Genomic DNA, 99,481 nt, shown 5'->3' with positions numbered 1-99,481 from the left:
TTTTCTTTCTTTACTTGCGGTGATATTATATTTCCTATATTTTCTTTCTTTACTTGCGGTGATACTATATTTCCCACATTTTCTTTCTTTATTTGCGGTGATACTATATTATCTTTTTTCGTTTGCGGAGAAGTGATATTGTTAGGTTTCATTTTATTAATTTGAGGAGCTATTAACTCACTCCCTTTTTTAATTACATCTGAAATTTTATATTCTTTTTTCGGTTTTATTGGTGGTTGTGGCGGTTGTGGTAATACATTAACCGAAAACTTCGTGTTTTCTTTTTCCGCTGGTTTTTGTTTTTCTATAACAGGTGGTTTTTGAATGACAGACGGTTTTTCAACTGGTTTTTCTTTTTGTATTGGCTGTTCTTTTTGTACCTCTTTTTGTGGTTTTACCTGAACTTCTTTTTGCGGCTTCACTTGCATTTCCTTCTGCGGTTTTACTTGCACTTCTTTCTGTGTTTGTTGCATAGCAGGCTGTTGTGTAATCGGCGCTGATTGATACGGAACTTCTTCCTCATCTTCTATTCCAAGTGGCGTTGGTGTTGCTGCAAATTCTTTTTGCTGTACCTCTTTTACGTATTGTTTTGGAGGTGATGAACCTGCTCCAACATGTTGTTTCACGTGGACGCTGTTTGATGGCACTTTAATCTTCATACCTGGCATGATTAAATCTGGATTACTAAGTTGTGTATTTGTTTTTTTCAACGTGTCAAAATCCACTCCGTACTTTTTCGCAATTTTCCAAAGGGTATCCCCTTTTTGCACGATATGAATTTTCAAATTTTCCCCCTCCTGTATAACTTATCTATAAGTAACAAATCTCATGGAGTAACACTACCTAAATAACTTAAACGTTTATCACTTCTTCTGTTTTCAACATCATTCGAAGTGGAATAAGCATAAAAGAATCACAATGATTTCTTCAAAACAATGTATGCCCATTTCGTTCTCGTTATGATTATATGTATGAAAAAAGCAACGGGAATACCGTTGCTTTAAACACGCTCTAACATACGATTTAATGCGAGAATTGCTTCTCCCGTTACTTGTTTGTCTACGCTAATAACGTTAATTTCTTCTCCTCTTTCTATCGTTTCAAGCGCCCATAGTAAGTGCGGCAAGTCAATTCGGTTCATCGTTAAGCACGGACACATAAATGGATTAAGTGAAACAATTTCTTTATCTGGATGTTGCTGAATAATTCTGTTCACTAAATTCATCTCTGTACCAATCGCCCATTTACTTCCAGATGGCGCTGATTCAATCATATCAATAATATATTTCGTTGATCCTGCATAATCCGAAGCAGCTACAACTTCATAGCAACATTCTGGATGTACAATAATATTCATATCCGGATGATTTTTCCGTACGTTCTCAATGTTTTTCACTGTAAAGTTTTGATGAACGGAACAATGCCCTTTCCATAAAATCACTTGAATTTCTTCTATATCTCCATCGTACTCTAATGAATCTGTATGCGGGTCCCATACTGCCATTTTATCTAACGGGATACCTAAATCGTACGCTGTATTTCTTCCTAAATGTTGGTCTGGTAAAAAGACGAGGCGCTCTTTTTGTGTAAACGCCCAAGATACCATTTGTTTTGCATTAGAAGAAGTTACTGTTGCTCCTCCGTTACGACCACAAAACGCTTTAATTGCAGCTGTAGAGTTGACATACGTTAAAGGAATCATCGTATCTCCAAATAATTTCGTGAGCTCTTTCCATGCCCTTTCTGTTTGTTCGATATCTGCCATATCTGCCATCGAACAACCTGCGCGCATATCTGGCAAAATAACGATTTGATCATCTGTCGTTAACATATCTGCTGTTTCTGCCATAAAGTGTACGCCACAAAAAACAATATATTTTGCTTCTTTATTACTCGCTGCAACTTGCGCAAGCTGAAGTGAATCCCCTGCTGCATCTGAAAATTGTACAACTTCATCTTTTTGATAATGATGCCCTGGAATAAAAAGTGTTTTCCCCATTTTTTCTTTAATTTCACGAACACGCTTTTCCATATCTTCCGTTGACATCGTGTAATAACGCTCTGGTAACATCGTTTCAATTGGCTGTACTTTTTCTAAAATACTCATATACCGTTCTCCCCCTCTAAGCCACTTTCCTTACTCCTCAATATTGAAACTAATATCAAGTGCTTTCACTGAATGTGTTAACGCTCCAAGTGAAATATAATCTACCCCTGTTTTTCCGTATTTCGCTAAATCTTCAATTGTAATGCCTCCTGAAGCTTCCGTAACGATGGCACTTGGCACAATCTTTGAAAACTCCCGAATCTCATTTGGCGTACGATTATCGAACATAATAATATCCGCACCGGCAGCTACAGCCTCTCTCACTTGTTCCTCAGTTTCTGTTTCTACTTCTACTTTCACCATATGTCCTAATTTTTCTTTCACCGATGTAACAGCTTTTGTAATCGATCCAGCAAAAGCAATGTGATTGTCTTTAATCATGACACCATCATATAAACCGAAGCGATGGTTAAATCCGCCTCCGCACACAACTGCATACTTATCAAACATACGTAGTCCTGGCATCGTTTTTCGCGTATCGCAAACGCGTGTATGGCTGCTATCTAAAGCAAGAACCGCCTTACGTGTCATCGTCGCTATCCCGCTCATACGCTGAATAACGTTTAATATAACGCGCTCTGCCGTTAATAACGAGGCGATTGGTCCTTGCACAGTTGCGATTATTTCGCCTTTTTCTACAAGATCCCCATCTTTTTTATGAAACTCCACTTCAATTCTCTCATCAATTAATTTAAAGCCTACTTCAATTACTAAGCGTCCCGCAAAGACCCCTGCATCCTTCGCAAGAAACGTTCCTTTCGAAAGTAAATTGTCTGGAAAAATAAGCTGAGATGTTACATCTCTTTCTCCTATATCTTCTAGAAAAAATCGATTTAATGCTTCTTTAACTTTTATCGTGTTCATAAAGCCCCTCTTCCTCTCATCACACAAGTTGTAGTTTTCTTTTCACTCGAACAATCTCTTTTTTCACACTATTTTTTCTTGGATAATCACTTCTATAATGACCACCAATGCTTTCTTCTCTTTGCAAAGCTGATATGACTATAAGCTCACAGACTGTTAACATATTAATAAGCGTTATCTCTTCATTTGTAAGAGCATTATGTTGCAATATCATATTTCGAACACCGTACTTACTAAGCCATCTCCTTGCATAAGATAAACTTTGCTCTGTTCGCACAATCCCAACATATTTCATCATGCATTCTTGTATTTCTTCTTTCGTCGGTAAATGATTCAGAACGATAAACGTTTCTTCCTTCTTGGCTAGAGTGTTCACTCTTTCTTTTGCCCGCCTAGATAGAATGTGTTGTCCTATTCTTTTTCCAAACACAAGACCTTCTAATAAGGAATTACTTGCTAACCTATTTGCACCATGAACACCATTACAAGCTACTTCACCAATTGCGTATAAGTTCGGAATAGATGTTTCTCCATCACAGTTCGTTTTCACGCCGCCCATATGAAAATGAGCACCAGGCACGACTGGAATACGTTTTTTACTTATATCGACACCATTCGTTTTACATATTGATGACACGGTCGGAAAACGTTGTTCAAAGTTTTGAATCATTTCGATGTTTAAGTACACCTTTTCACCCGCAAGTAGCTGTTCATGAATAGCCCTTGCCACTACATCACGAGGTGCTAGATCCTGTTCGGGATGTATATCCATCATAAAACGCTGTCCTTTTCCATTTATAAGGACAGCTCCTTCTCCTCGAACCGCTTCAGAAACGAGACCACAGCATCGCCCGCCCGCGTATAACATCGTCGGATGAAATTGTATAAACTCTAAATCTACAAGTTCTCCATCCGCGCGGTACACCATCGCAAGTCCATCACCAGTAATTGTCTTATCATTAGAAGTGAAAGCGTATAAACCGCCACTTCCTCCTGTTGCTAACACAGTATAATCTGCATTGTAACGCTTCAGTTCACCTTCACCATTTCGCGTTACAACTCCAACACATTTATCGTTTTCTATAATTAAATCGAGCACCATTTCCTGTTCCACTACTGTAACGTGCGGAGCTACTTCTTGAATGAAATGCTCTAATAAATTCTTTCCTGTTGCATCGCCACCCGCATGTAAAATACGACGTTTTCGGTGTGCCCCTTCTTTTCCTAGGTGAGGACCAGTTGCATCACCATCAAAACTCATTCCATTTTTAATGAGAGTATTTATTTCTTCTGGGCCTTCTTCAACTAAATAACGGACCACTTCTTCATCGTTATAATGACATCCTGCTACTAACGTATCTTCAAAATGATCATGAGGATCATCATATGTAGCAACAGCTGCCGCAATTCCACCTTGGGCTAAATGTGTATTATTATTACGTTCCGTCCCCTTTGTGATAATAATCACATTCTTTTCGTGACAAATCTCTTTTGCAACACGAAGTGCCGCAATGCCACTTCCAATAATTAAGACATCTGCACTTGGCATAATTGTTGCCTCCTACTTTACACTTTTCAACTGTCTTGACACCTATATTTACATAGTTTTAAAATAATGACAAGAGTTTTTTTATAATTCTTATTTTCACTACCATTTAAAAAATAATAGAAATGTAACTCTTACTAGAGAGAGGAACTTACATGATGATATATCTTGACTATGCAGCTACTACACCTATGAGCAAAGAAGCGTTACAAACATATGTGAAAGCAGCTTCGCAATACTTCGGAAATGAACAAAGTTTACATGATATTGGAGGAACGGCCTCTTCTTTATTACAAGTTTGCAGAAAAACATTTGCAGAGATGATTGGAGGAAAAGAACAAGGAGTATTCTTCACAAGCGGCGGTTCAGAATCGAACTATCTCGCCATTCAATCCCTTCTAAATGCTAGAAGTGGAAAACATATCGTTACGACTCCTATGGAACATGCATCCATTCGAAGTTATTTTCAATCTTTAAAAACGAAGGGCTATACGATTACAGAAATCCCTGTTAATAAAGGTGGACTTATTGATTTAATAGATTTAGAAGCAGCTATTACAGAAGATACGGTTCTAGCAAGTATACAGCATGGAAACTCTGAAATCGGAACCGTTCAAAACATAGCAGAGATTGGGACACTTTTAAAAAAACACAATGTTTTATTTCATACAGATTGTGTGCAAACGTTTGGTAAACTGCCTATCCATGTTTTTGAAATGGGGATTGATAGTCTTTCTGTTTCAGCACATAAAATATACGGACCAAAAGGTGTCGGCGCTTGCTATATAAATCCGCAGTCTCGCTGGGAACAAATATTTCCGGGAACTTCTCACGAAAAAGGATTTCGCCCAGGTACAGTGAACGTTCCTGGCATCGCAGCTTTTTTAACAGCTTCTGAGAATATATTAAAAAATCAAATGGAAGAGAGCTTGCGTTTTAAAGAGTTACGAGCCTACTTTTTAGAACAATTACAAGCACTTCCTTTAGAAATTGAAGTAGAAGGTCATTCTACTTCTTGTTTACCACATATTATTGGGGTTACAATAAAAGGAATAGAGGGTCAATATACAATGCTAGAATGTAACCGCCGCGGTATTGCCATTTCTACTGGAAGTGCTTGCCAAGTTGGTAAACAGGAACCTTCGAAAACAATGCTCGCAATTGGAAAAACGTATGAAGAGGCTAAACAATATGTTCGCTTCTCTTTCGGACAACAAACAACGAAAGATCAAATTGATACTACTATTCATGCACTACACACAATTGGAAATCAATTTTATAGAGGTGTTAAATCATAATGAAACAAAATGAACAAAAAAAGATTTTAGGTGAAGAAAGACGACAACTTATCCTTCAGTGGCTTCTTGCTGCAAATGAACCGTTATCTGGAAGCGAACTATCTAAAAAGACAAACGTAAGTAGACAAGTTATCGTACAAGACATTTCCTTACTTAAAGCAAGAAACGAACCAATTATTGCAACTGCACAAGGGTATTTATATTTAAAACCACAAGCGAAACAACAAACTTTTGAGCGCGTAATCGTATGCCAACATAAACCAGCCGAAGTACGTCAAGAACTTACAATGCTTGTTGACCACGGCGTTACGATTAAAGACGTAAAGGTTGAGCATCCAGTGTACGGTGATTTAACAGCATCCATTATGGTAAGTAATCGCTTTGATGTAGAGCAATACTTACAAAAAATCGAAAACACAAATGCTTCTTACCTGTCGCAGCTAACAGATGGTATTCACTTACATACAATTGAAGCAGATTCTAAAGAAAAGTTAGATGCCGCTTGTGAGGCGCTAGATAAAGCTGGATTCCTCGTTTATTAATGTAAAGCACAGAGTTTTTATAATTCTCTGTGCTTTTATTTTGTAAGTGATATAATATTGTAATCAATTGTAAAGGAGAGCAAATATGGGAATTGAACTCGTTCACTTTAGCACTGGTAAGCCGAAACAAATGAAATATGGCGAAGATCAAGAAATGATAACAGGTATATGTAAAGATCCTACAGAAGAGGCCTTTCTTTCAAAAGACGGATTCCGTGGTGATGACGTAGCAGATTTAAAACATCATGGCGGGCCTGATCGCGCTGTTTGTGTATACCCATATGAACATTACGCACTATGGGAAGAGGAATTTCAAACAACGCTTCCAGCTTCCACATTTGGTGAAAACATTACCGTAACAAATATGTTAGAGCGCGATGTTTGCATCGGAGATACATATCAACTAGGCGAAGCAATCATTCAAGTGACACAAGCCCGCGTACCTTGTAGCACAATTTCAAAACGCCTCGGTATTCCTGGTATACTGCCGCGCATTGTAGCAACTGGATTTACTGGCTACCTATGCCGCGTTCTTCAAGAAGGTACTGTACGTGAAAATTCTAAAATTACATTACTAGAACGTCAACCGAGCAATGTTTCTGTTTTGTTCTCTAACGAAATTTATTTTCATAATAGAAAAGATAAAGATGGTATTGAAAAGATTCTTGCTGTCCCAGAACTAGCCGATCTTTGGCGTGGTCAGTTAGAGGATCGTCTTGCGAAGTTGAAATAAAGAATCCCACCATTTATAGGTGGGATTCTATTTATCTGACGGTATGCTAGCGACTGATATTATATCGAATTAACTACAAATACTCCCCTTTACAACCAATAAGAAGAATAACTCCCCAGCACCGTAACAGAAAAACCAAGTGCTTCAAGTTCCATCGTTACGCCTGGCAATAACACGTCATCATATGCTTTATCGACATCAATTAAGAAAAAGTAATTTCCAAGACCTGTTTTCATCGGGCGAGATTCAATTTTAGATAAGTTTAATTTTCTCCATGCGAAAGCTGATAACACTTGATATAGCGCTCCTGCATAATCCGCAGGTAACGTTATCATAAGCGTCGTTTTCTCCCCGCGATTTTCTCCGTTATTTGGGAGTACCGCTTTCTTTTTCTTATGCAGAACAAGGAAACGTGTATGATTGTTTTTATGCGTATGAATACCACTTCTTACAATTGCTAATCCGTATTTTTCTGCTGCTGCTTCGTTTGCAATAGCAGCGATTTTTTCTTCAGGATGTTCTTTCACATATTGTGCCGCAGCACTTGTTGATGTCATATCTCGAACGGTTACCCCTTTTAATTCTTCATTTAAAAACTTATGACATTGTGCAATAGCATGCGGATGAGAATGTACTGCATATACTTCTTCCCACACTTCTGCATACTGCGGATGTACAAGTAAATGTTGCTGAATCGGTACTGTAATTTCCCCTACAATAGAAAGCGGCTGCTCATGTACAAGGTAATCAACCGTTATATTAACCGAACCTTCTATTGCATTCTCTAACGGTACGACTGCGAAATCTACACTTTCATTTGCGGCTGCATCTATACAATCTGGAATCGTTCGATACGGTACATGCTCTGCTTCCGGAAAAAAACGACTCACCGCCATATTTGTAAATGTTGCCTCTGGTCCTAAATATCCTACTCGAATCATCGTCTTTTCCCTCTCTTTTTCGTTTTCTTACTGTTATACCATACTTTTTTATATTCTTCTATGTAAATTTCGAATATTTAAAAAAGACTAGCATTCGCTAGTCTAAATGTTTCCTATATTCTCTTTGAGCGAAGAAAAAATAGATGCTGCATGCAACAATGTAAAACAGAATAAATAAACCTACTTTTCTTAATGAACCGTCCATAAAGACAGTGTTATGAAACGTATATAACGCAACTGCACTATGCATACTTCCTACTACAATAGGTGCAAAAAATAGCATACATAATTGCCAACGAGAAACCTTCCACACTTCTTCCTTCGTCATTCCAAGTTTAGAAAGTGCCCCGTATTGCTTTCGATCCGATGCAATATTATGAAACCATTTAAAATATACGATACTACACGAAGTAAGAAAGAATAATATACTAATGAATGATCCTACAAATAGAGTAATATCGCCAAACTCTTTCATATTCACATATAATTCCATATTACTTCGAAATGCATCATTTGTATCTTGTTTCATATGTTTCCGTAAATCTGCATTTAATTCCTTCGTATTTTCTATATTTGGTAATGTATAGCCTCTATATATCATTTTTTCAGGATCCGGAATCTTATTGGCTATACTGTCAAAATCTTCATCATTCATGACGAAAAATAGTCCATTAATGCGCGAAGGGTGATAGTTAAATTGCACTCCTTCTTTCTGACCGTTAAATACGAATGGATATATTTGATTCATTACTTGCAATTGAATCTCTTTTTTATCATATACATTCGGATAATTACGCTTATTATAATAAACAAGTGTAACTGTTCCCTTTTTAGGATGATACGTTTTCTGTTTTTGTTTTCTTGCCTCTTGGTTGTATTCACTTTCCTTTATAAGCGGCGCTACCTCTGTTTCTCCCTTATTGGACTGAAAAGATGCATAGATTCCAACAAAACTCATAGATTGAAAATCATCATACCCATATTGATGCAGTAATTTTTCAACTGCACCTTCCTCAAAGACTTCATGAGCAGAAGTACCTTTTTCTATGTACGAAAACGAGTGTACTCCTCCGTCCCGCCACACATCTTGCATGCTAGAAAAATATAAAAACACCGTACCTGTTGCCGTAACTACAAACGTCGTTGCCATAGAAAGCATAAAGAAAAAGCGACCATTTTCCTTCATTCGATGTGATAATTGATTCACTATAAATAAATACGGATATGTATACATGATCTTTTTATTTCGTTTGATCATTTCGAGCAATTGGATTGCACCGTGCGTAAAAGAAAAGTACGTTCCAAAAAAGATAAGTATAGACACAGGGAAAAAGTATAACGCTATCGTTGGCATCGTCGCTTGTAGCGCTAACGCATATCCTGTCCCTAAACAAATAAAACCGAATATACAAAGCCACATTGATGTTTTCTTCTCTTTTTTATCCGTGCGGAATTCTTTCAATAATCGAATGATTTTTATATTCCATATACGTAAAGCACTTATAAAAGATAACAGAATAAAAACAACCATATATGTAATAAACGTTACCCCAATTGCTCTCACGTCAAATATGACAGGGAGTTCTTTCGGAAGTTGAAGTAACATACTAAACACCATGAAGAAGAGCTTTAAAAAGATCATACCAAGCCCAATACCGAAAATATTAGCAAAAATCCCGATCAATATTTGCTCGGTCATAATCACTCCTATTACGTTAGATTTCGTTGCGCCCATTAACATATATAACCCTAATTCTTTCTTACGTGCTTCTATGAAAATAGAAGTAGAATACAAAATAAATACGACGAAAAAAGAAATAATGATAACGTTACATACGATAAGTCCCCAGCGTACGTTTTGATACCACATCGTCTCTTGCATATACGGATGTACAATAACAGACATATATGCAAAGGACGCAAATATTGCAAAACAACTACTTAAGAAAAATACTTTATAATTACGCCAATTCCCCTTTATATTTTGCAGCGCTAGTTGCCGAATGTTCATCTATCGTCCTCCTGTAACTAACTACATAGGCAAAAAGCTAGAGGTTTCCCTAGCTTTTTACGTGTTTTAAATATCCTCTTTGCGCGATCATAAAGTAAATCGCAGAAGCTAAAATGTATGCTCCAATTACAATCGCACCTGATTTCCATAAATCGATATAAAGCATTTTCCCTAACGTATGAAGGGCAAATCCACTATGAATTGCACCAATCAAAATTGGGATAAAGAAGATAACGCCCATTTGTCGAAGCGCAATTTTACGTATTTCTTTATCTGTCATACCAATTCTCTTCAACGATTTAAACTGAATACGATCTTGTTCTTTATCATTAAACCATTTAAAGTATGTCATACTACAAGCAAAGAAGAAGAACAGTACTGCTACGAAGAAACCGATGAACATTGTAATTGCTCCCGCTTCTCTTATATTTTTATAAGCAAGCACTGAGCTTTTCAATTCCCCTTGTTTTTCTGGTGCAATTTCCTTTTTCAAATCTAGCACAAGCTCTTCTGTACTTTTCCAATCTTCAATATAATAACCATAATATTTCGTCTTTTCTTCATCTGGTACGAGCTTTGCATATTTCTCAAAATCTTGATCATTCACAATGAGATAATTGTCATCATTAAACACCGAATATGAAGTTGGTTCATTTAGCTGAACAAACTGTTTTTGGCCATTCATTGTAACTTCATATGGCTTCGTACGATCTATTTTCACTAAATCATTCGTCATATCACTCATGATCATCGTTGCACTACCTGGTGCATTATGAACTTCGCTAATTTCTTCCCTTTTTTGTTTACGCACTTCCGCATTATATACTTTCTCTGAAATCACCGCAGTTGGTACTTCATGCTCACTGTTAAAAAACGTTACTTTCTGCGTTGCAGGTAGTTTTACGAAAGTTAATTTTCTTGCATCCTCAAATCCATGTTTTTTTACAATTTCTTGTACTGTATCTTCATTAATAATGTTATGTGTATTTACTCCCTTTTCCTCATATGAAATAGCATGCGGCGTAATATCTACCGTTTTCGCACTCATATTTTCAAAATATACGTACAGTGTACCAACTGCTGAAGATACAACCGCCGTAATGATAGAAATGACAAATAGAAAACGAGCATTATCTTTCATTTTATAAATAAGATTGCTAAGGACGAACATATTTGGATATGTATAAAATGATTGTTTTCTTTTTTGCAACGCTTTTAATATGACTGTACTACCTTGTGTAAACAGTAAATATGTTCCGCCAATTGTCAACCCTACAATCGGTAAGAAATACATCATGAAATTCATAATTGTTACTTGGAAACAAAGAACATATGCAGCAATGATACATCCTATACCTACTACACATAACCATGTAAATGCAAAAGGCTCCACTTTTTGTTTTCTTGCTTCTCTTAATAAATCAATAATTTGCAAGCGGCCTACTGTCCAAACGCTAAAGAGTGATAGGATTAAAAAGAGGATAAAGTATATACCTGCTGTAATAAGAACTGCTTTACTATTCCATACAAGCGGCAGTGTTTTATCTATGTTCAATAATACACTTAATGCTTGGAAGAAAAGTTTGGAGCAAAGCATTCCAATCCCAATACCTACTACAATCGCAATACTACCTAACATCATTTGTTCTAATATAATCATTCGGCCAAGTTGAGATTTCGTTCCACCTATTAATGTTAGTAGACCAAATTCTTTTTTTCTTGCTCGTAAAAACGTTGAATTTGCATATAAAATAAAGAGTGCTGAGAAGATGACTACAATATAATTCATCGATTCTAACCCTTTTGTAACCATCGTCTTCATACTAATATTACCGCTTACTACATCTGGGTGATAAATAAAAGAAGCATACATGAAAAACACGACAATCGATAAACAACTACTAATAAGAAACGCTTTATAATTACGCCAATTTCCTTTTACGTTATTAAGCGCGAGCTGGCGAAAGTTCATGATATTCTCCTCCTAGCATCGCAAGTACGTCCAAAATTTCTTGGAAAAAGGCTTGCTTCGTTCTTCCTTTATGTATCTCCGAGAAAATTTCTCCATCGCGAATGAAGAGGATGCGTTCACAATAACTAGCAGCTACTGGATCGTGCGTTACCATTGCAATTGTCACTTTCTTTTGCTCATGTAAATCTTGCAATGCCCCCATTAATGATTTCGCCGACTTAGAATCTAAGTTTCCAGTTGGTTCATCTGCTAAAATTAACGTCGGTTCATGAATAATTGCTCTTGCTGCTGCTGCACGTTGTTGTTGTCCGCCTGATACTTCATATACTTTTTTGTTTAAAATTTCTTCGATGTTTAAAAACTTCGCAATTTCCAGCACTTTCGTATCAATTTCATTTACAGATTTCTTCGCCATTACAAGCGGTAAAATGATGTTTTCTTTAATCGATAACGTATCAAGTAAGTTGAAATCTTGGAAGATGAATCCTAAATGTGTACGGCGAAACTCTGCTAATTTTGCAGCACGCATTTGATTAATTTCTTCCCCATTTACAAGCACATGACCTGAAGTTTGCTTATCAATTGTCGCTAATAAATTTAAAAGCGTTGTTTTCCCGCTTCCTGAAGGACCCATAATCCCTACAAATTCGCCTTCTTCAATTTTAAAATTTATATCATGTAAAGCAGTCGTCGCTACTGAACCTTTTGATTGATATACCTTTGTTAAGCCTTTTACTTCAAGAACACTCATTTCTAATCCCCCTATGTGTTTTCTTCTTACATTTACTATAAGAAAAATAAGAAAAAGAAACGAGTGATTTTCCTTACAAAACGTTTTGTTATCTTACAGTTTTGTCATTTTTCTCATTAATGTATGATATTCTTCATCTTTTGCAAATTGGAATGTGAAGGTCGTTCCTTCCCCTTCAGCCGATTGAGCGTAAATTCCATGATGTAAATTATCGCAAATTTCCTTCGTAATATATAATCCCATCCCAGTCGCTTCTCTCGTTTTACGACCATTTATTCCCGTAAAGAATGGATCAAATATACGCTTTACATCTTGCTCCGGAATACCGATTCCATTGTCCTTAATATGTAGTAACACCTTTTGATCTTTCTCTTCAATTTGAAATTGAATTTCCTTTTTCTCTGTTTCTGAAATTTTTGTATACTTAATTGCATTTACAACAATTTGACCTATAGCAATACTCAGCCATTTTCTATCAGATGCAACCATACAAGTATCGTCTTCAAACATCACTTTCGGAAATACAGACGATTGAATGAAGGATTTTCGATTTTCATTAATAATACCTCGAATAACTTCTATAACATTTACAACTTCTACTCTATAATCTTTTGCAAATTGCTCAAGCCTTGCCATATGTAATGCTAAATCTAAACCATTTAGTATGCGATTATTTTCTTCGCGAATACTTTCAACTGTTGCTCTTGCTTCACGATGCTCTTTACCAAACTTCTGCAATAGCAATTCAATAACAGATACCGGCGTTTTCATTTGATGAATCCACTGGTTCATAAATATCATTTGCTGTTGCTCTTTCGCATGCTGCTTATGAACTTCATTCATATATTGCTGTCTTAGCAGCGTAAACGCTTCGACGACCATTTCTTGTTCTGCCGTATAAGAAGTATCAATAAGTAAGGAGTCATGTAATGTATTTCCGCCAGCAACATATTTTTCGATTCTCTTTAAAAACACACTTCGTTTTCGGTAATCGTAAATAAGGTATACAGTAAACACAACTGTCCCTAGTAAAAGTCCGTATAACCACGTACTCCAATCAATTGATCTCTTTTCTAAAAGACTTTGTAACTGCAAGACGAGTCCAAATAAACAAAGGCTTACAATATAAGATAGAAGTAAAGAAAAGCGGTCTATGAGGTAACTTTTAACCTTCATGCCCTTCACTCCACTCTGTAAGAAGCGCATAACCGTATCCACGTTTCGTTACAATTGCATTTTTAATACCTAACTCCTCTAATTTCTTCCTTACACGCTTTACATTCACAGTTAACGTATTATCATCCACAAAGGCTACTTCATCCCATAAAGCCTCTAACAGTTCCTCACGTGTTACATATTGGTTCGCTTGTTTCATTAAACACTCTAATAAGTAAAACTCATTTTTTGTCAGTTCCGTTTGTTGCCCCTGCCACTCTACAATGTGCTGGGATGGAAATAACAACAGTCCATTTACCCCTAAACAATCACTCTCTGCCACAGAAGCATACTCACCATACCCACGACGAAGTGCACTTTTCACCTTTGCCATTACGATATCTAAATGAAATGGCTTTGTGATGTAATCATCTCCGCCATTTTCAATCGCCATTACTTGATCCATTTCCCCTGTTCTTGCAGAAACAAAAATAATCGGTGCATTTGATACAGTTCGGATTTGACGACACCAATAGAAACCATCGAAGTACGGTAAATTAATATCAAGTAATACGAGATGAGGATTTATTTTTACAAACTCATCTTTTATTTGACGTAAATCGCTCGTCCTAAATGATTGATATCCATACCTTTCTAAATGTTCCTCTAATATTTCTGCAATTTTTTCATCATCTTCCACAATTAATATTTTATACATGTTCTTTTTCTCCCCATAAAATATTGTTCTAAAATCACTCCTTTTCCCATTATAAAATGAAAATTTAACCAGTGGGGATTTTTTCCTATACCAATCTGACTTTTACGGAATAAAAAAAAGACCGCCATATTTTGGCAGTCTTAATCGATAAATTCAAATTCATATTCAAGAATTTTTACAATATCTCCGTCTTTTGCACCACGTGCACGAAGCGCTTCATCAATACCCATTCCGCGCATTTGGCGAGCGAAACGACGTATAGATTCATCACGTGAGAAGTCTGTCATTTTGAATGTCTTCTCGATATCATAACCAGAAATAACAAACGTGCCGTCACTTTCACGTGTAATTTCAAATTTAAGACTTTCAGCATCAAATTTATACATTACACTTGCTTCAGACTCTTCGACAACATCGTACATTGGGAATTCTGGTGTTGTTTCTAATAAGTTCGCTACTTCAAATAGTAAATCACGAACACCTTGTTTCGTTACAGCTGAGATTGGGAAGATTTTTACTTCGTCTCCCACTTTCTCTTTAAATGCTTGTAAGTTTTCTTCTGCATCTGGCATATCCATTTTGTTTGCCACAACAACTTGTGGACGCTCTGTTAAACGCATATTGTATTCTTTTAATTCATTATTGATTGTAACATAATCTTCATATGGCTCACGGCCTTCTAAACCAGACATATCGATAACATGCACGATTACACGTGTACGCTCGATATGACGTAAGAATTGGTGTCCAAGTCCAACGCCAGCATGTGCGCCTTCAATTAGTCCAGGAAGGTCAGCCATAACGAAGCTGCGGTTATCACCAGTTTCAACAACGCCAAGATTTGGAACGATTGTTGTAAAGTGATACTCTGCAATTTTCGGACGCGCTGATGATACAACAGATAATAATGTAGATTTACCTACACTTGGGAATCCAACAAGTCCAACGTCTGCTAGTACTTTAAGTTCTAGAATGACATCACGCTCTTGACCTGGTTCCCCGTTCTCAGCGATTTCTGGCGCTGGGTTCGTTGCTGTTGCAAAACGTGAGTTACCACGGCCACCACGGCCACCTCTTGCGATTACAGCTGTTTGTTCATGCGTTACTAAATCGGCAAGGATTTGACCTGTTTTTTCATCTTTTACTATTGTTCCTGGTGGAACCTTAACGATTAAATCTTCAGATTTACGACCGTGCTGCCCTTTACTCATTCCGTGCTGACCGCGATCAGCTTTGAAATGACGTTGGTAGCGGAAGTCCATTAATGTACGTAAGCCTTCTTCAACAACAAAAACAACATCTGCACCTTTACCACCGTCGCCACCTGCTGGGCCACCTTTAGGTACATACTTCTCACGACGATACGCAACCATTCCGTTACCACCGTCGCCGCCTTTTACATATATCTTGACCTGATCTACAAACATTATTTCACCACACTTTTTTCGATTGGTTGTAATATAACTGAGACTTCTTTGTCTCGTACTGTATAAGAAATGGAATACCATTTATTGTTTTGGTTCGCAAGCCAATTCTGTAGTTCTTCTACACTCGTTAGCTTACCACGAAAATCAAAAAAGAAACGAGCATTCTCCGCGTCACATTCAATTGTGATACAAACATAATTTTCAACATATACGTCTAAACTATGCTGAAGCATTGAGAAAAATTGATTCGTCCATGTACATACAGTCTCATCTAAGTGAGATAAGTTATGTAATTTCCCTAATACTTCGTACTCCAATAAGCACGGCTGCTGTTTCCAATTATATGTTAAAATCCACTCTGAAAATAAAGGCATGGATAGCCCCATCAGATTGGATTCTTGTCTCGCTTCTTGGACAAAACGATCGATGAGCTTGTGAATCTCTTCCACTTTTCCAAGGGAAAGGTTTCCTTTAACCATCTGCATACGATTGAGCCAATCATGTCTTGAATGACGCAACGCATCTATAATTGTCCATTTTTCATTCATTTAGATACCCCTTAATATAGAAAAACTCTAACCTGCACTCAGGTTAGAGTTTTCCGTGAGTTCTTATGCTTCTTGAGCAACAGGATATACGCTCACTTGTTTGCGGTCACGGCCAAGACGCTCGAAGCGTACTACGCCGTCAACTTTCGCGTATAAAGTGTCATCGCCACCACGACCAACGTTAACACCTGGATAAATTTTTGTACCGCGTTGACGGTAAAGAATTGAACCACCTGAAACCGTTTGACCATCTGCGCGTTTAGCACCAAGACGTTTTGACTGAGAGTCACGACCGTTCTTTGTACTACCTACACCTTTCTTAGATGCGAAAAACTGAAGATCTAATCTTAACATACGTTACACCTCCTGCACTTTTTCTATTAAACGGATATACTTTCCGTAATCAAGTTCGATCGTCTTAAGCGAAACAACCAATCCTTCTAAAAGTATTTGTGCTTTTTCTGCTGTATGAACGTCTAAATCATTAGGCAATTCATACGTCAAGAATCCGCCATCACTTCCGAGTTCAATAGTTGCCTGCACATTACAAAGTTCTTCCACTGCATTTATAGAACCAAACACAACCGCTGTAGTTCCAGCACAGACAAGGTCTTGTCCATGTGGCGCATAATTGGCATGTCCAGTCATTTTAAATGATTGGATACTTCCTAATTTCGTGCGACTTATCGTAATTTTAATCATGTTAACCAGAATTAAGCGTTGATAGCTTCAACAACTAGCTTAGTGTAAGGTTGACGATGACCTTGTTTCTTACGATTGTTCTTTTTCGCTTTGTATTTGAAAACGATGATTTTCTTAGCGCGACCTTGTTTTTCAACTTTCGCAGTAACTGTTGCACCTTCTACAACTGGGCTACCAACTTTAACGTTTTCGCCACCAACGAAAAGAACTTTGTCAAAAGTAACAGTTTCACCAGCTTCAACATCTAATTTTTCAATGTAGATTGCTTGACCAGCTTCAACTTTAATTTGTTTTCCACCTGTTTCGATAATTGCGTACATACTTGCACCTCCTCTTAATTACTAAGACTCGCCAAAAACGAGGTAGACATAAATGTCTTTAGGGAACCTGTCTTGTGCGGTTGTAGCATATAGCCGTTTAGGTGCTATAAACTATAACATAAAGATGTTATCATGAATCATAGACTATTGTCAATAAATGTTCTGCTAACTATTTTTTACGTTCTACAATTTCTCTCTTACTTCCAAAACGGATAATAGCATACTTTTCGATAATATCATCTTTGAAATAAATTTCAAATGGAATATTTTTCTGTAATTCTTTTTGCAAAAATTGTTTTTGCAGTTCTGTAGACGCTGCAATTAATACTGCCTCATCTTCTATATTGCCATATGTGATTAGTTCTCTCTCTAACTCATACGCAATTGTTTCATACGACATAACATAGCCCGTCGCTTTGCAAGGTACACACTCTTCGAGTACTACGTCACGCAAAGAATGTTTTTTACGTTTACGCGTCATCTCCAAAATCCCTAACTCCGTAAACCCAAGCACTCTTGTATATGTGCGATCATCTTGCATAGCAGTTATGAGACGCTCCCTTACCTTTTCTTTATCTTCTCGTCTTTTCATATTAATAAAGTCAATTAATATCATTCCGCCAATATCACGAAGCCTTAATTGGCGAGCAATCTCTTCAGCCGCCATCTCATTTGTACGAAGGACCGTATCTTGTAAATTTTGTTTTCCAGTAAACTTGCCCGTATTCACATCAATTACAGTCATCGTCTCCATTTGTTCCACAATTAAATACGCACCATTTGGGAGCCAAACAATTTTTTGAAGTGCTTTCTCGATTTCACGCTCTATTCCAAAATGGTTAAACATCGAAGATTTTTCATTATAAAAAGATACTTTTTCTTCCCCAACTTTGTCTTCTAGTTCTTTTACTATACTCCTTGTATCTACAACTACTTTTTCAATCGTTTCAATTGGGTTCTCTTGAAATATACGATCTAAAAAGGTCGCTGGTCGATGAAGTAGTAACGGCGCCTTTCCTTGGTCCTCTTTTCTTTTTAACTCTTCATATAACTGCTGCAGCCCTTGCATTTCAGCTTGTATTTCTTCAATTTCTCCTTTTTCAGAAGCGGAGCGGAAAATATATCCCCCTGTTCCTTCTACCTCAATTTCGAGTAACTCTTTCCTTCTTTTATTATTTTTTATTTTCCTAGAAACAGCACGCATTTCATCATATGGCATATAAACGACATATTTCCCGGTAAATTCTATATTCGCTGTTAATTTCGGCCCCTTCGTATCAATTGCCTCTTTCACAACTTGTACGAGTACCGCTTGCCCTTCATGTATACGATAAGAAGATGGCACATCATCGTATGAAAGGTACGCATGTTTTTCTAAACCGATGTTTACAAATGCTGCGTTCATTCCTGCAATTGTTCTTACAATACGTCCAACATAAATATGCCCGACAATCTCTTGCTCTTCATTTCGTTTCCATAAAAACTCAACAATTTTGTTCTTCTCTTCAATTGCAACGCGCTTTTCCGATCCAGCGTAGTTCATATATAAGGTTTTCAAATCTCTTTCCTCACTTTATAATCTTCTTTGCTTTTACAATAATAAAAGGTTAGTGCTATCGTCAACACTAACCGATTAATTCTTCAACAGATGAAGTTGTTCGTTTTTCAGTAAAATATGCATAGAGCAATTCATTTTCATCCAATGTATAATGCTCTTTATATTTTCCACGGACGATAATAGAGTGCTTATATCCTCTACGAAATTTTGTGAAAATCGTATATAAACGGTCTTCTGTTTGCACCTCAATAGGTGCAATCTTTTCAATTCCTCTTTTATTCCCATAATAACGTTCTAGTAAGAAACGCATAAATGCATACCGTCTTTGCTTCCACTCTTGATATAATGATACGGCTAAAAATGTGAGTAGTATCCACATCATAATATTGTTGCTGTTCCAAAGTAATTGCCATCCTAATATTACACCAAAAAAAACACATGACAATTTCATCATCTTTTCATGTGCTTGCAAATAAGGAAAACGATATGATAGTACATTAAACAGTACTTTTCCGCCATCAAGTGGCCAAATAGGTAATAAATTAAATGATAAAATCACTATATTGTTCCACATAAAGAAATAATACAACTCCGCATCGAGCCAACCAGCTTCAAACAGTGCATAACCAACCATCATCATCCAAACATGTTGAATAGGCCCTGCAATTACGACAACAAGTTCCTCTTTCAACGACTTATTTCCATGTTCCTCAAGCTCAGCCACACCACCAAACGGTAACAACTGAATTCTTTTAATACGCCAATTATAATATGCCGCTGCAAAAGCGTGCCCAAGTTCATGAATGAGAACAATACAAAATAACAATAGTAACTCTTTAAAACGCGCCGTAAAAATACCAATGACAATAATAACCCAAAACAACGGATGCACTGAAATCTTTGTTAAAACATCCCTATATTTAATCAAATGAAATCACCTGAATCGGGTCAATAAATTTTTCATTCTTTTTTATTGCGAAATAAAACTTGCCATTTTTATTATTTTCATCATTATTCACCGTACCAATTTTTTGTTTCTTTGAAACATAACTATATAACTTTACTGACATGTCATTTAAATTTGCATACCATGACTCAGTGCCATCTGCATGCTGAATTTGGATTGTATTTCCAAGTTCCTTTTTCTTACCTACAAAAACTACCAATCCCTCATTCACTGACTCAACCGTGGCATTTGTGGCGGTTTGGACAAATACACCTTGGCCATTTTTTTGAAACCCTTGCATTACCTTTCCTGAAGCAGGAATTGCATAATCTTTTTGTTGAATCGCCTCTTCCTTTTTCTCGTTAGGGGAATAAAAGACGAGAGGTTTTCCAAACTGTTTTTCATACCATTTCGCTACAGTAGCAAACTGAAATTCCTCTTTCATCACTCTCTCTGTAACAGCTTTAGCCCCATCGAAAGTAGAAGGAGCATTCTTATATAAAATAGCAACAGAAAGCACTAATATTGCTGATAATAGCACTTTGAAGAAAAATATTTCTTTTCGGAACAACGGGTGAATTTCCTTCTCGCCCTCTTCAACAAATACCGTTTCGCTATCAAAATTCCCTCCAGCAAAATATTGCTCTTCCTCCATCCTTTCTTGTTCTGCCTTCCTTTTCGCAATCTGCTTCTTAATTTCTTCTACACGTCTATTCTTCATACTGTCTCCTTTCTTTCGTTAAGCTAATTTAAGTAGAAACAGTTGTATACAGTTTGTACATATGTATGAGCTAGGAAAGAAAGATATTCATGTGAAGAAAAAAGAAAGCACTTCGCATATGCGCGAAGTGCTTTTAACGGATTCCAAAGAAGTTTTTCATCTTTGTAAATACCGATACTTTTTCTTGTTCAAATGCTTGCAGTGGTACATTCTCACCTAACAAGCGTCTTGCAATATTACGATAAGCTAACGCTGCTTTTCCGCTCGGTTGCAACGCTACAGGCTCACCTGTATTTGTAGCTCGAATAACTTCATCATCATCTTCAACAACACCAAGAAGCTCGATTGACAGTGTACGTACGATTTCATCAACATCTAACATATCCTGTTCATGAAGCATATGGCTACGTACACGGTTAATAACAAGTTTCGGTGGTTCAATATCCTCTTTTTCTAGAAGACCGATAATACGATCCGCATCGCGCATTGAGGATACTTCTGGAGTCGTAACAACGATTGCTTTATCCGCACCAGCTACTGCATTTTTGAATCCCTGCTCAATCCCCGCAGGACAATCGATTAATATGTAATCATAATCTTGACGTAATACTTGTATTAATTCATCCATTTGTTCAGGTGTTACCGCTGATTTATCACTCGTTTGTGCTGCAGGTAATAAATAAAGATCATCAAAGCGCTTATCTTTAATAAGAGCCTGAGGTAAACGGCAACGCCCTTCAACGACATCAACAAGATCAAATACAATACGATTTTCCAGCCCCATTACTACGTCTAAGTTTCGAAGACCGATATCTGTGTCAATTAAGCACACTTTCTTTCCAGATAACGCAAGGGCTGTACCAATGTTTGCAGACGTTGTAGTTTTACCTACTCCGCCTTTTCCAGATGTAATTACTATTGCCTCTCCCACAGCTATACAATTCCCCTTTCTAACTTTGTTAAATTAGGTCTAAGATGAGTGAGAAGTTGCAGGCGATCGACAACAATGTGATTGTTCTCATTAATATACGCACATTCTGCCGTCACCGCTCCGTCTTCTTTCTCTTCCGGAGCCCGCATTGTCACATCACTAATTCGAAGTTGCATCGGGTTCATAACAGATGCAGCGATTACAGCATCTGAATCCCCATAATACCCGGCATGCGCAATTCCTCTTAATGATCCTACGACAAAAATATTCCCCCCAGCGATAACCGTTCCGCCTGGATTAACATCTCCAATTAACAATAAATTTCCTTTTACATGTAAAACTTGTCCAGAGCGAACGATTTTGGAAATAGGGACAATTTCAGTTTCTTCTTTCCAAGCTATTGCTTCCGCTTTAGTTATAACATCACTTTCAATTGAATCCACAACAAGATTCTTTTTATTACGAATTAACGTACGAAGCTCTTCCTGATGGACCTCTGTTAAATAACGATTTCCAACTTTCACATGCACTTCAATTAAAGAGCGCCCATCACCATCATAGTAATGTGTAGAAAGCTTTTCGTCCAATTCTTTCAGTAATTCAGAGAATGAACAGCAATCATCTAAATGAAGTGTTATTCCATCTTTTGTCCCTTTTATCGTTACATTTTGTTGCTTTTTTTCTTCCACTAAAGTTCACCCCACCGATTCAATTCGACATAAAATTAGAAAATCCTTTTTTCTTTTTCTTCCATCGCTCTTGAAAGACGCACTAAATATCGTCTCAGTGGGAAACAAACTATCAATATGAAAATTCCATTCAACAATAAAGTAGAAAGGAGACGATCTGTGAAAAAGACATACGCCGACATATGAGTACGTCCTAACAAAGTTAAAAATCCATACACATAATACTCTAATGCTACAATACTAGCTAATACGATAGAAACCACAATAAATAAATTCGATTGTAGTACCTTCATTGTACTATAAACTAAATAAGCTAAAATCGGATAAGCAAATATATATATACCAACAAGTTCTGTGTATACGGTATCAAACAAGAAACCAAATAATAGTCCGTAATAGATCCCTTGGACCGGACTATAGTACACTGCAATAAAACATAACACAATGATAAAGAAATGCGGCGCTGCTATACTGTCTTTCCAAAAAACATCAGTTGGAACAACAGTAGAAAACATATTTTCAAATAGAAAAACAAAAAGGAGCAAAAGAGGAAGAGCTGCTCTTTTTAAAATCTTCATCATCTCTTCTTCTCCTCCTATTCTAATGGCGCTGAAGGCATTTCACGTTTAGCAACCATAATATGCTCTACGTCATTTAAATCAGCGGCAGGTTTTACATAAGCTGTTTTTGTTAAACCGTATGAATCTGGCTGAACATCAACGATTTTTCCGATAACAAGCCCTTTCGGGAAAATATCACCAAGTCCTGATGTTACAACTAATTGATCTTTTTCTACCGGTGCATCAGAAGCAATCTTTGTGAAAAGAAGTAATTGTTTTTCTTTATCGTATCCTTCAATCAAACCAAAGATTTTCTCTTGCCCTTGTACAACAGCAGAAACACGATTTGTTCGGCTCATAGAACTTAACAACTCTACTGATGATGTAAACTGAGATACGCTTTTCACTCGTCCAATTAAACCTTGTGAAGTCATAACAGCCATATCTTTTTTAATTCCTTGCTGTGCCCCTTTATCTATTCCAATTAAATCGTACCATTTGTCTGGATTACGAGAAACAACAGTGGCTGGAATTTCAGTATAATCGCTCATTAACTGTGTTTTACCAGTTAACTCTTGTAATTTCTTTTTATCATCTTCTAATTGCTTTACTTCACCTGATAACTTTGCATAGTTATCTAATTTTGCTTTTAATTCTTTATTCTCTTCATACGTGCGCTTTACATCTTCTACGTTTTCGAAGAATCCGGCAACATAATTCGCTGGCTTTTGGAATACACGTTCTACAACACCGACAGTATCTTTTATAAACTGCTCTGGCCATGTTAAACTGTTCCGTTCTTTCAATGAGATTCCAATCAATGCCACGAGAAGAATAATACTAACTAACAAAACAATTAATCTTTTGTTTAAGAAAAACTGTGGCACGTTCACACCCTCTTAATTTCACTGATTTTTATTTTGCAATATTATCGAGCAGCAGTTTTGAAAAGATCGATATTGTCTAATGCTTTACCCGTTCCAATTGCTACACAATCTAATGGATTTTCTGCAACAAGCACTGGCATATTTGTTTCTTCACTAATCACTTTATCTAAGTTACGTAATAGTGCACCACCGCCTGTTAATACAATACCGCGGTCCATAATATCTGCCGCTAATTCAGGTGGCGTTTTTTCTAACGTATTTTTAACTGATTCTACAATTGCATCTACTGTATCTTTTAATGCATCTGCGATTTCTTCTGGTTGAATTAGTACTGTTTTTGGTAAACCACTTACTAAATCACGACCACGTATTTCCATAGGCTCAATGCCTTCTGGCTCGCCTGCAGAACCGATTTCTAATTTTAATGCTTCTGCTGTTCTTTCACCAATCATTAAGTTATAGCTTTTCTTAATGTACTGAATGATTGAATCGTCCATATCATCACCAGCAACACGAACTGATTGACTTGTTACAATACCACCTAATGAGATGATTGCAACTTCTGTTGTACCACCACCGATATCAACAACCATACTACCAGTTGGTTCCCAAACAGGTAAGTTTGCACCAATTGCTGCTGCAAATGGTTCTTCGATCGGATATGCATCACGAGCACCAGCTTGACGAGTCGCATCAATTACTGCACGTCTTTCTACAGCCGTAATACCAGATGGTACACATACCATTACGTATGGTTTACGCGAGAAGAAGCCATTTGATTTTTGAGCTTGTTGAATGTAATATTTCATCATTGTTGCTGTTGTTTCATAATCAGCTATTACACCGTCTTTCATCGGACGAAGTGCCACAACGTTTCCTGGTGTACGACCAATCATTTGTTTTGCGTCGCTACCTACAGCAACGATTTGTTTCGTGTCAGTTTGTAACGCTACTACTGAAGGTTCACGTAAAACTACACCTTTTCCTTTTACATATACAAGCGTGTTCGCAGTTCCTAAATCTATTCCAAGATCGCGAGTAAAGCCACCAAATCCAAACATATTTTTTATCTTCCTTTCTTGTTTTCACGGACTCATTTTTCTTACTTTATATGATAAAAACAGTACGTTTTTTTATATCTATATCCTTTTTGTAGATATTTTTCTACAAAAAACTCATAAATCACATTATAAAACAAAATAAGTAAAAAGCATAGTCTTAAATATGACCTTTTTCCTTTAAACTCACGAATTTATGGTCACCTATGATAATATGATCCAACACTTCAATACCGATAATTCGGCCGCATTCTACTAAACGTTTTGTTACTTCTATATCTTCTCGGCTCGGCGTTGGGTCTCCTGAGGGATGGTTATGAAGACATATAATAGAGGCTGCTGCACGGCGGAACGCTTCTTTAAAAACTTCCCTTGGGTGTACAATCGATGTGTTTAAACTCCCAATAAAAATCGTTTGCCTATGTATAACTTGATTCTTTGTGTTCAGATATAAACAAACAAAATGCTCTTGCTGCAGGAAGCGCATTTCTTCCATCATGTATCTCGCGCAATCTTCTGGACTTCGAATGCTATATCTATTTTGATATTCTAAACGCACCATTCTTCTACCTAGTTCAAAGGCTGCCATAAGCTGAGATGCCTTTGCAATCCCAACGCCATGTATACTGACTAGCTCTTCTAACGTTGCATCTTTCAACATACGTAAGCCATCAAAGTGATGCAAGATTTTATCTGACAACTTTAAAACCGTCTCTTCTTTAGAACCTGTTCTAAGTAGCACTGCAAGAAGCTCCCGATTTGACAAGCTTTCAGCTCCTTTTAATAATAAACGCTCCCGTGGCTGTTCTTCTTTGACAACATCACGAATACCGTTCATCTCCCCACCCCTTTATTTGTTCTCTCAAAGAAAACCCCATGCACTTTTACGCATGGGTTACGTCAATATCAAATTGTTTTAATTCCCGAACAAGACGCGCAATTGGTAAGCCGACTACACTGTAGTAATCCCCTTGAATATGTTGAACAAAAATAGAACCTTTACCTTGAATCCCATAACTTCCCGCTTTATCAAGAGGTTCCTTCGATGCAACGTATACATCAATTTCCGCTTCTGTTAATTCCCAAAACGTAACTTCTGTACGCTCATAAAAAGTGACCGTTTTTTCTTTTGCTATAATCGCAACACCAGTATACACTTCATGTGTTTTCCCTGATAATAATTGCAACATTTCTTTCGCTTCAGCCTCATTCGAAGGCTTTCCAAGAATACGCGACTCATACGTAACAATTGTATCTGCACCTAACACAATGTGATCACTATTATTTTCTGCCACCGCAGATGCTTTTTGCAGGGCAAGGGACATAACAATATCAGCAGGCGATGAATACGCACCAATCGTTTCTTCTACTTCACTTACAACGATTTCAAATGGCACACCAGCTAATTCAAGCAATTCCTTCCTCCGAGGTGATCCTGAAGCTAAAATAATTTTTCTCATATTTTCTCCTTCCTTCCTCACATGACGCAGAACAATTTACATCGATCGTATCAAAGGAATAGTTTGTCCACAAATGAAAGGAATATTATTTTTCCTAAACAAAATAATATTTCTTTATTGAATACGATTATATTCCAGCCATAGAGAAAGCACTTTTCTCTAAATTCAAAAGAAAAGAAAGAAGCTCCTATACTTCTTCCTTCGCCATTTTATTATCCTATCATTTCATTTTTTGTGAAACAATTTTTTCATACGAAAGTATACCATCAATAATAACTTGATTTAATTTCGCTAAAGATACCTTATCACCTTCCCCTTCTTTCACTGTTTGTACAGCTACTGACGTATACATATACAGTTTCTTCGCTTCTTCCTGCTTCATACTTTTCCCTTCCTTTTCAATTGCTTTCCATTCTTTTTCAATCGCTCCTATATCTTTTTCATTACTTTTTCCACTAGCTTGTACGCTAGAAGCATATTTTGTTAAATGAGTATATAATGGCTGCACTTTTGTTAAAAACGCTCCCATTTCTTTATCATCTTTAAGTAATGCTTTGTCAGTTATATCCCAGTTCTTTTTCAAAACGGAAACACCATTGTTTTTATACTGCGTCATTAATTGATTGACAGCCTGTTCATCGCTCGCAATACCAACAACTAATGCATACTTATCACCGCTCGGTTTCAAAGCTGCAATGCCCCCATTACCTTTCCATTCTTCAAGAGCTGCCTGTCCCTTTTCTTCTGAAGAATAAATCCCCCCTTGAACAAAAAAGAATTTCATCGGATCTAATGACGTTCCTACTTGCGCTTTTTGTTTTTCCTCTTTCGGTGCTGGTGTTTGTTCTGCCGTTCCACCCACCTTTGATTCTTCATTCGGAGTCTGCTTCGAAGCCGTTACCTCACTTCCCCCCGTCGTCCCTTCTCCAGTCACATAAAGCATTCCCATTCCCAACGCCGTGCCAATAACAATCGCAGTTGCAACGATTGCAATGAATGTATTCCCCCACTTCTTTCGGTATTTTTCCATAGATACTGATTTCGCTTTTTGAAACGGAACGACGTTTTTCGGTCTCTCACTTTCTACTACCATCCAGTCAAATTCATCTTTCTTCTTTTCCTCATACTTTGCTTCTGTTCCATTCACTTTCACTGAGATCGTTCGTGATTGCTTGTCCATACACTCACACCTCACCTCTTATCGTTGTCCGCATCATATCATATTCATTTCACAAAAAAACGAGATATTTGTCAGAGGAATTCGCCAAATTACCCTATATAATTATCTTATATGTATGCTTTTGACTTCATTTGTAGAACAAAAAAACTAGATAGTAAATACTATCTAGTTTTTTGCGCGGATATACTTTCGAACTTCAGAAATGAAATAAAGAGAACCCGTTATGATAAAAACATCATTTTCTCCTATCATTTCAATCTTCGTATCAATTGCTTCTTTCCAATTTTCAAAAACTAATTTCGACTCTTTTTGCGAATACGATGCAAGCTTATCAGCAGAAATAGCACGATCAAAGGCAAATGTTGTAAAAATAATTTCATCGGCAATTGTTTCTAATTGACCTACCATGTTATGCAATTGTTTATCGCCAAGAGCTGTAAATAAAACTATTATATTTTTATCTTTGTAATGTGCCTCTACCGTTTTCACAAGGCTTTCAATACCTTCTGGATTGTGAGCACCATCTATAATAATATCTGGATTACTTTGTAATTTTTCAAATCTTCCAATCCAGTATGCTTCATGTAATCCAGCTCTTACTTCCTCTCCCTCAATTAAAAATGATACATATGTTTTCAGGTACATCACTGCCATAAGTGCTAATGCAGCATTTCCTACTTGGTGACTGCCTTTCATTGAGATTCGAACATCTTCAAAAGAAGCGAAAGGACAAGCAAAATCAAACTGTTCTCCATCTTCACTAGATTGTTTATGTAACGCCGTAAAATGTTTGCCAAGCTCGTATAAGTTCGCGCGATTTTCCTTTGCAACGTTTTGAATGACTTGCAACGCTTCTTTATCTTGTACACCAGTAATTACTGGAACACCCGACTTAATAATACCGGCTTTTTCATATGCAATTTCTCCTAAAGTATCCCCTAAAATATGCATATGATCGTGACCGATATTCGTAATAATGGTTAGAACAGGGTGAATGACATTAGTGGAGTCAAAGCGCCCCCCAAGCCCTGTTTCAAATAAAACAACATCACAGAAATTGACTTTACCGAAATAACAAATTGCCATAACAGTAATAATCTCAAACTCAGTCGCTTCCCCTAAATCCGTCTCGTCTAGTTTTTCAACGACTGGCTTTACCACCTTTACAAGTTCCGTAATCTCTTCATCTGCAATTGGTGTTCCGTTCACACTAATACGCTCATTAAATGTTTCGATATAAGGAGAGGTAAATGTTCCTACCTTATATTTCGCGCCTTCCAGCATGTAGCGCATATATGTTAAAGTTGAACCTTTTCCATTTGTACCAGCAAGATGAACACATTTTATATGACGCTCTGGATTTCCGAGCTCTTCTAGCATCCATCTCATTCTTTCTAATCCTGGTTTAATACCAAACTTCAATCGGCTATGAATCCATCCTATCGCTTCTTCGTATGTATGTATCACGTATGCTTTTCCCCTTTCAAAAGACAACCTTCATACTTCTATTATACGCAAAGAAAAGAGACTCACCAATATAGTGAGTCTCTTAAAAACATTTTATTTTTCAAGATCAGCTAGACGTTGGCGAACTGCTTCGCGTTTTTCTAGGTAATCTTGCTCTTTCGCACGCTCTCCATCAATAACTGCTGCAGGAGCTTTCGCTACGAAACCTTGGTTTGAAAGTTTCTTCTGTACACGTTCTACTTCTTTATCGAACTTCTCAAGTTCTTTCTCAAGACGCGCTCTCTCTTCATCAAGGTTGATAAGATCAGCTAACGGTAAGAATAACTCTGCACCTGATACGATTGCAGTCATCGCTTTTTCTGGCGCTTGTAAATCCGTTTGAATTGTTAATTCGCTTGGGTTACAGAAACGCTCAATGTAAGAGCTGTTTTTCGTAAGTTGAGCAAGTACAGTCTCATCTTTTGCTTTAATTTGCATTTGAACTTTTTTGCTCATTGGCGTATTTACTTCTGCACGAATGTTACGAACAGAGCGAATGATATCAACTAGAAGATGCATTTCTGCTGCCGCTGCTGTATCTTGTAAATCTTCGCGAACTGTTGGCCATGCCGCTACTGTAATAGACTCGCCTTCATGCGGTAAATGTTGCCAAATTTTCTCTGTTACGAATGGCATGAATGGGTGTAATAGACGCATTGTTTGGTCTAATACGTAAGCTAAAATAGAACGAGTTGTTTTCTTAGCTGCTTCATCTTCACCGTATAGTGGAAGTTTCGCCATCTCAATGTACCAGTCACAGAAATCATCCCAAATGAAGTTGTATAATGAACGACCAGCTTCACCGAACTCATATTTATCCATGTTACGTGTTACACTTTCGATTGTTTCGTTTAAGCGAGTTAAAATCCACTTATCCGCAACTGATTTTTCACCAGTTAAATCGATTTCTTCATACTTCATGTCATCCATGTTCATTAATACGAAACGTGATGCGTTCCAAATTTTATTAATGAAGTTCCAAGTAGATTCTACTTTTTCCATGCTGAAACGTAAATCTTGGCCTGGTGCACTTCCTGTTGATAAGAAGTAGCGCATTGCATCTGCACCGTATTTCTCGATAACATCCATCGGGTCGATACCGTTACCAAGAGATTTACTCATTTTACGTCCTTGCTCATCACGAACTAAACCGTGAATTAATACATCTTTGAATGGGCGCTCGCCTGTAAACTCTAAACCTTGGAAAATCATACGAGATACCCAGAAGAAGATGATGTCATAACCAGTTACTAGTGCATCTGTTGAATAGTAACGTTTAAAGTCTGCTGAATCTTCATTTGGCCAACCAAGTGTTGAGAATGGCCATAATGCTGAACTGAACCATGTATCCAGTACATCGTTATCTTGATTCCAGTTTTCAATATCCGCTGGCGCTTCTGTACCTACGTATACTTCACCAGTTTCTTTATGATACCAAGCTGGAATGCGGTGTCCCCACCATAACTGACGAGAAATACACCAATCATGAATGTTTTCCATCCAGCGTAAGTATGTGTTTTCAAAACGTTCTGGTACGAACGTTACTTTTTCTTCTTCTTTTTGTTGAAGTTCTACTGCTTTTTCAGCAAGTGGAGCCATTTTTACGAACCATTGTGTTGACAGGTAAGGTTCAACAACTGCACCGCTACGCTCACTATGACCTACTGAATGCATATGAGGCTCAATTTCTACTAATACGCCAGCTTCTTGTAAGTCTTTCACTAATTCTTTACGGCATTCGAAACGATCCATTCCGTTATACTTACCAGCTTTTTCGTTCATCGATCCATCTTCGTTCATTACTAAGATGCGTGGTAAGTCATGACGGTTACCTACTTCAAAGTCATTCGGGTCATGGGCTGGTGTAATTTTTACAACGCCTGTTCCGAAGTCTTTTTCTACGTACTCATCAGCAATAATCGGAATCTCACGGCCTACGATTGGAAGTTTAACTGTTTTTCCGATTAAGTGTTTGTAACGATCATCTTCTGGATGAACTGCTACCGCTGTATCACCAAGCATTGTTTCTGGACGAGTAGTCGCAAGACGAATGTGACCAGAACCATCTGTTAACGGATAGTTCATATGGTAGAATGCACCTTGAACTTCTTTATGAATTACTTCAATATCAGAAAGAGCTGTGCGTGTTGCTGGATCCCAGTTGATGATATATTCACCACGGTAAATTAAGCCTTTTTCGTATAATTGAACGAATACTTTATTAACCGCATCAGATAAACCTTCGTCTAATGTGAAACGTTCACGAGAATAGTCTAGTCCTAAACCAACTTTTCCCCATTGCTGACGAATGTGAGAAGCGTACTCTTCTTTCCACTCCCAAGCTTTTTCAAGGAATTTCTCACGACCAAGATCGTAACGTGAAATGCCTTCTTCACGAAGTTTCCCTTCTACTTTCGCTTGTGTTGCGATACCAGCATGGTCCATTCCTGGAAGCCATAATACATCGTAGCCTTGCATACGCTTCGTACGAGTTAAAATATCTTGAAGCGTTGTATCCCAAGCATGACCTAAGTGTAACTTACCAGTTACGTTTGGAGGTGGAATTACAATTGTATACGGTTGTTTCTTCTCGTCTCCTGTTGCTTCGAAATATTTGCCTTCAAGCCACCATTGATAAAGGCCTTCTTCAACGGACATATGATCATATTTAGTTGGTAAATTCTTTTCCGTGTTTGACATTATTTTCCCTCCTTAAAATAAAAAATGTCCCTCATCCAAAAAAGGACGAGGGACATCGCGGTACCACCTTTATTTACAAACAAATTCAGAATTTGCTTATACTCTTAATTTGATAACGGACAAATCCGTCTTTTCCTAATGAGAACTATTCCGTTCAGAAAAGATGCTCCAGGGCTACCTTCTAACATAACTATCTAGAGAATCTCCCAGCTAATGATTCTCCTCTCTGAAGACGTTTCATGTTATACTCTTCCCCTTCAAGGCATTTATATGATTGTTAATTATTATATACAATAGTGTAAAAAACGAAACCTTATTCGTCAAGATAAATTTAATACTACGCCTTTCCGGGCAAATACAAAAAAAGATAAGTAGCATTCTCTACTTATCTTCTTTAGCCTGCAATTAACAGGCAGTAAGACCCCCACTGATTAAAGCTTCACTTTATCCGTTCCCTTGCTGGGCAGCTTGTAATTGTGACAGGAAATATTCTATATTGCTAACGAGCCAATGCGATTGTTGCAAGCTCTTTACTCCGCGAATTTCATTTTCCTCATTGCGACTCTCTCTTCTTTTCTTATAAGACTCGATTTGCCGGATAAATTGCGATGGATACGTCATATAAGCAAACATGAGAAGTTGCTCCTCTTTCGTAAATGGGAAGTTTTTTTGGTACATTTGATACCATTCAAAACGATCACTTCTCGCAATTGGATATGTGTTTAAAGACCGTGAATAAAAGCCTACAATATCTTGCACAGGCGTTGCAAACTTCGATTTTTCTAAACTAATAAAATAGCCATTCCGCTCATAGTCAAATAAAAAATGCTTCAGTGACACGTTACCATGTACAAAAGTGATGCGTGTTTTTTCTTTTTCTTTCATCGCATCGTTCCACTCATTTAATTGCTTCGTTGCAAATTCCCGCGCCCTCATTACATGATGATAGTACGTACAATATTGCAATTCAAACGGAGACATATACCACTTCGCTTCAGACTCTACAAGGAACTCTTCTAACATCTCACCATCATTTTCCCAGCGATCGGATATATTCGTATAATGTTTTTCTAAATCTTCTTCTGTATACGTTTCTTCTTTCACCGTTTTTTGATGTAACGTTCCGAGTGTTTGAAACATTTTATGATATTGATTATTATCTTCGCCGTTTCCTTCCGCTCGTTCTAACCATGGCATTAAATAATAATTATATGTCCCGTCACTTAAAATATAATTTCCATCCGTCGCATGATATATAGGTACATAATTTGAAAAACCTTTCTCCTTCAAATATTGAACATGATGCAGAAAGTTATTCCGCTCTAACTTTCCATCTTTTATTTTCTTGAGTGCATATGGACCTTGATTCGTGTAAATTTTCGTTACACTTCCGTGCTCTTCCATGTGCTGCGTATCTAATCTATACTGCCTCACAATAGGTTCATAGCGATTTCGTAATTCAATATCCATACGAATTACCCTTTCTATTCAAAACATATCCTCTAAGAAATTAAGGGAGTATAGACACTAACTCCCTTATTTCGCTTTTGCTTTTGAAACGGGAATATAAATAATTTGCCCTGTAGTTAAATATATATCTTCTGTTTGGTTTACACGGTATAAGTTTTGGATAGACGTTTCATAACGTTCTGCCACAGATTCGATTGTATCTCCTTCTTGCACGAAATACATTCTTAACTTTGTAAATTCTTCTTCCGGTTCTTTCGTAAATATTTTCGTTAAATAAAGCGCATTTTCGTCTCGCTGTGAGTACGCTGCTTCTTCTTGTTCTTCCTGCTTTTTCGCTTTTTCTTTCTTGAAATCCTTTCGGCCAAACAATTCAAATTGCGGCGTCGTTTCTTGCTCCTCTTCACGCCCCGCAAATTCATGTTCTTCTAGTTCCTCTTCCTCTACTTCTTGCTCTTTTCTTTCTTCTAACTGGAACGGTTCAAATGCATAATCTTCCCACTCATCCGATTCCTTATAAGCTGGTTCTTCTACATGCGGCGTAGGTCTATTTTCATCCTCTTGTGCCGAATCAACTTCTAACTCAGCATACGCCATTTCATCCTCTTCATCCTCAATTCTTTCCTCATCGCATAATCCTGTAATAGATATATCCGCTAGTAATTGTAGGCAACCATTTTCCTTTAATTCATAATCAAATTCCTCGATTGATACATATAGTTCTTCAATTACTTTCACCCGGTTTCTCGGAATTGATATTTCAAGTGGAAAGGAATGAACGAGTTCATTCACCCCATCTTCCCTTGTTTCTACGTAATCAATTGACTTTGCTGGTGATAGTTCTCTTAATGAGTAAGCTGAATCATCTTGCCGTGCAACATACTCTCCCGTCAAATCTAATTGCCCTCTCACGATAACCTCATGATCAAGCTCTTCTATCTCAACGTCTGGATCTAACGAAATTGACAAAAGTTCTTCGACTTCCTGTCCTTTTTGGAACCAAACAGATTCTTTTAATGAGAATCGTAATGAATGATCTATTGCCACTTCTTTTCCCCCTCCCAAACTATATGTCATTACAGATTTATGTATGGAAAGCTTACTTTATGAATAAAAAAAATCGCTTCCCCTATGGAAAGCGATTTTGCCGAATACATTATGCTTTTAATTTTGACATTGCAATTTCAGCCGCTGCAATTGTTGCTTTAATATCTGCATCACTATGTGCTGTTGATAAGAACAAACCTTCGAATTGAGATGGTGGTAAGAATACACCTTGTTCTACCATTTCACGATAGTAAGCCGCAAAGAATTCTAAGTTCGAAGATTTTGCGGCATCGTAATTAATAACTGGCTCATCTGTAAAGAAAATACCAACCATTGAACCTGCACGGTTAATGTGATGAGGGATGCCATATTTTTCAGCCGCTTTGTGTAGTCCAGCTTCTAACATTTCCGCTTTGCGTTCGAACTCCACATATGATTCTGGCGTTAATTGTACTAACGTTTCATAACCCGCTGCCATTGCAAGTGGATTACCCGATAAAGTACCAGCTTGATAAATCGGTCCACTCGGCGCAACTTGACGCATAATTTCTGCTTTACCGCCGTATGCCCCTACTGGTAAGCCACCACCGATTACTTTACCTAAACAAGTTAAATCAGGTGTTACGCCGTAGTAACCTTGTCCACAGTTATAGGCAACACGGAATCCTGTCATTACTTCATCAAAAATAAGTAGTGAACCGTTTTGCTCTGTCACTTCACGAAGACCTTCTAAAAATCCTGGCTGCGGAGGAACAACACCCATATTCCCTGCTACTGGTTCTACAATTACACAAGCAATATCATCACCGAATTGTTCAAAAGCGTATTTCACACTTTCTAAATCGTTATAAGCTACTGTAATCGTATTTTTCGCTACACCTTCTGGTACACCAGGGCTATCTGGTAAACCTAGCGTCGCCACACCAGAACCAGCTTTAATTAATAATGAATCACCATGACCGTGGTAACAACCGATAAATTTCAAAATTTTGTTACGGCCTGTATAACCACGAGCTAAACGTAGTGCACTCATTGTCGCTTCTGTTCCAGAGTTAACCATACGCACAATCTCAATTGATGGTACGCGCTCAATAACAAGTTTCGCTAATTTATTTTCAATTTCTGTTGGCGCTCCGAAGCTTGTACCTCTTTCAGCAACAGATTTTAACGCTTCAACAACACGATCATTTGCATGACCATGAATTAAAGGTCCCCATGATAAGACGTAATCGATGTATTCATTTCCATCGATATCATATACTTTAGAGCCTTTTCCACGCTCCATAAATAACGGATTCATACCAACAGATTTAAAGGCACGAACAGGGCTGTTTACGCCGCCCGGCATTAAGTCTTGTGCCTCTTCAAACGCCGCGATCGACTTATCAAACTTTTTCATTATTTAGCGCCTCCTTCTTGTAACCATCTTGCTGCATCTTTTGCATGATACGTAATAATTAAGTCTGCTCCTGCGCGCTTCATGCTAATTAATTTTTCAAGTACAACTTCTCTTTCATTAATCCAACCATTTTGCGCTGCCGCTTTAATCATCGAATATTCACCACTTACGTTATAAGCAACGACTGGTAAATTAAAGTTATTTTTCACATCACGAACGATATCTAAGTAAGAAAGAGCTGGCTTTACAATTAAGAAATCTGCCCCTTCCATTACATCTGATTCTGCTTCGCGGAATGCTTCCATACGGTTTGCTGGATCCATTTGATATGTTTTACGGTCACCGAACTGCGGTGCACCGTGCGCAGCATCACGGAATGGTCCATAAAATGCTGATGAATATTTTACAGCGTACGACATCACTGGTACGTGTGAAAAACCATTTTCATCTAATGCATGGCGAATTGCTGTTACAAATCCGTCCATCATGTTTGACGGCGCAATAATGTCCGCTCCTGCTTTCGCTTGGCTTACAGCTGTTTTCGCAAGAACTGCAAGAGACTCGTCATTTAAAATAATACCATCTTCAATTACACCGCAATGACCATGGCTTGTGAATTGACATAAACATGTATCCGCGACTACTACTAACTCAGGGAACTCACCTTTAATTTGCTTAATTGCACGCTGTACAATTCCATGATCACAATATGCTGATGATCCAACTTCATCCTTTTCAGCAGGTAAACCAAATACAATAACAGAACGAATACCTAAATCAACAACCTCTTGCATTTCAGCTTGCAATAAATCTAAAGACATTTGATATACGCCTGGCATAGAAGGAACTTCATTACGAACATTCTCTCCTTCTAATACAAAAATAGGGTAAATAAAATCTTCAGTATGTAAAAACGTTTCACGCACAAGCGCACGCATATTACCGCTTTGTCTTAAGCGACGATGACGATTAAATTGTAAAGAGTTCATAGATTTCTATCCCCATTCTTTCATTTTATAGATTCACAAACACATTGTAGTAATGCTTCTACAGTGTACTCTTTTGGCACAATAACATGTGGAAAATAAAGGTTCGCCTCTTTTTCCGTAATAGGACCTATACAAGCAATTGTACATTTTTTTGTCCATTCTCTCCAGTTTGTATCCTCAAGTAAACGAACAAAACTAGTAACAGTTGAAGGGCTCGTAAATGTAATAATATCTACTTTCCCTACTTCTAAAGCTTCTATAAGCTCTTGTTTCCTCTCTACATTTGCTTCCGTACCGTATACGATAAGCTCATCTAGAAAAACATCCATTTCCCGAAGTTTAACTGGAATTACATCTCTTGCTAAATTCCCTTTTGGAAATAAAATGCGCTCATTCCCTCTTAATTCTTTTACAAACTCTTCTGCAAATACTTCTGCAACAAATGAAGTTGGAACAAAGTGTACTTGATAGCCCCGCTTTTCTAACTCTAACTTTGTTTTCACACCGACAGCAGCAACTTTAATTGCTGCTGGGAGCTTCTTACTCAAACTATCTAGAAAGAAAGCTACACCATTTTTACTCGTAAAAATAACCCAGTCATACGAATGTAGTTGCTCTGCTATATGTTGAATTTCTTGCTGAGATATACCCTCCATACGCAAAAGCGGAATTTCCAATGGAATTCCGCTCATTTCTTTCACTGCTACACTCATCTGTTTCGCTTGATGCTGGGCACGTGTAATCAATACCGTTTTACCAGCGAGAGCATTCATACTTACTGTTGCCCCTGATTTGCCGCAAGAATGAGTTCTTTTGCACCTTGTTTAATTAAACGGTCCGCTGCCTCTAGTCCTACTTCCACTGGATCAGTGCCCACTACTGTCTCTTTCAATAAAACAGAACCATCCATAGAACCGACAAGAGCCGTTAATTCGATTGCATCATTTTCTGCAAGAGTTGCATATCCAGCGATTGGAACTTGGCATCCACCTTCAAGTTTATGAAGAAATACTCGCTCTGCTGCTACTGTTCTTTCTGTTACGGCATCATTCATATGCGATAATAACTGTAATAAATCCTTATCATCCTCACGACATTCAATCGCTAATGCCCCTTGTCCTACAGCTGGTACACACAACGTTTCATCTAAATGTTCTGTAATAACTTCCCCGTCCCAGCCCATTCTCTGTAATCCAGCTGTCGCTAAAATAATTGCATCGTAATCTTCATCTTTTAACTTACGTAAACGTGTATCGATATTCCCGCGAATCCACTTCACTTGTAAATCTGGTCTCGCAGCTAGTAGTTGTGCACTACGTCTCAAACTACTCGTTCCTAAAATCGCGCCTTCTGCTAAGTCTTTAAATGCTTCTCCGTTTTTAGAAATAAAAGCATCACGAGGGTCAACGCGCTTTGGTGTACAACCAATCGTTAATCCATCTGGAAGTACTGCTGGCATATCTTTCATACTATGTACTGCCATATCGATTTCTTTCGTAAGTAACGCGTGTTCAATTTCCTTAACAAACAAACCTTTTCCGCCTACTTTTGAAAGTGTAACATCTAAAATAACATCACCTTTTGTGACGATTTCTTTCACTTCAAATTCATATGGTAAACCGAGCGCTTTTAACTGATCAATAAACCAATTTGTTTGTGTTAATGCTAGTTTACTCTTTCGTGAACCTACAATAATTTTGCGCATAATTCTCTCTCCTTATTATAAATACCAAAAGTGGAAATTGGATAAACTGCTTAATAGAAAAATGTTAACTAGTATTACGAGAAACGCCCCAATATTCCACAGCACAATTTTCTTACCTTGCAATACACCTGCCGCTCGTAAATATAAACCTGTGCAATATACAATTAGAACGACAAAAGAACCGATTACTTTCGTATCATACCAATGGAAATTGTCCAATTTTGTATATCCCCATATGCATCCTAATATAATTGCTAATAAGAAAAACGGAACAGAAAATAAGTTTAATCCGTAAGACATAGATTCTAGCTTCGGTAAATTTCCTAATCTTCTTAATCTCGCATTCCACTTTTTCTTTTTTAATAAGCGATATTGCAATAAATACATAATAGAAAAAATAAACGATACAGTAAACGTCGCATAAGAAATAATCGCCATACCAACATGCACGTATACAAGTTCTGAAACTAATTGCTCTGCAAGTACTGGCGACATTTTTCCGAGCGGTGTAAAAATAGAAAAAGCGCTTACGCCAAATGCTACAACATTTGTAAAAAAGACTAAAAAGTCAACACGCATAAAACGATTAATGACTAATGACATCGTAATCAATAACCAAACATAAAAATAAATCCCTGATAATAGAGTTAAAATAGGATTCGTATCTGAATCTGTAGCCCGAAGCAACATAAAAATAGACTGCAGAACCCATACAATTGAAAGTAACCAAAAAGCAAGTCGGTTCGCCTTTCGGTTACTTTGGAAATAATCTATAAAATATAAACTAATGCTACAGGCATATAAGATAATTGCAATATGATAAATAATACTGTTATTAAAAAAACTCATCCGATCATCCTTCCGATTTATAAAGATGGAACGGATGGTGTCCACGCTCTTTTATGTTCTACTTCTTCCGCACAACTCTCTACGTCTTCCATTTCTAAATCGAAAATTTTTGCAAATAACGCTAATTTTTCGCCAGCTCCCTCTTCAGCAGCTATTTCTTTCGCTACTAAAATTGGGTCTTTTAATAATTGGTTAATAATACTTTTCGTATGCTTACTAATTACTTTTTTCTCACGATCACTAAGAGTTGGTATTTTTCGCTCAAGGCTTTCCATTGTTTCACTTTGAATGGCAAGTGCCTTATCACGAAGAGCTGATATTAAAGGAACAACACCAAGTGTACTTAACCACGTTTTAAATAAAACCATTTCCTCTTCAATCATAAATTGAATTTTCTCTGCTTCTTTCAAACGCTCAGCACGGTTTGCTTCCACTACACCTTGCAGATCATCAATGTCATATAAGAAAGAACCTTCCAGCTCATCAATCGCTGGATCAATATCACGTGGCACTGCAATATCAACCATAAATAAAGGACGACCTGAGCGCATTTTCTCTACTTTCGTCATCATCTCTTTCGTAATGACATACTCTGATGCACCAGTTGAACTAATTAAAATATCCGCTTCTAATAATGCACATTGCAATTCACTTAAAGATTTTGCATGTCCCATATACTTCTCAGCCATTACTTCTGCTTTCGATAACGTTCTATTCATGACTGTTACTTTACGAGCACCGCTTCCGTATAAGTTTTGCAATGCAAGTTCACCCATTTTACCCGCACCAAGAATAAGTACATGACAATCTGTTAACTCACCAAATATTTTCTTTCCGAGCTCAACAGCAGCATAACTAACAGACATCGCACTTTCACCAATTGTTGTTTCTGAATGAGCACGTTTTGCCAATGTAATGACTTGCTTAAACAATTCATTAAAAATTGTGCCTGTTGCTTTCACTTGTTGTGCTTCTAAAAAGCTATCTTTTATTTGTCCTAAAATTTGCGTCTCTCCAACTACCATAGAATCTAAGCCGCACGTTACGCGGAATAAATGATCTACTGCACCATCTTGTTCAAAAATAGTTAAATATGGTGCAACCTCTTCTATTTCAAGCTGAAACCAATCAGCTAAAAACTTCTTAATATAATACCGTCCCGTGTGTAATTGATCGACAACAGCATAAATCTCAGTGCGATTACAAGTTGATACAATGACATTCTCTAACACGCTCTTTTGATTTTGTAATGTAGTCATTGCTTGCTCTAGCTCTGCTGCCTGAAATGTGAGTTTCTCACGAAATTCTACAGGGGCTGTTCGATAATTTACACTAACAACAAGAATATGCACGCAGCATGTCCCCCTTCACCCGTTTTATCACTTTATCTACTATCATAATACAACTTTCCTCTTATGAATCTGACAATCGTGTGAACAACCGATTATTTTTCATCTATTCTCCGTATGTAATAAAGGAGATTCAGTAAAACGAATAAAAACTTTCTACTTTATAATAATTATAAAATAATAACTCTATTTGTACGTTACCAAAAAAAGTCCTCATAATCAAGTGATGGAAACTATTCCATATAAATTATAACATCATCTTCCCTATCTTCTTTCATCATGAAGGAAAATATGTATGATTGTTCCAAAATACAATACACACTTTCTCAATACAATGTATTTGACATCTTATTTCTTTTTCGTTATATTGATTTTACAAAATTAAATTGCGCACAATTTAAAAATCACAAGGAGTTGCTTATGAAAGAAAATCCTTTACATCTAGATAACCAACTTTGTTTTTCTATTTACGCTTGTTCTAGAGAGGTTACTCGTTTTTATCGACCGTATTTAGAAGAAATGGGCATTACGTATCCCCAGTACATTACTTTACTCGTACTATGGGAGCAAGATGGACTAACAGTAAAAGAAATTGGAGAACGTCTATTTTTAGATTCCGGTACGTTAACACCTATGTTAAAACGAATGGAATCATTACAACTTGTAAAACGTGTTCGTTCCAAAGAAGACGAGCGAAAAGTTTGTATTGAATTAACAGAACAAGGTAAAGATTTAAAGGAAAAGGCTTGTTCATTACCAACAACGATGGCTACAAATTTAGGAATTACAGAGCAAGAATATCGTTCTTTACTAATTCAATTAAATAAACTAATTGAAACAATGAAAACAATTAATGATCGAAAAGGGGAATAAAGATGGATAAATTATATACTGCTTCAGTAACAGCAACAGGTGGAAGAAACGGGAAAGTAGTTTCAGATGACGGCATATTAAATCTTGATGTAAAAATGCCGAAAGCACTAGGTGGTGCAGGCGGAGAGGCAACAAATCCAGAACAGCTATTTGCTGCTGGTTATGCAGCTTGTTTTGATAGCGCATTGCAACTTGTCATTCGTACAAAGCGTGTGAAAGTGGAAAGTACAGAAGTAACTGCTCACGTTTCTATCGGAAAAGATACAGATGGTGGTTTCGGGCTATCTGCTGTACTTGATGTACATGTCGCTGGCGTTTCTCATGCAGAAGCACAAGAACTTGTAGAAGCCGCTCACGGTGTATGTCCTTACTCGAAAGCAACAAGAGGAAATATTGAGGTTACATTAAACGTACGTTAGTATATATAAAGAAAAAAACGCGCGACATTCGTCACGCGTTTTTTGTTTTTGTCATTTTATGAATTGCCTTCCACGCTTCTTCTTTTCCAAGTCCTGTTTCAGAAGAGAATAGAACAATTTCATCGCCAATTTCAACAGCAAGCGTTTCTTTTACAACTTTTAAATGCTTTTGCCATTTCCCTTTCGGAATTTTATCGGCTTTCGTCGCAATAATAATTGTTGGGATTTCATAATGCTTTAAGAAATCATACATCATCACGTCATCTTTTGTTGGTTGGTGACGTAAATCAACTACTAATACAGCTGCGTCTAATTGCTCACGTGTTGTAAAGTACGTTTCAATCATTTTGCCCCATGCCGCGCGCTCCGTTTTAGATACTTTCGCATATCCATAACCTGGAACGTCAACAAAATGCATCATTTCATTGATTAAGAAAAAGTTCAGTGTTTGCGTTTTTCCTGGTTTAGAAGAAATACGCACTAACTTTTTACGATTTAAAATTTTATTAATAAAGGAAGACTTCCCGACATTTGAACGACCTGCTAATGCAATTTCTGGTAAATCACTGTCTGGATATTGTTCTGGTTTAACAGCACTAATTACAATATCTGCTTTTGTTACTTTCATTGTTTCACTCCTACTAATGCGTGCTCCAATACTTCGTCTAAATGAGATGCAAGCACAAACGTAAGATTCTCTTTTACGCTCTCTGGAATATCATCTAAATCTTTCTCGTTCTCTGCTGGCAAAATAATTTTTGTTAAGCCTGCGCGATGAGCACTTAATGTTTTTTCTTTCAATCCACCAATTGGTAATACACGACCACGAAGTGTAATTTCACCTGTCATACCAACTTCTTTACTTACAGGAATACCTGTTAGTGCAGAAATAAGTGCCGTTGCCATCGTAATACCTGCTGACGGTCCATCTTTTGGAACTGCTCCTTCTGGAACATGAATATGAATATCATTTTTCTCATGGAAATTTGGATCGATTTGAAGCTCTTCTGCACGAGAACGAATATAACTAAACGCTGCTTGTGCAGATTCTTTCATAACATCCCCAAGTTTCCCTGTTAAAATTAATTTCCCTTTACCTGGTGCTACGGACACTTCAATTGCAAGTGTATCGCCGCCTGCTGCTGTATACGCTAACCCTGTTGCCATTCCGACTTGGTCTGTTTTCTCTGCTTGCCCATAACGGAATATATGTTTACCAAGTAAGTCTACAATATTTTTCTCTGTCACAACAATACGTTTACGTTCTGCTGTAACGATAATTTTCGCTGCTTTACGGCAAACTTTTGCGATTTGGCGCTCTAGCGTACGAACACCAGCCTCACGTGTATAATAACGAATAATTTCAAGAAGCGCTTCATCACGTACTTGTAAATTACCTTTTCGTAAGCCATGCTCTTTTAATTGTTTTGGCAGTAAATGTTCACGAGCAATATGCACTTTTTCAAGTTCTGTATAGCCAGCAATCGAAATGATTTCCATGCGGTCAAGCAATGGACCTGGAATACTTGAAAGTGTATTAGCAGTAGCTACGAACATAACTTTCGATAGATCATATGGTTCTTCAATGTAATGATCACTGAAGTTATGATTTTGTTCTGGATCTAACACTTCAAGTAATGCTGCTGATGGATCTCCTCTGAAATCGTTAGACATTTTATCAATCTCATCTAATAAGAAGACTGGATTAACTGTTTTCGCCTTTTTCATACCTTGAATAATGCGTCCTGGCATTGCTCCAACATATGTACGACGGTGACCACGAATTTCAGACTCATCGCGTACACCACCAAGGGATACACGGACAAAATTACGATTCAATGACGTTGCAATCGAACGCGCTAACGAAGTTTTTCCGACCCCAGGAGGTCCTACTAAGCAAAGGATAGGTCCTTTTAATGAATTCGTTAACTTCTGTACAGCTAAATATTCAAGTACGCGCTCTTTCACTTTTTCAAGACCGTAATGATCTTTGTTTAAAATCTCTTCAGAATGAACAAGATCAATCATATCTTCTGTTGCTTCTGTCCATGGAAGTGCTAATAACCAGTCCATATAATTGCGAATCACACCGCTCTCCGCAGAACTCGCCGGTAACTTTTCATAACGATCTAATTCTTTCAGTGCAGCCTTCATTGTTTCTTCAGGCATTCCCGACTGTTCAATTTTCTCACGAAGTTCTTCAACTTCCCCGCCCTTACCTTCTTTATCACCAAGTTCAGTTTGAATCGCCTTCATTTGCTCACGTAAGAAATATTCTTTTTGTGTGCGCTCCATTGAACGTTTTACTTTTTGTCCAATTTTCTTTTCTAGGCTAAGCAACTCTTGTTCATCTTGAATAATTGAAATAAGTGTATGTAATCGTTCTTTCACAGATACAATCTCTAAAATCTCTTGTTTCTGCTTCGTTTTAATTGGCAAGTGAGAAGCAATTAAATCAGCTAGTCTTCCTGGTTCTTCTACATCAGCTACCGTTGCAAATGTTTCATTGGAAACTTTTTTCGAAACTTTAATATATTGTTCGAAATGCTCCAGTAACGTACGCATAAGAGCTTTTTCTTCTAAATCATCTTCCACTTCTTCAGTTATCGTTTTAATAGAAACTTGTGCTACATTTTCTTCTTCGATAAACTCTACTACTTCTGCTCTATGTAAACCTTCTACAAGGACACGAAGCGTACCGTTCGGCAATTTTAACATTTGCTTCACTTTCGCCACTGTACCTACACTATATATGTCATCTTCTTTCGGATCATCGATATTCATTTCTTTTTGCATTGCTAAAAAGATGATATTTTCATCCATTGCCGCCTGCTCTAGTGCTTGTATCGATTTATCACGTCCTACATCAAGATGCAGAACCATCGTTGGATATACGAGAACGCCTCTTAATGGTAGGAGGGGTACGATTCTTTCATTCGTATTCATACTAGACATAGCACCTCCATAATAAATTAAACTCCTGTTCAACTATTTTATATTACAATACATCTAGATGCAATTGCAGAGATTCTCTGCAATTGTAAATCCCTCGTTTTTTCTCCCTTACGAAAAGAAAAAAGACTCCGCTTAAGCATACAAACTTAAACGAAGTCTGGCAAATTTTATTATCGTTTATTTTCACATGGATTGTGCATCTGTTTCATCGACAGTAGTATGTACATCAAGCTCTCGATGCATATTCTCCTGCATAAACGTTAGCTCAAATACTTCTTTTAACTTACGAACAGGAATGATTTCAATTCCCTTTATTGTGTACAAAAATGGTTGCATGTTTTCAGCAGGAATGATGACTTTCTTAACCCCTGCTTTTTTCGCAGCTTTTATTTTTGCGTACACACCACCAATGGGCTTCACTTCTCCGTGTATACTTATCTCACCTGTCATTGCGACTTCATTATTTACATACGTACGATGCACCGCTGAATATACACCTGTTGCCATAGCGATTCCTGCCGAAGGCCCATCAATCGGGATACCACCTGGAAAATTAATATGTATATCGTACCCTTCTGGCAACACATCTAAAGAACGAAGTACTGTTAATACATTATCAACCGAACCTTTTGCCATACTTTTACGGCGAATTGATTTCGTTTGATTTCCAATACTTTCCTCTTCTACAATTCCGGTAACATTTACAGATCCTTTATCTTTCGCCGGGATTGCTGTTACTTCAATTTCTAATAATGCGCCCATATTCGGGCCATATACAGCAAGTCCGTTTACAAGACCAATCCTTGGAATCGGATAAATATGTTTTTCATATTTCGGTGTAAGCTGACTAGAGTGAACAACCCACTCTATATCTTCATCTTTAATGAAAGAGCGTTCTTCATTTATCGCCATACCGGCAGAGATTTGCACGAGATTAATTGCTTCTCGTCCATTTCTTGCATACATTCCAATCATTTCAATACCATTTTCACCTATTTGCATTTCCACTTTGTCAGCTGCATTCTTCGCTACTTTTTGAATTTCTTCCGTATCTAACTCACGGAAAAACACTTCTAAACACCGTGACCGAATAGCAGGTGGGATTTCCTCTGGTGAACGTGTCGTCGCTCCGACTAAGCGAAAATCTGCTGGTAAACCTTTTTGAAAAATGTCATGTATGTAAGTTGGAATCATCGTATTCTCTTCACTATAGTACGCACTTTCTAAAAATACTTTCCGATCTTCTAACACCTTTAACATTTTGTTCATTTGAATCGGATGTAACTCACCAATCTCATCAATAAACAAAATACCACCATGCGCATCTGTTACAGCGCCTTTTTTCGGTTGCGGAATACCCGCTTGCCCCATCGCACCAGCACCTTGATAAATCGGATCATGCACCGAACCAATCAACGGGTCTGCAATACCACGTTCATCAAACCGAGCTGTCGTCGCATCAAGTTCAATAAATGTTGCATTCGTACGAAATGGAGATTTCGGATTTCGTTTCGCTTCTTCTAATACAAGACGCGCTGCCGCTGTCTTTCCGACACCTGGTGGGCCATATATGATTACATGTTGCGGATTCGGACCACAAAGAGCCGCTTTTAACGACTTAATCCCGTCCTCTTGCCCTACAATATCTAAAAAGGATGTAGGACGCACCTTTTCCGCAAGCGGCTCTGTTAAAGAAATCTCGCGCATTTTACGAAGCTGTTCTAATTCTTTTTTTGATTCTCGATCAATGGAAACTTTTTGTGTTCGTTGGTTTCGAAGTAAATGCCAAAAATACAATCCGACAATTACGCCAAAAACAAGTTGAACAACTAAAAATATATTTGTCCAGCTCATCATTTATTTCCTCCCGCAATGTTTTATCCTTTAGTATTTCCGCGGAGGAACATAGCTAAACATAAAGAAAAACAGCAATTATAAAAATTGCTGTTTCTTCTTCGCATTATGCAGATGTTTTTGTATCAAGTACAGTACCGTCTTGTAACACCAATTTTGGCGGCTCATTATCAGCTACTGTTTCTTTCGTAAGAATACACTTCTCGATATCTTTACGAGATGGAAGTTCGAACATTACATCCAGCATTAAACCTTCAATAATAGAACGAAGTCCACGAGCACCTGTTTTACGTTCAATTGCTTTTTTCGCAATTTCGATTAGTGCGCCTTCTTCAAACTCTAACTCAACATCGTCAAGCTCCAATAGTTTTTGGAATTGCTTAACAAGTGCATTTTTCGGTTTCGTTAAAATATCAACAAGAGCATCTTCATCAAGTGGCTCTAGGTTCGCAATAACTGGAAGACGACCGATAAACTCTGGGATTAAACCAAATCTTAAAAGATCCTCTGGTAATACGTGAGATAAAACATGCTTTTCATTTACATCAGCATTTTTCTTCTCAGAACCAAATCCAATTACTTTTTCACCAAGGCGACGTTTAATAATTGGCTCGATGCCATCAAACGCTCCACCACAAATGAATAGGATGTTCGTTGTATCAATTTGAATAAACTCTTGATGCGGATGCTTACGGCCACCTTGAGGTGGAACGCTTGCTACAGTACCTTCTAAAATTTTCAGAAGTGCCTGCTGTACACCTTCACCAGATACATCACGTGTAATTGATGGATTTTCGGACTTACGTGCCACTTTATCAATCTCATCAATATAAATGATTCCTTTTTCCGCTTTCTCTACATCGTAATCAGCCGCTTGGATTAATTTCAGTAAGATGTTTTCTACATCTTCCCCAACGTATCCAGCTTCTGTTAAAGATGTTGCGTCCGCGATTGCAAATGGAACATTTAAAATACGCGCTAATGTTTGTGCCAATAATGTTTTACCACTACCAGTTGGCCCAATAAGTGAAATATTACTCTTCGCTAATTCTACATCATCAATTTTGCTGTTAGAATTAATACGTTTGTAATGGTTATATACCGCTACCGCTAGTGCTTTTTTCGCATTATCTTGTCCGATGACATACTCATCTAAGATTTCACGAATTTCTACCGGTTTCGGTACATCTTTGAATTCTACTTCTTCGTCCTTCGCAAGCTCCTCTTGTACAATTTCAGTACAAAGTTCGATACACTCGTCACAAATGTAAACACCTGGACCTGCCACTAACTTTCGAACTTGCGTTTGTGTTTTACCACAGAAAGAACATTTTAATTGCCCTTTTTCATCATTAAATTTAAACATATTTTCACACCCCTTACAAAGTGCTAACCTCTTGCCCTCGTATGTACACGATAAATGTATCGTATGTAAATACATATTATGTCACTACGTGGCGCGGAATACAAATAATATGACTAGTTATGTACAAATAAAAAATTTTTTAAAACTTTTGAAATATGTATATTCGACTTGCAAAGGAACTTTTCCTTCTTCATCGAAAAGTTTTATAAATATATTTCTATATTTATAAAACAAGGCACGATTAAAATCGCGCCTTGTTATTTTATTATGCAGCGTTGTCTACTAAGAAGTCTACAGCTTTGCGCACTTTAAGATCTTCAGATAAAGCGTCTACGCTTCCAAGAGCTTGCTTGATAGCGTCTACTGGCATACCGTACATTTCAGCCATTTTTTCAACTTCTGCAGTTACTTCTTCTTCAGTAACTTCGATGTTTTCAGCTTCAATGATAGCTTCAAGAACAAGGTTGATTCTTACACGTTTTTGTGCATCCTCTTTCATTTGCTCTTTTAATTTGTCAGCGTCAGTACCTGTGAATTGGTAGTAAAGCTCAAGGTTCATACCTTGTTGGCTTAAACGTTGCTCGAATTCACGAACCATACGATCTAACTCAGTGTTGATCATAGCTTCTGGAATGTCGATTTCAGCGTTAGCAGCAGCTAATTCTACTACTTCGTCACGTACTTTGTGCTCAGCTTCGTGCTTTTTGCCTTCTTCTAAGTTTGTGCGAAGTTTTGCTTTTAATTCATCAAGAGTTGCAACCGCTTCGTCTGCTTCTTTAGCGAACTCGTCGTTTAACTCAGGAAGTTCTTTTGTTTTGATTTCGTGAATTGTTACTTTGAATGTTGCTGGTTTTCCAGCTAATTCAGCAGCATGGTACTCTTCTGGGAATGATACTTCAACGTCTTTAGACTCACCAGATTTAAGACCCATTACTTGCTCTTCGAAACCTGGGATGAATGTACCAGAACCGATTTCTAGAGAGTAGTTTTCGCCTTTTCCGCCTTCAAATGCTTCGCCATCAACGAAACCTTCGAAGTCGATTACAGCTGTATCACCGTTTTCAACAGTGCCTTCTTCTTTAACAACTAGTTCAGCTTGACGCTCTTGTAAAGATTTTAATTCGTTCTCTACATCTTCGTCAGTAACAGTTGTTTCAACTTTTTCTACTGCTAAACCTTTGTACTCACCTAATTTAACTTCAGGTTTCACTGTAACTTTTGCAGTGAAGATAAGGTTAGCATTTTTTTCGAACGTCGTGATGTCGATTTCAGGATGATCAACTGGGAAGATACCAGCTTCATCAATCGCTTCACCGTATGCTTTTGGTAAGATGATATCTAAAGCATCTTGGTATAAAGATTCAATACCAAAGCGTTGTTCGAATAACGGACGAGGCATTTTCCCTTTACGGAAACCTGGTACGTTAATTGTTTTTACTACTTTTTTGAACGCAGCGTCGATAGAGTTGTTTACTTCTTTAGCATCAACTTCGATTGTTAAAACGCCAACGTTACCTTCTAATTTTTCCCATTTTGTAGACATTTATTCTTTCCCTCCAACTATAATAATGTATGCACATACCTCTATAGATTAAGACATTCATTATCTCTTTTTTGAAATAACAAATGCACAAATAATCCTCTAGCAAAAGCTTTCAGATATAATGTTTCAATCTATTAATTGTCTAAAAGACAATTACGGTATATTTTGTTCGAGAATAATATGAAACATATTAAGTAAGAGAATTACACTTCTCTTCTCTTACAAACAGGCAGATTTCTGCCTTTTGCAACCCTTACATTATAACATAGAATATGCTCGTTTCAATAACTGAACAATTCTTTTTCATAATTATACGGGCAAATATCCTTCTCTTTCAACACGTAATAACCATTGATAGGAAATATGGAACTCTTCTAATTCAATATTGTATGCTGTCATAAGTTCTTCTTCATCAATAGCCAATCCGAAACGCTTTCTTCCAATTCTCTCTAAAACAGCAGCCCAAATCTCTACTTTATTCATTAATAGAGGGAACGGGAAAACACTAATTTGCAATTCTTTCCAATATGTAACCATCGCATCAAATATATCGGGATAATTTTGCTCTAATCGGCTTGATAATGTATGTATAATATTATTGGATTGCTCCTCATTATGACCTGTAAATGCTGGAATCACCTTAATCGTATTTCCAAACTTTTCTACTTCTATTTCTTCTTCTATTTGATTTTCTATCATTTTATATAAAATAGAAGTTTTCAAATAAGGGTGCTGCTTTTCGTCTACTAAAAATTTCTTTAAAACAGGTAATGCGATATCCAAGTCTTTTAATGAAATTTGTTGAATCGCTCTTAGCTTCTGTCCAAAGTTTTCTCCAAAAAGTTCATTAGTAAACTCATCCAATTCAAAATTTGAATCCACTAGCGACATATCTTCCTCATTTAGCATACCTTCTGCAAATAAAGCAAGTTGTGCTAATTTTTCCTTTTGCTCAGGCATTATATCTTTCGTTTGCAAAACTTTTTCAACAGTTTCAATAACACCTTCATAATCATTTGTTTGAACTAAAATAGTTACATACGTTTCAAGAATATCGCCAAATAAGACAACACCCGTATCAAGCAATTGTTCACACTTATCTTTCGCTTCTTCCATATGTTTTAATTCCAGCAAACAAATAACGGAAGCTAATTCCGTTTGTTCCGTTTCCGCATTATACTGACGTAAAATTTCAAAGCAGCGCAATGCATCTTCGAATTTCCGCTCTTTCAGCGCTAAAAAACCTTCGTCAATATAGCGCTCTGACAGTTGCGGAAACAATACGACCGTATTTTCTTTTTTATCCATACGTCCGCCTCTTTTTCTTGATTTTAATTATGTTCAAAGTAAATATATCAAATGCGTAATGAGAACACAACATCCTAAAACCATTTGTTTGAAATATAGAAATATTCACTTTTTATACTTCAATATGAACAAATCTTTATTAAAAAACTAAAATTGCATAAACAAAAACCCTCAGCAACAGGCGCAAAGGATTCATCATTAATAGAAAGCTTTTATAATTGTGGGGTATATAACAAGGGTAATAATTTGGAGAACAATAATTGCCATAACAATCATGCTAAAATAGAAGATAAGTTTACTTCGCTTCATTAAAAACATAATAATAAGCATCGTACAAGCAAACAAACTTAAGAAGAACAAACTCGTTGTCGAACTCAGTATACCACTCGGGACAAAGAACAATAAAACTACACTACAAGTACCTATAATTCCGAATAACCATTCCATTCATTCACTCATTCCCTTTCCCCCTCATGGCAGTTTTCTCTAAGCGATTAAATGTTTCACAACATCCACTACATACGTTAATTTCTCATACGCTACAAATCCAAAAGCTACAGTTAAGCCCGTTACGATTAAGCCTTTCATCATTTCTTCCTCCTCGTTTTATCGTTGTTACCTTAATTATAAAAGATTAGCAATTTCTTACCATCGAACTTCCTTACAGTTACCTTACAGAATTGTAAGATTTCAAAAATTGATTTAAAATCGTGTTAATATATTTTTGTACGACTAAGAATTTAATGTACAAGGGGGACTATGCATGTTCAAAAAAATGGCAGCTGATGTTTTAGGATTAAGCGATGTAGGTTCTGTTATTACACCGAAAGATTATGATAAAGTTGATGCTGATGATTATGTGATGCATGAAGATGGGGAGAAAATTTATTTTCTAATTAAATCAAAATCAGATGAATATTGCTTCACAAACAAAGGATTAATCCACCTAGATGGTACAAGTGCAACAAGTAAAAAGCGTACACTACGCCGCTTTAGCTATAGTAAATATCCAATTAAACACGTAGCACTTGAAACTGCGGGAACGATTGATTTAGATGTAGAAATTAAGTTTCAAATGGGAGATGAGCATTACTCAATTGATGTTCATAAAAAACATATTGAAGAATTAAAAGATTTATATAAAGCTTTACTTAAAATCGAAGAAATTTCATACGACAACGATATTACATTGCAGTATGCACATAAAAGTCTAGATATGGCATCTAACGCTTTCAGCCGTATTTCAAACGCACAAGTAAATTTAGCAGACCAATTTAAAGAGATGAACGAGATCGCTTTTAACTGGCTCGTTGATACGAAAAAGCAATATAACGTGAAAGATTACGGTTTTGTTTTTGAAAAGTTTATTAATAACTAATTTAAAGCAAACAAAAAACCTTGTTCTCAAAAGATAACAAGGTTTTTTAGCATCCCAGGAAAGATTCGAACTCCCAATCCGCCTATTTCCACACTATTTGATATATTTTGATCGCAGTCTTAATATATCTTCCTCTTCGCGAATACCTGCCGATCCCTTCCTCACATTTTTTACGACAGTCCAATTCGGGTTAGTTTCATCACCGATGTTCTGTATTGTAAAGTTGCCGTCACCATATTTTCGTTGACCTTCTGCCAATTTCTCTGTTAAACCATTTTCGTTTGCTCTCGCCATCTTTGCGCCATCTCCCTTTTTATACAACCTTCTTAAACTGTCCAACCAATCACACGTCCAGTCAATTGGAGATCCTCGCTTTCCACTTCGTTTAATTGTAACACACTGCCAGGGATAAGTTCCGATAACTGTTTCCCAATCGTACTAGAAGCGTTATCTTCTTTGAATGTGAATGCGCCGAAGCCAGTTACACTAAACGATGCGATTCCTTGCCGCTGCATTTTGTTTGTATCGTTATAAACGATTACTAAATATGCACTTAATTCGCATATCGCATTATGGGGGATATCATATCCTTTGCATTGATTGCGCAACGTTCGATCCGCAGAGTTCATTACTCGCACTTTCTTTTGATCGTCCGCATCGTCCCAGTCTTCGTTGCTGATAACGTATGCGTCAATATGTTCACTGTTTTAACGGAATTCGGTAAAATAGCTGGCGAACTAGAAAGAGCTGCGGAAAAATTTCACACCTCTTGCACAAATCAATTTTTAAACAAACAAAAAACCTTGTTATCAAAAGATAACAAGGTTTTGTTAGCGTCCCAGGAGAGATTCGAACTCCCGACCGTACGCTTAGAAGGCGTATGCTCTATCCGGCTGAGCTACTGGGACATGGAGCGGGTGAAGAGAATCGAACTCTCGACCAGAGCTTGGAAGGCTCTTGTTTTACCACTAAACTACACCCGCATATGTTATTTTGTTTTCTTCGTTAGCGCTTGTTGCCCTATCGACAATATTTATTATATGTATAACCATACATAAAGTCAACACCTTTTTTAAAAGAGGATAATTTTTCTTATCCTCTTTTAAAAACTGCTTGCTCAACTAGCTGTCCGTCTAATGTTTCAAAACGAACTTTCATTTGATTTTCATCCATTTCTAATAAGGCAAATGTCTTTTCTACACGCTGACGTGGTAATAAAACACTGCCTGGATTAATAAATAAAACACCATCGATTAATTCCGCACCTAATACGTGAGAGTGTCCGAAGCATGCAACTTGCGCTCCCACCTCTTCCGCACGGTAGGCTAATGTTTGTAATGTCATTTTCACGTTATGACGATGTCCGTGTACAACTACGAAACGAACACCATCTACATCAGTTACAATTTCATCTTGAAAGTTAGCATAATCACAATTTCCTTTTACAACATGGAAACCTTGCAGTTCTTCATGAGCAGGTGTTAGCTCTGAATCACCGCAATGAATCATGACATCTACTTTCCCTTCATATTTCGCTTTTAACTGCTGTAATTCCTTCACAGAGCTATGACTATCGCTTACGATTAAAGCTTTCATCAATCTCTCTCCCTTATTCTCCTAAAAACCATTCCGGGATTTTTTCTTCTAACTTACGAAGAGCATGCCCTCGGTGACTAATGGCATTTTTCTCATCAGAACTTAGTTCCGCCATCGCTTTTTTATATTCTTCCACATAAAAAATTGGATCATATCCAAAGCCATTTTCCCCGCGGCGCTGTTCTAAAATATATCCTTCACACGTTCCATTCACAATTACCGGTTCTTTATCCGCTTCTGGGAATGCAACTGCTAATGCACAGTAAAAACGAGCTTTACGTTTTTCAAAGTCGATGTCAGTTAGCTCCTGCAAAACTTTATCAATATTCGCTTGGTCATCTTTCGGTTCGCCAGCAAAACGAGCTGAATACACGCCTGGTTTTCCATTTAAAGCATCCACAATCAGACCTGAATCATCTGCAATTACGATAGCATCCAACTGTTTACTCAAACTATCTGCTTTTAAGATTGCATTTTCTTCAAATGTTTCACCAGTTTCTTCGACTTCTTCAATATGAGGAAAATCGTGCAAAGATTTCACTTCTAAATCAAATCGCTCAAATAACTCAGCAAATTCACGCACTTTCCCCATATTTTTTGTCGCTACAACAACTTGTTTCATATTTTCCACCTCTACTCTATATGAGATACGATGTCACCTAATGCTTCTTTTTGCATGTCAATTAGTTGGAAAATGCCTTGTTCTGCAGCATCAAGTAGTTCATTTAACTGCGCTCTGCTAAACGTCGCTTCTTCTCCCGTTCCTTGCACTTCAACAAACTGACCTTTTCCAGTCATAATCACGTTCATATCAACGTCTGCTTTAGAATCTTCGGCATAGTTTAAATCTAAAACAACACCTTGTTCTTCAACAATTCCTACTGACGTTGCTGCTAAATAATCTTTTACTGGAATTTTAGATACTTTTCCTGCTTGTAATAACTTCTCAAACGCTAATACCATCGCTACATATGCACCTGTAATAGAAGCCGTTCTCGTTCCACCATCTGCTTGAATAACATCACAGTCAATCCAAACTGTTCTCTCGCCAAGTGCTTCTAAGTCAACTACCGCACGTAATGCTCGTCCAATTAAACGCTGGATTTCCATTGTACGTCCTGTTACTTTCCCTTTACTTGACTCCCTCATTGTACGTTGTTCTGTCGCGCGTGGAATCATCGCATACTCAGCTGTTACCCAGCCCTTTCCTTCTCCACGCATAAACGGTGGTACACGCTCTTCAATTGTTGCTGAACAAATTACCTTTGTATCCCCAACCTCAATTAATACTGATCCTTCTGGATGTTTTAAATAATTCGTATGGATATGTATATGGCGTAATTCTGTTTTCTCTCTACCATCTACTCGCATAAAATAACCTCCTCATAACTACTACTCGTTAGTATAGCCAAATTTAAATGTATGATATGTATACAATAAAAGAAGGAGAACCCAAAAAGCAATTCCCCTTTCTTACTTAAGTATATCAAATTATTCGCAATTAAAAACCACCTGTATTCACGTTTTGTGGACGATTAACAGGTTTTTTTAACTTTTCACCCTTCTCGTCCATAAGATTCGCTTTCCCATTCACTTCAATAGAAACATTTTTCACACCCTGTTTTTCCGTTAACGATAACACTAATGATTTCAATACATAGTTTGAAATCTTATTTTTATCTCTATTCGCAAATATATTTTCATTAAAGTTTAAGGTAATATTCCCGTCTTGCAATTTTGGATTCGTAATAAGTTTGACCCCTGGATTAAAGTCACTCAACAGCGAATTTTGATTCGGTCCTTTTACAAGTTCATTCACAACTGTCGTAATATCATTTTCTTTCCCTTCTGCAACGCGGCGCGTAACTGGTACATAATATTGCTGTTTATTATTCTGCGCCATAAAATAAAGTGTAACTGGTTTTGTATTCGTTACATCTGCTACTTGTTCATCATCAAAGTTAATACCATTCGCACGGCTCACCCCTTCACCAAGCGGCGTACCACCATTAGGCATCTTCGCTAACTTTTCACCATTTATTTGGAACTGCACTTGTTTTATCTCTTTAAATTGCGTCAACGTCCATGCTATAGATTCAACAATTTGACGCTCTTCTTCTTTTGCATAGTTTTTCATCTCTTTAGAGAAATCAATAACTGCCGTCCCATCTTTTTTCAAATCAAGAGTCATCGTTGTATTTGCTGGAATGACCGCACGGAACCCATTCGGTAACAAATCCGTTACCGGTCCATCTTTCACAAGGTATTCTAATGTTTGCCGCACGACCTCATTTGCTTTCGGCGCTGGTATAGCTAACGTTTGTGGTACGACATAACCATTTTTATCAACAAGGTATAATTCTCTATTCACCGTTTGCCCTTGTTTATCTTTCTTAACTGTTTCTTTCTTTCCACCCTCTGTATACGTAACTTGTTTTGGCGGATCAATTTGTTCAGTCGCTTTCTCCTGATTCATAAAGCCACACCCTGTTAGTAAAACAGCGCTCACAGTAGCACCAACAACCCATTTAAAAGTGGATTTAGGCATGCCATTCCCCCCTAAAAGCTAAGTTTGTACTATTATGTATACGAGCTGTTTCACATTTTAGAACAAGCCTTGCTTCTTAATAAATAAAAAACTCCTGATTTCTCAGGAGTTCACTTATATGAGTCTACTATTATTCTGTTTCTAAATTGATATGCTTCACATTTTCAATCGGCTGACCGAACCACTTTGATGCAATTTCTTTAAATAAGCCTATTTTCCCCGTTGTTAAGAAGAGATGATCGCTTTGTTCCTCTCCCTCATTCAACATTTTACTATGGTATAAAATCGTACTTACTTCACGCGCTGTTTCATCACCCGAACTAATTAATTGTACTTTATCTCCCATTACCTTTTTAATAACTGGGCCTAAAATCGGATAATGTGTACACCCTAAAATAAGTGTATCAATATCAGTTTTTTTCAGCGGTTGCAACGTTTCTCTTACAACTTCATAGGCCATTTCACTTTCAAAATTCCCACTCTCCACAAGTTCAACGAAAGGTGGACACGCTAAACTTTCTACCATAACACGGTTATTAATAGATTTTAACGCCTCTTCGTATGCACCACTTTTCACCGTTCCAATTGTTCCAATAATCCCAACATGGTACGTATTTGTCACTTTTAAAGCTGTACGTGACCCTGGATGGATAACTCCTACTACTGGAATCGGTAATTGTTTCTGCATTTCTTCTAATACAACCGCAGTTGCTGTATTACACGCAATAACTAACATTTTGATATTTAAATCTAATAAATGCTCTGTCATTTCCCACGTAAATTGACGCACTTCTTCTCGAGAACGCGGACCATACGGGCAACGTGCTGTATCTCCTAAATATATAATACGCTCTTTCGGCAACTGACGAATTAATTCCTTCGCTACTGTTAAACCGCCAACTCCTGAATCGATAACACCGATTGCTCTATTCAACTTCATCACCCGTTTTCTCATTCATCATCTTATTTTATGTTTATCAGTATATTGTACGCACTTTAAGTTCGCTCACTTAAAATACTCCTGTATGAAATTTTTTATTTGTACCTGTATAGACTAGGACCTTATTTATTTTGCTCCTTTTTTTCGTAATTTGCAAGACAGAAAAATAGCCGACCCTCTATTTGAAAGTCAGTTTCTTCTATATAAAATACGTATTCATTACGTCACTTTTCTCTGAATAGAAGACATTCCTATTAATAAGAAAAAATGAGCAAAAATTAAAAGAACGATAATTTATTTACAGCTCTTTTTATAGCCTTACCTATTTCCACGCTAGACTGCGGATTCTGCCCTGTAATCAAACGCCCATCTACTACAACATGTGGCGTAAAATTAGGTGCTACATAAAATAAAGCTCCTTCCTCCTTCAATTTACTTTCTAGCAAAAATGGAACTCGCTTTTCTAAATGAACAGCTTTTTCTTCGTCATTTGTATAACCTGTTATACGCTTACCCGCACTAAAAAATGAACCATTCTTATTTTTCACACCAACTAAAGAACTTACTCCGTGACAAACAGCCGCTACAATCCGGTTATTGTTATACATATTCTCAATCAAATTTGCGACATACGGATTACCCGGAAAATCTACAATTGCCCCGTGCCCACCACCAAACAAAACCGCATCATAATCCGAAAAATGAGCAATTGAGATCGACTTCGTATTTTGCAATAAAGAAGCGACATACTTAAATTCACGAGGTATGCCATTCGGAATAGACACTCTATCAATAGGCACTCTACCGCCCTTTATCGACACAATATCAACATCAAACTTAGCTTTTTCAAATAGATTATAAGGAGCTGCGAGCTCTTCAAGCCATAAACCAGTCGGGTGTCCATTCATATCATGAGCACTTGTTGAAACTAACAATATCCTTTTCAACATATCCCCTCCTTACTACCTATTTATGTATGAGACATTATTATCATTCATATAGAGCGTGAAACAAACAGAAAAACAGCCGACCTTTTGTATAAAAGTCGGCTTTCTTCTTATAGTTCGAGCTCTCCCGTGCGAAGAAGCTCACCTATCACTTGCAAAACTTTATAGCCTTTATCTCCAACGCCACGCAACTGTTATATCCTCCATATAAATAGCAGGTATATCAATCCCTAAATACCACCGATTAACCTCATCATAAACAAACCAATTTTCGTCATCTAAAAATTCAGGATCTATGCTTTCAACATCAAATACACTATCTTCGTCTACCATCTCGCGAAAATAGTTTTGGAGCGGTTTACTATTCTCGTACAAACGAATTGTTCCGTACATCCATGGCATATCTCCAAAAACATCTTTAATTTCACCTATCTCCATATCCTTAAAATACAATTTCATATTTACACCTTCTTATTCACAAATGATAAAGATACCTATCTTGAATACCTCATCACATTATAAAACCGTTATTTTTAACGCTTTTTCAAACATTTTACCAAAATCATTATATGGTACCTGATGGTTTATCCGCCTCTAAATATGTACTGTCAGATAAGTATTTACAAAACCACGTAATAAAGGATTCTTCCTTTATTACACATATCTTCTCTTTCGAAGTCTGAGATACCAGTTTCCATTTCAAATGTAAACAGAAAAATAGCCGACTCTTTACATAAAAGTCGGCTTACTTCTTATAGTTCGAGCTCTCCCATACGAAGAAGCTCAACAACTGCTTGTGAACGTCCTTTAACCCCTAGCTTTTGCATTGCATTTGATATGTGGTTGCGTACTGTTTTTTCACTTATAAAAAGTTCACCTGCGATTTCTTTCGTTGTTTTATCTTGAACCAGTAATTCAAATACTTCTCTCTCTCTCTTTGTGAGTAACGGTTTAGATTGATACGCTTTTTCCTTCAACTGGTATAACCCTCCTTGCTTAAGCCAGAGCCGTGTATGTGTAAGTTGGGTGTTTATTTAGTCAAGATATTGTATGAACGAAATGTGCAGGTGGTGAATGAAAATGGGCTTTATTTCTTATGTTATTTTAGACTTTTATACAGTGCGCGCACTCATTTTATCCACTTACTTTTTAATGCGCCATATTTGTTCTAGCAATATACTTACAACTGTACCTACAAACAAACCATTTCCAAATATATATTGCATAACAGACGGCAACGATTGGAGTGCTCCAGACGGTAAAAACATAACACCGCTGCCAAATAATACTGCTACTCCTACAATTGTTACATTCCTTTCATTAAGCTCCACTTAGTTGTAAACATAATAAAAGTAAAAATGTCCCTGTCACAAGTGGTGTAAATAAAAATAAAATACGACCGTTTCCTAAAAAAATGTAATACAACCTCATAGTCTTCTCATAAATTTCCATATAGAATAGAAATATGTAGTTTGATATAAAAAGGAGTTGATCGTCATATGTCAAAAAAATTAAGTAAATCCGAAACTGATAAAATGCTATTTGGTATATGTGGTGGTTTAGGAGAATACTTTGATATTAGTTCTACTCTCATTCGTATCCTTTGGCTCATTGCTGTTTTATGTTTTGGGACGGGGTTTTTAGTTTATTTTATTTGTTTATTACTTATGCCACGTTCGTACTAATGGCATCATTCCTATACTTAAGCGCAACATGTAAAAAATCACCTATAGAGTTCTTTTCTATAGGTGATTTTTTCATGAAGAATACTTCATCGTTAAATGTAGTACCGCCACTTCATCCTCATTATTTCGATAACTATGTTTCTTATTTGCTTCAAATTGAATGGAGTCAAACTCATTTAATTCATATACATCATTCTCCACTTGAATCGAAACTTTCCCTTTCATTACTGTTACAAGTTCAATAGCACCTTCATGATGAGCTTCCGGTTCGTATATACTATTCGATCTTAAACAGGCACGGTGCATTTCCATCCCTGTTTCTTTCGTGTAACGAAACATCGTTTCTAAATGCCACGCTTGTCCTACATCTACCGCAAACCCTTCTCCGCAGCGCGCAACAGCTACAGGTTCTCCAAAAACCATTAATCTTGATAAAGGAATTGATAACCCTTTCGTTATTTTCCAAATGACAGCTAACGTCGGATTCGTTTCGCCTCTTTCAATTTTTCCTAATGTTAATTTACTAACCCCTGTTTTTTGGGCTAATTCTTCTAAACTTAATTTTTGTTCATTTCGAATTTGTCTCAATAACTGTCCTACTTGCTGAATGACTTCTTTTGTTTGCATATCCTCATTTTCTTTCATCTATAAAAACCACCTTAAAGTATAAAATAGTTTACTTTTATTATCTTAAAGTATATTATACTATACGTAATCATTTTATTTCAAAAGGAGTGTTATACTTCATGCGCGCAATATTATTAGGCCTTTTATCATCAGCCTTCTTTTCTGCAACCTTTATTATTAATAGAGCGATGAATGTATCTGGAACAAGCTGGGCTTGGACAGCTTCCTTCCGCTTTTTATTCGCTCTCCCTATTTTATTCCTTATCGTTTTATTTCGCAAAAACTTAGGAGCTTTATGGGAAGAGTTAAAGAGGCATCCATTTGCATGGATCGGATGGGGATCCGTTGCGGGTATTGGTTTCTATTCTTTATTAAGTTTTGCAGCTGTCTTTTCTCCAGCTTGGCTAGTGGCTGGAACTTGGCAAGTTACGATATTAGCAGGTTTACTTTTATCACCACTATTTTTCATTAAAATAGAAACAAAGTCAGGTACGAAACTTGTACGCGGAAAAATTCCTCTTCGCAGTTTATATGTTGCACTATTTATTTTACTTGGTGTAATTTGTATGCAAGCGACTGCAGCAAGCCATATTACAATGAATCAGTTCATCTTAGGGTTTTTACCTGTCGTATTAGCTGCTTTCTTATATCCGTTCGGCAACCGAAAAATGATGGAACTTGTTGGCGGACGCCTTGATACGTTCCAACGTGTATTAGGCATGGCAATTGGAAGTCTTCCAATAACAATTCTACTTGGTATATACGGCTTTTCCACTACTGGTATTCCATCATCAACTCAAATGCTTCAAGGTTTTTTGTTAGCATTATGTTCTGGAGTCATTGCAACGATGACATTCTTCTTTGCTACCGATTTAGCAAAAGATAACCTCGCTTTACTTGGAGCTGTTGAAGCAACGCAAGCTGGAACGATGATCTTTACAGTACTTGGTGAAATTATTTTCTTGAATGGTTCATTCCCTAGTGGTCTTTCCCTACTCGGTATGATTATTATTATGTTAGGAATGGTTGCAAATAGTATTTTAAACCGTTCTGCTCCAGTCGTTAAACAGAAAAAATCAGCATAAAAAAAGAGTATGGTTCTATAACAAAGGGCCATACTCTTCTTTTATCCCGCTATTCGCCAGGCAGTAAGACCCCCATTGATTAAAGTTTCACTTTATTGTCCCCCTATTTCGCATTATCAGAATAGTATTTCATTAGCTGTTTACACTAAAACCTATGTTATAATACGTTTCATGCGCAATAATAGGAGGTAAATTATGTTAAAAAAAGCAATCGCTGAATTTATTGGTACATTTGTACTTGTATTATTCGGTACTGGAGTAGCTGTCACCGGCGGCGGAATTGAAGGAATTGGAACATTAGGAATCGCTATGGCTTTCGGTCTATCTATTGTAGCTATGGCATATAGCATTGGAACAGTTTCTGGATGTCACATTAACCCAGCAGTATCGGTAGCTATGTTCATCAACAAAAGAATGAACGCTACGGAACTTTGTTATTATGTATTAGCTCAAATTTTAGGTGGTTTATTAGGAACTGCAACGTTAGTAACAATTTTACGCTCTGCGAAAACACCTTTAGATAATTTAGGACAAAATGGTTTTGGAACTCTTGGTTTATCTGGAGCATTTCTAGTTGAATTCATTTTAACTTTCGTATTTGTTTTAGTTATCGTTGCTGTAACTGGTAAAAAAGGAAGTTCTTCTTTAGCTGGACTAGTAATTGGTTTCACATTAGTATTAATTCACTTATTAGGCATTCCGTTAACTGGAACATCTGTTAACCCAGCTCGTAGTATCGCGCCAGCTTTATTTGTTGGTGGAGAAGCACTTTCTCAACTATGGGTATTCATCGTTGCCCCAATTCTTGGTGGTATCGTAGCAGCTATTGTAGGAAAATTTATTTTAAATACTGAAAAATAGAATTTTCAATATTTCTGAATACAAAAAAGGCGAGCCCTCTTCATGAGGTAGCTCGCTTTTTTATTCTTTAATTTTAGACTTTAAATTTGTAACTAATTGGTCTACCGTTACGTTTGCAAGTACGTTTTCCATTGCTTCTTGTGCTTGCATTAAAATAATTTCTAATACTGATTGAATATTAGCTCCTACTGGACATTCAATGTTGGGATTTTCATGGAAGGAAAATAGATGTCCTTCTTCTACAACTTCCACTGCTTTATATACATCAAGTAATGTAATTTCTTCTAAATCACGAGCGAGTGTCGTACCACCTTTACCGGCCTGTACGTCAACAAGCCCTGCTCTCTTCAACATTCCTGTAATGCGACGAATCACAACTGGATTTGTATTCACACTACCAGCAATCCATTCAGAGGTACAGCGAGAGTTTCGATCTATCGCAAGTAAGGTTAGCATATGAACCCCTACTGTAAACCGACTACTAATTCCCATCTGCACACCCTCCTTTGTATTCATTCTATTAAAAGACGACTCTTATTATTATATACTATTTTTAATTTATACATAAAGAAAAAGCATGATTTCAATAGGAAATCATGCTTTCTTTTTTATTGACGTTTTATAAATTTCGCTAAATCTTTAAATTTCACTTTGTCTGAGTAATTCATTACACCGTTTACATAGATACGGCTTGTAACAGCACTTAATATACCGATTGTCGCTAAAAGAACCGCCATTGTTATCGTAATTTCTAACATACCAGCTTCACCAGCTACAAAGCGTGAGAATGTAATCATCGGGGTGAAGAACGGAACGTAAGAACTTACAACAACAACAGTACTATTTGGATCACCTAGCGATTTAATACTTATAAAGAATGCTGCCATTATTAAAATAGACACTGGCAAAATAACACCTTGTAAATCCTCAGTCCTAGAGACAACCGCACCAGCAGCCGCATACATCATCGCATAAAGGAAATATCCTGTAACAAAATAAATAAGGAACATACCGATAACTTGTGCATCTATCTTTGTAAAATCAATTGGTGCTCCAAATAATGAACCATTTTCTAGATCTACCCATCCTAGTAACCAAGGAACCAAGTAACCACATGCCAATACGGCAAGTTGTAATAACGCCGTTGAAACAACCGCTAAGATTTTTGCATACATCATCGTCAGTGGTTTTACTTTCGGAATCATAACTTCCATAACGCGAGAAGCTTTTTCAGAAGCTATATTCATCGCAATTGTACTTCCGAACATGATAATAAACATATACAAAGCAAATGTAAAGAAATATGCAATTCCTGCGGAAGCAGAACGATCTTTTATCGCTTCTTGTTTCACAGAAATTTCGGTTTGCAATTGCTGTGCAATTTCCGGTGAAACATTATGTTTAGCAATTGTTACTGCCGTATATTGCGCTTTTAAATAACTAGCTATAATTGTAGAAGTTGTTTCACTAGGTAACTTATTAAACATATACGTAACCTCTGGAACTCCATTCTTTTCGGTTACATGAAATAAACCATCCAGTTCGCCATCTTCTACTTGTTTATGCAGTTTATCAAAATCCACTTTTGAACCGACAGTTATTTTTGCTGATGGCAATAGCTTAGTTAACTCTTCTTTTTGTACTTTATATGTGGAACTTTCCGTTACAACTGCAATTTTATCTTTATCCTTATTTTTATCATCGCCTGAAGTAAAATGATTAAATGCAAAGATCCCAAACACAACTAAAAATAATATTGCACTTGTAATTAATGATTTTTTAGATAAAAACGCTTCTCTAAAATAGAATGAAAATACATGAGAAAATTTACGCATCTTTATTTCGCCCTCTCTACAAAGATTTCGTTTAACGTCGGCTCTAACATTTTAAATTGTCGTAAGCTAACACCTTGTTCTTGCAACTGTTGCAAAATGTTGAGAGCTTCTGCATCGCCCTGTACTTTCACATAAAGAAGGCCTTGTTGTTTTTCATACGGAACATGTATAGCTTCTAATCCCTTTTCATTCTCTTCAGTATCTTCAATCGTTAAATTACGGAAACCGTATTCTTTCTTAATATCACTTAACTGTCCTTTTACGACTGCTTCACCTTTTTTCAAAATACATACTTGTTGGCAAAAAGCCTCTACTTGTTCCATGCGATGACTGGATAAAATAATCGTCTTTCCGCTCTGTACTTGTTCTTCAATAATGCTAGCTAACATTCCCGCATTAACCGGATCTAGTCCGCTAAATGGTTCATCTAAAATGAGAAGTTCCGGATCATGAAGAAGAGCAGCAATTAATTGGATTTTTTGTTGATTCCCTTTTGAAAGCTCTCCTGCCGTTTTAAATTTATATTCCGGGATTGCTAATCGCTCTAACCAGTGATCAATAGCGCGATCTACTTCTTTCTTCGACATTCCTTCTAATCTACCAAAATATCGCAACTGATCTATTACTCTACTTTTTGTATATAAGCCTCTTTCCTCTGGTAAGTATCCAATCGTTACCCCACTATTCCCAAATGTTTTTCCATCCCATGTAATAGAACCTTCATTAGGTGTTAATAATCCAAGAAGCATCTTGATTGTTGTTGTTTTCCCTGCACCATTTCGTCCAAGCAATCCTAGCACTTCACCTTTTGGTAACGAAATTTGCAAACCGTTAACTGCTTTTGATTCTCCAAATAGTTTCGTTAAGTTTTGAATTTGTAAACTCAAAGTATAAAGCCTCCCCTTTAGTATCATTCGTACTCTCTGTTAAATCCTATGATTGTTCAGAATGAAATATAGTACTATATTTCATTCTCTTATATGTATCACCACACCTAATCCAATATTTGTTTCTTTTAGTTAAAACTGTAAATAAAAACCTTATTTTTGTCAATTATAATTGTCATTACAACAATACAACTTGTCAAAACAGGTATTATTATTTAACTCACCTTTCTAATATAGGACAGACTACTACATATACAAAAGACAATATGCAAATGTTCATAAAAAAAGTATTATATTTCGATATATAATATTAAATGATTTTCTAACATCGAGGAGGATACATATGAAGCTGAAAAGGGGTATTACCACTTTATTATCTGTAGCCGTTCTTTCCACATCGCTTGTAGCATGTTCAGGAACACCAGAGAAAACAATGGCGAAAGAAGAGAAAGTACAATTAACAGACCAGCAATTAATGGCTGATTTATGGTATCAAACAGCTGGCGAAACGAAAGCGCTATACTACCAAGGATACAATATTGGTCAATTGAAGCTTGATGCAGCCCTTGCAAAAGGGACAGAAAAAAAACCTGCTATCTTACTTGATTTAGATGAAACCGTTTTAGATAACAGTCCTCATCAAGCAATGAGCGTAAAAACAGGAAAAGGCTACCCTTATAAATGGGATGACTGGATTAATAAAGCTGAAGCCGAAGCTCTTCCAGGCGCAATTGATTTCTTAAAATATACAGAATCTAAAGGTGTAGATATTTACTACATCTCAAATCGCAAGACGAACCAACTAGATGCGACAATTAAAAATCTTGAGCGTGTAGGTGCTCCTCAAGCAACGAAAGAACATATATTACTACAAGATCCGAAAGAAAAGGGAAAAGAAAAACGCCGTGAACTCGTTTCTCAAACACACGATATTGTCTTATTCTTCGGTGATAACTTATCTGATTTCACTGGATTTGATGGAAAATCGGTAAAAGATCGCAATCAAACAGTAGCAGATTCAAAAGCACAATTTGGTGAGAAATTCATCGTTTTCCCTAATCCAATGTACGGCGATTGGGAAGGTGCTTTATATGATTATGATTTCAAAAAATCAGATACAGAAAAAGATAAAATCCGCCGTGACAACTTAAAATCATTTGATGCAAAATAAAAGAGGACGGCATTCGCCATCCTCTTTTATTGCATATTTCTCGTTAAAGGCAAAATAAACACTTCAACACGTCTATTTTTTGCTTTTCCTTCTTGTGTATTGTTCGGAGCAATCGGACGGTATTCTCCGTAACCAATTGCACTAAATTTTTCTGGTTGCAATTCTTTATTTTGAAGTAAAACCTGCATAAAATTAACAGCACGCTGTGTACTTAATTCCCAATTTGATGCAAACTGCGCATTTGCGATAGGAACATTATCCGTATGGCCAGATACTGTAATTTCACGAGGTGATGCGGAAACAAGTAGGTTAGACATCTCTTTTGCAATCCCTAACGATTCCAACTTCACATCTGCTTTCCCTGAATCAAATAGTACATTTTCTAATATTGTTACCATTAAACCTTTTTCAGTTAAATCGGTTTTAAAAGAAGAAGATAATTGCTTTTCCTCAATATACTTATCGATACTTTTTTGTAACGCTTTTAATTCATTCATTTCTTGCTTCTTCACTTCAGCTTCAGCATTTTTTTTATTCTGCTCAGACTCTAAACTACTTGCCGATAACTCTTTCTCATTATTCGGCTTTTGATCACTTAAAAACTCTTTATTTCCCGTTCCACCTGCTAGCTCACTTCGAAAAGCCACTGCCATCTGTTTGAACTTCGCAGCATCTATACTACTCATTGCAAATAAAACGATGAACAATGCAAATAACAGCGTTAACATATCAGAATATGGAATTAACCACGTTTCATCAATATGTTCATCATGTTTTTTCTTTTTGCCTCTTCTATTTTTTTTACTCCGCATTTTTTTCTGCTCCCTTTTCTAGCTTTTTACGCTCAGTTGCAGAAAGTGCACCTAAAATGCGGTTCTTCATAATAAACGGATATGTACCTTCTTGTAACATTAATAAACAATCAATAATTAAACGTTTTTTCTCGATTTCAGCTGCAGATTTTTGCTTTAATTTATTTGCAAATGGATGCCATAGTATATAACCTGAAAAGATACCAAAAATTGTTGCAATAAACGCACCTGAAATAGCATGTCCTAGTTTTTCAATATCAGTTAAATTTCCAAGTGCAGCCACAAGACCAATAACAGCACCTAAAACCCCTAATGTAGGTGCATATGTACCCGCTTGCGAAAAAATAGTAGCTCCTTTTGCATGCCTTTCTTCAATCGCTTCTAATTCAGCTTCTAAAATTTGTTCTAAATCCTCTGCCGATACACCGTCAATGACAAACTTCATGCCACGTAAAAGAAATTCATCTTGAATTTTATCTAATTGTTGCTCTAAAGACAAAATACCGTATTTTCTACTTTCAGATGTCCAATGAACAAATAATTCTAGCAACTGCTCATAACTTAAATCTTTTTTATTTGAACCAAAAAGAACTTTAAATAATTTTGGAATCCTTTTTAGTTGATCCACCGGAAATGCTATACATACTGCAGCAAATGTACCGACAAAAATAATTAATGCCGCGGCAGGATTAATTAAGGCCATTACGTCAGCGCCTTTGACGATCATCCCTACTACTACCGCCACTACTCCTAAAATGATTCCAATAATTGTTGCAAAATCCATTCCCATTCACTCCTAGTCTATACAAGAAGTTCTTTATCCTCGATAATCGCTACATCTTCTTATATGTATATATTACATAAAAAATGAATTTCATGAAAGATAAGAAATGAATTATATAAAAAAATACTACAATTTCACACATTTTCTGATATTTTCTGACATTTTCTTTGCATTTCTATTACGTTACGACTCTTATATTTCTTTTTCAATAAACTAGATTTATAATAAAAAAACGATACGTATTTTATTAAGAAAGGACTGTAATTACAAGGCATCATGAAAAAGAAAATAATTATTTCTGCCGCTACTATTGTAATTGGTATCACATCTTTCACTTATTTCGGCTCTAAATCACCTCTACAAAACAAGGCGAAAGCTGTCGAAAGTCAAAAACATAGTAACCACCAAAAAGAAGAGATTCCTGCTTTTCCAAAAGCTGATCATAATGCAAAGAAGCTAGATGATAATTTTTCCGTTGTAACAAATCCAGATTCTGCTCTTGTATTAGTCAATAAACATCGCAAATTACCAGATGGGTACATTCCAGAAGATTTAACGAAACCGAACGTACCATTTACTAGTCCAAAAGATAAAGAGAAAACATTACTTCGTCAAGATGCTGCAGACGCTCTTGAAAACATGTTCCAAGCAGCAAAAGAAGAAGGAATAGAACTGACAGCAGTTTCAGGTTATCGTTCTTACAAACGTCAACAATCATTACATAACACATATATTAAGCGCCAAGGAAAAGCTGAAGCGAATTCAGTAAGTGCAATTCCTGGGACGAGTGAACATCAAACTGGTTTAGCAATGGACATTAGTTCAAAATCTGCTAAATTCCAATTAGAGCCTATCTTCGGAGAGACTGCAGAAGGAAAATGGGTTGCGGAACACGCCCACGAATTTGGTTTTGTTATTCGTTATTTAGAAGATAAAACAGAAACAACAGAATATGCATATGAACCGTGGCATTTACGCTACGTTGGTAATCCATACGCTACCTACATATATAAACATCATTTAACATTAGAGGAAGCGATGGACGACAAAAAATAAGAGAGCGATTTGCTCTCTTATTTTTCTTTCACTCTATCATTGTAGTAATTTTTTCTTCCATTCTTCAGGCCACGGTTCGCCTCTTCCTGTTTTTTTCGATGCTTGAACCATCATTCCACGGCCAACTAAACATACTTCTCCTTCTGCATTTTTCACCATATAGTGTAAATCTAAAGAAGAATTCCCAACTGATCCTGCTTTTACATACACCTTCAACTGTTCATCAAAATAAATTTGCTTAATGAAATTACATTGTAAATCAGCAACAACGATCATCGTTTCTGATGATTCATGTGTCCATTCTTGCATAAATCCGAGCTCTTTAAATAGTGCGATACGAGCCTCTTCAAAATAAGTAAAAGCAACGACATTATTTACATGCCCAAACATATCTACTTCCCCAAAACGAACTTTTACAGGATTGTAAAATGAAAAACCACTTTCCCACTTCTCAAAGTCTTCAATGTAAGAAACTCTTTTCATGGTTCTCTCTCCTTCCTTTCAAATAAACAGAATAGACTGAAAAATAATATTATAAATATTGCCTCTTCAAGATGAAGAGGCAATATTTATTAATAGTTATTGTCGCTACCAAAGAAATCTTTGAACGATTGAATTGTTGTATCACGGTTTAATGCTGCAATTGAAGTTGTTAATGGAATACCTTTTGGACATGATTGCACACAGTTTTGAGAGTTACCACAGTTTGCAAGTCCTCCATCTCCCATAATTGCACGTAAGCGATCTGCTTTATGCATTTCACCAGTTGGATGTGAGTTGAATAAACGCGCTTGTGATAACGGCGCTGGTCCAATAAAGTCAGATTTACTGTTTACGTTTGGACATGATTCTAAGCACACACCACATGTCATACATTTTGAAAGTTCATAAGCCCATTGACGTTTTTTCTCAGGCATTCTTGGTCCCGGTCCTAGGTCATACGTACCGTCAATTGGAATCCAAGCTTTAACGCGTTTTAACGCATTAAACATACGGCTACGGTCAACTTGTAAGTCACGTACAACTGGGAATGTCTTCATCGGCTTTAAACGAATTGGTTGTTCTAACTGGTCAATAAGAGCTGTACATGATTGACGTGGTTTTCCATTAATCACCATCGAACAAGCACCACATACTTCCTCTAAACAGTTCATATCCCATGCAATCGGAGTCGTCTTGTTTCCTTTTGAATCAACAGGATTACGACGAATTTCCATAAGTGCCGAAATAATATTCATATTTGGACGATACGGAATTTCAAACTCTTGGTCAAATTCTTGCGCATCTGGTCCATCTTGCCTTGTAATGATGAGGCGGATTGTTTTCTCAGACATGTTGCTTATCCCCCTTCTCTTCACCCTTAGCAGCTACATCATGTTTTGAAGAATAGTCACGTTTACGTGGTTTAATTAATGAAACATCCACGTCTTCGTAATGGAATGCTGGTGCATTTCCTTCTCCCTCAAATTTCGCCATCGTAGTTTTTAAGAAGTTTGCATCATCACGATTTGGGAATTCTGGTTTATAATGCGCTCCGCGGCTTTCATTACGGTTATATGCGCCAATTGTAATAACACGTGCTAACTCAAACATATTTGCAAGTTGACGTGTAAACGAAGCACCTTGGTTACTCCATCTTGCTGTATCGTTAATGTTAATACGTTTGTAACGAGCCATTAACTCTTCAATTTTTGCATCTGTTTCTAATAACTTTTTATTTTCACGAACTACTGTAACGTTATCTGTCATCCATTCTCCAAGCTCTTTATGCAGAACATACGCATTTTCGTTACCATCAAGCGTTAAAATATTGTTAAATTTCTCTGTTTCGATTAATTCATTTTGTTCATACACAGTAGATGAAACAGCATCAGATGATTTAGAAAGACCTTTCATATACTCAATTGCGTTCGGTCCTGCTACCATACCACCGTAAATTGCTGATAATAGTGAGTTTGCACCAAGGCGGTTACCACCGTGCATTGAGTAATCACACTCACCTGCTGCAAATAAACCTGGAATACTCGTCATCTGTTTATAGTCAACCCATAGTCCGCCCATTGAATAGTGAACAGCTGGGAAGATTTTCATTGGTAGTTTACGAGGGTCATCCCCTGTAAATTTCTCATAGATTTCAATGATTCCACCAAGTTTAATATCTAGTTCTTTCGGATCTTTATGAGAAAGATCTAAGTACACCATGTTTTCACCGTTAATACCTAGTTTTTGCTCTACGCAAACATCAAAGATTTCACGCGTTGCAATATCACGAGGTACAAGGTTTCCGTAAGCAGGATATTTCTCTTCTAAGAAGTACCATGGCTTACCATCTTTATATGTCCAAACACGTCCACCTTCACCACGTGCAGATTCACTCATAAGACGTAACTTATCGTCCCCAGGAATTGCCGTTGGATGGATTTGAATGAACTCACCGTTCGCATAATATGCGCCTTGTTGATATACAGCAGATGCTGCTGTACCTGTATTGATAATAGAGTTAGTTGATTTTCCAAAGATGATACCAGGGCCCCCTGTTGCCATAATCACGGCATCAGCTTGGAAACTTTTAATCTCCATAGTTTGTAAGTCTTGTGCAACGATTCCTCGGCACACACCTTCGTCATCAACAACAGCTCGTAAGAAATCCCAACCTTCATATTTCGTTACAAGTCCTGCTACTTCGTGACGACGTACTTGCTCATCTAATGCGTATAGTAATTGCTGTCCAGTTGTTGCACCAGCAAATGCTGTACGGTGATGTTGCGTTCCACCAAAGCGACGGAAATCAAGAAGTCCTTCTTCCGTACGGTTGAACATAACACCCATACGGTCCATTAAATGAATAATACCAGGTGCTGCTTCACACATTGCTTTAACTGGTGGTTGGTTCGCTAAGAAATCCCCACCATAAATTGTATCGTCAAAGTGGATCCATGGAGAATCCCCTTCACCTTTCGTATTTACGGCACCGTTAATTCCGCCTTGGGCACATACAGAATGTGAACGTTTTACTGGTACTAAAGAAAATAGTTCAACATTTACTCCTGCTTCTGCCGCTTTAATCGTTGCCATTAAGCCGGCCAAGCCACCGCCGACTACTATAAGTTTCCCTTTCATGCTCTCCCACTCCTTACTGGTTTGCTAGCTGTGGATCGATGAACGCTAATAATGCACTCACACCTACATAAGATAGTCCTAAGAAAATAGCTAATGTTACATAAGTAGAGATTCTTTGTGAACGTGGAGATACTGTAATTCCCCAGCTAATGCAGAATGTCCATAGTCCATTTGCAAAGTGGAAAATTGTTGAAACAACACCAACTAAGTAGAATGCAAACATAGCTGGATTGCTTAAAATATCTGCCATCATATCATAGTTTACCTCTTTACCTAACATTGCTTGAATACGAGTTTCCCAGACGTGCCAAGAAATGAAGATCAGCGTAACGATACCTGAAATTCTTTGGAAGACGAACATCCAGTTACGGAAATAACCGTAAGATACCGCATTGTTCTTAGCTGTAAATGCAATATATAAGCCATATATAGCATGGTACAGTATAGGTAAAAAGATGATGAAAATTTCTAGCGCATACCGGAATGGAAGGAGCTCCATAAAGCCTGCAGCTTTGTTAAAAGCCTCTGCTCCTCTTGTTGCAAAGTTGTTTACAATTAAATGTTGCGTCAAAAAGACACCAACCGGGATGACCCCCATTAATGAGTGCCACTTACGAAACGTATACTCGCGGCCTTTCATGTCCCCATTACCCCCTTGAATGTTTGACTGCTGTTTTCAGATTAATTTACAACAATAATGTTTTTTCACTATTGGCATAAGAAAAACTGAAAAAATTATTCGAAATATTTCAGCATAATTTGATACCAAGTTCATTTTACTCCTATTTTTGTCGAAGCGTCAAGAAAACGTATACATAATTTGCATATAATTTGCCAATTCTTTTTTTCTTCTTATATATTCAGATTTTCATAAAGAAAAATCTGTTTTTATAAATGGGAAATGTTATATAATAATCCCTATAGAAAGAGGGGAATATTGTGAGCAAAAATACAATCGATATAACATCTTTAGAAGATGTTTCATTGAACGCCTTCGCTTATGAATTGCTACGTGAAGAATTACTACCTGATTTAATTGGTAACGATTTAGATGGTATTTTATACTGGGCCGGTAGAAACCTTGCAAGAAAATATCCGCTAGAAACAATTGAAGAAGTTATTCAGTTCTTTGAAAAAGCTGGTTGGGGCACTTTAAGCATTATTGAACATAAACGTCGTGAAATGCAGTTCCAACTTAAAGGCACACTCATTACTGAACGTCAAAAACAAAAAAGACATTCTTCTTATCAATTAGAAGCTGGATTCATCGCTGAGCAAATTCAGAAGCAACGAAACGTCGTTGCTGAGTCCTACGAAGAACAGAAAAAACGTTCAGACTCTATTACATTTCTTGTGAAATGGGATATAAAAGATTCCATTGAAGTGTAGCATTATCTACAGTCAACTAGACATATAAGTTTAGTTGACTTTTTTGTATTTTCATTCAGATGTTTTTATTTCAAATCTTCAGAAATTATAACAAAAAACAGAAGACATTGTAAACTACAACGTCTTCTGTTTTGTTAAATAAGTATAAATTGTTTCCGCGACATTTTTCGGCATACCCGCTTCGACAAATTCCGCTACAGAAGCCTCTTTCATCTTCTTTAATGAACCAAAATGTTTCAACAATACCTTTTTCCGTTTATCACCGATTCCCGGAATATCATCTAGTGCTGATTGAATAACAGATTTTCCGTGTAATTGACGATGGAATGTAATCGCAAATCGATGCACTTCATCTTGAATACGCTGCAATAAATAAAACTCTTGGCTATTCCTCGAAAGCATTACAGGTTCCGGCGGGTCCCCAATAATGAGATGCGATGTTTTATGCTTATCATCTTTTACAAGTCCTGCCATCGGAATATATAAACCAAGTTCATTTTCAAGAACATCACTAGCCGCAGCAAGATGCCCTTTTCCGCCATCAATAATGATTAAGTCCGGCAGAGGTAAATTCTCTTTTAATGCCCTCGTATAACGTCGTCTCACAACTTCTCTCATAGACTCATAATCATCTGGTCCTTGAACCGTTTTAATTTTATATTTCCGATATTCTTTCTTCGCTGGTTTCCCATCAATAAAAGCAATCATTGCAGAAACAGGATTTGTCCCTTGAATATTTGAGTTATCAAATGCTTCAATACGATAAGGTGTTTCAATCCCGAGCTGCTTCCCTAAATGGTCTACAGCTTTAATCGTCCGTTCTTCATCACGTTCAATTAAATAAAATTTTTCTTCAAGAGCAATTTTCGCATTTTTATTTGCTAATTCTACAAGATCTTTTTTCTTACCACGTTTCGGCTGTGTCGCTTCAACTTCTAAAAAGCGCTCTACTAATTCTGAGTCTATACTTCCGGGAACGACAATTTCCTTCGGTTTAAAATGACTACTGTTTTCATAAAACTGACCGATAAATGTTAAAAATCCCTCTTCCGGTTCATCATAGATTGGAAACATCGAAACATCACGTTCAATTAACTTTCCTTTTCGAACAAAGAAAACTTGAACGCACATCCATCCTTTATCAACTGCATAGCCAAATACATCACGATCCACTAAGTCACTCATAATCATCTTTTGTTTTTCCATAATTGCATCCATATGAGCAATTTGATCTCGCAATTCTTTCGCTCGTTCAAATTCTAGCTTCTCTGAAGCCTCATACATCTTTGTTTCTAATTCTGAACGGATTTCTTTATGCCCGCCATTTAAAAACTTAATAATTTCATCTACAATTTCTTTATTTTGTTCTTCCGTCACTTCCTTCACACACGGCGCTAAACATTGGCCCATATGATAATACAGGCAAACTTTATCTGGCATATTCGTGCATTTACGAAGCGGATACATACGATCTAACAGTTTTTTCGTTTCATGAGCGGATTGTGCATTCGGATAAGGACCAAAATACTTTCCTTTATCTTTTTTTACGTTTCGCGTAATGAGTAAGCGCGGCTGTTTTTCAGCTGTAATTTTAATAAACGGATATGTTTTATCATCTTTTAATTGAATATTATATTTTGGATCATGCTTTTTTATTAAATTTAACTCTAAAATAAGAGCCTCCAAATTGGAGGAGGTTACAATATATTCAAAATCTACAATTTCTCCTACAAGCCGAAGTGTTTTCCCATCATGCGAACCAGTGAAGTACGAGCGCACACGATTTTTAAGCACTTTTGCCTTTCCGACATATATAACCGTTCCTTGCTTATCTTTCATTAAATAACAACCAGGTTGATCTGGTAAAATAGCCAGCTTCTCTTTCAAATGTTCGTGCACTCGTCTACCTCCATTTCTACATGCTTAGCATTTTTATTTTCACACGAAAACATACTATGCCAAAACACCCAACATACGTTCTTTTATTGTAACGGAAAGCCTGTAAAAAAGAAAATAAAAAAAGCTACCAAATGGTAGCTTCTTTATTTTAGAAGTGTTTAGAAACTAATTCTACTAACGCTTCTTTCGGTTTGTAACCTAATGCTTGATCAACCACTTTACCGTCTTTTAATACGAAAAGAGCTGGAATGCTCATTACTTCGAATTGACGAGCAGTTTCTTGATTTTCATCCACGTCTACTTTTACTACTTTTACTTTTTCGCCTAGTTCTGCATCGATTTCCTCTAATACAGGAGCGATCATTTTACAAGGGCCACACCAAGGTGCCCAGAAATCTAATAATACAACACCTTCGCTAGTTTCAGATGCGAAGCTTTGGTCATTTGCATTTACAATTGCCATTTTATTTCCTCCTTCAAGTATATTCTACCAAGAGTATATCATTATCTTATATACGTGGCGAATAATATGTATCGTTATGTATTGTAACAAAAAAACGTTCCTTTATACTATATAAAAATACGGATTAAATACTAAAAAGATGAGAGACAGGGGATCTCTCACCTTTTTCTATATATAGGGGTACTTCACTTGGAACTCAAGGGTACTCAAATCATGAATGTACTTTTAACTTTTTAAACTCTTCTGTTAAAAGAGGTACGACTTCAAATAAGTCACCGACAATACCGTAGTCAGCTACTTTGAAGATACTTGCTTCTGGATCTTTATTAATCGCAACGATTATTTTTGAGTTAGACATACCAGCTAAATGCTGAATCGCACCAGAAATACCGCATGCAATGTATAAGTCTGGCGTAACAACTTTACCAGTTTGACCGATTTGCAATGAGTAATCGCAATACTCAGCGTCACAAGCACCACGAGATGCCCCAACAGCGCCGCCTAATACGTCAGCCAACTCTTTTAATGGCTTAAATCCTTCTTCACTCTTCACACCGCGTCCGCCAGCGATAATAACTTTCGCTTCAGAAAGGTCAACACCTTCTGCAGTTTTACGAACAACATCTTGAATAATTGTACGTAAATCTTTCACATCAACTGTAATAGATGACACTTCACCCGTGCGAGAATCATCTTTTTCAAGAGTTGCAATATTATTTGGACGCACTGTCGCAAATAATATACCGTCTGTTACGATCTTCTTCTCAAACGCTTTACCAGAGTAAATTGGACGCGTGAAGATAACATTTCCACCTTCAACCTCTAAAGCAGTTACGTCAGAAACTAAACCAGCTTCAAGTTTCGCCGCTAATTTTGGTGATAAGTCTTTACCAAGCGCTGTATGCCCAAATACAATACCTTCTGGTTTTTCTTCAGCATATACAGCTAAAAACGCTTGTGCATAACCATCAGACGTATATGATTTTAATTTATCATTTTCAACTGTCACAACGCGATCTGCACCGTAATGAATCAATTCATTTGCAAAAGAGGCAACGCCGTCTCCAACTAGAAGACCTACCACTTCACCGCCTTCTGCAATTGTTTTTGCTGCTGCTACCGCTTCAAACGAAACGTTACGTAGCGATCCGTCACGAACTTCACCCATTACTAATACTTTACGAGCCATAGATTTTCCCTCCTGCATATATAATTTCGTATTTTATTAGATTACTTTCGCTTCTGTATGGAGCAATGATACAAGTTCTTTTACTTGATCTTGCAGCTCGCCTTGTAACACTTTTCCTGCATCTTTCTTAGGAGGCAAATAGATTTCAATTGTTTTTGTCTTTGCTTCCACATCTTCTTCTTCTAAATCTAAATCATCTAATTCTACTTCTTCTAGTGGCTTTTTCTTCGCTTTCATAATACCTGGAAGCGATGGATAACGCGGTTCATTTAAACCTTGTTGTGCTGTTACTAAAACCGGTAATGATGTTTCAATTACTTCTGTATCCCCTTCAACATCACGCTCGATTTTTACATTTGTACCGTCAATTTCAAGCTTTGTAATTGTCGTTACATATGGAATATTTAACGCTTCTGCTACACGTGGACCAACTTGTCCAGATGCACCATCAATCGCAACGTTCCCACCTAAAATTAAATCTACTTCTTTATCTTTCAAATATTCAGCAAGTACTTTCGCCGTCGTGAACTGGTCACCATTTTCAACATCATCTTCAATATTAATTAATACCGCTTTATCGCAGCCCATCGCTAGTGCAGTACGAAGTTCTTTCTCACTATCTTCGCCACCAACTGTTACGACAGTAACCTCTCCACCTTGTGCATCTCTTACTTGAATTGCTTCTTCAATCGCATATTCATCGTAAGGGTTGATGATGAATTCCGCTTCGCCATCGTAAATTGCACCGTTTTTAATTACGATTTTTTCTTCTGTATCAAATGTTCGTTTCATGAGTACGTAGATGTTCATTCCATTTACCCCCTTATTTTTCAGAAAGATTCTATCAATTTTAAGATTCTGTTAATTTATATTAAAAAAATAATTGAACTACCTGCCACTAAATGAAGGTTTACGCTTTTCTAAAAATGCCGCTACACCTTCTCTTCCATCTTCACTCGTAAATACTTCACCAAAAACTTGAGCTTCGTGCTGTACACCCTCATAATAATGAGACGATTTTGTTGTTTGCAATAACTCTAATACAGCACGAGTTGTTGCTGAACTTTTCCCTGCAATTTGTTTTGCAATTTTAAGCGTATCGTCTAAAAGTGTTTCTTCAGAGAACACTCCGTTAACAAGCCCCCATTTTAATGCTTCTGCACCAGTAATTGGTGTACTTGTTAACATCATTTCACAAGCTTTTGCTTTCCCAACATAACGTGGTAAACGCTGTGTACCTGCAAAGCCAGGAATTAATCCAAGTGTCAATTCAGGTAAACCAAGTTTTGCACTTTCAGTTGCAAAGCGCATGTGGCAAGACATAGCAAACTCAAGGCCGCCGCCAAGTGCCGCTCCATGAATTGCCGCAATAACTGGTTTTGAACATTTTTCTACGCGCTCAAACGTAACTTGTCCAAGCTGCGCCAGTTCAGTCGCTTGCTTCGCTTCAGTAACAGATGTAAATTCTTTAATATCTGCTCCTGCTGAGAAAAAGCGTCCTTCACCATGGAGAACAACAACACGGATGTTATCATCCTTTTCCACTTGATCGATTAACTCAGTAACATCATGCATAACTTGTGAAGACATTGCATTCGCTGGCCCGTGGTTTAACGTTGCCACCGCGATATGGTCTTCAACTCTTACAGATAGGAATTTCAACATGACCCCTCCCATTATTGACGATAACCACAAGCTGCAATAAGTAGCCCATGTACCGTTTTTGAAAGTGCGACCAGATCATACTTATGATCGCTCATTACCCAATTGGTCACAACTTCATCTACTGTTCCAAAGATCATTTGTCTTGCCACGCGAACATTTAAATCCGCTTGGAATTCACCTTGCTTTATACCTGTCTCTAAAATCTCATCCATAACTTGTAAGTAGCCTTTTAATACATCATTTATTTTAAGGCGCAAGTCTTGATTGGACTGCCTTAGCTCTAATTGTGTAACGATAGCAAGAGGATCATTTTGTGACAACAGCAAGAAGTGCGTTTCTACCAACATGAATAACTTCGCTACAGCGCTTTCAATTCCTGCTGTTTTTTGACGAATTGTTTCGACAAATTCCCCCATCTTCTCCTGGAATAAGGATATTAATATATCTTCTTTATTTTTAAAATATAAATAAATCGTGCCGTCAGCTACCCCAGCTTGCTTTGCGATTTTAGAAACTTGCGCTTGGTGGTATCCATTCTCCGCAATCACAATGACTGCTGCATCAATAATTTGATTATATTTCGGTCTATTTTTCTTCACTTTACTGTCCCCTTCAAGAAGATGACTGAATGAATAGTCATTCATATTCTTATAATACTGACTATTTAGAAAAGTGTCAATCCTATTTTTTCAAAAAGAAAGGGCCTCAGCCCGTTTGCTCATCCTCATTCTTTCTCTTCTCTTCATCTATTAGAACACGGCGTAAAATTTTGCCTACCGTCGTTTTCGGCAACTCACTTCTAAACTCATATACTTTCGGGACTTTATAAGCTGCTAAATATTTACGCGCAAACTGATCTAGTTCCTCTTCAGAACATTCGGCGCCTTCTTTCAAAACAACAAACGCTTTTACAGTTTCACCTCGGTACGGATCAGGAACACCGATTGTTACTACTTCTTGCACCTTTTCGTGTTCATATAATACTTCTTCTATTTCACGAGGATAGACGTTAAAACCACTAGCAACAATCATATCCTTCTTACGATCTTTCACATAGAAAAAGCCATCCTCATCCATGTATCCTACATCACCTGTATGGAGCCAGCCATCTTGCAGTACAGCTACCGTTTCCTCTGGTTTATTCCAATACCCTTTCATGATTTGTGGGCCCTTAACAACAATTTCACCAATTTCACCTGGCGGTAATGCCTCTCCTGTTTCAAGTGACATGATGATTGCCTCTGTATCTGGCCACGGCACCCCAATACTTCCTGGCACACGTTTTTCCCACAAAAAATTCCCATGTGTAACTGGTGATGATTCCGTTAATCCATAACCTTCTACTAATTTACCGCCTGTAACTCTCTCAAACTCCTCCTGTACTTCTACCGGGAGCGGTGCAGAACCACTAATACAAGCTTGGATAGAAGAAATATCATACTCTTTTAAAAGAGGACTATTTAAAAGTGCAATATAAATAGTTGGTGCCCCTGGAAATAGTGTGACTTTATGTTTTTTTATAGCTTCAAAAACCATTTTCATGTCAAACTTCGGAATAAGGACCATTTTATATCCTTGCATAATACTTAAATTCATTACAGCTGTCATCCCGTACACATGAAAAAACGGAAGGACGCCGAGGATTACTTCTTCTCCTTCTTTACAATTATATAGCCAATGTGCTCCCATTAATGTGTTCGAAACGAGGTTTTTATGCGTTAACATAACTCCTTTAGGAAATCCTGTCGTTCCCCCTGTATACTGCAAAAGCGCTAGATCATTTTCAGGATCACATGGAACTTCAACATTAGCATTACTTTCTCTTTCTACTGATTTCCATAGATGAATCGTTTCACTTTCCAACACATTCACAACAAGATTTGCCTGCTTTTTTTGTACAAATGGATACAATAGATTTTTAGGGAAGGGTAAAAAATCTGCAATACGAGTTACGATAATATGTTCAACTTTTGTAGAAGATTGAACATTCGTCACTTTTGGAAACACTAAGTCGAGACAAAGAATTACTTTTGCTCCCGAGTCATAGAGTTGGTACTCAAGCTCTCTTTCTGTATAAAGAGGATTCGTTTGTACGACAATACCACCCGCAAGCAAAATACCATAATAACCAATTACAGATTGCGGACAATTCGGTAGCATAATCGCAACCCTATCACCCTTTTCAACACCAAGCCTTTGAAGGTAATTCGCAAACTTCTTTACCTTGTCATGGAAATCTGAAAATGTAATATCTTTACCTAAAAAGTGAAGCGCTTTCTTTTCTGGATAACGAGAAACCATTTTCTCTAAATATCCATGAAGTGGCTGAATATCATAAGAAATAGTACTAGGAATTTCCTCTGGATAACTTTTCAACCAAGGTTTTTCCACCTTCATTCCCCCTTCAAATACATAAAAAAATAAATGAATGTTCATTCATGATGGTTGTTTTCATTATATTATAGTCACCACAGCGTTACAATCATAATATTCTGACTTTTATATAACTATGCTTTACTTCATTAACTTCTTATTATATGTATAAACTCTCCTAATCTTAAAAGAGTAAGAGAGTTATTAGTTAGCTTAATCTTATAATCGTTAACACCGCTCCTGGGGTAGTTGTTGATAATGTTGCAACAGCTAACAAACCAAATAATTGCAGACTGATTGCACTTCCCGCTGCCAAGGTCGTAATAATTGTTGCACTAAAAGATGTGGTTGCTAGCGCAGGAGCATTGATAGTCCCAGCAAGCGGCGCTCCATTAATTGTAATTCGTGAACTTACTAATAACGAAGCTGTTATATTAATTGTATATGAAATATAATAATTCCCTGCATTTGCAGCTGTAAATACTGTGTTCCCCCCAGACACTGTAATCCCTGGACCGATATTCTGATTGTTCGGAAGCTGGACATTTGTTCCACCAAGTAGTACCGATATTGCTGTACCCGACGTATTATTTGCAAAAGCATATGTTGCCGTTATACTTGTGCCTGTTGCTCCTGTTTCGCCTGTTGGACCTGTTGATCCCGTTATTCCTGTTGCTCCCGTTGGACCCGTTGCTCCCGTTGCTCCCGTTACTCCCGTTGGACCCGTTGCTCCTGTTGCTCCCGTTGCTCCTGTTGATCCCGTTGCTCCCGTTACTCCTGTTGGACCCGTTGGACCGATCTTAGGAACTGTCCCGTCGCAACTAAAACAGCATGAATCAACATGTACACCATTTTGATTATTACACCCACAATATCCATTTGTATTATTGAGCCATGAAGACATGTTGATCACTTCCTTCAAATTCAATCTTTTAAGTACAAACAACAAATTAGAAAACACCTATCTAAATAACAAAGAAATACTTTACTCAGTGGAGCTAAGCACAGATTTACTCCATACATTCTAGTAATTATTACATGCGATTCCCTCTCCTTTCGCTTGTACTTTCGCCCCATCTACACAGATTATTAACCACACACATTGCACTTTCATACACAGCCCAATTCCCATCCAAACTCCCCATATTCGCCAATTTTTTAGTAAAGAGGCTTACTCTTCTAAATGGCGACTACAATATATAAAAATCCTCATAATATGTTATTTTTCGTCAAAATTTTAAAAATATATTGACACTTAAAATATCCCCATAGTATGATTTGGTTGTTATAATTGATAACGATTTTCAATATCGTTTATTACAAATAAAAAAATTATTTTGGGGGCAGAAAATGAAGAAAATTATCAGTATTTTCATAGTAGTTCTTCTATTCGCTGTTGGATGTGGACAGCAAAAAGAGGAGAAAAAAGAAACAAAGACAGACGACAAAAAGCAAGCTATAACAATTAAACACGCTGAAGGGGAAACGAAGTTAGATAAACCAGCGAAAAAAGTTGTTGTACTTGAGTGGGTATATTCAGAAGACTTATTAGCTCTTGGTGTTCAGCCTGTAGGGATGGCAGACATTAAGAATTATAATAAATGGGTAAATACAGCAACAAAACCAAATAAAGATGTTGTAGATGTAGGAACTCGTCAACAACCAAACCTAGAAGAAATTAGCCGTCTAAAACCAGATTTAATCATTACAGCTTCATTCCGTGGTAAAGCGATTAAAAATGAATTAGAACAAATTGCACCGACAGTTATGTTCGACCCATCAACAAGCAATAACGATCACTTTGCTGAAATGACAGAAACATTTAAACAAATTGCAAAAGCAGTTGGAAAAGAAGAAGAAGGTAAAAAAGTATTAGCTGATATGGATAAAACATTTGCTGATGCAAAAGCAAAAATTGACAAAGCAAACTTAAAAGATAAAAACATTGCAATGGCACAAGCATTTACAGCTAAAAATGTGCCAACATTCCGTATCTTGACTGACAATTCTACAGCTTTACAAGTTACAAAAAAATTAGGTTTAACAAATACATTTGAAGCCGGAAAATCTGAGCCAGACGGTTTCAAACAAACAACTGTGGAATCATTACAAAGTGTACAAGATTCAAACTTCATTTACATTGTAGCGGATGAAGATAACATTTTTGACACTCAACTAAAAGGCAATCCTGCTTGGGAAGAATTAAAGTTCAAAAAAGAAGACAAAATGTATAAATTAAAAGGCGACACTTGGATTTTCGGTGGTCCTGAGTCTGCAAAATCTTTAGCAACACAAGTAGCAGATGTAATGACAGCGAAGAAGTGATTATACGATGAATAGCTTACGACATACACTTCGAGCAAGTCTTGTATTCGGAGGAGGAGCAGCTCTCTTGCTCCTCCTTTTCTTTATTCATATCGGGCAAGGACAAGCAAACATTTCCTACAGTATGATTATCGATGCTCTTATCTCACCGAATCAATCACTAGAGCATCAAACTTTAATCATGCTTCGATTACCTAGAGCTGTAATTGCCATTTTAGCTGGAGGTGCTCTTGCTGCATCTGGGGTCATTTTGCAAACATTAACAAAAAATCCACTTGCTGAATCAAGCACAATGGGAATTCATTCAGGTGCATATTTCTTTCTCGTAGCGGCTACAATTTTCTTACCGAAAGGTTTGCAAATTAACTCACTTCTTTTCACATTTATCGGTGGAGCTATTACTGCTTTATTTGTATACCGTATTTCTGGTGGAAAAAAGGGAACCCCACTTAGAATGGCACTAGCTGGTATGGTCGTTACATTAATGCTTTCTGCCTTTACCGGAACGATGCAGCTTTTCTATGAAAATGAAACAGCTGGTTTATTTTTATGGGGAGCTGGATCTCTTATTCAAAATAACTGGGATGGCGTTCAATTCGCTTTTCCATTTATTATTATTTCTTTCCTAGTTTTATTATTCATGTCTCGTAAGCTCAACATTCTCCTACTAGGTGATGATGTTGCTGTTTCTCTTGGTGAAAAAACCGCAGTAACACGTCTTATCGCCTTCATTGCTGCAATCTTTTTAACAGCAGTAATTGTTACTGTTGTTGGACCAATTGGTTTTGTTGGCTTAGTTGCACCTCATTTAATGCGTCTTATTGGCTATCGTCAACATTTTACACTTCTCCTTTCCTCCTTCTTATGGGGAGCCATTTTATTACTTGGAGCAGATGTCGTTGGTAGACTGATAGATCCAACTGGTGCAGAACTTCCTGTTGGGGCAGTTACGGCAATGATTGGATCACCTTGGCTTATTTATTTAGTGTATCGAATGATGAAGTCGAAACAGTATATGAACGATAACGGTGCGAATGCAGCTGGGGCTAGTTCCCGCTATCATTCTTATAAAAAGGTAATCATTATATCTATCGTACTTTGTATTGTGACGATTTCTCTTGGCGTTGTAATCGGTAGCAACTCTTACATCGAAAGCATTACAAATGCCATAACGGGACAATTAACACAATTTGATAAAAATATGATGATGAATCTTCGTTTACCAAGAATGCTCGTTGCCGCTATCGCTGGTGCATGCCTTGCAATAAGTGGACTTGTTTTCCAAGGCATATTACGAAATCCACTTGCCGATCCTTCTATTATTGGTATTTCGTCAGGAGCTGGTGTTGGTGCCTTAACTATTATGTATGTCTTTCCTGCACTTCCCGGTTTCTTCCTACCAATTGGTGCATTTATCGGTGGATTACTTGCAGTTGGAGTTGTTCTCTTCTTCTCATGGAAATCAGGATTTAGTCCAACAGCTCTTGCTTTAATAGGGATTGGTATTTCAGCTCTCGGCTCAGCGATTATTCAAATCTTTATCGTTAAAGCGAATTTGAATGTTGCTGCTGCATTAACATGGTTATCAGGCAGTACATATGCAAGAGGATGGAATCACTTAGAAAATATCATTCTATATCCATCTCTTATTCTTGTACTCATTATTTTTTTCTTAATGAAACAACTTGACGTTCTTGTACTTGGAGACGATTTAGCAACTGGACTCGGGCAGCCGGTACATAAAACGCGCCTTGCTCTAATTGTTTTAGCAACACTACTTGCATCTGTAAATATTGCAGCTGTCGGTACAATTGCCTTTTTAGGTCTTGTTGCACCTCACTTAGCACGAATCGTTGTTGGAATGAATCATCAAAGATTATTCGTTTGTTCCGCTCTATTTGGAGCAATTCTTCTTTCTGTTGCTGACTTACTAGGACGAACAATTGCATATCCGAAAGAAATTCCTTCTGGTCTTGTCGTTGCTGTACTTGGTGCGCCTTATTTCTTATGGTTAATGAGGAAGAGCGGGAAGAAGGTTAGTTAAAAAGAGGCTTCTTTGGCCGTCCTATGCCGAATTCTATATTTTTAATGACGCTTATTAATCATCAAAATCACCACCGCGGACAAATGACAGTTTTAATGCGACAAGCTGGCTTAACAGTTCCTGGCGTTTATGGCCCTGCAAAAGAAGAATGGGCTGCGGCTGGAATGGAAGCTCCCAAAATGTAAAGACAGAAAACGACAAGGCGTTTACATACCTTGTCGTTTTCTGTAACTTGTTTCATGTGAAACTATTTTTTCTTATTCTTGTCACGCTGTTACATCTTCCCTCTCTATATTTTTAATTCCGTAATATGCAATCGCAACTCCAATCGCTGCAAATGCTAATTGAAGGGGAAGAAAGGTCGCTATAGGAAATATTGGTGGGTTATTAATTGCAATTAGTACAACGATAATAGACGAAACAATAGTAGTTGGCACTGAACGTTTACGCATTCCGAAGTATAGAGGAATTAAGCTTATTCCAGCAGTGGCAATGGCTAAAGGAACGAGATTTATCCCTTCTTGCATCAATTGATCTACTGTAAATGGATTAGGAAGAATCGAAAAATAACTATCTACCCCATAGAAAATTCCTACTACAAAAATATTAGATAAAATAACTGTTATGAATGTTAATATTGCTGTAATAGCCAACTTACTAATCATTATTTTCTTTCGATTAATTGGATAAGAAAACATGAGTAATATTGTTTTGTTTTTATATTCATCAATTATTAACTTAGCTATTAGTACAGCACCAAAAATAATAAATGTTGCTCTTACTATTGAACTAGCCATTAACAAAATCGCCTGCGGATCTCTTATTTCTGGATCTCCCTCTATTTGAGAAACGATGCTAACAAAAATCAATAATGCCAGTATAACAAGATTTGCAATTACTGCTCTCTTCACGTACCAGCCAAGTTTAAATTTCTTCAGTTCTAGCTTCATAAGACGTAGCATGATGGTCCTCCTCCCGGTTAAGACTTAATCAATATAGATTGCTCCTGTTTTACTTAAAATCTTCACTTCATTTGTTGCATCACCGATGATTCCTTCTATTATCTTTTCAGTATTCTTGTCTTTCTTCAATCCGTTTACATTCACCATTATGTCATTCGAATTACTTTTAGCTGTAAGTTTCAATGAAGCTGGAACACCTTTATACCTTACGCCAATATCTCCTGATTTTGTTTCTACAAATAATGATTTTCCTTCTGTCATATCTTTCAGTAATACTTCACCGGATGTTGAAGTGATGTTCATATTTACGTTGTTTACATTTGTTATATAGTTATCACCAGTCGTAGACTTTATATTTAACTCTTGTACTGAACTATCTTTTACAGCTACCTCTCCATTTTGCGAGATAAATTCACCTTTCTCTGCCGATAGTCCTGCAATCATTTCATCTCCAGACTTGCTTTTTGTAACGATACTTTTTACTACTATATTGCTTATTTTCACATCCCCCGATTTATTATTTAATACAATTTTATCTATTTCTTTCTTCGGAATAGCTATAGATATACTATTTTTCTTCCTAAACGTAAAACCATTAAAAAATCTGGTCGCCTTTTGTTTTTGTTTAATCACAATTTTCTTTCCGTCATTTTCTATTTTGATAGGTTCTAAATCGTTATCTACTCGTTGACCTTGAGCAGAAATTACTATTTTGTTACCATCTGTACTTTTAAATTCAATATCCCAGTTCTCACTATCCACTTCTATTTCTTTTATATTATTTATCTCAAAAGACTTTTCTTTCTTAAAATCTTTCCCCTGAAATGTCTTAAAACCAAAAACCACACTAGCAATTGTCAGAAATAAAATTGCAATTACTATTATTTTTTTCAACATTCATACCCCAGTTCGTTGTTGTTTTAAACTTACTTTACACCACATCGACCTTGTCGATTTTACGATATGAAAGATAACTAATAAAAATCCCTAATAAACAGAGCACTATTGGGATAGCTATAAAATTATAAAAACTTACTTGATTGTTTCCAATGTTACTGTTCATTATCATCCCAATTATTACTGCAGAAGTAATCGTTGTCGGTGCCGATTTCTTTCTCATCCCAAAAAATAAAGGAATTAAACTTATACCAGATATCATAAATGCATTTATAAAAATAGCCGGAACGGTAGCTATTATTTCACCCATCGTAACAGGCGTTTCAATTACTCCCATCATTGGATTCATAAAAAATATGAGCAAACTAATAGTGAAAGTAGCAATAATCATGCTCACAAAACAAAAACTAAAAACGATTGTTAATTTCGCCCTCATTAACATTTTCCTTTGCAATGGATACATAAACAATAGTTGCATTGTTTTGTTCTTATACTCATCAATTACTAAACGTGATAAAATGACCGAACTAAAAATAAGAAATGTCATCCTAATAAAGATGTTTGCTAAGATCATATATTTTGTAAAATCAGTGAGCGCCGCATCTCCTTCACCTTTCGCTCCCAACCCCATAAGACTTACCGCAGCAAAAATTGCTATAATACAAATTGCTACACCTTTAAAGTAACTAGATAATTGATGTTTCTTCCATTCGAGCTTCATTAGTTTAAACATATAAACCACCTCCATTAAGCATGAATACCTTCCCCATCCATCACATTTAAGAAATACTCTTCCAAGGAACTATGTTTCTTATTAATACTTTCAATTTCTACATCGTTCATAATAAGTGCTTTTGAAATAGCTTGCTGAGACGCTGCCGTATCATACACACGAATCATGTTTCCACTCATTATTTTGTAATTTTTTATACCGAGTTTATCTTCTAAAATATAAGCTGCACGTTTCACATCAGGAACAGTGATTTCAATGTACTCTGTTTGTTTTCCATTAATACTCTTCATCGAAACTTCTTTTATTAGTTTCCCATTTTGAATAACACCAATTGTATCTGCCATTTGTTCCATCTCGCCTAAAATATGACTAGAAACTAATAAAGTAATGCCATATTCTTTGCAGAGCATTTTAAATAAGTCTCGCAATTCTTTAATACCAATTGGATCTAAACCGTTAATCGGTTCATCTAAAATGAGTAGCTCTGGTTTTGTCATGATTGCCCTTGCAATACCGAGCCGTTGTTTCATCCCTAATGAGAAATCTTTTACTTTTTTATTATCTATGCCGTGCAGTTTCACTAAATTTAAAGCATAATCAATTGCATTTTTATCGTAATAGCCCATATATTCACAATGTAATTCTAAGTTTTCCTTCGCCGTTAGTTTCTCATAAAAAACCGGATATTCAATAATTGTCCCCATTCTTTTTAATACTTCATAAGAAGTGTCTGTTAACTTCTCACCGAAAATTTCAATATCTCCGCTCGTCGGTTTAATTAAATTCGTAATCATTTTCATAATCGTTGTTTTACCCGCACCGTTCGGTCCTAAAAAACCGTAAATCTCTCCTCTGTTCACATGCATATTAACACTAGAGATAACTTCTTTTCCTTCGAACACTTTCGTTAGCTGATTCGTTTTTAATATATATGTCATATCACTTTCTCCTTTCGCACTACTTTATATTTCTATAATAGACAACGGAAATCTCTTTTTTCTTACCCGTTTCTTACAAATTCCTTACGCTAAAAAAAAGCTTGTAGAATCTACTTCTCTACAAGCTAAAACTGCATTTTTGTTAATACAACTGTAAAAGTCGTTTTTTCATACGGCTTACTAGAAAGATGAATTTCTCCATCCATCGCTTCCACAAGTCTTTTCGTAATCGTTAAACCTAGACCGCTTCCTTGGTACAATTTATTTCTCGAATCTTCCAGTGTGTACATACGCTCAAACACTTTATCAATATGAGATTCATCAATTCCTTTTCCTTTATCCCATACATCTATATACACTCTTGTTTCATCATCTCTTACAGTCATACCGAGTGTCTTTCCATCGTCTCCATATGTAATCGCATTTGATATTAAATTATTTAACACTCTGCCTAATACTTCTGTATTTCCAAGTGCATATATATTTCTTTCTGGTATATCAATATGAACATGAAAACCTTTCGTCGTCACTAAATCATAAAAAGATAAAATTTTTTCGCGACAAACTTCATTCATATTTACTTTTGTTATCTCGATTGCCTTGTCACCGGATTCTAATTTTGCCAAATCAAAAAACTTATGAATGAGCTCCATCACTTCTAATGTTTTCACATGCACTTTTTCAAGTAATATTTGCTGTTCTTCCTCTTTTATCGTTTTATCTTTATTTAACATTTCTGTATATCCAAGAATAACTGTTAGTGGTGTTTTTAAGTCATGCGAAATATTTGAGAGCATTTTTCTCATCGAAATTTCTACTTTCGCATGATCTGCATTCGTTTTCTGTTTTGCATCTAATAAATGATTAATTGCCACTAATAACTTTTGCAACTCTAGATCATCTGTCATAACGAGTAACTTCTCACCTGTTTTTTCATGTACAATGTCTTCTAATTTTTCATATGTGTATCGTAAATTTTTGTTACTAGTTTTCCTCATTTTATACTGTATGTAAACCACACATAACAATATAAAAATAATGCCCATTAACAGCTTGACCATATTACATCACTTCCAACTTATAGCCGATGCCCCATAATGTTTTAATATATTCTGGATTAGATGGATCACTTTCAATTTTCTCACGCAATCTTCTCATATGAACATTAATAACGTTATCGTCACCGTAATACTCTTCATTCCAAACTAACGTATATATTTGTGCTTTTGTAAATACACGGTTTTGATTCTTTACGAACAGTTTTAAAATCTCAAATTCTTTTAAAGTAAGTTTAAGAGGCTTCCTATTTTTTTCTACAGTAAAATTGATTGGATCAATTGTTAAATCACCGATTTGAATCATCTTTTCTATTGTTTCTGTAGCCGAATATTTCGTAGATCTCCGAATACCTGCTTTTACACGCGCAGCCAATTCAATCATAGAAAACGGCTTGCAAATGTAATCATCTGCACCAAGTCCTAACCCAACAGCTTTATCAACATCTGTATCTTTTGCTGACATCATTAAAATCGGAACTGCACTGTTTTCTCGAATAATTCGCATAACCTCTAAGCCATCTAACTTTGGCATCATAATATCGAGGATAATCAAATCAAATGAACCTTTTAAGAATGCGTTAACTCCTTCTTCTCCATCAGATGCGATTGTAACTTGAAAACCTTCTTTTACTAAATATGTTTCAACCATCTCTTGAATTGAGATATCATCTTCAACTAATAAAATATGATGTGACATATTTCTATCCCCTTTTTACAAAGATTAACATTTCAATTGTATCGCAACGAATGAATGCTGGAAAGAATTATATGAATTTTCAAACCAACTTCCCTTCCTTCCTTAACAATGATATGATGAAATTCACTACGATTGTTCATAATTAACTTTATATAAAGGAGACTTATCATGTCAGAAAACAAAAAAGTAAGCTTAGCTGATTTAATGCGCGAACAACTTGCAAAGAAAAAGCAAGGAAATGGAAATGGTTCAAATAATACAAACCAAAGTCAAGCAACGAAAAAATTACAAAACCAACAAACGAAGAAAACAAACAACCAACGTAGACGTACTGGTGTATAAATGAACGGGCAAAAACGATCTAACATCGCGCCAGGTCTTGAAGTTGATATTGTATTAAAACAAGACCAACGAACTGGTAAGTTAACACGTGGAATTGTAAAAGATATTTTAACAAACTCACCGTCTCATCCGCATGGCATTAAAGTGCGATTGCAAGATGGGCAAGTTGGTAGAGTACAAAATATCGTTCAATAAGAAAAAGGAGCTCAAGTAAACTCGAGCTCCTTTTTCTTTATTACCCTTTAATTTTCTCGATGAAGACTACTTTTAAATAATCTCCCTCTTTAAATTGATCAATTGTACGGAAATCTTCTGGTAAAGAATGTTCTTCTAATATTTTATATTTGCCGTTCATTTCTTTAAATGCTGTATCGATAAATCCTTTAAACTTTTTCATATCGAATGCGCTACAATTTGTGGAAGCAACAATAATACCGTTATTCTCTGTAATCGCAATCGTTTCTTTTAATAAGTTTTTATAATCCTTCGCTGCACTAAATGTATATTTTTTCGAACGTGCAAAACTCGGAGGATCTAGTACAACCATATCAAATTTCATCTTTTTCTTAGCTGCATATTTAAAGTAAAGAAATACATCTTCTACAATAATATCTTGTGCTTCGTAATCAATTTCATTTACACTAAACTGCTCAATCGTTTTACTTAAACTACGATTTGCAAGGTCAACACTCGTTGTTTTACTCGCTCCGCCAAGCGCTGCAAATACAGAGAAAGCACCTGTGTAAGAGAACATATTTAACATCGTTCTTCCCTTTGCATATTTATCACGAATTTGTTTTCGAACGTTACGCTGATCTAAAAATACACCAACCATCGCTCCGTCATTTAAATATACAGCAAAGTTTACACCGTTTTCTTTTACGATAAGCGGGAACTCACCGCGCTCTCCTGCTACGAAATCATCACCTTCAATGTATTTCCCTTTCGTATCAAAACGCTTTTTCTCATAAATACCTTTAAAGTTTGCTACTTTTTGAAGAGCTGCTACAATCTCATCTCTGAAAGTATAAATTCCCTCACTATACCAGCTCACCACGTAAAAACCGTCATAATAATCGATAATTAAACCGCCAAGACCGTCTCCCTCACCATTTAGGACACGGAATGCCGTTGTATCATTTGACTTATAAAAATGTTTTCGTTTATGTAAAGCAGATTTGATTTTACTCTCAAAGAAATCCTGATTAATTTGCTCTTTCTCTTTTCTCGTTAAAATCCAACCGTATCCTTTATTTTGCTTTCCATAATAGCCTTTTCCGATGAATTGGTTCTTTTCATCTACTACTTTAATAATAGTCCCTTCTTCTCGGACATCATTTAAATTTTGAATTGCATCTTTTAAAATAAGCGGGTATCCACTTTTAATTTCTTTTATAAATTTCGGTTTTATTTTTATAGTTACTTCAGATCGCATGTAATGTCTTCCTTTCCATTTGAATGCTTTCTATTAGTAGGAAGCATATAAAAAAGAGGCTAAAAAACAGCCTCGTTTCACTATACCATATTATTGCTTTGCTAGTACAACTAGCTCATCTCCTGGCATAACTGTTATATATTTATACAATGTTGAAAAAGTAAGACTCCCGTCACTATGACGAATAAATAAAACTATATCTTTCGAATCTCTTTCTTCCTTATCTATCTTTTCTTCTTCCGTAACATGTATCGTTTTAAATGTATAACCATCTTCAATTTTCCGATTTAATTCTTCATAAATTTCATTTTGACCAAACAGTAAATGTGCTTTTTTCGAAAGAGAGATACGCTCTTGTTCAATTTTCTCCACATCATGAATTGGGAGTAAAAATGTATTATGATGTCCAAACTGTGGAACATACGTATTTGCAACTAGGACGTTATACGAATCCGTATCGGTTACTGCAATTAAATATTCATATTGGTTCATATCAACTTCAAATTGTAGTTGCTCTGAGAGAATTTGGCCATTATAGGTCTTAATCCCTTTCACCTTCGCACAGTGTAGATGTTCTTCTGATACATCTACAATCAAGCTTGGAATCCCCATCTCTTTACAGTGTGACGCAAAGGCAGATGAGAATGTACTTGCACCTGAAATCAAGATCCCCGGCGGCTCTGTATTCGCCAAACCTAACTTTTTCGCTAAAAATCTGATTGAGAACCCGTGAGCACAAACCGTCGTAATAACGAGCGCAAATGTAAGTGCCGTTAATATAGACGCATCTTTATAACCTTCTTGTAATAACTCCGTCGCGAAATAACTAGAAACAGTTAATGCAACAATACCTCGCGGCGCAATCCAACCAACTAACGCTCTTTCTGATTTCGTTAATTCTGTTCCAATTGTCGATATCCAAATTGATAAAGGACGAACGACAAATAGCATCATACATACAAAACTTATAATAGGCCAGCTGAAAATCTCCATAATAGTCGTCCTTGGAAGCGATGCTGTTAATATAATAAAAACAGTCGATGTTAATAGCACTGAAATATTTTCGTTAAAATGACGAATGTCACCGATGGATGAAATATACTTCTTCATTCGCGCAAGCGTAATCCCCATTACTGTTACAGCTAGCATACCGGTTTCATGCATCACTTCATCCGCAATACCAAAGCATAATAATACTGTAACAAGCAGAATCGGTGCTTTTAAATATTCTGGTACTTTTCCTTTTAAAATCATATAGCTCATAAAAATACTAAACGCATACCCAAGTATCATTGCAAATAATGAACCAGCAAAGAAATAGAGTAACGTATGTAATTGTACATTTTCTTTCGTTAAGAAATTTACAATTTGAAAGGCAAATACAGCAAGCAAAGCTCCAAATGGATCAACGATAATCCCTTCCCATTTTAAAATTGCAGCTGTTCTTGGCTTTAATCGTGCTTGGCGTAATAACGGAATAATTACCGTTGGGCCTGTCACAATAAAGAGCCCTCCAATAATAAATGCAACCGCCCACTCTAATCCGGCAACGTAATGTGCAGCTAGTGAACCAGCTATCCATGCGATAAATGCTCCAAGTGTAACAATACGGAATACCGGTTTTGATAGCCCCCTCAGTTCACGTATATCTAAACTTAAACTACCTTCAAATAATATAATGGCAACAGAAAGTGATACGAGCGGACTAAAAACATCACCAAGTACCTCTTTTGGGTTAATGATGCCAAAAACGGGACCAATTAATAAACCAGCAACTGCCATAACCACGATAGCAGGGAGCTGAAAACGCCAAGCAGTCCACTGCGAAGCGACACCTAACGTAATAATAATAACGATACTAAGTAACAATGATTCAACCATAATACCCTCCTTGTTCATAGTATTGCGAAAGCAAAGTATAAACCATACTTTGCATCTACATATTTTCATTTAATTCTATTTATATAATATATAACCAAGTTAAATATATAGTCAACATATTAAAAAGGAAGATACTGTACTTACATAAAAAACATTGTCATAACTTAAGATTACCATTGACAGTGAGAGTGATTTTCATTATCATTTAATGTATATGAGTTCTTGAAAAATAAAGTTACATTTATAGGAGGAATAAACATGATTATTGTTACAAATACAACTAAGATTACAACGGGCAATGGGCATAAATTAATTGAGCGTTTTAATAAAGTAGGTAAAGTTGAAGCAATGCCAGGATTTTTAGGCCTAGAAGTTCTTTTAACACAAAATACAGTTGATTATGATGAAGTAACAATTAGCACTCGCTGGAATGCAAAAGAAGATTTCCAAGGTTGGACAAAGAGCGCTGCATTTAAAGATGCTCACTCACATCAAGGCGGGATGCCAGAATATATTCTTGATAACAAAATTTCTTATTATGATGTAAAAGTTGTACGTATGCCAATGGCTGCAGCACAGTAAACATATTTCTTTTTTTAAGTATAGAATATGAGGGGGCGTTACCACTCCTCATATTCTATACTTTTTTATTTAATGTCTTTTTACCAGTTTCGCATGCACTACTAATCTTCCTGCCTCTGGATCAAGCGCATAGTCACATGTAGAAAGTGTTACAATTTCATCATTAGCTGTCAATTTCGTATCCGTTTTGTAGAGTGATTTCTCTTGAATTTGCTTTAAGAACGATGTATATACTGCATCGCTTTCAAAATCCGTTTCAATGTAATAGAAGTCTGTTGTTGTCGTATATACTGAAAAAACCTCAACGTCGTATCCTTCAAATAATGTATCGTAATATAATTTACGATGGGACATGAAGAAGTCTTCATCCAGCATCTTTTTTAAACTCCCAAACATAGAACCGTCCTTCATACGATGACCATATAAAATAGTATTTCGATTTCGAGAATTCACATCATTGCGATGATCCATAAAGATACTTCCCGCCCGCATGTCCTCGCCTTTATAATTACGATACAAATAGTAATCATTATCCTTCGCTTGAACAATTGGATAATTAATTTGCGTATCATCCATCGTAATCCATCCAACTATCTCTGGATTAATTTTCTGGAGAGCTTGAAACTGTTTGCGTACTTCTCCGTCTTGTGATTTTTCCTCCATTGGACTTCTTTTATAAATATGTTGCGCCTCAGCCATTACTTTACGATTTTCATAATAATCCATGAAAATTCCACCCAATTCATACATTGAATAGAAAAAGATTCCTAAAAACACAATTGTAAGTATTCGTTGAAAAAAAGAATTCTTTTTCCGTTCTTTCTTACTATTCAAATTATCACCTCAAAACGGATTATGCTTACCCTTTAGATTCCCATCGGTACCATGTATAATCCTGTATCTTTATCCTGCTTTACAACGACATCTACACCATATATTGCTTTAACCATTTCTTCTGTTATTACATCATTAGGATTACCTTTCGTAACAATCTCTCCATCTTTCATAACGATAATATGATCACTGTAACGAATGGCTTGATTAATATCATGTAATACCATTACAATCGTTAGTCGATGCACTTCATTTAACTCTTTCACTAACTCTAATATTTCTAGCTGATAATAAATATCTAAATATGTTGTCGGCTCATCTAAGAAAAGCATTGGTGTATTTTGAGCTAATGTCATCGCAATCCAAACTCGCTGTCTCTCTCCGCCAGATAAAGCATGAATTGGCTTATCACGCTTACTTTGTAAATTCGTACATGCTAGTGCATGCTCAATCGCTTCTCTATCTTCATCTGTTTGCGAAGAGAAAATATTTTTATATGGCATACGACCAAAGCTTATTAGTTTTTCCACTGTAATATCTACTGGCGCCTCATTTTGCTGATGGACAACTGCTAGCTTTCTAGCAAACTCTTTCGGTTTATACTCACTAATCGCTTTCCCATCAAGTATTACTTCTCCACTGCTAGGAGCATGATTTCTAGACATAACACCAAGTAATGTTGATTTCCCGCAACCATTTGGACCAATGATTGTTGTAATTTTCCCAATTTCTATTTCACTACTAACAGACTTTAAACGATTTGTTACATTATCGTATGAAAAGGTTACATTTTTAATTTCCATGAACTTTATCACTCTTTCTAAGCAAGAATATTAAGAATGGGCCACCAATAACCGCCATAATTGTTGCTGCTGGAATTTCATTAGGTGGCACAATTAACCTCCCGACCGTATCTGCCGTCAAAATTAATAACGCACCTGCAAGCGCAGAAAATGGAATCAACACCTTATGATCTGAACCGACTAATTGTCTTGAAATATGAGGAACAAGTAACCCTACAAAAGCAATAACTCCCGCAATCGCTGTTGATACAGCTGCCAGCAGCACCGCAATAGCAGAAATAATTAAACGGACTCTCGTTACATGCAAACCTAAGTTTTTCGCAGTCTTATCTTGTAGAGATAATAAGTTACACCACGCCCCGACAAACAACGCGAGTATAAGGCCAATCGTCCCGTAAGTAACAATTATTTCTACATCCCCCCACGTCTTCATCGTTATGTTAGACGTCGTAGTTTGTTTAATACTTTTAATAAAATATCCACAAATCGTAACGAACGATTCATTTAATCCAGTGAACATCGCATTAATCGCAATACCAATTAAAATAATACGAAGTGGACTTAAACCAGACTTCCAGGAAAACGAATAGACGAGATAACATGCAAGCGCACCACCTAAAAAGGCGAATACTGGTGTCCAGAAAAAGAATTGCGGGAATAACGTAATAATAACAAGTGTCATAAAACTTGCTCCTGAAGATATCCCAATTACCCCAGCATCAGCAAGTGGATTTTTCATAACAGCTTGAAAAAGCACACCCGAAACCGCAAGAGCCGCTCCAGTGAACAGTGCAATAATAATACGCGGGAAACGCAAATCTTTAATTACTTCAACATCTTCATTTGTCCTTGTAAATATTCCTTTCACAAGCTCAACAATACCTACTTCTAAACTCCCTTTCGTTGCTGACAACACTGTCATAACAATGAGTAATACAGTAACAATGAAGAAACTCCAAAATTTTTTATTCATTCCACTCGTCCTTTATATTCAAATGCATCACGGATACATCATTTTCTTCAATTCATCTAATGCTTCAATAGCCGCTAAATTACCTGTCGTTCCAAATAAACGCTCTTCTAAATCGTAAACACGATTGTTTTTCACTGCCGCGAAGTGTTTCCAAATGTCATTTGTTTTAAATTCTTTATCGAACATTTTTACAACTTCATCAGGCATACCGTGCGCTGCTCGTAAAATAATGTCTGGATCAGCTTTCTTTAAATACTCTGTATTAGAAGCTAAATACTCTACTTGTTCACCTTGTACAATATTTTTACCACCTAGTTGTTTCACTAAATCACCAATATAAGAATGTTCTGTTGCTACTAAATAACTTCCCGGCACCCCTAATAAAATAAGCACTGTCGGTTCTTTCTTTCCTTTTACTTCTTTTTGAATACTAGTAACCTTTTTATCTAACTTAGTTACTACTTCTTCAGCCTGCTTTTCGCGTCCATATTTCTTACCTAAATCACTAATTGAATTTTTCATATTTTTTAAACTTGTTAAATCTAAAAAGTTTGCTTTCATACCCACACCATCAAAAACTGGCTTTAGTTCATATTCAAGTGTTGTCACAGATAATACTTCTGATGGCTTTAATGATTTTACCTTCTCCATATCCGGACTCATCGGATTCCCAACTTCAGGTAAACCTTTATATCGCTTTGGTAAAGTTTTAGAACTTGTTGGAACACCAACTAAATCTACTTCTAACACATCCATAATTTCAGTAACAGCAACTGTCGTTGCAACAATTCTCTCTTTACTCTCACTCTTTACCTGCTTCGCTGTTTCTTTTTTTGGTGATGAGCACCCAGCTATACTCACTAACAGAATGATAGCCATTAGTACACTTGCGATTTTCTTCACTCTTAATCACCACTCCTTTCCAAACAATATGAAACAAGTCTTGATGCATGCGGACATGCATCAAGACTCCAAAAATTACAATCTACCTGCTCTATATTTGCGAATTAGTAAAGCAAGTGAACCTAGCAGTAACACCATGTATAAACCTAGTTGTGCTGTATCTGCTGTTTTTGAGTTTTTCTCTTTTTTCGCATCATTATTTGTATCTTCGTTTTTCTTTTTACCATCTGCATTTCGGTTAAAATCAGGAGTACCTACTGTTTTTACATTATCTACTTTCGGTGTAGTCACTGGATTTTTCGGATCATTCTTTGGATCCTCTTTAATAGTTCCTACTGCACCAATATTATTTGTATCAAATTGGATTTGTACATCGTAGAAATGGTGGTAGTTCATCTCATTGATGTCTACCTTTACTTTTGCATTTAATTTTTCAAATAAATCTTCTACTTCAAACTGTACTACTCGCGTATTTGCATTTTTATCTTCGCTTATTACTTTTGCATCAGCAAATAGTCCCTTGTTTTCCGTTTGGAACTTCGTAATCCACGCACTATTTTTCAGCGTCATCTCAATATATTTTTTACCATCTTTTACGATTAATTTCGCTGGATTTACAACATAGTCATTCATCTTTGAAATCTCATCTGTTTTATCTTTTAATACTTTAAATGTAATATCATATTGACCATCAACTAAATTTTTCGGATCAACTATTACTTTCGGTTTATTGTTTCCGCCTTGGTTTTCGTTCCCACCTTGGTTTTCGTTTCCGCCTTGGTTATTGTTCCCACCTTGGTTTTCATTTCC

100 protein-coding genes, 2 tRNA genes, 4 pseudogenes and 2 other annotated features are annotated in these 99,481 nt (G+C 36.7%); of the genes and pseudogenes, 18 read left to right on the top strand and 88 right to left on the bottom strand.

Annotation, left to right across the window (positions count from 1 at the left end):
- The 4 genes and pseudogenes from exsA to nadB all read right to left on the bottom strand — a co-directional run.
- Positions 1-785 (bottom strand): annotated as a pseudogene (exsA, locus tag COI75_RS05945) (spore coat assembly protein ExsA); the annotation flags it as partial.
- A gap of 215 nt (positions 786-1,000) precedes the next feature.
- On the bottom strand, positions 1,001-2,107 hold the full coding sequence (gene nadA, locus COI75_RS05940; protein WP_000025307.1) for a quinolinate synthase NadA: 1,107 nt from the start codon (positions 2,105-2,107) through the stop codon (positions 1,001-1,003).
- Between the two features lie 30 nt (positions 2,108-2,137).
- Positions 2,138-2,971: a carboxylating nicotinate-nucleotide diphosphorylase gene (nadC, locus tag COI75_RS05935; protein WP_001092205.1), complete on the bottom strand. Its 834-nt coding sequence runs from the start codon at positions 2,969-2,971 to the stop codon at positions 2,138-2,140.
- A gap of 19 nt (positions 2,972-2,990) precedes the next feature.
- Positions 2,991-4,520: an L-aspartate oxidase gene (gene nadB, locus COI75_RS05930; protein WP_001138520.1), complete on the bottom strand. Its 1,530-nt coding sequence runs from the start codon at positions 4,518-4,520 to the stop codon at positions 2,991-2,993.
- A 152-nt stretch (positions 4,521-4,672) separates the two neighbouring features.
- On the opposite strand from nadB, the gene COI75_RS05925 reads away from it, so the two are divergent.
- The 3 genes from COI75_RS05925 (at position 4,673) to COI75_RS05915 (ending at position 7,090) form a co-directional block, all read left to right on the top strand.
- Entirely contained in the window at positions 4,673-5,815 is a 1,143-nt protein-coding gene (locus tag COI75_RS05925; RefSeq protein ID WP_000973785.1) for an IscS subfamily cysteine desulfurase, read from the top strand.
- Positions 5,815-6,357 (top strand): transcription repressor NadR, encoded by a 543-nt coding sequence (locus COI75_RS05920; protein WP_000812277.1) that lies wholly within the window; start codon positions 5,815-5,817, stop codon positions 6,355-6,357. The genes COI75_RS05925 and COI75_RS05920 overlap by 1 nt, the downstream gene beginning before the upstream one ends.
- A gap of 85 nt (positions 6,358-6,442) precedes the next feature.
- A complete protein-coding gene (locus COI75_RS05915; protein ID WP_000510710.1) occupies positions 6,443-7,090 on the top strand; it encodes an MOSC domain-containing protein in 648 nt (215 codons plus the stop codon).
- Positions 7,091-7,179: 89 nt separating this feature from the next.
- On the opposite strand, the gene pheA is transcribed toward COI75_RS05915, so the two are convergent.
- From pheA to hemA, 32 genes are all read right to left on the bottom strand, one after another.
- Entirely contained in the window at positions 7,180-8,031 is an 852-nt protein-coding gene (gene pheA / locus COI75_RS05910) for a prephenate dehydratase (RefSeq protein WP_000621708.1), read from the bottom strand.
- 97 nt (positions 8,032-8,128) lie between these two features.
- Positions 8,129-10,042 carry an ABC transporter permease gene (locus COI75_RS05905; protein WP_001026361.1) on the bottom strand — a complete coding sequence of 638 codons (1,914 nt, stop codon included), beginning with the start codon at positions 10,040-10,042 and terminating at the stop codon, positions 8,129-8,131.
- A gap of 49 nt (positions 10,043-10,091) precedes the next feature.
- Positions 10,092-12,014, bottom strand: a complete 1,923-nt coding sequence (locus COI75_RS05900; protein WP_001011393.1) for an ABC transporter permease — start codon at positions 12,012-12,014, stop codon at positions 10,092-10,094.
- Positions 11,989-12,765 (bottom strand): ABC transporter ATP-binding protein, encoded by a 777-nt coding sequence (locus tag COI75_RS05895; RefSeq protein ID WP_000114523.1) that lies wholly within the window; start codon positions 12,763-12,765, stop codon positions 11,989-11,991. Before COI75_RS05895 ends, COI75_RS05900 begins: the two co-directional genes overlap by 26 nt.
- Before the next feature lie 93 nt (positions 12,766-12,858).
- Entirely contained in the window at positions 12,859-13,941 is a 1,083-nt protein-coding gene (locus COI75_RS05890; RefSeq protein WP_000865481.1) for a HAMP domain-containing histidine kinase, read from the bottom strand.
- The gene (locus COI75_RS05885) at positions 13,931-14,638 is read right to left on the bottom strand and encodes a response regulator transcription factor (protein ID WP_000276705.1); all 708 of its coding nucleotides are present in this window, start codon (positions 14,636-14,638) and stop codon (positions 13,931-13,933) included. The genes COI75_RS05890 and COI75_RS05885 overlap by 11 nt, the downstream gene beginning before the upstream one ends.
- Before the next feature lie 140 nt (positions 14,639-14,778).
- Complete coding sequence (obgE, locus tag COI75_RS05880; RefSeq protein WP_000497121.1) at positions 14,779-16,065, bottom strand: GTPase ObgE; 1,287 nt, start codon at positions 16,063-16,065, stop codon at positions 14,779-14,781.
- Positions 16,065-16,613, bottom strand: coding sequence for a sporulation initiation phosphotransferase B (locus COI75_RS05875; RefSeq protein WP_001003570.1), 549 nt, complete (start codon positions 16,611-16,613; stop codon positions 16,065-16,067). Before COI75_RS05875 ends, obgE begins: the two co-directional genes overlap by 1 nt.
- A 63-nt stretch (positions 16,614-16,676) precedes the next feature.
- Positions 16,677-16,967 carry a 50S ribosomal protein L27 gene (gene rpmA / locus COI75_RS05870; protein ID WP_000944957.1) on the bottom strand — a complete coding sequence of 97 codons (291 nt, stop codon included), beginning with the start codon at positions 16,965-16,967 and terminating at the stop codon, positions 16,677-16,679.
- Between the two features lie 3 nt (positions 16,968-16,970).
- Entirely contained in the window at positions 16,971-17,315 is a 345-nt protein-coding gene (locus COI75_RS05865) for a ribosomal-processing cysteine protease Prp (RefSeq protein ID WP_002008596.1), read from the bottom strand.
- An 11-nt stretch (positions 17,316-17,326) separates the two neighbouring features.
- Complete coding sequence (rplU, locus tag COI75_RS05860; protein ID WP_000270907.1) at positions 17,327-17,635, bottom strand: 50S ribosomal protein L21; 309 nt, start codon at positions 17,633-17,635, stop codon at positions 17,327-17,329.
- 14 nt (positions 17,636-17,649) lie between these two features.
- Positions 17,650-17,727: a sequence feature (ribosomal protein L21 leader region), on the bottom strand.
- A gap of 77 nt (positions 17,728-17,804) precedes the next feature.
- Positions 17,805-19,193: an Rne/Rng family ribonuclease gene (locus COI75_RS05855; RefSeq protein ID WP_002095259.1), complete on the bottom strand. Its 1,389-nt coding sequence runs from the start codon at positions 19,191-19,193 to the stop codon at positions 17,805-17,807.
- Between the two features lie 67 nt (positions 19,194-19,260).
- Complete coding sequence (gene spoIVFB / locus COI75_RS05850; protein ID WP_000599061.1) at positions 19,261-20,121, bottom strand: stage IV sporulation intramembrane metalloprotease SpoIVFB; 861 nt, start codon at positions 20,119-20,121, stop codon at positions 19,261-19,263.
- Positions 20,114-20,860, bottom strand: coding sequence for a M23 family metallopeptidase (locus COI75_RS05845; protein WP_000797457.1), 747 nt, complete (start codon positions 20,858-20,860; stop codon positions 20,114-20,116). The genes spoIVFB and COI75_RS05845 overlap by 8 nt, the downstream gene beginning before the upstream one ends.
- 133 nt (positions 20,861-20,993) lie before the next feature.
- Positions 20,994-21,791, bottom strand: coding sequence for a septum site-determining protein MinD (gene minD / locus COI75_RS05840; protein ID WP_000503310.1), 798 nt, complete (start codon positions 21,789-21,791; stop codon positions 20,994-20,996).
- 2 nt (positions 21,792-21,793) lie between these two features.
- Positions 21,794-22,480 (bottom strand): septum site-determining protein MinC, encoded by a 687-nt coding sequence (minC, locus tag COI75_RS05835; RefSeq protein ID WP_000391515.1) that lies wholly within the window; start codon positions 22,478-22,480, stop codon positions 21,794-21,796.
- Positions 22,481-22,515: 35 nt separating this feature from the next.
- Positions 22,516-23,061, bottom strand: coding sequence for a rod shape-determining protein MreD (gene mreD, locus COI75_RS05830; RefSeq protein WP_000975768.1), 546 nt, complete (start codon positions 23,059-23,061; stop codon positions 22,516-22,518).
- A 14-nt stretch (positions 23,062-23,075) separates the two neighbouring features.
- Positions 23,076-23,927, bottom strand: a complete 852-nt coding sequence (mreC, locus tag COI75_RS05825; protein ID WP_001135470.1) for a rod shape-determining protein MreC — start codon at positions 23,925-23,927, stop codon at positions 23,076-23,078.
- 41 nt (positions 23,928-23,968) lie between these two features.
- Complete coding sequence (gene mreB / locus COI75_RS05820) at positions 23,969-24,988, bottom strand: cell shape-determining protein MreB (RefSeq protein WP_000466738.1); 1,020 nt, start codon at positions 24,986-24,988, stop codon at positions 23,969-23,971.
- A gap of 157 nt (positions 24,989-25,145) precedes the next feature.
- Positions 25,146-25,823 (bottom strand): DNA repair protein RadC, encoded by a 678-nt coding sequence (gene radC / locus COI75_RS05815; RefSeq protein ID WP_001013388.1) that lies wholly within the window; start codon positions 25,821-25,823, stop codon positions 25,146-25,148.
- A gap of 46 nt (positions 25,824-25,869) precedes the next feature.
- A complete protein-coding gene (locus tag COI75_RS05810) occupies positions 25,870-26,445 on the bottom strand; it encodes a Maf family protein (RefSeq protein ID WP_001226280.1) in 576 nt (191 codons plus the stop codon).
- A gap of 220 nt (positions 26,446-26,665) precedes the next feature.
- Positions 26,666-27,625, bottom strand: a complete 960-nt coding sequence (locus COI75_RS05800) for a hypothetical protein (RefSeq protein ID WP_000360983.1) — start codon at positions 27,623-27,625, stop codon at positions 26,666-26,668.
- 165 nt (positions 27,626-27,790) lie between these two features.
- Positions 27,791-29,092 (bottom strand): bifunctional folylpolyglutamate synthase/dihydrofolate synthase, encoded by a 1,302-nt coding sequence (locus COI75_RS05795; RefSeq protein WP_000582080.1) that lies wholly within the window; start codon positions 29,090-29,092, stop codon positions 27,791-27,793.
- A gap of 93 nt (positions 29,093-29,185) precedes the next feature.
- The gene (locus COI75_RS05790; RefSeq protein WP_000072216.1) at positions 29,186-31,831 is read right to left on the bottom strand and encodes a valine--tRNA ligase; all 2,646 of its coding nucleotides are present in this window, start codon (positions 31,829-31,831) and stop codon (positions 29,186-29,188) included.
- A 38-nt stretch (positions 31,832-31,869) separates the two neighbouring features.
- Positions 31,870-32,101 (bottom strand) — a binding site (T-box leader).
- Between the two features lie 174 nt (positions 32,102-32,275).
- A complete protein-coding gene (ysxE, locus tag COI75_RS05785) occupies positions 32,276-33,301 on the bottom strand; it encodes a spore coat protein YsxE (RefSeq protein ID WP_000350669.1) in 1,026 nt (341 codons plus the stop codon).
- 66 nt (positions 33,302-33,367) lie between these two features.
- Positions 33,368-34,375, bottom strand: coding sequence for a stage VI sporulation protein D (spoVID, locus tag COI75_RS05780; RefSeq protein ID WP_050551890.1), 1,008 nt, complete (start codon positions 34,373-34,375; stop codon positions 33,368-33,370).
- Positions 34,376-34,454: 79 nt separating this feature from the next.
- On the bottom strand, positions 34,455-35,744 hold the full coding sequence (hemL, locus tag COI75_RS05775; protein ID WP_000712948.1) for a glutamate-1-semialdehyde 2,1-aminomutase: 1,290 nt from the start codon (positions 35,742-35,744) through the stop codon (positions 34,455-34,457).
- A complete protein-coding gene (gene hemB, locus COI75_RS05770) occupies positions 35,744-36,733 on the bottom strand; it encodes a porphobilinogen synthase (protein ID WP_001087077.1) in 990 nt (329 codons plus the stop codon). The genes hemL and hemB overlap by 1 nt, the downstream gene beginning before the upstream one ends.
- A 20-nt stretch (positions 36,734-36,753) precedes the next feature.
- Entirely contained in the window at positions 36,754-37,506 is a 753-nt protein-coding gene (gene hemD, locus COI75_RS05765; protein ID WP_000992358.1) for a uroporphyrinogen-III synthase, read from the bottom strand.
- Positions 37,507-37,508: 2 nt separating this feature from the next.
- Positions 37,509-38,438: a hydroxymethylbilane synthase gene (hemC, locus tag COI75_RS05760; protein ID WP_001226394.1), complete on the bottom strand. Its 930-nt coding sequence runs from the start codon at positions 38,436-38,438 to the stop codon at positions 37,509-37,511.
- 15 nt (positions 38,439-38,453) lie between these two features.
- On the bottom strand, positions 38,454-39,287 hold the full coding sequence (locus tag COI75_RS05755) for a cytochrome c biogenesis protein (protein WP_000007723.1): 834 nt from the start codon (positions 39,285-39,287) through the stop codon (positions 38,454-38,456).
- Positions 39,288-39,304: 17 nt separating this feature from the next.
- Positions 39,305-40,639, bottom strand: a complete 1,335-nt coding sequence (gene hemA / locus COI75_RS05750; protein ID WP_000547849.1) for a glutamyl-tRNA reductase — start codon at positions 40,637-40,639, stop codon at positions 39,305-39,307.
- A 417-nt stretch (positions 40,640-41,056) separates the two neighbouring features.
- Between hemA and COI75_RS05745 the strand changes: the two genes are divergently transcribed.
- Entirely contained in the window at positions 41,057-41,509 is a 453-nt protein-coding gene (locus tag COI75_RS05745) for a MarR family winged helix-turn-helix transcriptional regulator (protein WP_000662437.1), read from the top strand.
- A 2-nt stretch (positions 41,510-41,511) separates the two neighbouring features.
- A complete protein-coding gene (locus tag COI75_RS05740; protein WP_000359777.1) occupies positions 41,512-41,928 on the top strand; it encodes an organic hydroperoxide resistance protein in 417 nt (138 codons plus the stop codon).
- A 31-nt stretch (positions 41,929-41,959) separates the two neighbouring features.
- Here COI75_RS05740 and ysxC read toward each other — a convergent pair whose 3' ends face one another.
- The 7 genes from ysxC to COI75_RS05705 form a co-directional block, all read right to left on the bottom strand.
- Positions 41,960-42,556 (bottom strand): ribosome biogenesis GTP-binding protein YsxC, encoded by a 597-nt coding sequence (gene ysxC, locus COI75_RS05735; RefSeq protein WP_000869121.1) that lies wholly within the window; start codon positions 42,554-42,556, stop codon positions 41,960-41,962.
- Positions 42,553-44,883 carry an endopeptidase La gene (lon, locus tag COI75_RS05730; protein ID WP_000097291.1) on the bottom strand — a complete coding sequence of 777 codons (2,331 nt, stop codon included), beginning with the start codon at positions 44,881-44,883 and terminating at the stop codon, positions 42,553-42,555. The genes ysxC and lon overlap by 4 nt, the downstream gene beginning before the upstream one ends.
- 183 nt (positions 44,884-45,066) lie before the next feature.
- Positions 45,067-46,737, bottom strand: coding sequence for an ATP-dependent protease LonB (gene lonB, locus COI75_RS05725; protein ID WP_033657124.1), 1,671 nt, complete (start codon positions 46,735-46,737; stop codon positions 45,067-45,069).
- Positions 46,738-46,843: 106 nt separating this feature from the next.
- On the bottom strand, positions 46,844-48,103 hold the full coding sequence (gene clpX / locus COI75_RS05720) for an ATP-dependent protease ATP-binding subunit ClpX (RefSeq protein ID WP_000472286.1): 1,260 nt from the start codon (positions 48,101-48,103) through the stop codon (positions 46,844-46,846).
- Positions 48,104-48,368: 265 nt separating this feature from the next.
- Positions 48,369-49,646, bottom strand: coding sequence for a trigger factor (tig, locus tag COI75_RS05715; protein ID WP_000105213.1), 1,278 nt, complete (start codon positions 49,644-49,646; stop codon positions 48,369-48,371).
- A gap of 309 nt (positions 49,647-49,955) precedes the next feature.
- Positions 49,956-50,954: a hypothetical protein gene (locus COI75_RS05710; protein ID WP_000358258.1), complete on the bottom strand. Its 999-nt coding sequence runs from the start codon at positions 50,952-50,954 to the stop codon at positions 49,956-49,958.
- A gap of 198 nt (positions 50,955-51,152) precedes the next feature.
- Positions 51,153-51,401: a hypothetical protein gene (locus tag COI75_RS05705; RefSeq protein WP_000455031.1), complete on the bottom strand. Its 249-nt coding sequence runs from the start codon at positions 51,399-51,401 to the stop codon at positions 51,153-51,155.
- 316 nt (positions 51,402-51,717) lie between these two features.
- Here COI75_RS05705 and COI75_RS05695 point away from each other — a divergent pair, with 316 nt between their 5' ends.
- On the top strand, positions 51,718-52,332 hold the full coding sequence (locus tag COI75_RS05695) for a PH domain-containing protein (protein WP_000473864.1): 615 nt from the start codon (positions 51,718-51,720) through the stop codon (positions 52,330-52,332).
- 93 nt (positions 52,333-52,425) lie between these two features.
- On the opposite strand, the gene COI75_RS05690 is transcribed toward COI75_RS05695, so the two are convergent.
- The 14 genes and pseudogenes from COI75_RS05690 to COI75_RS05620 all read right to left on the bottom strand — a co-directional run.
- A complete protein-coding gene (locus tag COI75_RS05690) occupies positions 52,426-52,626 on the bottom strand; it encodes a hypothetical protein (RefSeq protein WP_000090086.1) in 201 nt (66 codons plus the stop codon).
- 32 nt (positions 52,627-52,658) lie between these two features.
- The gene (locus tag COI75_RS05685) at positions 52,659-52,961 is read right to left on the bottom strand and encodes a hypothetical protein (protein ID WP_001083254.1); all 303 of its coding nucleotides are present in this window, start codon (positions 52,959-52,961) and stop codon (positions 52,659-52,661) included.
- Between the two features lie 205 nt (positions 52,962-53,166).
- Positions 53,167-53,240, bottom strand: a tRNA-Arg gene (locus COI75_RS05680).
- Between the two features lies 1 nt (position 53,241).
- Positions 53,242-53,315, bottom strand: a tRNA-Gly gene (locus tag COI75_RS05675).
- 109 nt (positions 53,316-53,424) lie between these two features.
- Entirely contained in the window at positions 53,425-53,928 is a 504-nt protein-coding gene (locus COI75_RS05665) for a metallophosphoesterase (RefSeq protein WP_000645485.1), read from the bottom strand.
- A 13-nt stretch (positions 53,929-53,941) separates the two neighbouring features.
- A complete protein-coding gene (locus COI75_RS05660) occupies positions 53,942-54,550 on the bottom strand; it encodes an XTP/dITP diphosphatase (RefSeq protein WP_000815927.1) in 609 nt (202 codons plus the stop codon).
- Between the two features lie 11 nt (positions 54,551-54,561).
- Positions 54,562-55,299 carry a ribonuclease PH gene (gene rph / locus COI75_RS05655; RefSeq protein WP_001261773.1) on the bottom strand — a complete coding sequence of 246 codons (738 nt, stop codon included), beginning with the start codon at positions 55,297-55,299 and terminating at the stop codon, positions 54,562-54,564.
- Between the two features lie 130 nt (positions 55,300-55,429).
- Complete coding sequence (locus tag COI75_RS05650) at positions 55,430-56,476, bottom strand: GerMN domain-containing protein (RefSeq protein ID WP_098448255.1); 1,047 nt, start codon at positions 56,474-56,476, stop codon at positions 55,430-55,432.
- 130 nt (positions 56,477-56,606) lie between these two features.
- On the bottom strand, positions 56,607-57,416 hold the full coding sequence (racE, locus tag COI75_RS05645; RefSeq protein ID WP_000773998.1) for a glutamate racemase: 810 nt from the start codon (positions 57,414-57,416) through the stop codon (positions 56,607-56,609).
- 278 nt (positions 57,417-57,694) lie between these two features.
- Positions 57,695-58,366 (bottom strand): type 1 glutamine amidotransferase domain-containing protein, encoded by a 672-nt coding sequence (locus tag COI75_RS05640; RefSeq protein WP_002095257.1) that lies wholly within the window; start codon positions 58,364-58,366, stop codon positions 57,695-57,697.
- 168 nt (positions 58,367-58,534) lie between these two features.
- Positions 58,535-58,822, bottom strand: a complete 288-nt coding sequence (locus tag COI75_RS05635) for a hypothetical protein (protein WP_000780762.1) — start codon at positions 58,820-58,822, stop codon at positions 58,535-58,537.
- Between the two features lie 57 nt (positions 58,823-58,879).
- Positions 58,880-59,009 (bottom strand): annotated as a pseudogene (locus COI75_RS27220) (YrhA family protein); the annotation flags it as partial.
- A gap of 106 nt (positions 59,010-59,115) precedes the next feature.
- The gene (gene gerE, locus COI75_RS05625) at positions 59,116-59,340 is read right to left on the bottom strand and encodes a spore germination transcription factor GerE (protein ID WP_000659484.1); all 225 of its coding nucleotides are present in this window, start codon (positions 59,338-59,340) and stop codon (positions 59,116-59,118) included.
- Between the two features lie 165 nt (positions 59,341-59,505).
- A pseudogene (locus COI75_RS05620) lies at positions 59,506-59,694 on the bottom strand (purine/pyrimidine permease); the annotation flags it as partial.
- 168 nt (positions 59,695-59,862) lie between these two features.
- Here COI75_RS05620 and COI75_RS05615 point away from each other — a divergent pair.
- Positions 59,863-60,048, top strand: coding sequence for a PspC domain-containing protein (locus COI75_RS05615; protein ID WP_000038723.1), 186 nt, complete (start codon positions 59,863-59,865; stop codon positions 60,046-60,048).
- Between the two features lie 72 nt (positions 60,049-60,120).
- On the opposite strand, the gene COI75_RS05610 is transcribed toward COI75_RS05615, so the two are convergent.
- Complete coding sequence (locus COI75_RS05610; protein WP_000661926.1) at positions 60,121-60,693, bottom strand: helix-turn-helix domain-containing protein; 573 nt, start codon at positions 60,691-60,693, stop codon at positions 60,121-60,123.
- 101 nt (positions 60,694-60,794) lie between these two features.
- Here COI75_RS05610 and COI75_RS05605 point away from each other — a divergent pair, with 101 nt between their 5' ends.
- Positions 60,795-61,760 carry a DMT family transporter gene (locus tag COI75_RS05605; RefSeq protein WP_001201641.1) on the top strand — a complete coding sequence of 322 codons (966 nt, stop codon included), beginning with the start codon at positions 60,795-60,797 and terminating at the stop codon, positions 61,758-61,760.
- Between the two features lie 195 nt (positions 61,761-61,955).
- A complete protein-coding gene (locus COI75_RS05600; RefSeq protein WP_000913215.1) occupies positions 61,956-62,621 on the top strand; it encodes an aquaporin in 666 nt (221 codons plus the stop codon).
- A 60-nt stretch (positions 62,622-62,681) separates the two neighbouring features.
- On the opposite strand, the gene COI75_RS05595 is transcribed toward COI75_RS05600, so the two are convergent.
- From COI75_RS05595 to COI75_RS05585, 3 genes are all read right to left on the bottom strand, one after another.
- Positions 62,682-63,113, bottom strand: a complete 432-nt coding sequence (locus COI75_RS05595) for an Rrf2 family transcriptional regulator (protein ID WP_000512995.1) — start codon at positions 63,111-63,113, stop codon at positions 62,682-62,684.
- 116 nt (positions 63,114-63,229) lie between these two features.
- Positions 63,230-64,456: an ABC transporter permease gene (locus tag COI75_RS05590; RefSeq protein WP_001224969.1), complete on the bottom strand. Its 1,227-nt coding sequence runs from the start codon at positions 64,454-64,456 to the stop codon at positions 63,230-63,232.
- A gap of 2 nt (positions 64,457-64,458) precedes the next feature.
- Positions 64,459-65,343 (bottom strand): ABC transporter ATP-binding protein, encoded by an 885-nt coding sequence (locus COI75_RS05585; protein WP_000058108.1) that lies wholly within the window; start codon positions 65,341-65,343, stop codon positions 64,459-64,461.
- Positions 65,344-65,686: 343 nt separating this feature from the next.
- Here COI75_RS05585 and COI75_RS05580 point away from each other — a divergent pair, with 343 nt between their 5' ends.
- Positions 65,687-66,514: a 5'-nucleotidase, lipoprotein e(P4) family gene (locus COI75_RS05580; protein ID WP_000769498.1), complete on the top strand. Its 828-nt coding sequence runs from the start codon at positions 65,687-65,689 to the stop codon at positions 66,512-66,514.
- Between the two features lie 26 nt (positions 66,515-66,540).
- Here the strand turns inward: COI75_RS05580 and motB are convergent, their stop codons facing one another.
- Positions 66,541-67,326: a flagellar motor protein MotB gene (gene motB / locus COI75_RS05575; RefSeq protein WP_001256742.1), complete on the bottom strand. Its 786-nt coding sequence runs from the start codon at positions 67,324-67,326 to the stop codon at positions 66,541-66,543.
- On the bottom strand, positions 67,316-68,110 hold the full coding sequence (motA, locus tag COI75_RS05570) for a flagellar motor stator protein MotA (RefSeq protein ID WP_000344848.1): 795 nt from the start codon (positions 68,108-68,110) through the stop codon (positions 67,316-67,318). Before motA ends, motB begins: the two co-directional genes overlap by 11 nt.
- Before the next feature lie 276 nt (positions 68,111-68,386).
- On the opposite strand from motA, the gene COI75_RS05565 reads away from it, so the two are divergent.
- Positions 68,387-69,166 (top strand): M15 family metallopeptidase, encoded by a 780-nt coding sequence (locus COI75_RS05565; protein ID WP_000726847.1) that lies wholly within the window; start codon positions 68,387-68,389, stop codon positions 69,164-69,166.
- A 36-nt stretch (positions 69,167-69,202) separates the two neighbouring features.
- Here COI75_RS05565 and COI75_RS05560 read toward each other — a convergent pair whose 3' ends face one another.
- From COI75_RS05560 to sdhC, 4 genes are all read right to left on the bottom strand, one after another.
- Positions 69,203-69,649: an acyl-CoA thioesterase gene (locus tag COI75_RS05560; RefSeq protein ID WP_000832686.1), complete on the bottom strand. Its 447-nt coding sequence runs from the start codon at positions 69,647-69,649 to the stop codon at positions 69,203-69,205.
- Positions 69,650-69,738: 89 nt separating this feature from the next.
- Complete coding sequence (gene sdhB / locus COI75_RS05555) at positions 69,739-70,500, bottom strand: succinate dehydrogenase iron-sulfur subunit (RefSeq protein WP_001291829.1); 762 nt, start codon at positions 70,498-70,500, stop codon at positions 69,739-69,741.
- Positions 70,493-72,286, bottom strand: coding sequence for a succinate dehydrogenase flavoprotein subunit (gene sdhA / locus COI75_RS05550; protein ID WP_000676747.1), 1,794 nt, complete (start codon positions 72,284-72,286; stop codon positions 70,493-70,495). Before sdhA ends, sdhB begins: the two co-directional genes overlap by 8 nt.
- A gap of 13 nt (positions 72,287-72,299) precedes the next feature.
- On the bottom strand, positions 72,300-72,926 hold the full coding sequence (gene sdhC, locus COI75_RS05545; RefSeq protein WP_000678358.1) for a succinate dehydrogenase cytochrome B558: 627 nt from the start codon (positions 72,924-72,926) through the stop codon (positions 72,300-72,302).
- Between the two features lie 299 nt (positions 72,927-73,225).
- Here sdhC and COI75_RS05540 point away from each other — a divergent pair, with 299 nt between their 5' ends.
- On the top strand, positions 73,226-73,675 hold the full coding sequence (locus COI75_RS05540; RefSeq protein ID WP_000042213.1) for a YslB family protein: 450 nt from the start codon (positions 73,226-73,228) through the stop codon (positions 73,673-73,675).
- A 114-nt stretch (positions 73,676-73,789) separates the two neighbouring features.
- On the opposite strand, the gene uvrC is transcribed toward COI75_RS05540, so the two are convergent.
- The 8 genes from uvrC to COI75_RS05500 all read right to left on the bottom strand — a co-directional run bounded on the left by uvrC (position 73,790) and on the right by COI75_RS05500 (position 82,168).
- Positions 73,790-75,574, bottom strand: a complete 1,785-nt coding sequence (gene uvrC / locus COI75_RS05535; RefSeq protein WP_000544281.1) for an excinuclease ABC subunit C — start codon at positions 75,572-75,574, stop codon at positions 73,790-73,792.
- A gap of 148 nt (positions 75,575-75,722) precedes the next feature.
- On the bottom strand, positions 75,723-76,037 hold the full coding sequence (trxA, locus tag COI75_RS05530) for a thioredoxin (RefSeq protein ID WP_001018946.1): 315 nt from the start codon (positions 76,035-76,037) through the stop codon (positions 75,723-75,725).
- Between the two features lie 211 nt (positions 76,038-76,248).
- A complete protein-coding gene (gene etfA / locus COI75_RS05525; protein WP_000101954.1) occupies positions 76,249-77,226 on the bottom strand; it encodes an electron transfer flavoprotein subunit alpha in 978 nt (325 codons plus the stop codon).
- Positions 77,227-77,262: 36 nt separating this feature from the next.
- Positions 77,263-78,036, bottom strand: a complete 774-nt coding sequence (gene etfB / locus COI75_RS05520) for an electron transfer flavoprotein subunit beta (RefSeq protein WP_001029037.1) — start codon at positions 78,034-78,036, stop codon at positions 77,263-77,265.
- A gap of 78 nt (positions 78,037-78,114) precedes the next feature.
- The gene (locus COI75_RS05515) at positions 78,115-78,891 is read right to left on the bottom strand and encodes an enoyl-CoA hydratase (RefSeq protein ID WP_002095250.1); all 777 of its coding nucleotides are present in this window, start codon (positions 78,889-78,891) and stop codon (positions 78,115-78,117) included.
- An 11-nt stretch (positions 78,892-78,902) separates the two neighbouring features.
- Complete coding sequence (locus COI75_RS05510) at positions 78,903-79,490, bottom strand: TetR/AcrR family transcriptional regulator (protein WP_000742216.1); 588 nt, start codon at positions 79,488-79,490, stop codon at positions 78,903-78,905.
- A 106-nt stretch (positions 79,491-79,596) separates the two neighbouring features.
- Positions 79,597-81,282 carry a long-chain-fatty-acid--CoA ligase gene (locus COI75_RS05505; RefSeq protein WP_000414727.1) on the bottom strand — a complete coding sequence of 562 codons (1,686 nt, stop codon included), beginning with the start codon at positions 81,280-81,282 and terminating at the stop codon, positions 79,597-79,599.
- 190 nt (positions 81,283-81,472) lie between these two features.
- Positions 81,473-82,168 (bottom strand): BclA C-terminal domain-containing protein, encoded by a 696-nt coding sequence (locus COI75_RS05500; protein WP_098448254.1) that lies wholly within the window; start codon positions 82,166-82,168, stop codon positions 81,473-81,475.
- Between the two features lie 446 nt (positions 82,169-82,614).
- Between COI75_RS05500 and COI75_RS05490 the strand changes: the two genes are divergently transcribed.
- The 3 genes and pseudogenes from COI75_RS05490 to COI75_RS05480 form a co-directional block, all read left to right on the top strand.
- A complete protein-coding gene (locus tag COI75_RS05490) occupies positions 82,615-83,589 on the top strand; it encodes an ABC transporter substrate-binding protein (protein WP_000720875.1) in 975 nt (324 codons plus the stop codon).
- Positions 83,590-83,596: 7 nt separating this feature from the next.
- Entirely contained in the window at positions 83,597-85,633 is a 2,037-nt protein-coding gene (fhuB, locus tag COI75_RS05485) for a Fe(3+)-hydroxamate ABC transporter permease FhuB (protein WP_001087209.1), read from the top strand.
- A gap of 8 nt (positions 85,634-85,641) precedes the next feature.
- Positions 85,642-85,818: pseudogene (locus tag COI75_RS05480) on the top strand (DinB family protein); the annotation flags it as partial.
- 81 nt (positions 85,819-85,899) lie between these two features.
- Here COI75_RS05480 and COI75_RS05475 read toward each other — a convergent pair.
- From COI75_RS05475 to COI75_RS05450, 6 genes are all read right to left on the bottom strand, one after another.
- Positions 85,900-86,595, bottom strand: coding sequence for an ABC transporter permease (locus COI75_RS05475; RefSeq protein ID WP_000945194.1), 696 nt, complete (start codon positions 86,593-86,595; stop codon positions 85,900-85,902).
- 24 nt (positions 86,596-86,619) lie between these two features.
- The gene (locus COI75_RS05470; RefSeq protein WP_000913811.1) at positions 86,620-87,492 is read right to left on the bottom strand and encodes a DUF4097 family beta strand repeat-containing protein; all 873 of its coding nucleotides are present in this window, start codon (positions 87,490-87,492) and stop codon (positions 86,620-86,622) included.
- 34 nt (positions 87,493-87,526) lie between these two features.
- The gene (locus tag COI75_RS05465; protein ID WP_000475545.1) at positions 87,527-88,225 is read right to left on the bottom strand and encodes an ABC transporter permease; all 699 of its coding nucleotides are present in this window, start codon (positions 88,223-88,225) and stop codon (positions 87,527-87,529) included.
- Between the two features lie 14 nt (positions 88,226-88,239).
- The gene (locus tag COI75_RS05460; RefSeq protein WP_000221059.1) at positions 88,240-89,163 is read right to left on the bottom strand and encodes an ABC transporter ATP-binding protein; all 924 of its coding nucleotides are present in this window, start codon (positions 89,161-89,163) and stop codon (positions 88,240-88,242) included.
- 125 nt (positions 89,164-89,288) lie between these two features.
- On the bottom strand, positions 89,289-90,224 hold the full coding sequence (locus COI75_RS05455) for a HAMP domain-containing histidine kinase (protein WP_000239859.1): 936 nt from the start codon (positions 90,222-90,224) through the stop codon (positions 89,289-89,291).
- A gap of 1 nt (position 90,225) precedes the next feature.
- Positions 90,226-90,918, bottom strand: coding sequence for a response regulator transcription factor (locus COI75_RS05450; protein ID WP_000018050.1), 693 nt, complete (start codon positions 90,916-90,918; stop codon positions 90,226-90,228).
- 168 nt (positions 90,919-91,086) lie between these two features.
- Here COI75_RS05450 and COI75_RS26800 point away from each other — a divergent pair, with 168 nt between their 5' ends.
- Complete coding sequence (locus tag COI75_RS26800) at positions 91,087-91,260, top strand: hypothetical protein (protein WP_001293584.1); 174 nt, start codon at positions 91,087-91,089, stop codon at positions 91,258-91,260.
- Positions 91,261-91,455, top strand: a complete 195-nt coding sequence (locus tag COI75_RS05440) for a YwbE family protein (protein ID WP_001014310.1) — start codon at positions 91,261-91,263, stop codon at positions 91,453-91,455.
- A gap of 40 nt (positions 91,456-91,495) precedes the next feature.
- Here COI75_RS05440 and COI75_RS05435 read toward each other — a convergent pair whose 3' ends face one another.
- Positions 91,496-92,695, bottom strand: a complete 1,200-nt coding sequence (locus COI75_RS05435; protein WP_001255947.1) for a class I SAM-dependent rRNA methyltransferase — start codon at positions 92,693-92,695, stop codon at positions 91,496-91,498.
- Positions 92,696-92,785: 90 nt separating this feature from the next.
- Positions 92,786-94,576, bottom strand: coding sequence for a cation:proton antiporter (locus COI75_RS05430; protein WP_000230348.1), 1,791 nt, complete (start codon positions 94,574-94,576; stop codon positions 92,786-92,788).
- A 258-nt stretch (positions 94,577-94,834) separates the two neighbouring features.
- Between COI75_RS05430 and isdG the strand changes: the two genes are divergently transcribed.
- Positions 94,835-95,158 (top strand): heme oxygenase, encoded by a 324-nt coding sequence (gene isdG / locus COI75_RS05425; protein ID WP_000587828.1) that lies wholly within the window; start codon positions 94,835-94,837, stop codon positions 95,156-95,158.
- 69 nt (positions 95,159-95,227) lie between these two features.
- On the opposite strand, the gene srtB is transcribed toward isdG, so the two are convergent.
- The 5 genes from srtB to COI75_RS05400 all read right to left on the bottom strand — a co-directional run.
- On the bottom strand, positions 95,228-95,992 hold the full coding sequence (gene srtB, locus COI75_RS05420; protein ID WP_001086116.1) for a class B sortase: 765 nt from the start codon (positions 95,990-95,992) through the stop codon (positions 95,228-95,230).
- Positions 95,993-96,024: 32 nt separating this feature from the next.
- Entirely contained in the window at positions 96,025-96,795 is a 771-nt protein-coding gene (locus COI75_RS05415; protein WP_000403756.1) for an ABC transporter ATP-binding protein, read from the bottom strand.
- Positions 96,785-97,768, bottom strand: coding sequence for a FecCD family ABC transporter permease (locus COI75_RS05410; protein ID WP_001034603.1), 984 nt, complete (start codon positions 97,766-97,768; stop codon positions 96,785-96,787). The genes COI75_RS05415 and COI75_RS05410 overlap by 11 nt, the downstream gene beginning before the upstream one ends.
- A gap of 27 nt (positions 97,769-97,795) precedes the next feature.
- The gene (isdE, locus tag COI75_RS05405; protein WP_000717364.1) at positions 97,796-98,671 is read right to left on the bottom strand and encodes a heme ABC transporter substrate-binding protein IsdE; all 876 of its coding nucleotides are present in this window, start codon (positions 98,669-98,671) and stop codon (positions 97,796-97,798) included.
- Between the two features lie 75 nt (positions 98,672-98,746).
- Positions 98,747-99,481, bottom strand: a 735-nt coding sequence (locus COI75_RS05400; protein WP_098448253.1) for an NEAT domain-containing protein, incomplete at its 5' end; no start/stop codon positions are given.

The sequence above is a fragment of the Bacillus cereus genome (genome assembly GCF_002564555.1).
Classification (GTDB): Bacteria; Bacillota; Bacilli; order Bacillales; family Bacillaceae_G; genus Bacillus_A; species Bacillus_A cereus_K.
This window is presented reverse-complemented; position numbering and strand designations above follow the sequence as displayed.

Excerpts from the sequence above, each read along its gene's own strand:
- nadA (WP_000025307.1), bottom strand. The coding sequence starts at position 2,107 with ATGAGTATTTTAGAAAAAGTACAGCCAATTGAAACGATGTTACCAGAG.
- nadC (WP_001092205.1), bottom strand. The coding sequence starts at position 2,971 with ATGAACACGATAAAAGTTAAAGAAGCATTAAATCGATTTTTTCTAGAA.
- nadB (WP_001138520.1), bottom strand. The coding sequence starts at position 4,520 with ATGCCAAGTGCAGATGTCTTAATTATTGGAAGTGGCATTGCGGCACTT.
- COI75_RS05925 (WP_000973785.1), top strand. The coding sequence starts at position 4,673 with ATGATGATATATCTTGACTATGCAGCTACTACACCTATGAGCAAAGAA.
- COI75_RS05920 (WP_000812277.1), top strand. The coding sequence starts at position 5,815 with ATGAAACAAAATGAACAAAAAAAGATTTTAGGTGAAGAAAGACGACAA.
- COI75_RS05915 (WP_000510710.1), top strand. The coding sequence starts at position 6,443 with ATGGGAATTGAACTCGTTCACTTTAGCACTGGTAAGCCGAAACAAATG.
- pheA (WP_000621708.1), bottom strand. The coding sequence starts at position 8,031 with ATGATTCGAGTAGGATATTTAGGACCAGAGGCAACATTTACAAATATG.
- COI75_RS05905 (WP_001026361.1), bottom strand. The coding sequence starts at position 10,042 with ATGAACATTCGGCAACTAGCGCTGCAAAATATAAAGGGGAATTGGCGT.
- COI75_RS05900 (WP_001011393.1), bottom strand. The coding sequence starts at position 12,014 with ATGAACTTTCGCCAGCTCGCGCTTAATAACGTAAAAGGAAATTGGCGT.
- COI75_RS05895 (WP_000114523.1), bottom strand. The coding sequence starts at position 12,765 with ATGAGTGTTCTTGAAGTAAAAGGCTTAACAAAGGTATATCAATCAAAA.
- COI75_RS05890 (WP_000865481.1), bottom strand. The coding sequence starts at position 13,941 with ATGAAGGTTAAAAGTTACCTCATAGACCGCTTTTCTTTACTTCTATCT.
- COI75_RS05885 (WP_000276705.1), bottom strand. The coding sequence starts at position 14,638 with ATGTATAAAATATTAATTGTGGAAGATGATGAAAAAATTGCAGAAATA.
- obgE (WP_000497121.1), bottom strand. The coding sequence starts at position 16,065 with ATGTTTGTAGATCAGGTCAAGATATATGTAAAAGGCGGCGACGGTGGT.
- COI75_RS05875 (WP_001003570.1), bottom strand. The coding sequence starts at position 16,613 with ATGAATGAAAAATGGACAATTATAGATGCGTTGCGTCATTCAAGACAT.
- rpmA (WP_000944957.1), bottom strand. The coding sequence starts at position 16,967 with ATGTTAAGATTAGATCTTCAGTTTTTCGCATCTAAGAAAGGTGTAGGT.
- COI75_RS05865 (WP_002008596.1), bottom strand. The coding sequence starts at position 17,315 with ATGATTAAAATTACGATAAGTCGCACGAAATTAGGAAGTATCCAATCA.
- rplU (WP_000270907.1), bottom strand. The coding sequence starts at position 17,635 with ATGTACGCAATTATCGAAACAGGTGGAAAACAAATTAAAGTTGAAGCT.
- COI75_RS05845 (WP_000797457.1), bottom strand. The coding sequence starts at position 20,860 with ATGAAGAATAGACGTGTAGAAGAAATTAAGAAGCAGATTGCGAAAAGG.
- mreD (WP_000975768.1), bottom strand. The coding sequence starts at position 23,061 with ATGATGAAGATTTTAAAAAGAGCAGCTCTTCCTCTTTTGCTCCTTTTT.
- mreB (WP_000466738.1), bottom strand. The coding sequence starts at position 24,988 with ATGTTTGGATTTGGTGGCTTTACTCGCGATCTTGGAATAGATTTAGGA.
- radC (WP_001013388.1), bottom strand. The coding sequence starts at position 25,823 with ATGAACGGTATTCGTGATGTTGTCAAAGAAGAACAGCCACGGGAGCGT.
- COI75_RS05810 (WP_001226280.1), bottom strand. The coding sequence starts at position 26,445 with ATGAGAAAAATTATTTTAGCTTCAGGATCACCTCGGAGGAAGGAATTG.
- COI75_RS05800 (WP_000360983.1), bottom strand. The coding sequence starts at position 27,625 with ATGGACAAGCAATCACGAACGATCTCAGTGAAAGTGAATGGAACAGAA.
- COI75_RS05790 (WP_000072216.1), bottom strand. The coding sequence starts at position 31,831 with ATGTCAAACACGGAAAAGAATTTACCAACTAAATATGATCATATGTCC.
- ysxE (WP_000350669.1), bottom strand. The coding sequence starts at position 33,301 with ATGGATATTGAATTACGAAATCGCTATGAACCTATTGTGAGGCAGTAT.
- spoVID (WP_050551890.1), bottom strand. The coding sequence starts at position 34,375 with ATGACATATAGTTTGGGAGGGGGAAAAGAAGTGGCAATAGATCATTCA.
- hemL (WP_000712948.1), bottom strand. The coding sequence starts at position 35,744 with ATGAAAAAGTTTGATAAGTCGATCGCGGCGTTTGAAGAGGCACAAGAC.
- hemB (WP_001087077.1), bottom strand. The coding sequence starts at position 36,733 with ATGAACTCTTTACAATTTAATCGTCATCGTCGCTTAAGACAAAGCGGT.
- hemD (WP_000992358.1), bottom strand. The coding sequence starts at position 37,506 with ATGAATGCTCTCGCTGGTAAAACGGTATTGATTACACGTGCCCAGCAT.
- hemC (WP_001226394.1), bottom strand. The coding sequence starts at position 38,438 with ATGCGCAAAATTATTGTAGGTTCACGAAAGAGTAAACTAGCATTAACA.
- COI75_RS05755 (WP_000007723.1), bottom strand. The coding sequence starts at position 39,287 with ATGAGTTTTTTTAATAACAGTATTATTTATCATATTGCAATTATCTTA.
- COI75_RS05745 (WP_000662437.1), top strand. The coding sequence starts at position 41,057 with ATGAAAGAAAATCCTTTACATCTAGATAACCAACTTTGTTTTTCTATT.
- COI75_RS05740 (WP_000359777.1), top strand. The coding sequence starts at position 41,512 with ATGGATAAATTATATACTGCTTCAGTAACAGCAACAGGTGGAAGAAAC.
- ysxC (WP_000869121.1), bottom strand. The coding sequence starts at position 42,556 with ATGAAAGTAACAAAAGCAGATATTGTAATTAGTGCTGTTAAACCAGAA.
- lon (WP_000097291.1), bottom strand. The coding sequence starts at position 44,883 with ATGTCTAGTATGAATACGAATGAAAGAATCGTACCCCTCCTACCATTA.
- lonB (WP_033657124.1), bottom strand. The coding sequence starts at position 46,737 with ATGAGCTGGACAAATATATTTTTAGTTGTTCAACTTGTTTTTGGCGTA.
- clpX (WP_000472286.1), bottom strand. The coding sequence starts at position 48,103 with ATGTTTAAATTTAATGATGAAAAAGGGCAATTAAAATGTTCTTTCTGT.
- tig (WP_000105213.1), bottom strand. The coding sequence starts at position 49,646 with ATGTCTACAAAATGGGAAAAATTAGAAGGTAACGTTGGCGTTTTAACA.
- COI75_RS05710 (WP_000358258.1), bottom strand. The coding sequence starts at position 50,954 with ATGGATAAAAAAGAAAATACGGTCGTATTGTTTCCGCAACTGTCAGAG.
- COI75_RS05705 (WP_000455031.1), bottom strand. The coding sequence starts at position 51,401 with ATGGAATGGTTATTCGGAATTATAGGTACTTGTAGTGTAGTTTTATTG.
- COI75_RS05695 (WP_000473864.1), top strand. The coding sequence starts at position 51,718 with ATGTTCAAAAAAATGGCAGCTGATGTTTTAGGATTAAGCGATGTAGGT.
- COI75_RS05690 (WP_000090086.1), bottom strand. The coding sequence starts at position 52,626 with ATGGCGAGAGCAAACGAAAATGGTTTAACAGAGAAATTGGCAGAAGGT.
- COI75_RS05685 (WP_001083254.1), bottom strand. The coding sequence starts at position 52,961 with ATGAACTCTGCGGATCGAACGTTGCGCAATCAATGCAAAGGATATGAT.
- COI75_RS05665 (WP_000645485.1), bottom strand. The coding sequence starts at position 53,928 with ATGAAAGCTTTAATCGTAAGCGATAGTCATAGCTCTGTGAAGGAATTA.
- COI75_RS05660 (WP_000815927.1), bottom strand. The coding sequence starts at position 54,550 with ATGAAACAAGTTGTTGTAGCGACAAAAAATATGGGGAAAGTGCGTGAA.
- rph (WP_001261773.1), bottom strand. The coding sequence starts at position 55,299 with ATGCGAGTAGATGGTAGAGAGAAAACAGAATTACGCCATATACATATC.
- COI75_RS05650 (WP_098448255.1), bottom strand. The coding sequence starts at position 56,476 with ATGCCTAAATCCACTTTTAAATGGGTTGTTGGTGCTACTGTGAGCGCT.
- racE (WP_000773998.1), bottom strand. The coding sequence starts at position 57,416 with ATGAAGTTGAATAGAGCAATCGGTGTTATCGATTCAGGAGTTGGCGGT.
- COI75_RS05640 (WP_002095257.1), bottom strand. The coding sequence starts at position 58,366 with ATGTTGAAAAGGATATTGTTAGTTTCAACAAGTGCTCATGATATGAAT.
- COI75_RS05635 (WP_000780762.1), bottom strand. The coding sequence starts at position 58,822 with ATGAAATTGTATTTTAAGGATATGGAGATAGGTGAAATTAAAGATGTT.
- COI75_RS05615 (WP_000038723.1), top strand. The coding sequence starts at position 59,863 with ATGTCAAAAAAATTAAGTAAATCCGAAACTGATAAAATGCTATTTGGT.
- COI75_RS05610 (WP_000661926.1), bottom strand. The coding sequence starts at position 60,693 with ATGAAAGAAAATGAGGATATGCAAACAAAAGAAGTCATTCAGCAAGTA.
- COI75_RS05605 (WP_001201641.1), top strand. The coding sequence starts at position 60,795 with ATGCGCGCAATATTATTAGGCCTTTTATCATCAGCCTTCTTTTCTGCA.
- COI75_RS05600 (WP_000913215.1), top strand. The coding sequence starts at position 61,956 with ATGTTAAAAAAAGCAATCGCTGAATTTATTGGTACATTTGTACTTGTA.
- COI75_RS05595 (WP_000512995.1), bottom strand. The coding sequence starts at position 63,113 with ATGGGAATTAGTAGTCGGTTTACAGTAGGGGTTCATATGCTAACCTTA.
- COI75_RS05590 (WP_001224969.1), bottom strand. The coding sequence starts at position 64,456 with ATGCGTAAATTTTCTCATGTATTTTCATTCTATTTTAGAGAAGCGTTT.
- COI75_RS05580 (WP_000769498.1), top strand. The coding sequence starts at position 65,687 with ATGAAGCTGAAAAGGGGTATTACCACTTTATTATCTGTAGCCGTTCTT.
- motB (WP_001256742.1), bottom strand. The coding sequence starts at position 67,326 with ATGCGGAGTAAAAAAAATAGAAGAGGCAAAAAGAAAAAACATGATGAA.
- motA (WP_000344848.1), bottom strand. The coding sequence starts at position 68,110 with ATGGATTTTGCAACAATTATTGGAATCATTTTAGGAGTAGTGGCGGTA.
- COI75_RS05565 (WP_000726847.1), top strand. The coding sequence starts at position 68,387 with ATGAAAAAGAAAATAATTATTTCTGCCGCTACTATTGTAATTGGTATC.
- COI75_RS05560 (WP_000832686.1), bottom strand. The coding sequence starts at position 69,649 with ATGAAAAGAGTTTCTTACATTGAAGACTTTGAGAAGTGGGAAAGTGGT.
- sdhB (WP_001291829.1), bottom strand. The coding sequence starts at position 70,500 with ATGTCTGAGAAAACAATCCGCCTCATCATTACAAGGCAAGATGGACCA.
- sdhA (WP_000676747.1), bottom strand. The coding sequence starts at position 72,286 with ATGAAAGGGAAACTTATAGTAGTCGGCGGTGGCTTGGCCGGCTTAATG.
- sdhC (WP_000678358.1), bottom strand. The coding sequence starts at position 72,926 with ATGAAAGGCCGCGAGTATACGTTTCGTAAGTGGCACTCATTAATGGGG.
- trxA (WP_001018946.1), bottom strand. The coding sequence starts at position 76,037 with ATGGCAATTGTAAATGCAAATGACCAAAGCTTCGCATCTGAAACTAGC.
- etfA (WP_000101954.1), bottom strand. The coding sequence starts at position 77,226 with ATGGCTCGTAAAGTATTAGTAATGGGTGAAGTTCGTGACGGATCGCTA.
- etfB (WP_001029037.1), bottom strand. The coding sequence starts at position 78,036 with ATGAACATCTACGTACTCATGAAACGAACATTTGATACAGAAGAAAAA.
- COI75_RS05515 (WP_002095250.1), bottom strand. The coding sequence starts at position 78,891 with ATGTTGAAATTCCTATCTGTAAGAGTTGAAGACCATATCGCGGTGGCA.
- COI75_RS05500 (WP_098448254.1), bottom strand. The coding sequence starts at position 82,168 with ATGTCTTCATGGCTCAATAATACAAATGGATATTGTGGGTGTAATAAT.
- COI75_RS05490 (WP_000720875.1), top strand. The coding sequence starts at position 82,615 with ATGAAGAAAATTATCAGTATTTTCATAGTAGTTCTTCTATTCGCTGTT.
- fhuB (WP_001087209.1), top strand. The coding sequence starts at position 83,597 with ATGAATAGCTTACGACATACACTTCGAGCAAGTCTTGTATTCGGAGGA.
- COI75_RS05475 (WP_000945194.1), bottom strand. The coding sequence starts at position 86,595 with ATGCTACGTCTTATGAAGCTAGAACTGAAGAAATTTAAACTTGGCTGG.
- COI75_RS05470 (WP_000913811.1), bottom strand. The coding sequence starts at position 87,492 with ATGTTGAAAAAAATAATAGTAATTGCAATTTTATTTCTGACAATTGCT.
- COI75_RS05465 (WP_000475545.1), bottom strand. The coding sequence starts at position 88,225 with ATGTTTAAACTAATGAAGCTCGAATGGAAGAAACATCAATTATCTAGT.
- COI75_RS05460 (WP_000221059.1), bottom strand. The coding sequence starts at position 89,163 with ATGACATATATATTAAAAACGAATCAGCTAACGAAAGTGTTCGAAGGA.
- COI75_RS05455 (WP_000239859.1), bottom strand. The coding sequence starts at position 90,224 with ATGGTCAAGCTGTTAATGGGCATTATTTTTATATTGTTATGTGTGGTT.
- COI75_RS05450 (WP_000018050.1), bottom strand. The coding sequence starts at position 90,918 with ATGTCACATCATATTTTATTAGTTGAAGATGATATCTCAATTCAAGAG.
- COI75_RS26800 (WP_001293584.1), top strand. The coding sequence starts at position 91,087 with ATGTCAGAAAACAAAAAAGTAAGCTTAGCTGATTTAATGCGCGAACAA.
- COI75_RS05440 (WP_001014310.1), top strand. The coding sequence starts at position 91,261 with ATGAACGGGCAAAAACGATCTAACATCGCGCCAGGTCTTGAAGTTGAT.
- COI75_RS05435 (WP_001255947.1), bottom strand. The coding sequence starts at position 92,695 with ATGCGATCTGAAGTAACTATAAAAATAAAACCGAAATTTATAAAAGAA.
- COI75_RS05430 (WP_000230348.1), bottom strand. The coding sequence starts at position 94,576 with ATGGTTGAATCATTGTTACTTAGTATCGTTATTATTATTACGTTAGGT.
- isdG (WP_000587828.1), top strand. The coding sequence starts at position 94,835 with ATGATTATTGTTACAAATACAACTAAGATTACAACGGGCAATGGGCAT.
- COI75_RS05415 (WP_000403756.1), bottom strand. The coding sequence starts at position 96,795 with ATGGAAATTAAAAATGTAACCTTTTCATACGATAATGTAACAAATCGT.
- COI75_RS05410 (WP_001034603.1), bottom strand. The coding sequence starts at position 97,768 with ATGAATAAAAAATTTTGGAGTTTCTTCATTGTTACTGTATTACTCATT.